The sequence below is a fragment of the Streptomyces sp. M92 genome (genome assembly GCF_028473745.1).
Classification (GTDB): Bacteria; Actinomycetota; Actinomycetes; order Streptomycetales; family Streptomycetaceae; genus Streptomyces.
In genome coordinates this window covers 3,121,905-3,234,484 of record NZ_CP101137.1, presented here as the reverse complement: position 1 = coordinate 3,234,484, position 112,580 = coordinate 3,121,905, and the positions used below count along the sequence as shown (strand labels likewise).

Below are 112,580 nucleotides of genomic sequence, written 5' to 3'. Positions count from 1 at the left end.
CGGTACCGCGGCGCTGATCGGGGACACGGTCACGCAGGGCAGCCTGGTCGTCCTGATCATGTACTCCGATCTGATGTACGCCGCCGTGCTGTACGGCACGCCCGCCTCGGCCCGCCGCATCCCGTGGATCACCGGACTGCTCACCGTGGCCGCGACGGTCGTGCCGTTCGCCGTGTGGCGGGTGCCCGAGGCCCTGCTGATCGGTGTCGTCGTCGGGGTGCTGTCGTTCGGGCCCGCCTCCACCGGGCTGATCGTGCGCAACCACCGCGAGGCCGCCAACGCCGCCCTGCTGCGCGCCGAGCAGACCGCGCTGCTCGCGGAGATGGACCGGGTGCAGGCGGTGACCGCCGAGCGTGCCCGGATGGCCCGCGAGCTGCACGACATGGTCGCCAACCACCTCTCCGCGATCGCCATCCACTCCACGGCCGCGCTCTCCCTCGACGATGCGGCGACCACCCGGCAGGCGCTCGGCGTGATCCGCGAGAACAGCGTCGAGGGGCTGGCCGAGATGCGGCGGCTGATCGGCATCCTGCGGGACGACGGCGCCGGCACCGAGCCGGCCGCCGCGCCCACCCTCGACAGCCTCGGCGCACTGATCGACGGCGCCCGCGCCAACGGTCTGGACGTCACCCTGGAGACGGCGCCCGGCGAGGGGCTGCCCGCGCCGGTCGAGCTGGCCGCGTACCGGATCGTGCAGGAGTCCCTCACCAACGCCCTCAAGCACGCGGCGCCGGGGACGGTGCGCGTGGGTCTCACCCGGCGCGACGGGGCCCTGCACGTCCGGGTGACCAGCCCGTACGGTGACCGGGACGCCCCGCGCGCCCCCGGCTCGGGCGCCGGGCTGGTCGGCATGCGGGAGCGGGCCACGCTGCTGCACGGCACCTTCGAGGCCGGGCCGGTCGCGGACCCCGGGTCGACGGGCGGCAAGATCTGGGCCGTACGCGCCGCACTGCCCCTGAACGAAGGAGACCCCGCATGATTCGCGTCCTCGTCGCCGAGGACCAGTCCGCCGTACGCGCCGGACTGGTGCTGATCCTCCGCAGCGCGCCGGACATCGAGGTGATCGGGGAGGCCGCCGACGGGGAGCGGGCGGTGGAGCTGGCCCGGGAGCTGCGGCCGGACCTGGTGCTGATGGACGTTCAGATGCCGCGGCTGGACGGGGTGTCGGCGACCCGGCGGGTGGTCGACGAGGGACTTGCCGACGTGCTGGTGCTGACCACCTTCGACCTGGACGAGTACGTGTTCGGGGCGCTGCGGGCGGGGGCGGCCGGGTTCCTGCTGAAGAACACCGAGGCGAAGGACCTCCTCGCGGCGGTGCGCACGGTGGCGGGCGGCGAGGGGATCGTCGCCCCGGCCGTCACCCGGCGGCTGATCGCCGAGTTCGCCGCGAGGCCGGTGCGGGAGCCGGCCGCGGAACCGGCGGCGCTGGCGGAGCTGACGCGGCGCGAGCGCGAGGTGCTGTCCTGCCTCGGTGAGGGGCTGTCCAACGCCGCGATCGCCGAGCGGCTGGAGATGGCCGAGGCGACGGTGAAGACGCACGTCAGCCGCCTGCTGGGGAAGCTGGGGCTGCGCAGCCGGGTGCAAGCGGCGGTGCTGGCGCAGGAGTTGGGGATCTAGTTTCCCCTCTCGACCGCGGTCTCAACCACACCGCGCCACATTGGTCCAGACCTATTGACCTATGGTCCAGACCTTTCTATTCTCGCGGCACTGCGGGCATGAGGCTCAGTCATGCCCACAACAACATCCCCACATAAGGAGGCGCACATGCGCTTCAGACACAAAGCCGCGGCACTCGCAGCGACCCTGGCGCTTCCCCTCGCCGGGCTGGTCGGGCTCGCGAGTCCGGCGCAGGCGGCCACGAGCGCGACGGCCACCTTCGCCAAGACCTCGGACTGGGGCACCGGCTTCGGCGGCAAGTGGACGGTGAAGAACACCGGCACCACCACCATCAACTCCTGGACCGTCGAATGGGACTTCCCCTCCGGCACCAAGGTCACCTCCGCCTGGGACGCCACCGTCACCAACTCCGGTGACCACTGGACCGCCAAGAACGTCGGCTGGAACGGCACCCTCGCCCCCGGGGCGACCGTCTCCTTCGGCTTCAACGGCAGCGGTCCCGGCTCCCCCGCCAACTGCAAGCTCAACGGCGGCAGCTGCGACGGGACCTCCGTACCCGGCGACGAGGCCCCCTCCGCGCCCGGCACCCCCACCGCCTCGGACATCACCGACACCTCGGTGAAGCTGTCCTGGTCGGCGGCGACCGACGACAAGGGCGTCAAGAACTACGACGTCCTGCGCGACGGCGCCAAGGTCGCCACCGTGACGGGCACCTCGTACACGGACACCGGCCTCAGCAAGGGCACCGACTACTCGTACAGCGTCCAGGCCCGCGACACCGCCGACCAGACGGGTCCGGTGAGCGGCGCGGTGAAGGTCACCACCACCGGTGACGGCGGCGGTCCCGACCCGCAGCCGGGCGAAGAGGTCAAGCTCGGCTACTTCACCAACTGGGGCGTCTACGGACGCAACTACCACATCAAGAACCTGGTCACCTCCGGCTCCGCCGAGAAGATCACGCACATCAACTACGCCTTCGGCAACGTCCAGGGCGGCAAGTGCACCATCGGTGACGCCTACGCCGACTACGACAAGGCCTACACGGCCGAGCAGTCCGTCGACGGCGTCGCCGACACCTGGGACCAGCCGCTGCGCGGCAACTTCAACCAGCTGCGCAAGCTGAAGGAGATGTACCCGCACATCAAGGTGCTGTGGTCCTTCGGCGGCTGGACCTGGTCCGGCGGCTTCCCCGACGCCGTGAAGAACCCGGCCGCCTTCGCGAAGTCCTGCCACGACCTGGTCGAGGACCCGCGCTGGGCCGACGTCTTCGACGGCATCGACCTGGACTGGGAGTACCCGAACGCCTGCGGTCTCAGCTGTGACGAGACCAGCGCCCCGAACGCCTTCAGCACCATGATGAAGGCCATGCGGGCCGAGTTCGGCAACGACCTGGTCACCGCGGCCACCACCGCCGACGCCACCGACGGCGGCAAGATCGAGGCCGCCGACTACGGCGCCGCCGCGCAGTACATCGACTGGTACAACGTGATGACGTACGACTTCTTCGGCGCCTGGGCGAAGAACGGCCCGACCGCTCCGCACTCGCCGCTGACCTCGTACGACGGCATCCCGCAGCAGGGCTTCAACTCCGCCGAGGCGATCGCGAAGTTCAAGTCGGTCGGCGTGCCGGCCGACAAGCTGCTCCTCGGCATCGGCTTCTACGGCCGCGGCTGGACCGGCGTCACCCAGTCCGCGCCCGGCGGCACGGCGACCGGCCCGGCGGCCGGCACCTACGAATCGGGCATCGAGGACTACAAGGTCCTCAAGAACAGCTGCCCGGCCACCGGCACCGTCGCGGGCACCGCGTACGCGCACTGCGGCACCGACTGGTGGTCCTACGACACCCCGGCCACCGTCAAGTCCAAGATGGACTGGGCCGAGCAGCAGGGCCTGGGCGGTGCCTTCTTCTGGGAGTTCAGCGGTGACACCGCCGACGGCGAGCTGGTGAGCGCCATCGACAGCGGTCTGAAGTAGTACCTGAAAGAGTCACCTAAGCGACGTTGACGCGCTGACCGGGCGGGGCTGCCTCCAGCCACGCGAGGAATCCGGTCAGCGCGTCTTCGCTCATCGCCAGTTCGAGCCGGGTGCCGCGATGGAGACAGGCGAGCACCACGGCGTCCGAGAGCAACGCCAGCTCCTCCTCCCCCTCCGGCCGCCGGCGGCCGGCCACTTCGATGGCCGAGCGCTCCAGTACCCGGCGCGGGCGGGGCGAGTACGAGAAGACGCGGTACCACTCCACCCGGTCGCCGTTGTAGCGGGCCACTCCGTAGGCCCAGCCCTTGCCGCCGGTGTCGCCCTCCTTGGGGGCGTCCCAGCGCAGGGAGCAGTCGAAGGTGCCGCCCGAGCGCTGGATCAGCCGGCGGCGCAGACCGAAGACGAAGAGCCCGATCACCACCAGGGCCACAACGATTCCGCACACAGTCAGAGCGAGGGCCATCGACACCGACCTCCTCGTCTCCTAGGTAACGGAACGGAAAAAACACCCGGATCTGCCTCAGCCGCGGCCGGGTCCGGATCGCTCCGGTCCCAGCCGCGGCTGAGTGACGTCATGGCACGACGTTATCGCACAGTGCTGTGGATCAGCGTCCCGCCGCCGCGCGCAGACGGACGTCCGCGCGGCGCTCGGCGTGGGCGTCACCCTCCGCCTTCGCGCGCTCGAGCTCCCGCTCCGCCCGCTGGACGTCGATCTCGTCCGACAGCTCGGCGATCTCGGCCAGCAGGGAGAGCTTGTTGTCGGCGAACGAGATGAAACCGCCGTGCACCGCGGCGACGACCGTCCCGCCGTCACTCGTACGGATGGTCACCGGGCCCGACTCCAGCACACCGAGCAGCGGCTGGTGACCGGGCATGACGCCGATGTCGCCGGACGTGGTGCGCGCGACGACCAGGGAGGCCTCGCCGGACCAGACCTCTCGGTCGGCCGCGACCAGCGCGACGTGCAGATCAGCAGCCAAGGTGGCTCCTCGGGTCACCACCCGGCCGGTCAGCCGGGTGTTGGTTACAAGTCTAAGGGGCGTGCCGGAGGGGGCGGGACGTGCCCGCCCCCTCCGGTGTGAGCCCTGGGGCCCACGATGAGCACGGGGCTCAGGAGACGCCGAGCTCCTTGGCGTTCTTCTTCAGGTCCTCGATGCCACCGCACATGAAGAAGGCCTGCTCCGGGAAGTGGTCGTACTCGCCGTCGCAGATCGCGTTGAAGGCCGCGATCGACTCGTCCAGCGGGACGTCCGACCCGTCGACGCCGGTGAACTGCTTGGCGACGTGGGTGTTCTGGGACAGGAAGCGCTCCACGCGACGGGCACGGTGGACGACGAGCTTGTCCTCCTCGCCGAGCTCGTCGATACCGAGGATCGCGATGATGTCCTGCAGGTCCTTGTACTTCTGCAGGATGTTCTTCACGCGCATCGCGGCCTGGTAGTGGTCCGCCGCGATGTACCGCGGGTCGAGGATGCGGGACGTCGAGTCCAGCGGGTCCACGGCCGGGTAGATGCCCTTCTCGGAGATCGGACGGGAGAGCACCGTCGTCGCGTCGAGGTGGGCGAAGGTGGTGGCCGGGGCCGGGTCGGTCAGGTCGTCCGCGGGGACGTAGATCGCCTGCATCGAGGTGATCGAGTGACCACGGGTCGAGGTGATGCGCTCCTGGAGGAGACCCATCTCGTCGGCCAGGTTCGGCTGGTAGCCCACCGCGGAGGGCATGCGGCCGAGCAGGGTCGACACCTCGGAACCCGCCTGGGTGAAGCGGAAGATGTTGTCGATGAAGAACAGCACGTCCTGCTTCTGGACGTCGCGGAAGTACTCGGCCATGGTCAGGCCGGCCAGCGCGACGCGCAGACGGGTGCCCGGCGGCTCGTCCATCTGACCGAAGACCAGCGCGGTCTTGTCGATGACGCCGGACTCGCTCATCTCGTCGATGAGGTCGTTGCCCTCACGGGTGCGCTCACCGACACCGGCGAACACGGAGACACCGTCGTGGTTGTTGGCGACGCGGTAGATCATCTCCTGGATGAGCACCGTCTTGCCGACGCCGGCACCGCCGAACAGACCGATCTTGCCGCCCTTGACGTACGGGGTCAGCAGGTCGATGACCTTGACGCCGGTCTCGAACATCTCGGTCTTCGACTCGAGCTCGTCGAAGTTGGGCGCCTTGCGGTGGATCGGCCAGCGCTCGCCGGTGTACTCCTCGTCGACGTTCAGCACCTCACCGAGGGTGTTGAACACCTTGCCGGTGGTGAAGTCGCCGACCGGCACGGAGATCGACGTGCCGGTGTCGGTCACCGGGGCCTGGCGGACCAGGCCGTCGGTGGGCTGCATGGAGATGGTGCGGACCAGGCCGTCACCGAGGTGCTGGGCGACCTCGAGGGTCAGCGTCTTGAGCTCACCCTCCTTGGCCGGGTCGGCGACCTCGACGTGGAGGGCGTTGTAGATCTCCGGCATCGCGTCGACGGGGAACTCCACGTCGACGACCGGGCCGATGACCCGGGCGACGCGGCCCGTGGCCGTCGCGGTCTCAACAGTGGTGGTCATTAGTTGTCACTCCCCGCGTTCGCGTCGGCCAGGGCACTGGCGCCACCGACGATCTCGCTGATTTCCTGGGTGATTTCGGCCTGGCGGGCCGCGTTGGCAAGACGGGAGAGCGTGTTGATCAGCTCGCCCGCGTTGTCGGTTGCCGACTTCATCGCGCGTCGCGTGGCGGCGTGCTTGGAGGCGGCCGACTGCAGCAGCGCGTTGTAGATGCGGCTCTCGACGTAGCGCGGCAGCAGGGCGTCGAGGACGTCCTCCGCCGACGGCTCGAAGTCGTACAGCGGGAGGATCTCGTCCTTCGCCGTGGACTCCTGCGCGACCTCTTCGAGGCGCAGGGGAAGCAGCCGGGAGTCGACCGCCGTCTGCGTCATCATCGAGACGAACTCGGTGTAGACGATGTGGAGCTCGTCCACGCCGCCCCCGCCCGTGTCCTTCTCGATGGCCTCGATGAGCGGCGCCGCGACCTTCTTGGCGTCCGCGTACGAGGGCTCGTCGGTGAAGCCCGCGAACGACTCCGCGACCTTGCGCTCACGGAAGTTGTAGTGGGCGAGACCGCGCCGGCCGACGATGTACGTGTCGACCTGCTTGCCCTCGCGCTCGAGGCGCTCGGTCAGCTGCTCCGCCGCCTTAATGGCGTTGGAGTTGAAGGCGCCGGCCAGACCGCGGTCGCTCGTGAGGAGCAGGACCGCGGCACGGGTCGGGTTCTCCGCCTCCGTGGTGAGCGGGTGCTTCGTGTTCGACCCGGTACCGACCGCCGTGACCGCGCGGGTGAGTTCCTGCGCGTACGGCGTGGAGGCCGCCACCTTGCGCTGCGCCTTGACGACGCGCGAGGCGGCGATCATCTCCATCGCCTTGGTGATCTTCTTGGTCGCGGTGACGGATCGGATGCGACGCTTGTAGACCCGGAGCTGGGCTCCCATGAGTCAGGTCCCTTCCTTACGTCACTTGGCGGCGGACGGGGCGTCCTCGCCGAGCAGCTTGCCGTCCGAGGTCTCGAACTGCTTCTTGAACGACGCGATCGCCTCGGCGACGGCCTGCAGGGTGTCGTCGGACATCTTGCCGCCCTCGCGGATGGAGGTCATGAGGCCCTGCTCCTGGCGGTGCAGGTACTCCAGCAGCTCCTTCTCGAAGCGGCGGATGTCGGCGACCGGCACCTCGTCCATCTTGCCGGTGGTACCGGCCCAGACGGAGACGACCTGGTCCTCGGTGGCCATCGGCTGGTACTGGTCCTGCTTCAGCAGCTCGACCATGCGCTGACCGCGCTCCAGCTGCGACTTCGACGCGGCGTCCAGGTCGGAACCGAAGGCGGCGAACGCCTCCAGCTCACGGAACTGGGCGAGGTCCACGCGGAGCCGGCCGGAGACCTGCTTCATGGCCTTGTGCTGGGCGGAGCCACCGACGCGGGAGACCGAGATACCGACGTTCAGGGCCGGACGCTGACCGGCGTTGAACAGGTCGGACTCCAGGAAGCACTGGCCGTCGGTGATGGAGATGACGTTGGTCGGGATGAACGCCGAGACGTCGTTGGCCTTGGTCTCGACGATCGGCAGACCCGTCATCGAACCGGCGCCCATCTCGTCGGAGAGCTTCGCGCAGCGCTCCAGCAGACGGGAGTGCAGGTAGAAGACGTCACCCGGGTAGGCCTCGCGGCCCGGCGGGCGGCGCAGCAGCAGCGACACGGCGCGGTAGGCGTCGGCCTGCTTCGACAGGTCGTCGAAGATGATCAGGACGTGCTTGCCCTCGTACATCCACTGCTGGCCGATGGCCGAGCCGGTGTACGGCGCCAGGTACTTGAAGCCGGCCGGGTCGGACGCCGGGGCGGCCACGATGGTCGTGTACTCCAGCGCGCCGTTCTCCTCCAGCGCGCGGCGGACCGACGCGATCGTGGAGCCCTTCTGGCCGACGGCGACGTAGATGCAGCGGACCTGCTTGTTCGGGTCGCCGGTGCGCCAGTTGTCGCGCTGGTTGATGATCGTGTCGACGGCCAGGGCGGTCTTGCCGGTCTGGCGGTCGCCGATGACCAGCTGGCGCTGGCCGCGGCCGATCGGGGTCATGGCGTCGACGGCCTTGTAGCCCGTCTCCATCGGCTCGTGCACCGACTTGCGCTGCATGACCGTGGGGGCCTGCAGTTCGAGGGCGCGGCGGCCCTCGGTCTCGATCTCGCCGAGGCCGTCGATCGGGTTGCCGAGGGGGTCGACCACGCGGCCGAGGTAGCCCTCGCCCACGGCGACCGACAGGACCTCGCCGGTGCGGGTGACCGGCTGGCCCTCCTCGATGCCGCTGAACTCTCCGAGGACGACGCAACCGATCTCGCGCTCCTCGAGGTTGAGGGCGAGGCCGAGGGTGCCGTCCTCGAACTTCAGCAGTTCGTTGGCCATGGCCGAGGGCAGGCCCTCGACCTTCGCGATGCCGTCGCCGGCAAGGGTGACCGTACCGACCTCCTCGCGCGAGGCCGCGTCCGGCTTGTACGACTGGACGAAGTTCTCCAGTGCGTCCCGGATCTCCTCCGGCCGGATCGTGAGCTCCGCCATCTGAGTTCCCTGCTCTCCTTGTTGGGCCCGAAGTTTCACTTGGGGGGTATTCCACGAGTCGGGACTCCCCCCAATGAGAGGTGAATCCTCTGCACGGCCCAACCAGGGCCGTCGTAAGTACGTACTGCTACTGCTCTACTGCTTGTTGTGCTGTTGTCGCGCGGGAGCGTCAGCTCGCCATCCGGCGGCCGGCGTCCTCCAGGCGGTCCGCGATGGAGCCGTTGATGACCTCGTCACCGACCTGCACCCGGATCCCGCCGAGGACCTCGGGGTCCACGTCGAGGTTGAGGTGCATCGGGCGGCCGTAGACCTTCGCGAGGGCCGCGCCGAGGCGCTGCTTCTGCGTGTCGCTCAGCGGCACCGCCGAGGTGACCACGGCGACCATCCGGTCCCGCCGGTCGGCGGCGAGCTTGGACAGGGACTCGAGTCCCGACTCCAGGCTACGTCCCCGCGGCGCGGTGACAAGGCGCGTCACCAGTCGCTCGGTGCTCCGCTCCGCCCGGCCGCCGAGCAGGCCGCGCAGCAGCTCGCCCTTGGCCGCGGTGGTGGCCGAGCGGTTGGTCAGCGCGGCGCGCAGCTCGGTGTTCGAGGCGACGATCCGGCCGAACCGGAACAGCTCGTCCTCGACGTTGTCGAGCCGGCCCCGCTTCTGGGCGGCGGTGAGGTCGGCGGTGTTCGCCAGCTCCTCCAGGGCGTCCACCAGGTCGCGCGACTGCGACCAGCGGGAGCGCACCATGCCGGCCACCAGGTCGGCGGTCGCGCCGCTGACCTGGGTGCCGAGGAGGCGCTGGGCGAGTTCGGCCTTGGCCTCGCCGGCCTGCGCCGGGTCGGTCAGGACCCGACGCAGCGACACCTCGCGGTGGAGCAGCGCGGTGACGGCGGCCAGCTCGTCGGCGAGCGAGCCGGCGTCCACGGACGTGGAGTCCGTCAGCGCGTCGAGACGCTCGCGTGCGGCAGCCAGGGCCTCGCGGCTCGCTCCGTTCATCGGGTCGCCTCTGCCTTCGTCGCCTTGTCGTCCAGCTCGTCCAGGAAGCGGTCGATCACGCGGCTCTGGCGGGCGTGGTCCTCGAGGGACTCGCCGACGAGCTTGCCGGCCAGCTCGGTGGCCAGCGTGCCGACGTCCTGCCGAAGCGCGGACGCGGCGGCCTTGCGGTCGGCCTGGATCTGGGCGTGACCGGCGGCGATGATCTCCTCACGCTGCCGCTGGCCTTCCGCGCGCATCTCGGCGATGAGCGTGGCGCCCTGCTCCTGCGCCTCCTGACGCAGGCGCGCGGCCTCGTGCCGGGCCTCGGCGAGCTGTGCCTTGTACTGCTCAAGGACGCTCTGGGCCTCGGTCTGCGCGGCCTCGGCCTTCTCGATACCGCCCTCGATGGCCTCGCGACGCTCTTCCAGAACCTTGTTGATGTTCGGGAGCAGCTTCTTGGCGAGGAAGCCGAAGACGATGACGAAAGCGATGAGGCCGATGACAACTTCCGGCCACGGCGGAATGAGGGGATTCTCCTTCTCACCCTCAGCCGCCAGGAAAACCAGGGCGGAGTTCACATCAGTGCCTTTCGTCGAAAGGGTCGGTCGTCAGTGCTCGTCTTAGTAGACGAACGGCATGACGAGACCGATGAGGGCGAGCGCCTCACAGAACGCGAAGCCCAGGATCTGGTTGGCGCGGATCAGACCGGCCGCCTCGGGCTGGCGGGCGAGGGCCTGGGTGCCGTTGCCGAAGATGATGCCGACGCCGACGCCGGGGCCAATGGCGGCCAGGCCGTAACCGACGGAGCTGAGCGAACCTTCGACGGCAGCAAGGGTCTGGGACATGCCAGTTCTTCCTTCTCTTTACGGACCGGTGGGGGTTGGCCACCGGACGGCTGGGGGTGTGATGCGGGACGGCTCAGTGGTGCTCGGCGAGCGCGCCCTGGATGTAGGTGCAGGTCAGCAGCACGAACACGTACGCCTGCACGGCCTGGATGAAGAGCTCGAAGGCCGTCATGATGATCGTCATCACGAACGAGACGCCCGCGTAGGCGATGCCGATGCCGTTCAGCAGGTACCAGCTGGCGATCGTGAAGAGGAGCAGCAGCGTGTGGCCCGCGAACATGTTCGCGAAGAGCCGGACGGCGTGGGTGAAGGGGCGGACCAGCAGGTTCGAGAAGAACTCGATGGTCATCGACAGCGGCAGCACCGCGCCGAGGGACTTGTCGTAGCCCGTCACGTTCTTGAAGAAGCCGACGAAGCCGTGGCGCTTGAAGGTGAGCGAGACCCACAGGACGTAGACGATCAGGGCCAGGACCATCGGGTAGGCGATGATCGAGGTGACCGGGAACTGGGCGACCGGGATGATCGACCAGAGGTTCATCATCCAGACGAAGAAGAAGAGCGTCACGACGAGCGGGACGTACTTCTCGCCTTCCTTCTTGCCGATGGTCTCGTAGACGACGCCGCGGCGGATGAAGTCGTAGCCGGCCTCGGCGACCATCTGGAGCTTGCCGGGGACGACCTTCGGCTTGTTGAAGGCGGCCCAGAAGAAGCCCACGATGATGACCGAGCCGAGCAGCGCGAGCAGCATCGGCTTGTTGAAGTACATGCCGTTGCCGTCTGCGTTGCCCCAGAGCGGCTCGAAGAGGAACGAGTGCAGGCCGGGAGCCGGGAAACCACAACCGTCGAAGATGTGGCAGTCGGTCTCGAAGGCGAGCACCTGCGTCGGGTCAGCACTCACCGCGGGCTCCTTCATCGTGGCGCATGGGTACGGCAACCTCGTTGTGTCGGCGCGGCGCGTGACCGCTGTTCGGCACGGGACTGGTGTTACGGATGTGGGGGCGGCTGTGGGGCATCTCGCCTCGCGAATGAGCAGGCGTCAGCTGGGATGCCCGCGCCCGCGATGCCGCAGTTGGCACCGGACGATAGCAGGACTTCACATGCCTCTTTATCCCGGCCCTACCCGTCACGACGAGCGGCCCGTCTTTTCGGACTTTTCGCTCGACGACTCGGGCTCGACGTAGAGAATCTTGGCCTTCATGTGCGCCCGCGTCTGCGCGGCGATCCACGTGAGCGTGACGACGACCAAAGTGATCGCGAAGGACCGGGGGTTGAACAGCGTCGTGTTCTTGAACGCGGCCAGGAAGACGAACAGCAGCAGGATCTGTGCCGCGTAGAGCATCAGGCCCATCGCCTGGAAAAGGTGCGGAAGCGATTTGGCGGTGCGCTGCAGGACGTAGAGCCCGATTCCCATGAAGAGCATCGCCACCACGGTCGCGACGACGGCGCCGACCGCTCCCTTGCCGCCGGCGACCACGGCGCTGACGACGGCGGCTACTGCGCCGACGGCAGCCGTGGGCACGGCAGCCTGAAGCAAGGTCCGGACGTCATTGGACGGCATGGCGGCAACTCCGCTTTTTCACAGGGGGCAGGGTGTCGTCATGGACGAGCGTAGTCCCGGGCCGGACGGTGTCCTGACGCTCAAGAGACCGTCGCACTACGGTCCTTAAGCCTTACCCGGGGGTTCTCGTGAACCGTATCACAAACTATTTGATGAGGTCTTTACCTGAGGGTGTGCTTGCTGTCACACATGAGAGTGACGGTGCGCGTGTGAGCGATTACTGCGCCCACTTGTCTGGTAATGGGGCAGTTCGTTCCCCCACGAGTTGGCAATGCTCTAGTCAGATTCTTACCTTGTGCCTCTTACATCGTGTTACCTCGTGCGCGAACGAGGGCCCACGGCGGTGGCCCCGTTGACGCCCGAGACACCGACGGCCACCGGCACGCGCTCGTCTTCCTCGTCCGCCGCGGGCTCCGTCCCGGCCCCGGCCCCGGCCTCGACGGCCACGGCCTTGCGGCGGCGGTAGCGGGGCGGCACGAAGCGCTCGGCCCAGCGCGGGGCACGCGGCGTGAAGCGCGGCAGCAGGAGCAGCACCAGCCCGACCGCGCTCAGCGCGGCCACGCCCAGCACGATCCACATCGACGCCGAGTTGACGGAGTAGGCGAGCGCGCCGAAGGCGATCAGCGCCGACCAGAAGTACATGATCAGCACCGCCCGGCTGTGCGAGTGCCCCACCTCCAGCAGCCGGTGGTGCAGGTGCCCCCGGTCGGCGGCGAACGGCGACTGGCCGCGCCAGGTACGGCGCACGATCGCGAGGATCAGGTCGGCGGCCGGGATGGCGATGATGGTCAGCGGCATCAGCAGCGGGATGTAGACGGGCACCATCTGGTGCACGGTGTTGCGCTCGGAACCGGAGAACAGCTTCATCACGTCCGGGTCGACCTGCCCGGTCACCGAGATCGCGCCGGCCGCGAGGACGAGTCCGATCAGCATCGAGCCGGAGTCGCCCATGAAGATCCGGGCGGGGTGCATGTTGTGCGGCAGGAAGCCGAGGCACATGCCCATGAGGATCACCGCGAACAGCGTGGCCGGTGCGGCGGCCTCGATGTTGTAGCCGTACCAGATGCGGTAGGCGTACAGGAAGAACGCGCACGCCGCGATGCACACCATCCCCGCCGCGAGTCCGTCCAGGCCGTCCACGAAGTTGACCGCGTTGATGGTGATGACGACCAGCGCCACCGTCAACAGCGTGCCCTGCCACTGGGTGAGCGCCACCGTGCCGACGCCCGGCAGCGGGATCCACAGGATCGTCAGGCCCTGGACCACCATCACGCCGGCGGCGATCATCTGCCCGCCCAGCTTGATCAGGGCGTCGATCTCGAACTTGTCGTCCAGGACGCCGATCAGCCAGATCAGGGCGGCGCCGGAGAGCAGGGCGCGCGGCTCGTTGGACTTCTCGAAGACCTCGCTGAGGTTGGTGAGGTGGTCGGCGACCAGCAGACCGGCGCACAGCCCGAAGAACATGGCGATACCGCCGAGGCGCGGAGTGGGTTCCCGGTGCACGTCACGTGCCCGGATCTCCGGCATCGCCCCCGCCACGATCGCGAACTTCCGTACCGGCCCGGTCAGCAGGTACGTCACCGCGGCCGTGATGCAGAGCGTCAGCAGGTATTCACGCACGGGCTTCCCCACAGGTCTCGCTGGCCATTCCCAGCCTCACACCCTAGCGATGCGCGCATATGGTTGAGGACTTCCGGGTAGCGACGATGGTTGCACGTGTGGCTGTGCACGTGCGTTCGCCTACCCCGCCTCAGTCCGGGTACGGCGGGAACTGCGCGACCAGGTCCCGTACGTCGTCCCGTGCCTTCGCGGGGTCCGCGCCGCCCCCGAGCACCTCGGCGAGCAGGGTCGCCACCGCCCGCATCTCCCGCTCCCCCATGCCCTGCGTGGTGACGGCCGCGGTCCCCAGGCGCAGCCCGCGGGCGTCCGCGTGCGGCAGGGCGCAGCAGTCCAGGACGATCCCGGCCGCCGCGAGCCGGCCCCGCGCGGTCCTGCCGTCGACGCCGAGCGGGGCCGGGTCGACGGTGAGCAGGTGGGTGTCGGTGCCCCCCGTCGTGACGGTCAGGCCCTCGGCGGCCAGGTGGGCGGCGAGGGTGCGGGCGTTGGCGATCACCTGATGGGCGTACGCGGCGAACGCCGGGGTGGCCGCCTCGCCGAAGGCGACGGCCTTGGCGGCGATGGTGTGCATCTGCGCGCCGCCCTGCGTGAACGGGAAGACCGCCCGGTCGACCCGCTCGGCGAGGTCGGCCCCGCACAGGACCATGCCGCCGCGCGGCCCGCGCAGCACCTTGTGCGTGGTGGCGCACACCACGTCGGCGTACGGCACCGGACTGGGCGCCGCTCCCCCCGCAACCAGCCCGATCGGGTGCGCGGCGTCCGCGACGAGGTAGGCGCCCACCTCGTCGGCGATGTCGCGGAAGGCCGCGTAGTCGGGGTTGCGGGGGTAGGCGATGGACCCGCACACGATCGCCTTGGGCCGGTGCGTACGGGCCAGGGTGCGCACCTGGTCGTAGTCGATCAGCCCGGTCTCCGCGTCCACGCCGTAGCCGACGAAGTCGAACCAGCGGCCGGAGAAGTTCGCCGGGGAGCCGTGCGTGAGGTGACCGCCGTGGGCCAGGCCGAGGGCGAGGACGGTGTCCCCGGGGCGCAGCAGGGCGGCGTAGGCGGCCAGCACGGCGGAGGAGCCCGAGTGGGACTGCACGTTGGCGTGCTCGGCGCCGAAGAGGGCCTGGGCGCGCTCCACGGCGAGCCGCTCGGCGACGTCGACGATCTCGCAGCCGCCGTGGTGCCGGGCGCCCGGGTAGCCCTCGGCGTACTTGTTGGCCAGCGGGGAGCCGAGGGCGGCCAGCACGGCGGGGGACGTGAAGTTCTCGGCGGCGATCAGCTGGAGGGTCGTCGACTGGCGGTGGCCCTCGGCGAGCAGGATCTCGGCCAGCTCGGGGTCCTGGCGCAGTAGGACGCCGAGCGTGCTGTCATCGGCCTCGATGATGTCGTGGGTGACCGACATGGTGCGCTCCGGGCGTGCGTCGACGGTGACGTACGACCAATGTAGGCCCGGCACGCGAAAGCCGCCCGGCATCCCCGCACGACGGTGCCCCTACGCCCCTGGTGCGTCTCGTCGCCCACCGACCGGAAGAACGTCAGCGGCGCCCCGTACGGAACCCGACCCCGACGCGCCCCTCGCACCGCTCGGCCCCGGCGGGCCACCCGGGCATCGCGACGCCACGGCGGCCGTGCCCGCCGGTCCGCGTCCCGCACCGGCCGGCCTCACGCCCGCGCGCGAACCCCCGTCAACGCCGTCACCACCGGATCCAGCGCCTGGTGTATCTCGTCACCCACCGACCGGAAGAACGTCAGCGGCGCCCCGTACGGGTCGTACACCTCGTCCGCCTCCGCCGTGGGGGCCAGCAGCCACCCGCGCAGCGCCGCCGCCGCGCGCACCAGGGCGCGTGCGCGGACGACCACGCCGTCCTCCAGGGACGGCAGCGTCGCGGGGTCGATGGCGTTCACCAGGCGGGTGAACTCCTTCAGGGTGAAGGTGCGCAGCCCGGCCGAGTGGCCCATGGAGATGACCTGCGCGCGGTGATCCCGGGTCGCGGTGAGGACCAGGTCGGCGCGGATCACGTGCTCGTCGAGCAGCTCGCGCCCGGTGAAGCCGGCCGCGTCCGCGCCGAAGTCGGCGAGGACCGTCTCCGCGTTCGCCTCCATGGGCGCGCCCTCGTGGCCCCAGGTGCCCGCGCTCTCCACGATGAGGCCGCCGCCCAGCACACCGAGCCGCTCCGTCACGAAATGCCGGGTCAGCCGCTCGGTGATGGGCGAGCGGCAGACGTTTCCGGTGCTGACGTGGAGGATGCGGAAGCTGTCGCGCGGCAGACCGACGAACGTCGTCGTGAGCTCCGCGGCGCGTTCCCCGTTGCCTATGCCACGCCCCGTCTCAGGGGCCGTCAATTCGCCACCTCGAGGTCGGGTACTACCTTGCGCAGCTCCTCGGCCGACAGCGCGCCCGCGCGCAGCAGCACGGGCACCTCGCGGGTGACGTCGACGATGGACGACGGGACGATGCCGGGGGTGGGGCCGCCGTCGAGGTAGACGGAGACGGAGTCGCCGAGCATCTGCTGGGCGGCGTCGCAGTCCTCGGGCGCAGGGTGGCCGGTGAGGTTGGCGGAGGAGACGGCCATGGGGCCGACCTCGGTGAGCAGCTCGATGGCGACCGGGTGCAGCGGCATGCGGACGGCGACCGTGCCCCGGGTCTCGCCCAGGTCCCACTGGAGGGACGGCTGGTGCTTGGCGACCAGCGTCAGCGCGCCCGGCCAGAAGGCGTCGACCAGCTCCCAGGCCATCTCGGAGAAGTCGGTGACCAGGCCGTGCAGGGTGTTCGGCGAGCCGATGAGGACGGGCGAGGGCATGTTGCGGCCCCGGCCCTTGGCCTCCAGCAGGTCGCCGACGGCCTCCGCGGTGAAGGCGTCGGCGCCGATGCCGTACACGGTGTCCGTCGGCAGCACCACGAGCTCGCCACGGCGGACGGCGGACGCGGCCTCGCGCAGACCGGTCACACGGTCGGTCGCGTCGTTGGTGTCGTATCGCCGTGCCATCTAGCGGGCCTCCTCGTACACGTACTGCGGGGTTGAAGTCGGTTCGGTGCTCACGGCAGCGCCTTGCGGGCCGTGGCGAAGCGGGGACGGTTGTTGAGGTCGGGGTGGTCGGCCGCGTCGGCCCAGCCCCGCTCCTCGGTGAAGATCCACGGCACCTGGCCGCCCTGGGTGTCGGCGTGCTCGACGACGACGACCCCGCCGGGGCGCAGCAGGCGGTGCGCGGTGCGTTCCAGGCCCCGGATCAGGTCGAGGCCGTCCTCGCCGGAGAACAGGGCCAGCTCGGGATCGTGGTCGCGGGCCTCGGGGGCGACGTACTCCCACTCGGTGAGTGGGATGTACGGCGGGTTGGAGACCACCAGGTCGACCTGGCCGTCGAGGTCCGGGAAGGCCGTCAGGGCGTCGCCCTGGCGCAGTTCCACCCTGGACCCCTCCATGTTCTTCCGGGTCCACTTCAGGGCGTCCTCGGACAGCTCCACTGCGTACACGCGTGAGCGCGGCACCTCCTGTGCGAGGGCGAGCGCGATGGCGCCCGAGCCGGTGCACAGGTCGACGATGCAGGGCTCGACGACGTCCATGGCGCGCACGGCGTCTATGGCCCAGCCGACGACGGACTCCGTCTCGGGGCGGGGCACGAAGACTCCGGGGCCCACCTGGAGCTCCAGGTAGCGGAAGTAGGCGCGGCCGGTGATGTGCTGGAGCGGCTCGCGCGCCTCGCGGCGGGCGACGACCTCCCAGTACCGGGCGTCGAAGTCCGCGTCCGGCACGGTGTGCAGCTCGCCCCGCTTGACGCCGTGCAGGTACGCGGCGAGCTCCTCCGCGTCGGTGCGCGGCGAGGGCACGCCGGCGTCGGCCAGCCGCTGGGTGGCCTGGGCCACCTCCATGAGCAGCAGGTTCACGCTGGTCCTCCGGGGCTGAGCTGTTGTCCGGTGCGAGTGGTGCGGCGGTACGGGTGCGGGGCGCGGGCGGCGCGTCGGGGTTTACGCGGCGGCCAGCTTGGCGGCCGAGTCCGCGTCGACGCAGGCCTGGATCACCGAGTCGAGGTCGCCGTCCAGGACCTGGTCCAGGTTGTACGCCTTGAAGCCGACGCGGTGGTCCGAGATGCGGTTCTCCGGGAAGTTGTACGTACGGATCTTCTCGGAGCGGTCGACGGTGCGGACCTGGCTGCGGCGGGCGTCCGCGGCCTCCTTCTCCGCCTCCTCCTGCGCCGCCGCGAGCAGCCTGGAGCGCAGGATACGCATCGCCTGCTCCTTGTTCTGCAGCTGGCTCTTCTCGTTCTGGCAGGAGGCGACGACTCCGGTCGGGATGTGCGTGATGCGCACGGCGGAGTCGGTGGTGTTGACGGACTGGCCGCCGGGGCCGGAGGACCGGTAGACGTCGATGCGCAGGTCGTTGGGGTTGATCTCGACGTCGATCTCCTCGGCCTCGGGGGTCACGAGGACACCGGCCGCGGAGGTGTGGATGCGGCCCTGCGACTCGGTGGCCGGCACGCGCTGCACGCGGTGCACGCCGCCCTCGTACTTCAGCCGCGCCCAGACACCCTGGCCGGGCTCGGTGGCGCCCTGGCCGCCCTTGGTCTTCACGGCGACCTGGACGTCCTTGTAGCCGCCCAGCTCGGACTCGGTGGAGTCGATGATCTCGGTCTTCCAGCCGACGCGCTCGGCGTAGCGCAGGTACATGCGCAGCAGGTCACCGGCGAACAGGGCGGACTCGTCGCCGCCCGCGCCCGCCTTGATCTCGAGGATGACGTCCTTGTCGTCGCTGGGGTCGCGCGGGACGAGGAGCAGGCGGAGCTTCTCGGTGAGCTCGTCACGCTGCTTGTCCAGCTCCTTGACCTCGGCGGCGAAGTCGGGGTCGTCGGCGGCCAGCTCGCGCGCGGTCTCGATGTCGTCGCCGGTCTGCTTCCAGGAGCGGAACGTGGCGACGATCGGGGTGAGCTCGGCGTACCGCTTGTTCAGCTTGCGCGCGTTCGCCTGGTCGGAGTGGACCGACGGGTCGGCGAGCTTCTTCTCCAGGTCGGCGTGCTCGGCGACGAGTTCCTCGACGGCCTCGAACATCTTGGGCTCCTGCTTACTGCTTGGAAGGGGAAGGCGGGCGACCAAAAACGCCGGTCCCGGCGCTCCCCCGGCTGGGGGCGCGGCCGTGGACCGGCGATCGGTGGCTCGCTACTTCTTGGAGCCGGCGGCAGCCTTGCCGAAGCGGGCCTCGAAGCGGGCCACGCGGCCACCGGTGTCGAGGATCTTCTGCTTGCCCGTGTAGAACGGGTGGCACTCGGAGCAGACCTCGGCGCGGATGGTGCCGCTGTCGATGGTGCTGCGGGTGGTGAACGACGCGCCACAGGTGCAGCTGACCTGCGTCTCGACGTACTCGGGGTGGATGTCGCGCTTCAAGGGTGTCTCCTAGGTTCGGGAGGGCGCCGGGTCGCTGCCGCGGGATGCGGGAGCGTGAACCGGGGCCGACGGTCCAGTCTGCCAGGACTGGGTCCATCCCCCAAAACCGGGGGCCGCCGTCATCTATTCCGCCGCGTTCACGACACCCTTGGCCTCGCCGGTGGCCGTGCCCTCCGTGGCCGCCTTCGGGATCGGCTTGTCGTTCTTGAGCGCCGTCCACACCTGATCGGCCTTGGCCTTCTCCAGCAGGACCCGGTTCGGGTCCGCGGGGTCGTAGACGACCGGCATCGTGACCATGTGCATGTTGTCGGGGGTGATGCCCTTCAGACCGGTCGCGAAGGACATCAGCGAGTTCACCGAGCCCAGGTCGGAGTCGGTGGTCACGGTCTTGGTGGCGGTGTCGGCGATGTCGTACAGCTTCTTGGGGTTGCCGAGCAGGCCGATGTCCTTGACCTGGTCGACCAGTGCCTTGACGAAGGCCTGCTGGAGCTGGATGCGGCCGAGGTCGGAGCCGTCGCCGACGCCGTGCCGGGTGCGGACCAGGCCGAGGGCCTGTTCGCCGTCGAGCGTGTGGGTGCCCGCGGGCAGGTCGAGGTGGCTGTCGGGGTCCTCGATGGCCTCGGTGGTGGTGACGTCGACGCCGCCGAGGTCGTCGATGAGCTGCTGGAACCCCTTGAAGTCGACCTCCAGGTAGTGGTCCATGCGCAGCCCGCTGACCGACTCGACGGTCTTCACGGCGCAGGCGGCGCCGCCCGTGGAGTAGGCGGAGTTGAACATCACGCCGTTCGCCGCGGGGTGCTCGTCGCCGTCGGTGTCGGTGCACTCGGGGCGGTCGATGAGGGTGTCTCGCGGGATGGAGACCACGCTGGCCTTCTTGTGGCCCTTGTGGACGTGCACGATCATCGCCGTGTCGGAGCGGGCGGTGCCGTCGTCGGTGCCGCCGCCGAGCTTCTCGTTCCCGCCGGCGCGGGTGTCCGAGCCGAGCACGAGGATGTTCTGCGACCCGTTGTCGGCCTTCCGCGGCCGGTCGGTGCCGAGCACCTGGTCGATGTCGACGCTCTGGAGGTTGCCGTTGAGCTTGAAGAGCACGACTCCGGCGCCGGTACCGCCGAGGACCACGATGCCCGCCGCGCTCCAGGCCGCGATGAGCAGGGCCTTGCGCCGCTTGCCCGGGGGCTTGCGGCGACGGCCCTTGCCCCGGCGGCCGGGTCCGGTGGTGCGGGACTGCCCGGGGCCGGGTATCGCGGGATCCGGCGTGCTCTCGGCTGACATGGGCTCCTCGGTGTTCGTGCGGTCGGTTACCCCCTGCGCTCAGGGTCGGGCCGGTCGGCTCCGGCGGGTTTGTGCCGGTACCTCACCATGGTCCCTCCGTGTCTGAGACGGCGGAACTCGGGACAGGGTTGCACAACGGTCTGTGGCGACCAGGTGGGCAATCGGTCACGGACCGTACTCACGGCCTGCCGGACCCCGGCGCTGACCTGCGGGTCCGTGGCCACCCGGGAGAGTGTTCACGGACCGTCGCGCGACGGCGGCCTGTGGCGAAGGTCGCAGCACGAAGGGGCCGCCTCCCGGTGAGGGAGGCGGCCCCTTCGGTGGCCTTCGAAGGCTTTCGACGGCCTTCGGTGGCCTTCAGTGGAGAGCCCGGCGGTGGCTCAGTCGCCGTTGCCCGGGGTCGGCGTCGTCTTCTGGATCTGCATCAGGAACTCGACGTTCGACTTGGTCTGCTTCATCTTGTCGAGGAGCAGCTCGATCGCCTGCTGCTGGTCGAGGGCGTGCAGCACCCGGCGCAGCTTCCAGGTGACGGCGAGCTCCTCGCTGCCGAGCAGGATCTCCTCCTTGCGGGTGCCGGACGCGTCGACGTCCACCGCCGGGAAGATGCGCTTGTCGGCGAGCTTCCGGTCGAGCTTGAGCTCGGCGTTGCCGGTGCCCTTGAACTCCTCGAAGATGACCTCGTCCATGCGGGACCCGGTGTCCACCAGGGCGGTGGCGAGGATGGTCAGCGAGCCGCCGTCCTCGATGTTGCGGGCCGCACCGAAGAAGCGCTTCGGCGGGTAGAGGGCGGTCGAGTCGACACCACCGGACAGGATGCGGCCGGAGGCGGGGGCGGCGAGGTTGTACGCGCGGCCCAGACGGGTGATCGAGTCGAGCAGGACGACGACGTCGTGACCCAGCTCCACCAGGCGCTTGGCACGCTCGATGGCGAGCTCGGCGACCGTGGTGTGGTCCTCGGCCGGGCGGTCGAAGGTCGAGGAGATGACCTCGCCCTTCACCGACCGCTGCATGTCGGTGACCTCTTCCGGACGCTCGTCGACGAGGACGACCATCAGGTGGCACTCGGGGTTGTTGTGCGTGATCGCGTTGGCGATCGCCTGCATGATCATGGTCTTGCCGGTCTTCGGCGGGGCCACGATCAGACCGCGCTGGCCCTTACCGATCGGCGCGACGAGGTCGATGATGCGGGTGGTGAGGACGCCCGGGTCCGTCTCCAGGCGGAGGCGGTCCTGCGGGTACAGCGGGGTGAGCTTGTTGAACTCCGGGCGGCCGCGGCCGTGTTCGGGCGCCATGCCGTTGACGGAGTCCAGGCGCACCAGCGCGTTGAACTTCTCGCGGCGCTCGCCCTCCTTGGGCTGGCGCACGGCACCGGTAATGTGGTCGCCCTTGCGCAGGCCGTTCTTGCGGACCTGGGCGAGGGAGACGTACACGTCGTTCGGGCCCGGCAGGTAGCCGGAGGTGCGGATGAACGCGTAGTTGTCGAGGATGTCCAGGATGCCCGCGACGGGGATCAGGACGTCGTCCTCGGCGATCTGCGGCTCCTGCACGTCGTCGCGTCCGCGGCGGCCCCGGCGGTCCCGGTACCGGCCCCGACGGCCGCGGCGGCCGCCGCCGTCGTCGTCGTAGCCGTCGTCCTGCTGGCGGTCCTGACGGCCGCCGCCCTGCTGGCGGCCCTGCTGGCCGCCCTGGTTCTGGTCGTCGCCCTTGCCCCGGCGGTCGCGGTCCCGGCCGCGGTCGCGGCGGTCGCGGCGGCGGCCCTCGCCGCCCTCGCCGTCGGAGCGGGAGTCGCCCTGGCCCTGCTGGTGGCCCTGGCCCTGCTGCTGGGCCGACGACTCGGCCTTCGGCTCGGCGCGGGTCTCCACGGCCACGGTCTCGGTGGCCGCGGACGGGCTGCCCGCGTCGGCGGTGGCCCGGCGGCGCCGGCGCTCGGCGGGGGCCTCGTCACCGGCCCCGCCGGCCGTCTCGCCCGAGGGCGAGACCTTCGGGGACGGCTGACCGGGGATCTCGATCTGCTGCTGGGCGGCGGCCTTGTCGGCGGCCGTCTTGTCCGCCTTCTTCCCGGCCTTCTCCGCCTTGCCGGACTTCTCGGCCTTCTCCGCCTTCTCGGCGGGGGCCTCGTCACCCGTACGGGTACGGGAGGTGGTGCGGCGCTTGGGCTTGGTCTCGCCGGCGGTGTCCGCGGCGGCGGGCGCGGCCTTGGCGGGGGCTCCCCCGGCGGCCTGCGCCTCCTTGATGACCTCGATCAGCTGACTCTTGCGCATACGCGCGGTGCCCCTGATGCCGAGGCCGGATGCGACCTGCTGCAGCTCGGCCAGCACCATGCCCTCGAGGCCGGTACCGCGGCGCCGCCGGGAGCCGGCACCGGTGGCAGGCGCGGAGGCGTCCGTGGCGGGCGCGGCAGCGGTCTCCTCGACACGTGCGCCCATCAGATCGGTGGTGTCGCTCACGAAGGGTCCTTCCCTGGAGCGGACGTCGGCCTGTCTGGCTCGGCGACCGGTTGTGCTGTCCGGCTTCGGTCCTTGCTGTGCGAACCGTGCCGGGGCGGTGGTCCGCCTGAACGGCGGAAGAGATATCTGGTGATGGCGCGCCCCCTGGCCGTGGCACCCGGTGTCTGTGTCACGCGGCGTGGTCGCACCTGTTCCGAAACCTGCCCGGCGGGCCGCTCAGTGTCCGCGTCGGCCGTACTGACCACGTACGACGTCCACTGCACAATGCGGCTTGGGGGGCTCCCGGAAGAATGTCTGTCCCGGACGGGGACACGAGGCACCTCGCCATGGTGGGGTCGGGTGCAGACTTGAGGTTAACACTACCGGATCCAACAAACATTCCCCCTCTCGAAATCCGGCAACCCACGCGTCTAGATGTCGCTGGAGGTCGCCAGGGGCAGGACGCTCGCGCCCTGCTGGTCCAGGTCGAGCCGGTTGGCCGCCCAGTCCGTGCCGGCCAGCGCCTCGACCTTGTCGGCCGTGTCGGCGTCGGCCAGTGCCATCACCGTGGGCCCCGCGCCGGAGATCACCGCGGGGATGCCGTCCGCACGCAGCCGCTCCACCAGCGCCGCGCTCTCTGGCATGGCCGGCGCGCGGTACTCCTGGTGCAGACGGTCCTCGGTGGCCGGCAGCAGCAGCTCGGGGCGCCTGGTGAGGGCCTCGACGAGCAGCGCGGCGCGGCCGGCGTTGGCGGCGGCGTCGACGTGCGGGACGGTGCGCGGGAGGAGACCGCGGGCGGTCTCCGTCAGTACCGGCTTTCCGGGCACGAAAACCACCGGAACGATGGAATCGGCGGGCTGCATCCTGATCGCCCTGGCGGCGCCGGACTCCATCCAGGACAGGGTGAAGCCGCCCAGCAGACAGGCCGCGACGTTGTCGGGGTGGCCCTCGATCTCGGTGGCGAGGTCGAGGAGCGCGGCGTCGTCGAGGCGGGCCTCGCCGCCTATGGTCACCGCGCGCGCGGCGACGATGCCCGCGCAGATGGCGGCGGAGGACGAGCCGAGACCGCGGCCGTGCGGGATGCGGTTGGCGCAGACGATCTCCAGGCCGCGCGGCTGTCCGCCCAGCAGGTCGAAGGCGGTGCGCAGGGAGCGGACGAGGAGGTGGTTCTCGTCGCGCGGCAGGGTCTCGCTGCCCTCACCCGCGATGTCGATGTGCAGCCCCGAGTCGGCCACCCGGACGACCACGTCGTCGTACAAGCCCAGCGCGAGGCCGAGGGCGTCGAAGCCCGGGCCGAGGTTGGCGCTGGTGGCGGGGACGCGCACCCTGACGGCGGCGGCGCGGAACGCTGGACCGGCCATCTCTCGATGACTCTCCTTGAGCTGCGTGACTGTCGAATGACATTCGATGACGTACGGACGACGCTGGGGCTCGCCGCCTCCTGCCGACCGGCCGGCCGCTTCCCGACCGCTTCCCGACCGCGGAGACAGCGCGGCGCCGCGGCATATGCGGCAGGCGGGTTCGGTACAGCCTATCGAAGGAAGGTTCTGTGGCGACATAGGGCGCACGGGAGGCGCACGATGCGTGTCGTAAGCCCCCTGTGCACCCCCCGTAAAGGACTTTCCCGGCCGAGCGTCGCTTACGCCCTCTTACGCCGGTGAGATGGGCGCGACCTCGGGCCCGGCGGTCGTACCGGGCCCGGGAGGGCGCTCAGATCAGGCCGAGCCGCTCGGCGGCCGTCGCCGCGTCGACCGGGACGGTGACGGGCTGCGGGGCGCCGGCGACGGCCCAGTCGGGGTCCTTGAGCCCGTTGCCGGTGACGGTGCACACGATCCGCTGCCCCGGGTCGACCTTGCCGAGCTCGGCGGCCTTCAGCAGACCGGCGACCGACGCGGCGGAGGCGGGCTCGACGAAGACGCCCTCCTGGGAGGCCAACAGTCGGTAGGCGCGCAGGATCTCACGGTCCGTCACCTCGTCGATGGCGCCGCCCGACTCGTCCCGCGCGGCGATCGCGAGGTCCCAGGAGGCGGGGTTGCCGATGCGGATGGCGGTGGCGATGGTCGACGGGTCCTTGACGACCTCGCCGCGCACGATCGGGGCGCTGCCGGAGGCCTGGAACCCCCACATGCGGGGCGTCTTCGTGCTGACCCCGTCGGCGGCGTACTCCCTGTACCCCTTCCAGTACGCGGTGATGTTGCCCGCGTTGCCGACCGGCAGGACGTGGATGTCGGGGGCGTCGCCGAGCATGTCGACGATCTCGAAGGCGGCGGTCTTCTGCCCCTCGATGCGCACCGGGTTGACCGAGTTGACCAGCGCCACCGGGTAGTTGTCGCTGAGCGCGCGGGCGAGGGTGAGGCAGTCGTCGAAGTTGCCGTCGACCTGGAGGATCTTCGCGCCGTGCACGAGGGCCTGGCCCATCTTGCCGAGCGCGATCTTGCCCTGGGGCACGAGCACGGCGGACACCATGCCGGCGCGCACGCCGTACGCGGCGGCGGACGCGGACGTGTTGCCGGTGGACGCGCAGATGACAGCCTGCGCGCCCTCCTCCTTCGCCTTGCTGATGGCCATCGTCATGCCGCGGTCCTTGAAGGACCCGGTCGGGTTGGCGCCCTCCACCTTGAGGTGGACCTCGCAGCCCGTGCGCTCGGAGAGCACCTGCGCGGGCACGAGCGGCGTGCCGCCCTCGCGGAGCGTCACGACGGGCGTGCTGTCGGAGACGGGCAGCCGGTCCCGGTACTCCTCGATGATTCCGCGCCACTGGTGGGTCATTGCTGGTTACTCTCCTTCAACCCGCATGATGCTGGCGACACCCCGCACGGTGTCGAGCTTGCGCAGCGCCTCGACGGTACCGCCGAGGGCGGCGTCGGACGCACGGTGGGTGACGACGACGAGGGAGGCCTCGCCGTCCTTGCCGGACTGCCGCACGGTGTCGATGGAGACACCGTGCTCCGCGAACACGGTCGCGACCTGGGCGAGCACGCCCGGTTTGTCGGCGACGTCGAGGCTGATGTGGTAGCGCGTGACGACGTCGCCCATCGGCGAGACGGGCAGTGCGGCGTAGGCGGACTCGCCGGGTCCGGTGGCGCCGCCGATCCGGTTGCGGCAGACGGCCACCAGGTCGCCGAGGACGGCGGACGCGGTGGGCGAACCGCCGGCGCCGGGCCCGTAGAACATGAGCTGACCGGCGGCCTCGGACTCGACGAAGACGGCGTTGTAGGCCTCGCGCACGTTCGCCAGCGGATGGCTGAGCGGGATCATCGCGGGGTGCACGCGCGCGGTGACCGATCCCCCGTCCGCCGCCCGCTCGCAGATGGCGAGCAGCTTGATGGTGCAGCCCATCTCCTTGGCGGAGGCGAAGTCGGCGGCGGTGACCTCGGTCATGCCCTCGCGGTAGACGTCGTCGAGGCGCACGCGCGTGTGGAAGGCGATCCCGGCGAGGATGGCGGCCTTGGCGGCGGCGTCGAAGCCCTCGACGTCGGCGGTCGGGTCGGCCTCGGCGTACCCGAGGGCGGTGGCCTCGTCGAGTGCCTCCTGATACCCGGCCCCCGTGGTGTCCATGGCGTCGAGGATGAAGTTGGTCGTGCCGTTGACGATGCCGAGCACCCGGTTGACCTTGTCGCCGGCCAGCGACTCGCGCAGCGGCCGGATCAGCGGGATGGCACCGGCGACGGCGGCCTCGTAGTAGAGGTCCTTGCCGTGCTCGTCGGCCGCGGCGTGCAGCGAGGCGCCGTCCTGGGCGATGAGCGCCTTGTTGGCGGACACCACGGACGCGCCGTGCTCGACGGCGGTGGTGATGAGCGTCCGCGCGGGCTCGATCCCCCCGATCACCTCCACCACGACGTCGATGTCCCCGCGCTTGACGAGCGCGGTGGCGTCGGTGGTGACGAGGGACGGGTCGATGCCCTCCCGCACCTTGTCGGGCCGCCGTACGGCCACGCCCGCGAGCTCCACCGGGGCCCCGATCCGGGCGGCGAGGTCGTCGGCGTGCGTCGTCATGATGCGCGCCACCTCTGAGCCGACCACTCCACAGCCCAGCAGCGCCACCTTCAGCGGACGCGTACGCATCATCCGACCTCGTTTCCTCTTACCGTCTACGGTTTGACCAGTCTCACGCACCGGACGGGATTTCCTGCCATTCGTCCGCATCATGAGACGTTTATTTCATTTTCGCGGGGCGGGCGACGCAAGATCTTTCTCCGCCCGCCCCGCTCCATCGTCCATGGTGCGCGCGAGCCCCGCCGCCGCTGTCCGGCCCCGGAACGCGGGCCCTCACCCGACGTCGAGACGCAGCAGATCCTCCTCGGTCTCCCGCCGCACGACGACCCGGGCCTCGCCCTCCCGCACCGCGACGACGGGCGGGCGCAGCGCGTGGTTGTAGTTGCTGGCCATGGAACGGCAGTACGCCCCGGTCGCGGGTACGGCGATGAGGTCCCCGGGCGCCAGGTCCCCCGGCAGGAAGGCGTCCTTGACCACGATGTCCCCGCTCTCGCAGTGCTTGCCCACCACCCGCGTGAGCATCGGCTCGGCGTCGGAGGTGCGGGAGACGAGGGCGACGGTGTACTCGGCGTCGTACAGCGCGGTGCGGATGTTGTCCGACATGCCGCCGTCGACGGAGACGTAGGTGCGCAGCCCTTCGAGCGGCTTGACGGTGCCGACCTCGTAGAGCGTGAAGGCGGTCGGCCCGACGATGGCCCGCCCGGGCTCGACGGAGATACGAGGCGTACGCAGCTTCGCGCCCTCGCACTCCCGGGTCACGATCTCGGTCAGCGCCTTGGCGATCTCGTGCGGCTCACGGGGATCGTCGTCACTGGTGTACGCGATCCCGAGCCCGCCCCCGAGATCGATCTCGGGCAGCTCGACCCCGTGCTCGTCCCGGATGTCCTTGAGCAGCCCGACGACCCGGTGCGCGGCGACCTCGAACCCGGACATGTCGAAGATCTGCGACCCGATGTGCGAGTGGATCCCGATGACCTCGAGCCCGTCAAGCCGAAGCGCCCGCCGCACGGCTTCGGCGGCCTGTCCGCCCGCCAGCGGAATCCCGAACTTCTGGTCCTCATGGGCGGTGGCGATGAACTCGTGCGTGTGCGCCTCGACCCCGACGGTGATCCGGATCTGCACCCGCTGCCGCTTGCCCAGCGACTGGGCGATGTGCGCGACCCGCACGATCTCCTGGAACGAGTCGAGCACGATCCGCCCGACCCCGGCGCGCACGGCCCGCTCGATCTCCTCGGGCGACTTGTTGTTGCCGTGGAAGGCGATGCGGTCGGCGGGCATCCCGGCGGAGAGCGCCGTGGCCAGCTCCCCTCCCGAACACACGTCGAGGTTGAGCCCCTCCTCCTGCAGCCACCGCACGACGGCGCGGGACAGGAACGCCTTGCCGGCGTAGAACACGTCGGCGTCCGTGCCGAAGGCCGTGCGCCAGGCCCGCGCCCGGGCCCGGAAGTCGGCCTCGTCGAGGACGTAGGCGGGGGTGCCGTACTCCTCGGCGAGCTGCGTGACACTCATTCCGCCGACGGTGACGACACCGTCCTGGTCCCGGTCCACGGTCTGCGCCCATACCTTGGGGTCGAGGGCGTTGAGGTCGGCGGGCGGGGCGGAGTAGTGGCCCTCGGGCAGGACATCGGCGTGGCGGGGCCCGGCGGGGTGTGCGGAACGGCTCATGACGTCTTCTGTGCTCTCTTCAGAGGTGGTCGGGTGCGTCGATACCGAGCAGGGTCAGGCCGCCGGCCAGCACCGTCCCGGCGGCTTCGGCGAGGGCGAGCCGGGCACGGTGGGCGGCCGAGGGTTTCTCCCCGCCACGCGGCAGCACGGTGGTCAGGAAGGGAAGCGCGGCGTCGGCGACGGCGACGAGGTGCCGGGCGAGCCGGTCGGGCGCGCGGTGCTCCGCCGCGGCGGCGAGCACGCGGGGATGATCACCGAGGACGGCGAGGAGATCCTGCCGCTGTACGGGACCGGGCAGGCCCTCGAATCCGAGATCGGCGGCGTTGCGGGTGAGGGCGCGAGTCCGGGCGTGGGCGTACCGCACCCGGAAGAGGGGGTTGCCCTCACGCTGGGCGAGGTGCTCCTCACCGACCCGGGGCCGGTCGTGGGCGGCGGGGTGGAGCAGGGCCCAGCGGGCGGCGTCGCGGCCGAGGGGCAGGGGGTCGGCGGGCGCGGGAACGGGACGGACATTGGCGGGCAGGCTCGCGGGCGCCGGTCCGACGCCGTCGGTGCGTACCCCGAGGACGGCCGTCCACTCGGGGTCGAAGCCCTCCGCCGTGACGCGCACCAGGGCGCCCTGGGAACGCAGGACACGCGCGGCGACCTCGGCGACGACGACGGCACGGAGGTCGTAGGGGCAGTGCAGCCGCACGATCCGCCCGTCGGGCCCGTCGGGCCCGTCGGCATACCCGTACCGTGTCCCGGCGCTGCGAATCTCCTCGACGAGCGCGGCGGGGGCGGCACCACCGAGGCTGATGTTGAGGAACCCGGGCCCGGTGAGGACGACATCGGCGACGCCGTCGACTCCCACGAGGTACGGCCGCAGCACCTCGGCGACCCGGTACGGCGGCTGCCCGGCCGGCCGGGCGAGCCGGAGGGCGATGTTGGTGGCGTAGTCCCCGCATCCCCCGGGCCCCGGCGGCCCGACCACGGCCCGCTCCGGAACGGTCACGTCCAGCTCCCCCGCGTCGACGGCGCGACGCACCGCGTGCAGCACGGTGCGGGAGAGCTCTGCGGGGGTCACGGGTCAAGCGTATGGGAGGAGGGGGGTGGGTAGGCGAACAGGTTTGGCGCCGGTCCCGACATGTGGACGACTCCGATGTTGATCTTGAACCGTTACCCGGCACTCACCCGGCGGTCTCGGCCTGCGCCGACGACTCACTCTCCACCGCCGCACCGAGCACGGCCCGCAACGCCGCCGCGCCGCCCCCGTCGGCCTTGCGCTCGACCAACTGCCGCACGAGCGCGACGAGCTCGGCCGGCTCGAACGGCTTGGACAGGAAGGCGTCGGCCCCCGCATCGAAGGCGGCGTCGATCTCGTACTGCGTACAGGCACTGACGACGGCGATCGGAAGGTCCCGCGTACGCGGATCGGCACGCAGCCGGGCAGCGGTCCGCACCCCGTCCAGCCGAGGCATGACCACGTCCAGCGTCACGACGTCGGGCCGCACCTGATGGACGACTTCCAGACATTCGGCACCATCGCCCGCGGTCACGACCTCGAAGCCCTCCAGCTCGAGGTTGACCCTGATCAGCTGCCGAATGACCTTGTTGTCGTCCACAACAAGAACCCGGCCAGACGCCCTAGGCACAACTCGAGAGTAGGTCCGGACCGGCCACCGCGTCCGGGTTTTCCCCACTTCCGCCCCGTGCGGGGGACGACGCCGTCGGGGCTGACGCCGGTACCGCGGGTCGCGGCCCTCGGCTGGGGCGGGCGCCGGGTGCGGGCGAGGGGGCGGCACGACCCGCGAAAACCCGTTCATGACCACCCCGGGGGAGCTGGTAGTGTTCTACCCGTCGCCGCGAGCAACACCGAACGCGACCGACACGCCCCCGTAGCTCAGGGGATAGAGCAACGGCCTCCGGAGCCGTGTGCGCAGGTTCGAATCCTGCCGGGGGCACACTGTGTAAGTGTGACCTGGACCCCGTCATCAGCGGAGACGCTGAGGGCGGGGTTTTTTGTGTGTCAGCCCCTCAGGCTCATGTCGGGGCCTGCGCTCCCCAGTCCCACAGGGCCTGGAGGACGGGCCCGAGGCGGTGGCCGTTCGGGGTGAGGGTGTAGCGCACGCGTGGGGGCCAGCCGGGGCTGCGGTCGCGTGCGACGACCCCGGACTCGCAGAGCTGCGCCAACCGGTCGGACAGCACCTTGTCCGACAACGTGGGCAGGGCCGCGCGCAGTTCGCTGTAGGAGTGGTCGCCGCGCAGGAGTTCGCGGACCACCAGTGTTGTCCAGCGGCCTTGCAGGGCCGCCAGTGTGATCTCCACCGGGCACTCGGGAGTGGGTGCGGTGACGTCCGCGCGCGGGTCGTCGGGGAGTCCTGCCGGGTGGCCAACCGTTCGGTGAGTCACGAGACCGCCTCCTAGCGTGTGGGGCAGCTTGATTCTCCCGGCCCGGAAGGACGTCTGTCGATCATGCGAAACCTGGCCGATCGGCCCGAAGAGGTGCCCGCGGTGTTCGCGGAGCGGTTCAACAGCGGGGACGCTCTCGCGTTGGCGGAGGTGTACGAGGACGCCGCGGTGCTGGTCCCGGTGCCGGGGACGCCGGCGAGCGGCGCAGACCTGCGTGCCGCGAACGGCCGTCTGCAGGAGCTCGGGGTCCCCATCTCGGTCCGGCCACGGCACGTGTACCGGAGCGGAGACGTGGCGCTGCTGATAGTCGACTGGGTCATCCACGGGATCGGCCGGGAGGGTCGGGCGGTGCGCGTCGAGGGCACCGCCACCGATATCGCCCGTCGGGGTCCGGACGGCCGGTGGCGTTACGTCATCGACAATCCCTTCGGCACGCGCGCACAGCCTGGCTCGCCTGCCGGCGGCCCCTGACGGTCACAGCCCGTTGACGGCCAGTCCTGCGAGTACGCCGTATCCCACGGGCAGAACGTAGGCGACGCGGGAGACGGCCGTGTGCTTCCTGACGCGCTCGATCAGTGCCGCCGTCGCGATGCCGAACACGGCGGCGAACAGGACGAGATCGGACCAGTCGACCGCCGGCCAGTGCCCGGAGACAACGGCGGTGACCGCCATCGAGCCGCCGAACAGCGCGCCGGCCGCCAGGGCTTCGTTCTCCACAACCGCCGGGCGCCCGGCCGCCTCGGTGCGGAACGCCTGCCGCACCAGACGGGCGGCCACCGCCATCGCGACCAGCGTGGCCGCGACAAAGGAGAGTTGGAAGAACAGTGTCATGACGGGTGCGCCTCCTTCCGGGTGGGGGGCGCGACGGCCTGCACGGCCTCGTCGCCCGGCATGGCCCGGTGATGCCAGCTGTTCCCGTCCGCCTTGCGTAAACGTATCGACCTGTCAGCTGATCCTTCAATTTCAAGGCAGGTGAGCATGATCACCTGTGTGATGGGGAGAGAGAGGCAACCTCTCCTTCGATACCTCACTCGCTTTGCCGGTTTTGCCGGCGTGCCTCCCCGCCGCTCTGGGAGGGGAGGCACGCCGGCCGTACGCCGGTCGACTCACGTCAGGGCCAGTACCGCCCGCACGACCTGACGCAGCATCGCCTCCGGGTCCGGGGCGGGGCCCGGGGAGCGCCAGGCGACGAAGCCGTCGGGGCGGATGAGGACCGCGCCGCCGCGGGTGACGCCGTGGGACCTGGCCCAGTCGGTGTCCTCGTCGTCCGCGGGGGTCAGGTCGGCGTCCGGGCCGGCGCCCACGCGGTACGACTTGAGTGGGACCCGCAGCTCGGGCGCCAGGCGGGTGGCCGCCTCGTGCCAGCCGGTGGCCTGGGAGGCGTCGCTGAGCAGGACGAGGGAGTCCTCGTAGAGGTCGAGGGTGGAGATGGGGGCGGCTTCGTTGTCGTCGGGGCGGTGGAGCCAGAGGTGGGGGGCGCGGCTGCCGGGGGCGCCGGTGAGGTCCAGGCCCTCGGGGACCACGGGGGTCGCCGGGTCGGCGCCGACCACCGCGCCCTGGGGGTAGCGGTATCCGAGGGCGACGTTGAGGATGCCGCGCTGTGGGCCGCCGCCGGGACCACCCGGGCCGCCAGGGCCGCCAGGACTACCCGGGCCACCGGGACCGCCAGGACCGCCAGGACCGCTGAGGCCACCGGGACCACCGGGACCGCCGGGACCGCCGGGACCGCCCACAGGCCCCTGGCCCGGCCCTGCCGCCGGGCCACCGGCAGGCCCCTGCCCCGGGCCGCCTCCCATTCCCGGCGGCGGCGCGAAGCCCGGGTGGCTGTGTTCCACCGAGCGGCCGGCGGCTCGGGCGCTGGTGGCCTCCGCCACCGGACGGCGCTCGGTGTCGTAGGTGTCCAGGAGGCCGTCTCCCGCCCAGCCCTCCAGGACCGCGGCCAGTTTCCAGGCCAGGTTGTGGGCGTCCTGGATGCCGGTGTTGGAGCCGAAGGCACCGGTGGGGGACATCTCGTGGGCCGAGTCGCCGGCCAGGAAGACGCGGCCGGAGCGGTAGCTGCGGGCGACGCGCTGGGCGGCGTGCCAGGGAGCCTTGCCGGTGATCTCGATGTCGAGGTCCGGGTCGCCGATCGCGCGGCGGATGTGGGCCGCGCAGCGCTCCTCGGTGAAGTCCTCGACCGTTTCGCCCTGTTCGGGGTGCCAGGGGGCGTGGAAGACCCAGTTCTCGCGGTTGTCCACCGGCAGGAGCGCGCCGTCGGCGTCTTCGCTGGTGAGGTAGCAGACGATGAAGTGGCGGTCGCCCACGACGTCGGCGAGGCGGCGGGAGCGGAAGGTGAGGCTGACGTTGTGGAAGAGGTCGCCCGGACCGCTCTGGCCGATGCCGAGCTGCTCGCGGACGGGGCTGCGGGGGCCGTCGGCGGCGACCAGGTAGTCGGCGCGGATGGTGGTGTGCTCGCCGGTCTCCCGGCTCTTCACGATGGCCGTGACGCCCTCGGCGTCTGCCTCGAAGGAGAGCAGTTCGGTGCCGAAGCGCAGGTCGCCGCCGAGGTTGGTGGCGTGGGTGAGGAGCTCGGGCTCCAGGTCGTTCTGGGAGCACAGGCACCACGAGCTCGGGCTGAAGCGGGCCAGCCCACCGCCCGCGTCCATTTCCTTGAACAACCACTCACCCGCGTCGCCGACCAGGGTGGGTGTCTGCAGGATGCCGTGGTTCCCGGCGAGGGTGGCGGCGGCCTTCCTGATGTCCGGTTCGGTGCCGGCCACGCGGAAGATCTCCATGGTGCGGACGTTGTTCCCGCGCCCGCGAGGGTGGATGGACGTGCCTGCGTGGCGTTCCACCAGGGTGTGCCGGATGCCCAGCCGCCCCAGGAAGACCGAGGTCGACAGGCCCACCAGGGACCCGCCGACGATGAGGACCGGGACGCGGTGGACCCCGCCCCCGGGGGCGGCCCCACCGGGCCGCTCGGCTCTTTCGTTCATTGATCGTCCTCCGTTGTGACGGATGTCGTCCTCCGTGAAGCGCGCGTTCTGGCTCCGTGCGTCGGACGGTCGTCGCTGGACCCGTCGGCGGCAGGTGCGCGCGCCGCGGGTCTACATGCATGCCCCCTGCGGCCCGGAGGGGCCCGCGACGGCGCAGGCTTCACCCGCTTAACCGTCCTGGTTCGCGGTCCCCGCGTGCACGGCTCACGATCGTGGTTACCGCGACCGCCGCACCACGCCGGAGCAAGCGCGCACACCGCGACGATCGCGCCCCAGTCCACGAGGAAGTTCCCTGGAGAAGAGGTGGGCCGGATGACGGTCTCTCCCGTCGTAGCGACGGATACCGCGTCGGCGGATGCCCAGACCACAGGAGTCACGGCAGCATCGGGCACCGTGTCCGCGGACACGGGCGGCGTGACGGTATCCGCGTTCGACGGATCCCGCGTGCGGGTCGTCCTGATGCTGGACATCCACGACGGAAAGCAGCAGGAGTTCCTGGACGCCTACGACGGCATCCGCGACCGGGTCGCCGCCGTTCCGGGACACGTCAGCGACCAGCTGTGCCAGTCGGTGGACAACCCCGCCCAGTGGCTCCTCACGAGTGAGTGGGAGAGCGCGGAGCCCTTCTTGGCCTGGGTCAACAGCGAGGAGCACCTGGACACGGTGGAGCCCTTGCAGGACTACGTCAGGGACACCCACTCCCTGCGTTACAGCGTCCTGCGGGAAACCGCCGCCGAACAGTCCCCGTCCGCCGCGGACGGTGCGGCGCTGCGGACCGCTCCCCGGGTCGGCGGCAACGTCGTGCGGCACGCCCTGACCTTCACCGTGAAGCAGGGCGGCGAGGAGGAGGTCGCCCGGCTGCTCGCCGGCTACACCGCGCCCGAGGCCCGCGTCGACGAGTCCGGCCGGCTGCTGCGCACCTCGGTCTTCCTGCACGGCACCCGGGTCGTGCGGGCCGTGGAGGTGCGGGGCGACCTGCAGACCGCGCTGCGTCACGTCGCCCGGCAGCCCGCGGTACGGGCCGTAGAGGAGTCCCTCAACCCGTATCTGGAGCAGGAGCGGGACCTGCGCGATCCCCGGGCCGCCCGGCGGTTCTTCACCCGGGCCGCCATGCCGGCCGTCCACCACGTGGCGTACCGCGAGGACTCCGGCGCGCGTGCGCGGCGGATCGCGCTGCTCTACCCGGCGCGGGCCGGCGCCGGTCCGGAACTGGCCCGGCTCCTCGCCCGCCAGGACGCGGTCGCCGCCCACGCCCCGGACAGTCCGGTCCTCGCCGCCACCGTCTTCCACCGCGACGACCTCGTCGTTCGGCTCGTCGACCTGGACGGCGAGCCGGAGGACGCGCCGGCGTTCGTCCTGGGGCTGCACGGGTCCGCCGGTGCCCCCAGCGGCTCCGGGGACGCCGTGGCCGCCATGGCCGAGCGGCTGCTCGACACCGCCGCCGCCGGCATCGACGGCCCCCTGACGGAGGCCCGGTCGCTGTCGCTGCTGCTCGCGCGGGCCCGCATGACGCCCCTGACCGACCGGCGCTCGCCCGCCCACTGAACCGGGCGCCGCCGGGACGCTCCCCGCCCGTCCACCCTCCGGGTCGACGGCACCGGCCCCCGCGCCGGACCGCCGCGGCCCGGCCCGCGACCGACCCCCGCGGACCGGACCTCCGCGACCGCCCACAAGACCCGACCCGCGACCCACCCCGACAGCCGACCCGGGCCCGACGACGCGCCCACCACTGCCACGGCCGGTACGGGCCACGGCCCGCGCACGGGTCGCCCCGACCTCCCACCGCCTCCCCTCACCCGGAGTGAACGACATGACAGACCAGCAGGTACGCATCGTCTCCCTCGGCGACATCGCGCCGAACCGCCGCCGCGGCGGAGACCTCCGCGCCCTCCTCACGCCCACCACCGCCGGGTCCACCAGCGGCTTCATGGGCGTGGCCATCGTGCAGCCGGGCGAGCGCATCGCCGAGCACTACCACCCGTACTCCGAGGAGTTCGTGTACGTCACGGACGGCGCGCTGGAGGTGGACCTGGACGGTGTGCCGCACGCCCTCGGCACCGGGCAGGGTCTGCTGATCCCGCAGGACATGCGCCACCGCTTCCGCAACACGGGGGACACCGAGGCCCGGCTCGTCTTCCACCTGGGGCCGCTGGCCCCGCGGCCGGAGATCGGGCACGTGGACACCGAGGACGCGGCGGGCAACCCGCTGCCGCTCCCGGAACACGCCGCCCACACGGGCCGCGCCGGGCACGAGCGCCCCGCCGCCGCGGCCGAGGCGGTGTCATGAGCCGGCGTCGGGTCGCCGTCACGGGCATAGGCGTCGTCGCCCCGGGCGGGATCGGCGTGCCCCAGTTCTGGGGGCTGCTGTCCGACGGCCGTACGGCGACGCGCCGCATCTCCCTGTTCGACCCGGCCGGGCTGCGTTCGCAGATCGCCGCCGAGTGCGACTTCGAGCCGCTGGAGCACGGGCTGGACCTGGCCACGGTCCAGCGCGGCGACCGGTACGTGCAGTTCGCGCTGGTCGCCGCCGCCGAGGCGGTGGGCGACGCGGGCCTCGACATGGCGCGGGAGGACCCCTGGCGGACCGGTGCCACGCTGGGCACGGCGGTCGGCGGCACGACCCGGCTGGAACACGACTACGTGCTGGTCAGCGAGAGCGGCTCGCGCTGGGACGTGGACGGCCGGCGGGCCGAGCCGCACCTGGAACGGGCCTTCACCCCGGCCACCCTCTCCTCCGCGGTCGCCGAGGAGTTCGGCGTGCGCGGGCCGGTGCAGACCGTGTCCACCGGGTGCACCTCCGGCCTGGACGCGGTGGGGTACGCCTACCACGCCGTCGCCGAGGGCCGCGTCGACGTGTGCCTGGCGGGTGCGGCGGACTCGCCGATATCGCCGATCACGATGGCCTGCTTCGACGCCATCAAGGCGACCTCGCCCAGCAACGACGATCCCGCGCACGCCTCCCGGCCCTTCGACGCCGACCGCAACGGCTTCGTGATGGGCGAGGGCGCCGCGGTGCTCGTACTGGAGGACCTGGAGCACGCACGGGCCCGCGGTGCGCACGTGTACTGCGAGATCTCCGGCTACGCCACCTTCGGCAACGCCTACCACATGACCGGGCTCACCAAGGAGGGCCTGGAGATGGCACGGGCCATCGACACGGCGCTGGACATGGCCGGGCTGGACGGCTCCGCCATCGACTACGTCAACGCGCACGGCTCCGGTACCCAGCAGAACGACCGGCACGAGACCGCGGCCGTCAAACGCTCGCTGGGCGAGCACGCCTACGCGACGCCGATGAGCTCGATCAAGTCCATGGTGGGCCACTCGCTCGGCGCGATCGGCTCCATAGAGCTGGCCGCGTGCGTGCTCGCGATGCACCACCAGGTGGTGCCGCCCACGGCCAACTACACGACCCCCGACCCCGAGTGCGACCTGGACTACGTGCCGCGCGAGGCACGCGAGCGGACGCTGCGGCACGTGCTGTCGGTGGGCAGCGGCTTCGGCGGCTTCCAGTCCGCGGTCGTGCTGAGCGGCTGCGAAGGAGGGCTGCGATGAGCGGACCACAGCGGACCGGGCAACGCCGTACGCAGGACGGAAACAGGCGTGCCGTCGTCACCGGCCTCGGCGTGGTGTCGCCGCACGGCATCGGTGCCGAGGCGCACTGGAAGGCCGTCGCCGACGGCGCCAGCGTCCTCGGGCCCGTCACCCGCGAGGGGTGCGAGCACCTGCCGTTGAAGGTGGCGGGCGAGGTGCGCGGCTTCGACGCGGCGGAGACGGTCGAGGGGCGGTACCTCGTCCAGACCGACCGGTTCACGCACTTCGCGCTGACCGCCACCGACCTGGCGCTGGAGGACGCCCGGTTCGGGCGGGCCGACGTCGAGTCGCCGTTCTCGGTCGGGGTGGTCACCGCGGCCGGTTCGGGCGGTGGCGAGTTCGGGCAGCGGGAGCTGCAGAACCTGTGGGGGCAGGGCTCGCGGTACGTCGGCCCGTACCAGTCGATCGCCTGGTTCTACGCGGCCAGCACCGGCCAGATCTCCATCCGCAACGACTTCAAGGGCCCGTGCGGGGTCGTCGCCGCCGACGAGGCGGGCGGCCTGGACGCCCTGGCCCACGCGGCACTGGCCGTGCGGGGCGGCACCGACACGGTGGTGTGCGGCGCGACGGAGGCTCCGCTCGCCCCGTACTCGATCGTCTGCCAGCTGGGCTATCCCGAGCTGAGCGCGGCCGCCGAGCCCGACCGTGCCTACCGCCCGTTCACCGAGGCGGCCTGCGGGTTCGCGCCGGCCGAGGGCGGTGCCGTGCTCCTGGTCGAGGAGGAGCGGGCGGCGCTGGAGCGCGGGGCGGACGTCCGGGCGACGATCGCCGGGCACGCGGCGACCTTCACCGGGCCGTCCCGGTGGGCCGAGTCCCGGGAGGGGCTGGCGCGCGCGATCCAGGGCGCGCTGGCCGAGGCCGGGTGCCGGCCCGAGGAGGTGGACGTGGTGTTCGCCGACGCCCTCGGGGTGCCGGAGGCGGACCGGGCCGAGGCTCTGGCGCTCGCCGACGCGCTCGGCCCGCACGCGCGACGAGTGCCGGTCACCGCGCCCAAGACCGGTACCGGACGTGCGTACTGCGCGGCCCCGGTGCTGGACGTGGCGACGGCGGTGCTCGCGATGGAGCACGCACTGATCCCGCCGACCCCGCACGTGTCCGGCGTCTGCCACGACCTGGACCTGGTCACCGGCCGGGCCCGGCCCGCCGAACCGCGTACGGCACTCGTCCTGGGCCGCGGGCTCATGGGCTCGAACGCGGCGCTCGTCCTGCGGCGGGGCGGCACCCCGCCCGCATGAGGACCGACCGACCAACGCCTGTCCGAGTGAGCGCCGGCCCGGTGCCGGGCGCCACCCCGAGTGAAGGAGGACCCGCATGACCGACCAACTGGCCTACCAGGTGACCGTCGAGGAGCTGTCGGCGCTGATGAAGCGCACCGCCGGCGTGCACGTCGATCCGGTGACCCTCCGGCAGCAGGCCGACGACGGCTTCGACACCTTCGGCCTGGACTCCCTCGGCCTGCTGGGCATCGTGGCCGAGCTGGAGAAGCGGTACGGGCTGGGCCTGCCGGAGCAGGCCGAGCGCTGCAAGACGCCCGCGGATTTCCTCGCGCTGGTCAACGGCGCCCTGAAGACGGGAGTGTGAGATGGCAGGCCACACCGACAACGAGATCTCCATCGCCGCGCCGATGGAGCTGGTCTGGGACATGACCAACGACATCGACAACTGGCCGCGGCTGTTCAGCGAGTACGCCTCCGTGGACGTGCTGGAGCGCGACGGCGACCGGGTGACGTTCCGGCTCACCATGCACCCGGACAAGGACGGCAAGGTGTGGAGCTGGGTCTCCGAGCGGGTCGCGGACCCGACGACCCGCACCGTGCGCGCCCATCGGGTCGAGACCGGTCCCTTCCAGTACATGAACATCGTCTGGGAGTACGCGGAGACCGCGGACGGCACGCGGATGCGCTGGATCCAGGACTTCGCCATGAAGCCCGACGCGCCGGTGGACGACGCCTGGATGACGGACAACATCAACCGCAACTCGCGGACGCAGATGGCGCTGATCCGGGACCGGATCGAGCAGGCCGCGGGCGAGCGGCGCACCGCCGCGGTACTCGCCGACTGACACCGACGTGGTGACACCCGCGCGGTGACACCGAGGAAGGGCGTCCCTCCATGCACCACACCCTGATCGTCGCCCGGATGGCACCCGGGGCGGCACCGGACATCGCGAAGGTGTTCGCCGAGTCCGACAGCGGCGAGCTGCCCCACCTGGTGGGCGTCAACCGGCGCAGTCTCTTCGAGTTCGGTGACGGCGTGTACCTGCACCTCATCGAGAGCGACGAGGACCCGGCCCCGGCGATCGGCCGGCTGACCGGGCATCCGGAGTTCCGCAGGGTCAGCGAGCGGCTGGAGCCGTACGTCTCGGCGTACGACCCGGCCACCTGGCGCGGCCCGAAGGACGCGATGGCCCGCTGTTTCTACCGCTGGGAGAGCGGCGCCGTCGGCTGACGGACCGGCGGTGGAGGCACCGCGCCGGGGCCGGCCGGCTCACGCCGGGCGGCCCCGGCGCACGTGTGCGTGCCCGGCCGGGCACCTGCGGCCGCCCGTTCTCCTGTCCGCCGCTCGCGGACCGTCCAGGCCGCCCGCAGGTTGTATCCAGGAAACGAACAGGGGTGTGAGAAGCCCCACTTCGGAGCCGGTGATGTTTCGGCACGTCCTTCCGCTTTGATCATCGTGGCGACAAAAGCACAGCGGAGTCCGCGGAGTCCACTGTGCGCGCCCCGCCGACCAGCAGAGAGGACACACGCCGTGGGCCGTTCCACCGCCCGCCAGACCCGCCGAAGAACCACGCCGGGCGGTGACCGGCGCGCCTCCCGCGCCCGCAGGAGGAGCCGCCGCCGGTCCGCCCGCCTGGTCCTGGGCGGCCTGACCTCCGGTGCCGTACTGCTCGCGGCGGGCGCCGCCGTCGCGCACTGGGAGCACACCCGGCCCACGGCGACCGACGACCAGGCGGCCGACGTCGCCGACGCCCTGGACGCAGCCGGGCCCACGGACGCCTCAGGCACTCCGTCCGGGACGCCTTCCGGGACGCCGTCGGGGGCGCCGTCGGGGGCGTCTTCCGGGACGACCCCGGGTCCCTCCGCGTCGCCGTCCGTCGAGGCGTCCCCTTCGCCGTCGCCGTCCCCCTCCGTCATCGCCGTACCCGCGACCGGTCCCGGCACCTTCGTCACCGCCGAGGCCGACGGGTCGACCGTGGGCGACGGCAGCCGCGTGCGCCGTTACAAGGTGCTGGTGGAGGAGGGCATCGACATCCGGGCGGGCGCCGCCGCCGCCGAGATATCCGACGTGCTCGCCGACCGCCGCGGCTGGACCAGGGACGGGATCAACTCCTTCCGGCTGGTCAGCTCCGGCTCCTACGACTTCGTGGTGAAGATCGCCACACCGGGCACCGTGGACGAGATCTGCGGCGCCTACGGCCTCAACACCCGGGGCGAGGTGAACTGCGCGGTCGGCACGGACGTCGTGGTGAACCTCAAGCGCTGGGTGCTCGGCTCGCCCCAGTTCGACGGACCGATCGGCGACTACCGGGCGCTGATCATCAACCACGAGGTCGGTCACCGCATCGGCCACGGCCACGAGACCTGCCCGGGCCCCGGTCTGCCCGCACCGGCGATGATGCAGCAGATCAAGGGCCTCAAGGGCTGCGTCGCCAACGCCTGGCCCTACGACCGGGACGGCGACTACCTCGGCGGGCCCTCGGTCGCCTGAGCGGCGGGGCGGCGGACGGTTCGGGGGACAGCGGGCGGGGCGAAGGGTGATGATCGGCCCATGACCACCACACCGCGTTTCGACCCCCGCGCCCTGCTGGCCGAGAGCCGGCTCGGCGTACTCGCGACGATCAAGGCGGACGGCCGCCCGCAGCTCTCCCCCGTCATGCCCGCCTACGACCCGGAGGCGGGCGTCATCCGCGTCTCGACCCGCGACGGCCTGGCCAAGACGGCGAACCTGCGCCGGGACCCGCGGGCCGCCCTGGAGGTGACCGCCCCGGACGGCAGGTCCTGGGCCACCGCCGAGGGTGTCGCGACCCTCACCGGACCGGGCACCGACCCGCACGGCCCGGAGGTCGAGGCGCTGGTGGAGTACTACCGCGCCGCCGCCGGAGAGCACCCGGACTGGGACGAGTACCGGACGACGATGGTGTCCGACCGGCGAGTGCTGCTCACCATCGCGGTCGAGCGCGTGTACGGGGCCGACATCGGGTGAGCGGAATCTCCCCGGGCCCTCCCCGGGGTCCCGTCGCGGTCTCGCGCGGTCCCGTCGCGGTCTCCCCGCCGTCCCGTCGCGGTCTCGGCGCGATTTCCTCGCGGCGGCGGTGAAGGATCCGCGCGCCGTTTCCGTACCTCCTGGTGTACGCGCACACGTGCGAGTTCCTCGCGTCGCCCCTGGAGGCATCATGCGGCTGTCCCGCAACAGGATCGGAGTCGTCGGCCTGTTCGGTGTGATGACCCTGACCCTCACCGCGCTGGCCTTCCCGGCCGTGCTCGGTCTGGACAAGGCCGACGGGAACCAGAACCGGGTCATCGCCAGTACGAAGTTCGGGCCGGTCACCGAGGCCGACCGGGACTTCGTGGTGAAGGTCCGGGCCGCCGGGCTGTGGGAGTACCCGCTGGGCGAGATGGTGATGGAGCGCGGCACGACGAAGGAGATGAAGACGGCCGGTGAGCACCTGGTCGTCGGGCACGCCGGACTGGACGCCATGTGCCGGGAGATCTCCCCGGAGCTGGGCATCACGCTGCCCAACCGGGCCTCCCCGCAGCAGGAGGGGTTCGTGGCGACGGTGGACGCCAAGAGCGGCAAGGAGTTCGACTCGTCGGCCGTGAACATCATGCGGGTGACGCACGGCCAGATCTTCCCGGCCATCGCCAAGATCCGGGCCACCACGAAGAACACGCTCGTGCGGCAGCTGGCCGACCTGGCCAACGACACCGTGCTCGACCACATCACGGTGCTGGAGAAGACGGGACTCGTCGAGTACGACAAGGTCACCTTCCAGCAGACCGGCCCGGCGAAGCTGCCGAGGGAGAAGGTCACCCCGCCCCCGCCGCAGCCGGGTGAGCGGGTCCTGGTGCTCAAGCCGCGCCCCGATCTGGACGTGAACACCACCTCCCCGACGCCCACGCCGTCACCGGCGGCCGGGTGACCCGGACGGGCGGCGGACGGCGCGGGCGGCGGTGACGTCCGCCGTCCGGTCCAGCGGGTGCGGCTCGCGGTCGTCCGGAGCCGGGACCAGTGGCTCGCCGCCCGCCTCGCTGAAGGCGATGAGCGCATCGACAAGGGCCGAGCCCCGCCCCGATCAGCCGGTCGGCCGTGCGTCCTCGGCGGGCGCCTCACGCTCCGGCATGTGTCCTTTTCCCGCGCCGGATCCCCTTCGCCCGGCGCCCGGGGAACGGCCGGCACCGCCGGTACATCTTTCGCCTGTGCAAGGGTGGGGACGGATTCCCGGGACGGAGGACGGCGATGACACGACGGACACCCGCGGTGGCACCGGGAACGGCCCGGAGTCTCCGCGCGTTCACGGGGTCGGCGGTGGACGGTCAGCGGGCGCCGCTGCGCGAGGTGAAGAAGGAAGGAAGAGCGGGATCATGACCGCTTCCGGGCCGAACGACGGCGCGACGCCGAACGAGCCGCACGAGCCGGGCGGTGTGCCTCCCGTGTCCGAGGACGTCTGGCGGAAGTTCCTCGAGGACGACGAGCGCGCCATCCGCGCCTCCGCCCTCCGGGAACCCGCGGCGCGCGAACGGACGCCCGGATGGCGGCCCGTGCCGCCACCCGCCGCGGTCGGCGAGCTGTGGCGCCCGGAGGACCCGTGGCCCCATCCGAGCTGGCGCCAGCTGGACGGCCGCGCCCGCATCCGGCGGATCGGCCGGGTGGTCGGCACGGCCGCCGCGGTGGCCCTCGCCCTGACCGCGTGGTCCCAGCTGTCCTCCGGCCCCGGCACGCCCGGCGGCGAACCGGCCGACACGATCGGGCGGCGCCTGGAGGAGAGCCCCGTGCTGCCGAGCGCCGCCACCCCCGCGCCGACGGCGTCCGCCGCCACCAACCCGGCGGTCTTCGAGCCCGACCCGTCCGCCGTTCCCCGGGCGTCCCTCTCTCCCTGGACATACGACTGAACTCCCTGGACATACGACTGAACGGTCGTTTAGCATGTTGTACATGCGTTCAATCCCGGAGGACCGGACCACCCGGGCCCTCATCCGCGACGAGGCCCTCGGCCTGTTCGCCGCCCACGGGCCGGACTCGGTGACCGTGCGGCAGATCGCCACGGCGGCCGGAGTGTCGCCCGGGCTGGTGGTGCACCACTTCGGCTCGAAGGACGGGCTGCGCCAGGAGGTCGACCAGCACGTCGTGGCCGCCTTCGAGGCCATGCTGGGCGAACTGACCGGCGACGGGAGCGACGGGCAGCCGCTCGACGCCGGCGCCGGCGCCGCGTCCCTGAGCGCGGCGTTCACCCGCCACTTCCCGGCAGGCTCCCCGCTGCCCGGCTACCTCCGCCGCCTGCTGCTGGCCGACTCGGAGGCCGGACGACAGCTGTTCGGCCGCCTGTACGAACTGAGCCGCGCCGCCCTGGACGACCTGGCGGCCGCCGGGCTGGCCGTACCCGGCCGGGACCCCGCGGCCCGTGCCGCCCTGCTGCTCGCCAACGACCTGGCCGTCTTCCTGCTGCGCGACCGCATCGGCGAGGTGCTGGGCACCGACCCCCTGTCGTCCGACGGCATGGCCCGCTGGGCGCCCGAGGTCCTCGGCATCTACACGGGCGGGCTGAACGCGCCACCTCCCCCCAAGGCACCCCGAGAAGCCTAGGAAGGCAACGGTGACCGCACATGCCGACCGACCCGCCACCCGCACCGCGCACACCGTCCACGCCGCACGCACCGTCAGTACGACGGCCGCCGTCCACCCCCGCCGCGCCCGACCCCGCCTCCTCCCCCGTCCTGCACGCCCGTGACCTGCACAAGGCGTACGGCAGCCACCGGGTCCTGCGCGGCGCCGACCTCACCGTCACCCCCGGCCAGCTCGTCGCGGTCGTCGGCGAGAACGGCGCCGGGAAGTCCACCCTCCTGAAGGCGCTCGCCGGCACCCTGCCCCTGGACCGCGGCGAGGTCCGGCTGACCGGGTCGCTCGGGTACTGCCCCCAGGACCCGGTCCTGAACGGCAGCCTGACGGTCGAACAGCACCTGCGCTACTTCGCCGCCGCCCACCGCCTCCCCGGCCTGGACCGCGCCCGGGACCTCGTCCGCGCCCTGGGCTACGAGCGCTACGAACGGACCCCCGCGGGCGAGCTGTCCGGCGGTACCCGGCAGAAGCTCAACCTCACCCTGGCCCTGCTGCACGACCCCGGCGTACTGCTGCTCGACGAGCCCTACCAGGGTTTCGACTGGGAGACGTACCTGCGCTTCTGGGACCTCGTGGAGGATCTGCGCGCCCGCGGCAGGGCCGTCGTGGTCATCACCCACCTCGTCTTCGAGCAGGACCGGTTCGACCTGCTGGCCGACCTCGCCGAGGGCCGCCTCACCGCGCGTGCGGCGGCCGGAAGGGAGCACCGCCGTGTCGACGCCTGACCCGGCCACCCGTCCGGGACCGCTGTACGGGCAGTTCCCGACCGCCCTGCGCTTCTCGGTGCGAGACCAGACCCGCAACCGGCTGGCCGGTCTGCTGCTGCTGGTCTTCGTGCCCGTCTGGTACCTGGTCATGAACGCGATGGCCGGGGGCGAGCCGCTGGACTTCAAGCTGTACGCCACCGGTGAGATGCTGCACGTCGACGGCGGGCACCTCACCCTGATCTCGGCGGGGCTGAACTCGGTGACGATGATCGCCGGTTTCGTCGTCTTCGACGCCGTGCGCAAGTCGCTCGCCTTCGACCGGCGCCTCGTCTTCGCCGGGTACCGGCAGTCCACCCTCATCGGAGCCAAGACCCTGGCGGTCGCGGCGGTCGCCACGGGCATCGCCCTCTACACCGCGCTGGCGGTGCTGGTCTTCTGGCGCCCGGCGGTGGGCGCGTGGTTCGCCGTGCTCGCCGGGTTCACCGTCATCGCGCTCACCTACGGGGCTCTGGGCCTGCTCCTCGGCGTGCTGGTCAAGCGCGACCTGGAGGGCTTCTTCCTGATCATCATGGGCGGGCTGATGGACACGTTCCTGCAGAACCCGCTGGGCAACCCGCTCGCCAACGAGCCGATCCTTCAGTGGTTCCCGTCCTTCGGCCCCATGCAGTTCGCGGCCGGCGGCGCCTTCGCGGACGGCGCGCTGTGGGGGCACCTCGGGCTGGGGCTGGCCTGGGCCGCCGGGTTCAGCGCGGTGGGGCTGGTCATCTTCCGGCTGCGGACCCGCAACCGCGTCCGCTGAGCCGTCAGGCGCTGCGCTTGCGGGACGACACCGTCTTCCTGGCGGTGCCCTTGCCGGTCGTGCTCTTGCCGGTCGTGCTCTTGCCGGTCGTGCTCTTGGCGGTCGTGCTCTTGGCGGTCGTGCCGGTCGTCTTGTCCGTCGGCTTCTTCCCGGAGGCCCGGCCCGCCGTCTTCTTCGCGGGCTGGGCGGCCTTCGCCGTCGGCTTCCGGGCGGTCGAGGACTCCGGCTTCCCGGCCGCCGTCTTCTTCGCGGCCGTCGACGTCGACTTCTTGCCGCCGGTCTCCTTCGGTGTCCGACGGGCCGGCCGCTCGCGCTGCGGCAGCGTCCTGACCTCGGCGCCCTCGGTCCGCCCCGCGCCTTCCCCGTCCCGGGACTCCCGGGCGGCCCGCACGCTGCTCTCCAGCGCGGCCATCAGGTCCAGCACCTTGCCGGGCGCCGCCTCCGCCGGGACCTGCGGGGGCGCCTCGCCGGCCGCCTTGGCCGCGATGACCTCCTCCAGCGCCTCGCGGTACTCGTCGTGCAGGTCGTCCAGGTCGATCTCGCCGAGCGTGTCCATCAGCGCGTCGGCGAGGTCCAGCTCCTGGTCGCGGACGGTGACGCCGGTGTCGGGGGCGAAGCCCTCGGGGGCGCGCACCTCGTCCGGCCACAGCAGCCCGTGCATCACGATGGCGTCGCCGGCGACCCGGAGCATGCCGAGGCGTTCCCGGCCGCGCAGCGCGAACTTGGCGATGGCGACCCGGTCGCTGCGCCCCAGCGCCTCGCGCAGCAGGGTGTAGGGCTTGGCGGCGGTCGCGCCGCTCGCCGCGAGGTAGTACGCGGAACCCATCTGGAGCGGGTCGATGCGCTCCTGCGGGACGAACGCCACGATCTCGATCGTCCGCGCGGTCGGGACCGGCAGGTGGGACAGGTCCTCGTCGGTGATCGGGATCATCGAGCCGTCGGCGTCCTCGTAGGCCTTGCCGATCTCGGCCTGGCTCACCTCGCGGTCCTCCAGCTCGCAGACCTTGCGGTAGCGGATGCGACCGCCGTCCTCCGTGTGGATCTGGCGGAAGGAGACCGAGTGGCTCTCGGTCGCGTTGATCAGTTTGACCGGGATGCTGACCAGGCCGAAGGAGATGGCGCCGTTCCAGATGGATCGCACGTGCCGCACCTTTCCTGCCGGTTTCGTGAGATTGTCATGGTATGGCGCCTATCACCGAGGTGGAGGGGCGGCGGGTCGCACTCAGCAACCTGGACAAGGTGCTGTATCCCGAGACCGGCCTCACCAAGGGCGAGCTGCTGCACTACTACGCGACGACCGCCGGGGTGCTGCTGCCGCACCTGCGGGACCGTCCGGTCTCCTTCCTGCGGTACCCGGACGGTCCGGACGGCCAGGCCTTCTTCACCAAGAACGTGCCGCCGGGTACGCCCGACTGGGTCACCACGGCCGAGGTCCCCCGTTCGGAGGGGCCGGCCCGGATGGTGCTGGTGCAGGACCTGGCGAGCCTGATGTGGGCGGCGAACCTGGTGACCGAGTTCCACACCCACCAGTGGACCGCGAGCGACCCCGACGAGGCCGACCGGCTGGTCTTCGACCTCGACCCCGGACCGCCCGCGACCGTCGTGCACTGCTGCGAGGTCGCGCTGTGGCTGCGGGAGCGGCTGGCGGCGGACGGCATCGAGACGTACGCCAAGACGTCCGGGGCGAAGGGGCTGCATCTGCTGGCGGGGGTGCGGGGGGCGTCCTCGGAGCGGGTGTCGGAGTACGCGAAGGCGCTGGCCGTGGAGGCGGAGCGGGCCCTGCCGCGGCTCGTGGTGCACCGGATGACGCGCAGCCTGCGGCCGGGGAAGGTGTTCGTCGACTGGAGCCAGAACGCCGCCCGAAAGACGACGGCCACCCCGTACACGGTGCGGGCCCGCGCGGTGCCGGCCGTCTCCACCCCGGTGACGTGGGAGGAGGTGGCCGGGTGCCGGGACGCGGAGCAGTTCGTCTTCCGGACCGGGGACGTGGGGCCACGGGTGCGGGACCACGGTGACCTGCTGGCGCCGCTCCTCGACCGGCGACGGGCGACCGCACTGCCCTGACCCGAGGCCCCTGTCCCGGGTGCCCCGCGCGCCGGCCGGGTCCTCAGACGGACGTCCAGGTGCCCCGGTCCCGGGCCATGGCGTGCAGGGCCTCCACGTCCGCCGGTTTGAGCGTTCCGCCCAGGCGGGCCAGGCCCGGCAGCTCCCCGTCGGTGAGGACGCGGACCGAGCGCGGCGGCTCCCGGACGGTCACGTGCGCCGGGTCCACGAGGACCAGGACGGCGTGGACCTCGGCCGTCAGGGCGTGACCGGCGCGGTCGGCGGCGGCGCGGACCCGGCGCAGCAGGGGCCGGGGCTCGCGGCGGCCCAGCCCGACCAGGGGGCCGGTGACGTGGACGCGTTGCCGGCGGGCGGGCAGGGTGTGGACGGCGAAGAGGCCGCCGGGGCCGATCAGCAGGTGGTGGATGCGGTCGCCGCCGGGCAGCGGGACGGAGTGCAGGGTGCGCCAGCCGGCGCCGTCGAGGCGGTCCAGGGCCGCTCCCGCCGCCTGCTCGGCCGCCAGCGCCCGGCGCCGCGGGTCGGGGCGCAGCCGGTGCGGCGGGCCGGGCTCGCGCTCCAGGGCGACCAGGAGCTGCTCGCCGGGCCGGTTGGGGGCGAGGTCGTCGTCCGGGTGGAGGGTGAGGCGGGCCAGCTCGGCGGAGGTCGGGACCGGCGGCGGGCCGACCGTGACCGGGCCGGTGAGGAAGGGGCCCAGCGCCGTGAGGACCTCGCTCTCCCGGTCCTCGCGGAGCAGGTTGACGCGGGCCGCCTCGCGGTCGTACCAGGCGACGTTCCCGCCGTCCGGGAGGCAGACGTACAGCCGTTCCTGACCGTGCCGCCAGGCCGGTATGACGCGCAGTCCGTTCATGCACCATCACCCCACGACCATGGGAGCAGGCGGGGTGCTGCCCGGGCAAGAACCGGGCTACCTTTGACAGCGGTCGGGAAGATCGGGGCCGGACAGTCCCCGGGCCGGTCTGCTCGGGCGGGTTTGGGGAGGCGCCGTTGCGTACGCGTGGGCAAGGACCCGACGTACCGGCTCCGGGCCGGCCGTGGACGGAGATCGTGCCGGGGCTGTGGATGGGCGGGCACGAGTGCCGGCGGCAGGCCGGGCGGGTGGAGCCCGTCGTCGTGCGGGACGAGTTCGATCTGGTGCAGACCCTGCTGCGGCTGCCCGGACACGGGCCGGACGCGGGTGTCGAGCACCATGTGTGGCCGATCCCCGACGGCCCCCTCGACGGCACCCAGCTGGCGGGGGTGATCCGGCTGGCCCGGGCCGCGGGCGAGGCGCTGGACGCCGGCCGCACGGTCCTCGTCCGCTGCTTCCACGGGTACAACCGCTCCGGTCTCGTCGTCGCGCACACGCTGATGCGCCGGGGTGCCGACGCCGACGAGGCGGTCCGGCTGATCCGGGCCCGGCGCTCGCCGTGGGCGCTGCACAACGAGCTGTTCGTCGAGTACCTGCGGGCCGGCCTGGACACGGTGCGGCTGCTGGAGGAGCTGGCCGAGTAGCCCGCCGCGCGGGGCCGCGCGCAGAATGGACTCCCGTACGAACGATCTGCGAACGATCACCGAACGCCAGGAGTGCAGTGGTCCCGAGCAGCCGTGGGCGTCGTCCCGCCCGCGTCCCAGCCGCCCTCGCGCTGCTCGCGGCGGTGGCGGCGACCGGGGCGCTGGCCGCGTGCGGTGACTCGGGCGGGCTGCGCGGCGCGGGCGCGACACCGGCGGCGCAGAGCCCGGCCCGGCTCTGGCCCGACCTGACGCCGGCGTCGAGTCCCGCCTACGACATCGGCGAGGTCGACCACGAGGCCGTCAAGGGCGTCGCGGTCCCCGGCGGCGACGTCCGCCGGGCGGACCCGGTGGCCGTCGTGCGGGCCGAGATCGCCGCCCGACCCGGCGAGTACGAGGGCACCGGGGCGCCGTACCGCGAGACGGCCGACCGGATGGCGGACTGCGGCGAGGGCGCCGGGAGCGGCCGGTGTCCGGTGCTGCGGCCGTACTACCGCGACCTGACCGGCGACGGGCGCCCCGAGATGGCCCTGGGCTTCCGGCTGCTGCCCGAGAAGCTGACCGCCGTGCGGGTCTACACCGTCGACGGGGACCGGCTGGTGCGGATCATGTCCTACGAGGACGCCGTGAGCGCGGTGGCGCTGGCCGGACGGAAGGTGATCGTCCGCTCCCCCTCGGAGGTCGCGGGCTACGAGTACCGGCTCCAGTGGACGTGGGACCCCGACGAGCGGGCCATGCTGCTGACCAGCGACGAGATGCTGCCCACGGACGAGGGCGGCAAGCGTACGGAGCGGCCCCCGGCGTCCGCGTCCCCGTCGGCGAGCGCCCGGTGAGGCTCGCGCTTCCCCGGTGGACCGGCCCGCTCGCGGTGAAGGCGGCCGTCTTCATCACCGTGATGTGCTGCGCGCTCGCCGCGCTGCTCGGCGTCCTGGTGCACGTCTCGGTGACCAACCAGACCGTCGGGCAGGCCCGGGACACGGCCCTGGCCCGGCTGCGGGAGGCCACCGACGCGTACGAGGCCGGCGACCCGCTGCGGCGGAGCGCCGGCGTCGACCCGCCGGGGCTGCCCGGGTCGCTGCGGGAGCTGGCGGTGTCGGGGCGGCGCGGCACGATGGTCGCCGAGTACGACGGGCGCCCCACGATGTGGGCGGCGGGTCCGGTCGCCGGCGGCCGGGCGCTGGCGGTGCGGGTCGACCACACCCAGGGCGAGCGCACCATCGACGGTCTGGACGGCGCGATCGTGTGGTCGTCGGCGCTGGCGATCGGGGCGACGCTGCTGGTCGGCGCGTTCGCCGTGACGCGGGTGACCAGGCGGCTGCACACGACGGCGCGGGTGGCCCGGCGGATCAGCGCGGGCGACCTCGACGCACGGGTCGGCGACCCTCGCGCGTCGGACCCGACCCGCCCGCAGGACGAGGTGGCCTCGGTCGCCGCCGCGCTGGACTCCATGGCGGCGTCGTTGCAGGGCAAGCTGCTCGCCGAGCAGCGGTTCACCGCTGACGTGGCGCACGAGCTGCGCACGCCGCTCACCGGCCTGCACGCGGCGGCCGAGCTGCTGCCGCCGGGCCGCCCGACCGAGCTGGTGCGGGACCGGGTGGCCGCCCTGCGCACGCTCACCGAGGACCTGCTGGAGATCTCCCGGCTGGAGAGCGGGCGGGAGCGGCTGGAGACGGAGCCGGAGGCGCTGGGCGACCTGGCCGCCCGGGTCGTGCGGGGCTCCGGCACCGGCACGCGCGTGGAGGTCGTACGGGACGCGCGGGTGGAGACCGACCGGCGGCGGCTGGAGCGGGTGCTGGGCAACCTGGTCGCGAACGCGCACCGGCACGGGCGGGCGCCGGTGGTGCTGACGGTGGACGGTCCGGTGATCACCGTACGGGACCACGGGGACGGCTATCCGGAGTACCTCCTCGTCCACGGGCCGCAGCGGTTCCGCACGGAGAGCGGGAGCAAGGGGCACGGTCTCGGGCTGACCATCGCCCTCGGGCAGGCGGAGGTGCTGGGGGCCCGGCTGGAGTTCGCGAACCCGGCGGACGGCGGGGCGCTGGCGACCCTGACCCTGCCCCGCAAGCCCTGACGCGACCCGTACGGACGGGACCGCGCCCCGATGGCGCAGTGCGACGGGCGGACCGTACCCGCCGCTCCTAATGTGGCGATCAGTCACGCCCCGTCCGCTGCCCGGGAGGTACTCCCATGTCCCCGCTGAACGCACTGTCCCCGCGCTCACCCCGCTTCCGCGGCCTGGCCACAGCGGTCGCCGCCGGCGCGCTCGCCACCGCCGTCGCCGTCACGCCCGCCGTCGCGAACGACGAGTGGGGCGGCGGCAACTCCGGCTCCGGCAGCTCCTCCGCCGGCCCCACCGGCGGGAACGGCGGTGGGGCCGGCGGCGACGGCCGACACGAACAGGGCCGGTACCGGGGCGTGGTCACCGCCGACCGGCTCGCCCTGCGCACCTCGCCGACCCGCGGCGGGGAGGTCATCCGGTACGCCCACCGGGGCGAGACCGTGCACATCTACTGCAAGACCCCCGGCGACAAGGTGAAGGGCAACCCCCTCTGGTACCTCCTCACGGACGGCACCTGGGCCTGGGGCGCGGCCCGCTACATCGACAACATCGGTCCCGCGCCGCGCTGGTGCTGATGCGAACGACCCCCACACCCCACCATTTGGGTAAGTTCCGGACATGACCAAGGCCGGAACCGGAACCGGAACCGGAATCACCGTGGCCCAGGCGGACGCGCCCGCCCCCGTCGCCCGGCTCCCCCGGCGCCGGGGCATCGAACTCGCGCTGATCCTGATGGCCGTGCTGCTGTCGGTGTTCGGCTACTGCAACGTCGGTCTCGCCCAGCACGGCACCCTCCCGCCCGGCGCCGCCGGTTACGGCGCCGGGCTGGGCGTGCTCGCGCTCCTCGCCCATCTGGCGGTACGGCTGCGCGCTCCGTACGCCGACCCCCTGCTGCTGCCGATCGGCGTGCTGCTCAACGGCCTCGGCCTGGTGCTGATCTACCGGCTCGACCTGGAGACGCCGGGCGACCGGGCGGCCCCCACCCAGTTGGTGTGGTCGACGCTGGGCGTCGCGCTGTTCATCGTGGTCGTCCTGCTGCTGCGCGACCACCGCGTCCTGCAGCGCTACGCGTACGTCTGCGTCGCCGCCGCACTCGTCCTGCTCATCGTGCCGATCTTCTTCCCGGCGGTGAACGGTGCCCGGATCTGGATCCGGATCGAGGGCTTCTCCATCCAGCCCGGCGAGTTCGCGAAGGTGCTCCTCGCCGTCTTCTTCGCCGCCTACCTGGCCGCCAACCGCAGCGCCCTGGCGTACGCGGGCCGCAGGGTGTGGCGGCTGCAACTGCCGACCGGCCGCGTGCTCGGCCCGATCGTCGCGGTGTGGCTGGTCAGCGTCGGCGTCCTGGTCCTGGAGCGCGACCTCGGCACCTCGCTGCTCTTCTTCGGCCTGTTCGTGGTCCTCCTCTACGTCGCCACCGGCCGCACCGGCTGGATCGCCGTCGGCCTGCTGCTGGCCTCGCTGGGCGCGGTCGCCGTGGGCTGGCTGGAGCCGCACGTGCACAGCAGGGTGGAGGACTGGCTGCACCCCTTCGCGTCCATCGAGGCGGGCGACGGGCCCAATCAGCTGGCGCAGTCCCTCTTCGCCTTCGCGGCGGGCGGGGTGACCGGCACCGGCCTCGGGCTCGGGCACTCCGTCCTCATCGGCTTCGCCGTCAAGTCGGACTTCATCCTGGCGACCGCCGGGGAGGAGCTGGGCTTCCTCGGCCTGACCGCGATCTTCCTGCTGTACGCGCTGCTCGTGGAGCGCGGCTACCGGGCGGGGCTGGCCGCGCGGGACCCCTTCGGCCGGCTGCTCGCGGTCGGCCTCTCCTCGATCGTGGCGCTCCAGGTGTTCGTCATCGCGGGCGGGGTGACCGGGCTGATCCCGCTGACCGGCATGGCGATGCCGTTCCTCGCGCAGGGCGGCTCGTCGGTCGTCACCAACTGGGCGATCGTGGCGCTGCTGATCCGGGTGAGCCACGCGGCGCGGCGCCAGGCGGGCCCGTGACCCGGCACATCCGGCACGCCGCCGTCTTCTGCGCCCTGCTGCTGGTCGCCCTGCTGGTGAACGCGGCCCGGGTGCAGATCGTCCAGGCCCCGGAGTACGACGGCAACCCGGCCAACCGCCGCCCCGACATCGCCCGCTACCAGCAGCCGCGCGGCGACATCCTGGTGGGCGGCGAGCGGGTCACCGGCTCCCGGGACACCGGCGAGCACCTGCGCTTCGAACGGACGTACGCCGACGGGCCGCTGTACGCGCCGATCACCGGGTTCGCCTCCCAGGCGTACGGGACGACCCTGCTGGAGCACGCCGAGGACGGCCTCCTCTCCGGCGCCGACCCGCTGCTCGCCCCGCTCCCCTACTGGAACGACGTGACGGGGGCGCACAACCCGGGCGGCGACGTCGTGACCACGATCCACGAGGCGGCACAGCGGGCGGCCTTCGAGGGGCTCGGCGGGCGCAAGGGCGCGGTGGCGGCGGTCGAACCGTCCACGGGCCGGGTCCTGGCCCTGGTCTCCGCCCCCTCCTACGACCCCCAGCTGCTGTCCGGCAACAGCGCGGACGCCACCCGGACCTGGGCCCGGCTGAACGGCGACCCGGACCAGCCGATGCTCAACCGGGCGGTTCGCCGCACCTACCCCCCGGGGTCGACGTTCAAGGTGGTCACCGCCGCGGCGGCCCTGGACGCCGGCGTCGTCCGGGACCTCGACACACCCACCCGCTCGCCCGACCCGTACCCCCTCCCCGGCACCCGGACCAAGCTGACCAACGAGGCCGACGGCTGCCGGAACGCCACGCTGCGGGAGGCGTTCGAGTGGTCCTGCAACACGGTCTTCGCCAAGCTCGGCGTGGACGTCGGGGTGCGCGACATGGCGGCCACGGCGGAGGCGTTCGGCTTCAACGACGACCGGCTGCGCATCCCGTTCGCGGTCTCGCGGTCCACCTTCGACACCTCGGTGGACCGGGCGCAGCTCGGGCTCTCCTCGATCGGGCAGTACAACACGCGGGCGACCCCGCTGCAGATGGCGATGGTGGCGGCGGCGGTCGCCAACGGGGGTCAGGTGCGTTCGCCGTACCTGGTGGAGCGGACCCTGCGGGCGGGCGGCAGCCTCGTCGCGACGGCCGGTTCCCGGCCCTCCCGGGAGGCGATGCGGCCGTCCACCGCGGCGCGGCTCAAGGAGCTGATGCGCGGCGTGGTGGAGAACGGCACCGGCGCGAACGCGGCCGTCCCCGGCGCCGTCGTCGGCGGCAAGACGGGCACCGCCCAGCACGGCGTCGGCAACTCGGGCACGCCGTACGCCTGGTTCGTCTCCTGGGCGCAGGGCGAGGGGGACCTGGAGCCGAGGGTGGCGGTCGCGGTGGTGGTGGAGGGCTCGGCGGCGGACCGGGAGGACATCAGCGGGGGCGGGCTGGCGGCGCCGATCGCGCGGGAGGTGATGAAGGCGGTGCTCGACGGATGAGACGGGGGTACCGCCGGCCGGCACACCGACCTGACGTTCGGTACATGACTGAAGCCGTCGCGTACGAACTCGCCCAGGTCAACATCGCCCGCCTCAAGGCCCCCCTCGACACGCCCCAGTTGAAGGACTTCGTGGACTCGCTCGACCCGGTGAACGCCGACGCGGACGCGGCGGACGGGTTCGTGTGGCGATTGCAGAGCGAGGAGGGGGACGCGACCGGCATCGCGGTCTTCGACGACTCCTGGCTGATCATCAACATGTCGGTGTGGCGGGACGCGAACGCACTGACGGCGTTCATGTGCCAGGGCCGGCACCGGGAGATGCTCGCTCGGCGCAGGGAGTGGTTCGAACGGGTCGCGGAGGCGATGGCGACCCTGTGGTGGGTCCCGACGGGACACCGGCCGACGGTCGCGGAGGCGGAGGAGCGGCTGCTCCACCTGCGGGCGCACGGGCCGACGCCGTACGCGTTCACGTTGCGGACGTCGTTCCCGGCGGGGGCGTCGGTGCCGGTCGCGGGTGAGGTGCCGGCCGGGTTGGGGTGCTCGGTCTAGCGGCGGCGGTGGACCGCGGTGAGGTCGATGTCGATGGGGAAGGGGACGGTGAGTTTGAGGCGGTTGTGGAAGATGCCTGTGGGCACGTAGGACTTGGTCATCGACTCCAGTTCATAGACGTAGACGACGGGAAGCCCGTTGCTCTCCTCGACCCGCCAGTAGTGCGTGATGCCCGCAGCGGCGTACTTGCGGGGCTTGGTCTCACGATCCCTGTCAACCGAGTCCTCGGAGACCACCTCGGCCGCCAGAAGGACGTCGCGGTGCAGAAGCCGGGTCTCCTTCGGTCCCAAGTCCGCACCCGCGCGGGCCACCAGTACGTCGGGTTCCGGACGGTTCCGGTCGTTGAGTGTCACAGTGAACCCGCGGTAGATCTCGAATTCATCCGGTGCCTGGTCAATGAGGGCACGGTCCAACAAGCGGATCGTACGCATGTGAAATGCGGTCTGCGGACTCACGAAGACAAGGCTCCCGTCGATCAGCTCCGTGTGCGGAGGCAGGTTGGGAAGCTCGTCGAGGTCGTCCGCCGTCCAGCCGCCCTCCGGCGGACGGGGCCACTGGTAGTCGTCGTCCAGCCCGTAGTCGCGTGCGGCGCTCATGATCGCTCCCATGTGCCGGAGTCTGACTGACGTGGCCAGCGTACCCAGGGCGATTGCCCGCGGAGCGCTCCACCGAGTGATCCCGCGCCGGACGATTGACGACCGCGCCACCTTTACCCCCGGTCGACAAGTCCCGCCCAAGGGATTGACGCGCTTGCTGACGCGCAGTCTCATAAGTCGGAGTGAGTCAGAGTGACCGCGGGTAACACGACGAGGTGGACACCATGAGGACCCTGACGGAAGCCGACGCGCTCGACGGCCTGCGCGACGCGCTGGGCCTGCTCAAGGACCGGGAACAGGTGGCCGAGCGGCTGCTCGAATCCTCCGCCAGGCACTCCTTCGACCCGGACAAGGAACTGGACTGGGACGCGCCCTTCGAGGAGGGCAAGTGGTTCTGGCCGCCGGAGCTGGTGTCGTTGTACGACACTCCGCTGTGGAAGCGGATGGGTGAGGAGCAGCGCGTCCTGCTCTCCCAGCACGAGGCCGCCGCGCTCGCCTCGCTCGGCATCTGGTTCGAGCTGATCCTCATGCAGCTGCTGGTCCGGCACATCTACGACAAGGCGGCGACGAGCGCCCACGTCCGTTACGCGCTCACCGAGATCGAGGACGAGTGCCGGCACTCGAAGATGTTCGCCCGGCTGATATCCCGGGGCGACACGCCGTGGTACCCGGTGAGCCCCGTCCACCAGCACCTGGGCCGCCTCTTCAAGACGATCTCCACCACACCGGGCTCCTTCACCGCGACCCTGCTGGGCGAGGAGGTCCTGGACTGGATGCAGCGACTGACCTTCCCCGACGAGCGGATCCAGCCGCTGGTCCGGGGCGTCACCCGCATCCACGTCGTGGAGGAGGCCCGGCACGTGCGCTACGCCCGTGAGGAGCTGCGCCGTCAGATGGTGACCGCGCCGAAGTGGTCGCGGGAGTTCACCCGGCTCACCTCCGGCGAGTTCGCCCGCGTCTTCTCCGTCGCCTTCGTCAACCCCGAGGTGTACACCAACGTCGGCCTGGACCGGCGCGAGGCCATGGCGCAGGTCAAGGCCAGCGGCCACCGCCGGGACATCATGCAGACCGGCGCGAAGCGCCTGACCGACTTCCTGGACGACATCGGGGTGCTGCGCGGGGTCGGGCGGCGGATGTGGCGGTCGTCGGGGCTGCTGGCGTAGTACCGCCGGTCCGGCACTCCGGCGTGGAGGGCCGCGGGGACGTGCGGGTTACGCTGCGGGTCATGAGTCCGCAGGCCCCCACCCCCGCCTACCGCCGCCTCAGCGTCGAGGAGCGCCGCGTCCAGCTGCTGGAGGCCGCGCTCGCCCTCTTCGCGCACCGGCCGCCGGAGGAGGTCTCCCTGGACGACGTGGCCGAGCAGGCCGGGGTCTCGCGGCCGCTGGTGTACCGGTACTTCCCGGGCGGCAAGCAGCAGCTGTACGAGGCCGCGCTCCGGTCGGCCGCCGACGAGCTGCGGCTGTGCTTCGACGAACCCCGCGAGGGTCCGCTGCTGACACGGCTCTCCCGCGCCCTGGACCGCTACCTCACCTTCGTCGACGAGCACGACACCGGTTTCAGCGCCCTGCTGCGCGGCGGCAGCGTCGCCGAGACCTCCCGGACCTCCTCCATCGTGGACGGCGTACGCCGGGCCGCCGCCGAGCACATCATGAGCCACCTGGACGTCGCCGAACCGGGCCCGCGGCTCCACATGACCGTCCGGATGTGGATCACGGCGGTGGAGGCGGCGTCGCTGATGTGGCTGGACGAGGGCAAGCAGCCGCCCCTCGACGAGATGCGGGAGTGGCTGGTGGAGCAGTTCCTCGCCGTCCTGACGGTCACCGCCCGCCGGGACCCGCAGACGGCGGCGCTGGTCGAGGCGCTCGCGGCGGACCTCTGACAGCGGCCGGCGGATCACCGACACTGGTGCCGTGAAGAGCGAAGACACCCCCTTCGAGGGCGGCCCGATGGACGGGCGGGTGCTGCCCGTGCTCGTCGGCATGACCGGGCACCCGCCGAAGACCTACCGCATCCCCGTACCCGGCCCGGACGGCGGCCCGCCCACCGTGCTCGTGTACCGGAGGGAGCCCCGGGACGCGCGGGGCGGGCTGCGGCTCGCCCGCTGGAAGTACGTCCACGCCCCCGAGGGCGACAAGGCCTCCGGCCGGAAGTGGCCCTGGTCGAAGCCCGACCGCCCGGCGACCGCCGATCCAGACGCCACGCCGGGTGGCAAGCCGGACGACGCCGACGGGTGACCCCGTTGCGCCGAACCGCGCACACTCGGCGCGCGGAGTCCGCCGGCCCGCCACATGCTCACCGTGCGGAGCGGACCCACCGCCCCGCGCGGGAGGTGATGGCATGTCAGGAAGGCTGCTGCGCTTGGTGTGTACGGCCGCGGTGGCGGCCGGAATCGGGTTCGCGCCCGGGACCGCGTCGGCCGAACCCGCGCCCGGCACGCCCGGCGACCGTTCCGTGGCAGGGCTGCTGACGGACCTTCAGCGGCTCTACCGGGAGGCGGAGAAGGCCACCGAGACCTACAACGGCACCGAGGAGCGCCTGAAGAAGCAGCGCGCCGAGGTGCGGCGGCTGGACGCCGAACTGGCGCGGACCCGTCTGTCCCTGCACGACAGCCGTGGCGCGGCCGGACGGCTGGCCCGGCAGCAGTACCAGAACAGCAGCGATCTCTCCCCGTACCTGCGCCTGCTGCTGGCCCGCGACCCGCAGCACGCGCTCGGCCAGGGCCGTGTGATCGGCCGGCTGGCCCGGGAACGGGTCGAGACCGTGGGCCGCCTGACCGGCGCGGAGCAGAAGGCCGAGGAGCTGGCCCGCCGCTCCCGGCAGGCTTTGGACCGGCAGGCCGCCCTCGCCGAGAGCCAGGAGGAGCAGCGCGACGACGTGCGCGAGCGGCTGCGCGCCGTGGAGGAACTGCTCGCCTCGCTCACCCCGGAGGAACTGGCCGCGCTGGCGGAGCTGGAGGAGAGCGGGATCGCCGAGGAGCAGGAGCGGTTCCTGGCGTCCGGCGCGCTCGGCGACGACGCCAAGCCGTCCGCCGGGGGCGAGCGGGCGGTGCGCTTCGCGGTGGAGCAGCTCGGCAAGCCGTACGAGTGGGGCGCGGAGGGCCCGGCGACCTACGACTGCTCGGGACTGACCTCCGTGGCCTGGCGGCGGGCCGGGACGCCGATCCCCCGGACCAGCCAGGAGCAGTGGGCGCGGCTGGAGCGCGTGCCGTTGGACGAGCTGCGCCCCGGTGACCTGGTCGTGTACTTCCCCGAGGCCACCCACGTGGCGATGTACCTCGGCGACGGCATGGTCGTCCAGGCACCGCGCCCCGGCGCCGAGGTCAAGGTGTCACCGATCGCCGCCAACCCGGTGCTGGGAGCCGTACGGCCCGACCCGGGCGGGGAGCCGCTCGGGCGGTACACGCCGCCGAGGCTCCCCGCGGGGGCGACGGACGGATCGGACCGGGGGTACGCGGAGGCTCAGGCGCCCGCGGCGCCCGAGACCTCCATCAGGTAGCCCTCGGTCTTCGCCGGGTCGTAGAAGAAGTTCTCGAAGTCGGCCGGGTCGTTGAAGCCGTTGGCGAAGCGGTCGGCGACGGGCTGGAGCTGGCCGGCGGCGCCGATCAGGTTCAGCACGTGCTCCGGCGGCGGGGCGAGCATGGTGTTCGTCCACTTGGTGACGTGCTGGGCCGTCTCCCAGTAGCGGTCGAAGGTCTGCCGCATCCAGGCCTCGTCGAACTCCTTGTCGCCGTGCTCCAGGATCGACGCGAGGTAGGAGGCGGCGCACTTGGAGGCGGAGTTGGAGCCCTGGCCGGTGATCGGGTCGTTGGCGACGACCACGTCGGCGACGCCGAGGACCGCGCCGCCGCCGGGGAGGCGGCCGACCGGGTTGCGGACGGTGGGGGCGTAGCGGCCGGCGAGGGTGCCGCCGGCGTCGGTCAGCTCGACCTTGGTGGCCCGCGCGTACTCCCACGGGAGGAACTTCTCCATGAGTTCCAGGGTCAGGGAGAGGTGCTCCGAGGGGTCCTTGACGTCCTTGAAGGCGTCCAGCGGGCCGCCGGGTATGCCCTCCCAGAACAGGATGTCGGCGCGGCCCGAGGTGGTGAAGGTCGGCATGATGAACATCTCGCCGACGCCGGGCACCAGGTTGCAGCGCACGGCCTCCGTCTCCGGGTGCTCGGGGCGCGGGCCCATCCCGTGGACGTAGGCGACGGCGAGGGCGCGCTGCGGCTCGCTGTACGGGGACCTCTCCGCGTCGCGGCCGAACATCTGGACCAGCTCGCCCTTGCCCGCCGAGACCAGGACGAGGTCGTAGGCGCGGGAGAAGTAGTCCAGGTCGCCGACGGCCGCGCCGTGGATGACGAGCTGGCCGCCGCGCTGGGCGAAGGTCTCCATCCAGCCGGCCATCTTCACCCGCTGGTCGACCGACTGCGCGAAGCCGTCGAGGCGGCCCAGCCAGTCGATCGCCCGCTGCGAGGGGCCCGGGTCGAAGGAGCCGGGGGCCGCCACCGAGACGCCGAGCCCTTCGATCTTCGGGGCCTGGGACTCCCAGAAGTTCAGCTGGAGATCGCGCTCGTGCTGGAGTGCCGTGTGGAACATGCACTGCGTCGACATGACCCGGCCGGTACGGATCTCGTCCGCGGTCCGGTTGGACATCAGGGTGACCTCGTAGCCGTGCGACTGCAGGCCGAGGGCGAGCTGGAGACCGGACTGGCCGGCTCCGACGACGAGTATCTTCCGCATGCGGTTTCCGTCTCCTGGTCGAGGGCGTCTGGACGAGGGTTCGTCTACTCGGGTGTTTCGTCGAGCGCGTGGCCCACGAGGGACAAGAGGGTCTCGATGGCCGAGATCCGACGGCGCGCATCCATGATCATTACAGGGATGTGCGCGGGGATCGTCAACGCCTCCCGCACGTCCTCCGCCTCGAACAGCTCGCTGCCGTCGAAGTGGTTCACCGCGACGACGTACGGCAGTCCGCAGCTCTCGAAGTAGTCCAGGGCCGGGAAGCAGTCCTTCAGGCGGCGGGTGTCGGCCAGGACGACGGCGCCGATCGCGCCGCGCACCAGGTCGTCCCACATGAACCAGAACCGCTGCTGGCCCGGCGTGCCGAACAGGTAGAGCACCAGGTCGTCGTCGAGCGTGATGCGGCCGAAGTCCATGGCCACGGTGGTGGTCAGCTTGCCCGGCGTGGCGGTGAGGTCGTCGGTCTCCTCGCTCGCCTCGGTCATCAGCGCCTCGGTCTGCAGAGGCGTGATCTCCGAGACGGCGGTGACCAGGGTGGTCTTGCCGACGCCGAAGCCGCCGGCCACCACGATCTTCGTGGCTATGGGCGCGCGCGTGCGGTCCGTCTGCCAGGGCTGCATGGTCTCGTCGGGGTCGACGAGCGGGGAGACGCCGGAGGCGGCGGCGTCAGAGACGACGGAGTCCACTGAGCACCCTTTCGAGCAGAGCGCGGTCCGGACGGCCCGTTCCGTGGCCGGTTCCGGTGCCGTACACACGGATCTTTCCCTGGTCCGCCAGGTCGCTGATGAGGACGCGGACCACGCCGAGCGGCATCTTCAGCAGCGCGGCGATCTCGGCCACCGTACGCATGCGGCGGCACAGTTCGACGATGGCCCGCATCTCCGGCATCACGCGGGAGGTGAGCGACCCGTTCGTCAGTTCCTTGCGCTCCTCGGCGGCCTCCAGCGCGGCGGTTCCGGCCGTGGCGCCGACGAACGTCTCCACGAGCAGGACGTGGCCGAAGCGGGTGCGGCCGCCGGTGAGCGAGTAGGGGCGTACGCGGGCGGGCTTGCGGTCGGCGCCGCGCACGGGGAGGTTCCCCCGGCCGTTCTTCTTGGGGGTGCTGCTCATCGGAGACTCCCCGTCGACTCGGACTCCAGGGACTGCCGCAGCTCGCTGCGGAGTTCGGGGGTCAGCACGTGGCCGGCGCGGCCGACGAAGAGCGCCATGTGGTACGCGACGACGCTCATGTCGCAGTCCGCTGAGCCGTGCACGCCGAGCAGCGAGCCGTCGCTGATCGACATCACGAAGAGGCTGCCCTCGTCCATGGCGACCATCGTGTGCTTCACGTTGCCGTAGTCCATCAGCCGGGCGGCGCCGACGGTGAGGCTGCCGACGCCGGAGACGACCGTGGCGAGGTCGGCGGCGGAGCCGCGCGGTCCGGTGCGGCGCACGGTCTGTGCCTCGCGGGCCGCGTCGTTCCGCTCCTGGTCGGAGGAGAGGAGCAGCAGGCCGTCGGAGGAGACCACGGCGACCGATTGGATGCCGGGGACCTCCTCGACGAGGTTGGTCAGCAGCCAGTGGAGATTGCGGGCTTCACTGCTCAGTCCGAAGGTACTGGGCGCGGTCAACTGCTTGCCTCCTCGACAGTGCCCCCCGTGGCTTCTTCGGTTGTCCCCGCCGCGGCGGACGGCGCCTCGTGCTGCTCCGTCCGGTCGGCGATCTCCGCCTCGACGTCGCGCCGGCCGGCCTCCGCACCGCTGCGGAACCCTCCCAGGCGACGGCGGAGTGCCTCGGCGTCCACGGAACCCGAGGTGCGCGGCTTCGGTGCCGCGGCGGGGGTGCTGAGTTTCGGGGTCCGCTTGGGCAGACCCTTGGCGGTGACGGGCTCGGCGGGGTCGCCGTCGGCGTCCTCGCCGGTCGTCCTCGGCGTGGCCTCGTCCGGCGTGCGGTCGTGGGCCTCGGGGCCGATGGCGTACGGGTCGGGCGTGGGCTCCGGCTCAGGGGCGCGCTCGGGCTCCGGTTCCGGCTCGGGCTCGGGCTGCGGCTCCGGTGTCCGGGCCTGGTGCCGGTCGTGGTCCTGGGGGCCCGTCTGGGCCGGGATCAGCAGGGCCATCGTGGAGTCGTCGGGGAGGTCGTGGCCCGGGGCGGGCGCGGTCTCCGGCTCCGGGGCCGGCTCCGGGGCCGGCTCCGGTCCGGCGGCGGCCGGGGGCGTCTCCGGGGCCGGTGCCGGCGCCGTGTCCTGCGGCTCCCCGGCGTCCTCGGACTCGTCCGCCTCGTCCGCCGCGTCGGCGTCCGCGTCGGCCTCCGCCCGCCGTACGGCCTGCTCCGCCGAGGCGACCAGCGGGTCCGCGTCCGTGTGCGCGCCCTTCTCCGCGCGGCCGTGCAGGACGTTGGAGTTGGCCTCCGCGTCGGCGCCCGGCAGCGAGAAGGACCCGGTGTCGGTCATCGGCACGCTCGGTGCCAGCGCCGCCGGCGGGGCCGCCGCGAGCAGCGGGCCCGGGAGCACCACGACGGCCGCCACACCGCCCTGCTTCTGCTCCCGCAGCCGCACCCGCGCCCCGTGCCGGTGGGCGAGCCGGGCCACCACGTACAGGCCGAGGCCGAGACCCTCGTCGCCCTCCTGGTCGTAGGGCGCGTCCGGGTCGAAGTCGGTGAGGCGGGCGTTGAGGCGCTGGAGGCGTTCGGTGGCCATGCCGATGCCCTCGTCCTGGACGGAGAGCATCACCTCGCCGTTCTCCAGCAGCCAGCCGGAGACCTCCACGGGCAGGTCCGGCGGCGAGAAGGAGGTGGCGTTCTCCATCAGCTCGGCCAGCAGGTGGGAGAGGTCGTCGGCGGCGAAGCCGGCCACGTGCGCGTGCGGCGGCAGCGCGGCGATGCGGACCCGCTCGTACCGCTCGATCTCGCTGACCGCGGCCCGGACCACGTCGACCAGCGGCACCGGCGAGGCGCTGTGCTGGACGTGCTCGGTGCCGGCGAGGACGAGCAGGTTCTCGCTGTGCCGGCGCATGACGGTGGCGAAGTGGTCGAGCTTGAACAGGGTGGCCAGGCGGTCCGGGTCCTGCTCGCGCTCCTCCAGGCTCTCGATGACGGCGAGCTGCCGCTCGACCAGGCCGAGGGTGCGCAGCGCCAGGTTCACGAAGGTGGAGCCGATGCTCTTGCGGACCACGTCCAGCTGGGCGGCGGAGCGGTCGAGTTCGGCGCGCAGTTCCTCGCGGGCGTCGGCCATCTTCTGCCGCTGGCCCACGAGGTGCTTGCGGTCGGACTCCAGGGTGTTGACGCGCTCGGCGAGGCTGACGGCGTGCGCGTGCAGGGCGTTGACGGAGCGGACGACCTGGGCGAACTCGTCGTTGCGGCCGGTGAAGGCGACGGCCTCCTCGGCCGTCGGGTCCTCGGCGCCCGCCAGCCGGGCCGAGCCGCGGCGCAGCACCGACAGCGGGCGGGTGAGGGTGCGGGCCATGGCGGTGGCGATGCCCACGGCGAGAAGGAGCAGGGCGGCGAGGGCGGCGATCCGGATCTCCAGCGCGGTGACGTCGTCGTCGCGCAGCTTCTCCAGGTCGGTGACGCGCTTCTCGTAGAGGGCGGACTCGGCGCCGCGCATGGCGTCGACGCGGGCGGAGAGCGCTGCGTCGAGCCGCTTGGCGCTGGTCTCCAGGTCGTCGTCGGAGAGCGTCGGCTCGTCGGTGAGGGCGGCGAGGTACTTGTCGGCGGAGTTGACCTCGGGGCCGGTGACCGTGGCGTCGAAGCGGTCCCGCGCCTCCTTGGGCGCGCCCTCGCGGAAGTCGGCGAGGGCGGCGTCGGAGCGCACCCGGGCCTGCTGGGCGGCGGCGGCGAGCGCGTCGCGCTGCTCGGCGTCGGCGTCCGAGGAGGTGGTCGTCTCCGTCGGCAGGCCCGTGATCGGGTCGATGACGGTCTCGGTGGTGCTCGGCACGTTCAGGGCGGCGAGCAGCAGGCCGCGGGTGGCGGAGGCCTGCTGGACGGCGGTGTCCAGCTCGGCGAGGGCGTACGCCCCGGCCCCGGCGCGGGGCGGCATCCGTTCGGCCAGTTCCTCGGCCAGGGCGTGGAGTTCGGTGATCGCCTCCGAGTACGCCTCGTGCGCTTCGAGGGCGGTGCTCTTGCCGGTGAGGGCGGCCCGGCGCAGGGCGGCGATGGCGTCCAGGTCCTCGCGCAGGGAGGCGGGCGTGTCGGAGTCGGCGCGCAGCTCCTCGACCTGCCGGTCGACGCGGGCGCTGCGCTGCTCGGAGGGCGCCTTGGACTCGGGGCGGCCCGCGGCGATGTAGGGGATCACCTCGTCGCGTTCGTCGGCGAGGGAGTGGGCGAGGGTCAGCGCGCCCTGGGTCCGCTCGGCGAGTGTCACCAGTTCCTGGGAGTCGTGCAGCTGCCCGGAGGCGGCCACGACCGACGGGGCTCCGGCTCCGGCGACGGCGGCGGCCACGACCGCCACGGCGACGATGAGCCGGTTGCGTACGTGGGTGGGACGGCCCTTGCCGACGGGGGCCGCCGGCTGGGCCGGGGCGGAGGTGCCGGGGGTGCGCTCCGCGCTCCCCGCGGGGGCCGTCTGCTTGTCTGTGCGACGAGGCCGCGTCTTCTGCACCGGTGCTCGCATTCCTGACTCGTGTACCCGTGGGCGCGGGTGGCGCTCCGTCAACTGACCGGCCGGCGCGTGCACCCTCCACCACGCTCCGGGCCGCTCCCCGGCCGCCGGCCGCGCGTCGGACGGGGGGCACCGCGTGAGCAGGGCAGACCCGCCACCGGTCCCCGACCCTCCCAGTGCCGGTGGGTGGTGGGCGCGCATCGTCCGGCCCGCCACCCGAAGGAGTGAACCCCGGACGGGAGTTGGTGGGCAAGTTCCCCCGGCTCGTGCGACTCGCCCGCGCGGCGAGCCGGTTGGACGTCTGGGACGGGCGGTGGCACTATGTGCCGCCACGCGTTGCCGGAGTGCCCAATTCCGCCGCAAAAGCGGCGCCTGACCTGTGTCACCGCGCCGATTCCGGGAGAACTCGGGGAAGGTGCCAGCGTTTTGCGGACACCGTGAAGAGGTCGTGCAGACTGGCCGGATGCGTACGGAACTCGTCTCGGAACCCGGACTCGCCGACCATCCCAACGAGGACTTCGCGAGCGTCGGACTACCGGCCTCGGGACAGGGTGGTTCGCTCGTCGTGCTGGACGGCGTGACACCGCCGCGGGGCGATACCGGGTGTCTGCATTCCGTGCCCTGGTTCACCGCGCGCCTCGGTAGCGCACTGACCGAACTGACCGTTTCGATGCCGGATGTTCCCCTCGACGACGCCCTGGCCCGCGCCATCGCGCGTACCTCGGCGGCACACGCGGGAACCTGTGAGCTTTCTCACCCCCGCACGCCGCAGGCAACCGTGGTCGTCGCCCGCTGGTCTCCCGCCTCGGTCGAGTACCTGGTCCTGTCCGACTCCGCTCTGCTGGTGGAGGCGCCCGACGGCACGGTCACGGCCGTCCTGGACGACCGGCTGGCCCGGCTGCCCCGCTCGGCCCTCGCCACGGACGCGCTGGTGGACGCCCATTACCGCAACAAGGAGGGCGGCTTCTTCACGGCCGCGGCCGACCCGTCGGTGGCGGCGCGGGCGGTGACGGGGGTACTGCCGCGGGGCGGGGTGCGGACGCTGGCGGCGCTGACGGACGGGGCCGGCCGGTGGGTGGAGAGGTTCCGGGAGGGCGACTGGGCGGACTGCCTGGCGCTGGTGCGCAAGCAGGGCGCGCGGGCGCTGGTGGACCGGGTGCGGGAGCTGGAGCACGCCGACGCGGCGGGGGCCCGTTCGTTCCTGGGCCGCAGCAAGACGCACGACGACGCGACAGTGGTGTACGCGGAGCTGTGACCGTGCCGGAGGCCGGCTCCGGCCCCGGCCCCGCCGCTACTTCTCCGTCCCCCGGTTCAGTTCGTGCAGCAGCCGGGCCAGTTCGGTCACCTCGCGCGGGTCCCAGCCGGCGAGCCGGCGGGCGTACCGGGCACGGCGCGCCTCGCGTACCCGGCCGACGCGGGCCTGGCCCTCCGGGGTGAGGGTGACCAGCCAGGCACGGCCGTCCGCGGGGTCGGGTTCGCGGGCGACGAGGCCGAGTTCCTCCAGGGCGCGCAGCTGACGGGACATCGTCGCCTTGCCGACACCGATGTAGGCGGCGAGTTCCGTGGCCCGCTGCCCCCCGCACTCGCCGAGCCGCACGAGGAGGCCGTACGCGGACGACTCCAGGTCGGGGTGGACCTCGCGGGCCATCTCGCCCTGGTTGGCGCGGGCCCGCCGCAGCAGGACGGTCAACTCCCGCTCCAGTGCCAGGAACTCCGGTTGGTTCACACCACTGCCGGACACCGCGGATTCGACTCCGCGACCGTCGCCGTTCCCGTCCTCGTGCACGTCAGCCCCTACCTCGATTTTCCCGGTCCTGAAAGTTTCCGCCACAAGGCGCCATCGCCGCAGCTCGGCAAGTATTTCGCAGGCTTAGACCAACGGCGGCTCCCGACCCCTCTTCCACCCGGCGTTCTACGTGCGTAGCGTTCCCTCCGGGACAAGCGAATGGCATGCGCACGCCAGTTTGGCGCGTACGTCCCGCACGGTCTCTCCCCACCCGCGCATCCCCCACCGAGCACCACCGAGCCATCGGAGGCACGTCATGCTCGTGCACAGATCCGGATCGGCCCGCGGGCGGCGCTTCGCCGTCACCGGGACTCTGCTCGCCGCGTTCTCCCTGCTGTTCACCGTCCCCGCCCACTCCGCGTCGGCCGCCGACACGCCGCCGCGCGGCTCCGCCCACATGGGCATGGGCGTCGTGGAGCACGACGGACAGCACGGCACGCCCGTCCCCGGCCGCGCCGTCCAGACGGAGGGCGTGGACGTCTCCAGCCATCAGGGCAACGTCGCCTGGTCGACCCTGTGGAACAGCGGGGTCAAGTGGGCCTACGTCAAGGCCACCGAGGGGACGTACTACGAGAACCCCTACTTCGCCCAGCAGTACAACGGCTCGTACAACGTCGGCATGATCCGCGGGGCGTACCACTTCGCCACGCCGGACACCACGAGCGGCGCCGCCCAGGCCAACTTCTTCGTGGACAACGGCGGCGGCTGGTCCCGGGACGGCAAGACGCTGCCGGGCGCGCTGGACATCGAGTGGAACCCGTACGGCGCCGCCTGCTACGGCAAGACGCAGAGCCAGATGGTCTCCTGGATCCGCGACTTCCTGAACACCTACAAGGCCCGCACCGGCCGCGACGCCGTGATCTACACGGCCACCAGCTGGTGGACCCAGTGCACCGGCAACTACGGCGGCTTCGCCGCGAACAACCCGCTGTGGATCGCCCGGTACGCCTCGACGGTGGGGACGCTGCCGGCGGGCTGGCCGTACTACACGATGTGGCAGTACACCTCGTCCGGGCCGACGGTCGGGGACCACAACAAGTTCAACGGAGCCCTGGACCGGGTCCGGGCGCTCGCGAACGGCTGACGCCCCCGGCGCGTACGGCGAGGGCCCGGACTCCGCGCGGAGGCGCAGTCCGGGCCCTTTCCCTTCACTCATCCGGCCGCGTGGCCGTCACGCCGCGACCGGAACCTCCCGCTCGGCACCGTTCGTCGCCGGTGCGAGCGCCAGTTCCAGGACCTGCCGGACGTCGGTGACGGCGTGGACGTCGAGCTTGTCCAGCACCTCCGCCGGGACGTCGTCCAGGTCGGGTTCGTTGCGCTTGGGGATGATCACCGTGGTGACGCCCGCCCGGTGCGCCGCGAGCAGCTTCTGCTTGACCCCGCCGATCGGCAGCACCCGGCCGGTCAGCGAGACCTCGCCGGTCATCGCCACGTCCGTGCGGACCAGCCGCCCGGAGAGCAGCGAGGCCAGCGCCGTAGTCATCGTGATGCCCGCGCTCGGCCCGTCCTTGGGGACCGCGCCCGCCGGGAAGTGGATGTGCACGCCCCGGTCCTTCAGGTCGGCCACCGGCAGCTCCAGCTCGGCGCCCCGGCTGCGCAGGAAGCTCAGCGCGATCTGCGCCGACTCCTTCATCACGTCGCCCAGCTGACCGGTCAGGGTCAGGCCCGCCGCGCCCGTCTCCGGGTCGGCCAGCGACGCCTCGACGTACAGGACGTCGCCGCCCGCGCCGGTGACCGCGAGACCGGTGGCCACGCCCGGCACCGAGGTGCGGCGCTCGGCCGGGTCCTGGGCGGACTCCGGCACATGGTGCGGCCGTCCGATCAGGGCGCGCAGGTCGGCCTCGGTGACCGTGAAGGGCAGCTCCCGCTCGCCCAGTTCGTGCTGGGCGGCGACCTTGCGCAGCAGCCGGGCGATGGACCGCTCCAGGGTGCGCACGCCCGCCTCGCGGGTGTACTCGCCGGCCAGCTTGCGCAGCGCGCCCTCGTCGACCTTCACCTCGTCCCCGTCGAGCCCGGCCCGCTCCAGCTGGCGCGGGAGCAGGTGGTCGCGGGCGATGACGATCTTCTCGTCCTCGGTGTAGCCGTCGAGGCGGACCAGCTCCATGCGGTCGAGCAGGGCCTCCGGGATGGCCTCCAGGACGTTGGCGGTGGCGAGGAAGACCACGTCGGACAGGTCCAGCTCGACCTCCAGGTAGTGGTCCCGGAAGGTGTGGTTCTGCGCCGGGTCGAGCACTTCGAGCAGGGCGGCGGCCGGGTCGCCCCGGAAGTCGGAGCCGACCTTGTCGATCTCGTCGAGGAGGACGACCGGGTTCATCGACCCGGCCTCCTTGATCGCCCGCACGATCCGGCCGGGCAGCGCGCCGACGTACGTGCGCCGGTGGCCGCGGATCTCGGCCTCGTCGCGCACGCCGCCGAGGGCGACGCGGACGAACTCCCGGCCCATCGCGTGGGCGACGGACTCGCCGAGGGACGTCTTGCCGACGCCCGGCGGGCCGACCAGGGCCAGTACGGCACCGCCTCGCCGTCCGCCGACGACGCCGAGGCCCCGGTCGCCGCGCCGCTTGCGCACCGCCAGGTACTCGGTGATCCGCTCCTTCACGTCCTGGAGACCCGCGTGCTCGGCGTCGAGCACGGCCTGGGCGCCCTGGATGTCGTACGCGTCTTCCGTGCGCTCGTTCCACGGCATCTCCAGGACCGTGTCGAGCCAGGTGCGGATCCAGGAGCCCTCGGGCGACTGGTCGGAGGAGCGCTCCAGCTTGTCGACCTCCTTGAGCGCGGCCTCGCGGACCTTCTCGGGCAGGTCGGCGGCCTCGACGCGGGCGCGGTAGTCGTCGGACTCCTCGCCCTCCTGCTCGCCGTTGATCTCGCGCAGTTCCTTGCGCACGGCTTCGAGCTGGCGGCGCAGCAGGAACTCCCGCTGCTGCTTGTCGACGCCCTCCTGGACGTCCTTGGCGATGGTCTCGGCGACGTCCTGCTCGGCGAGGTGGTCGCGCAGCTGCCGGGTGGCGAGCCGCAGGCGCTCGACCGGGTCGGCGGTCTCCAGCAGCTCGACCTTCTGCTCGGTGGTGAGGAAGGGCGAGTAGCCGGAGTTGTCGGCGAGCGCGGAGACGTCCTCGATGGCCTGCACGCGGTCCACGACCTGCCAGGCGCCGCGCTTGCGCAGCCAGGCGGTGGCCAGCGCCTTGTACTCCTTCACCAGCTCGGCGACCTGGCCGGGCAGGGGCTCGGGAACGGTCTCGTCGACGCGGCTGCCCTCGACCCACAGGGCGGCGCCGGGGCCGGTGGTGCCGGCGCCGATGCTCACCCGGTGCCGGCCGCGGATCAGGGCGCCCGGGTCGCCGTCGGCGAGGCGGCCGACCTGCTCGACGGTGCCCAGGACGCCGGTCTTGGCGTAGGTGCCGTCGACGCGTGGGACGAGCAGGACCCGAGGCTTGCCCGGCTCGGACCTCGCGGCGGCCTGGGCGGCCTCCACCGCGGCCCGCACCTCGGCGTCGCTCAGGTCCAGGGGGACGACCATCCCGGGGAGCACCACTTCGTCGTCGAGCGGCAGCACGGGCAGGGTGAGCGGTGTGGAGGCGTTGGACTCAGCAGCCATGATCTCCCCTTCGGCAGTCAAGTTGAGTTACATCGACTCAATGAAAGGGAGTCCCGGAATGTTCCCCAAGGGCTGTTCGCTCTGAGCGATCAACCTCCACGGCGCCCCGCCTCCGGGAGAGCACCGTCGGACCGCCCGGCATTCCTTTGCCAGGATGGGCCGATGCCCATCACTTCTTCCCCCGACGTCCCCGAAGTGCTGGACCGCCGCGAGGGCCCGCACGGTGAGGTCGTCCTGCGCCGGCACGGGACGCTGCTGCAGATCATCGCGAACGGCTGCTTCCTGATGGACACCTCCGACGGGCGCTCGGAGCGGCGCCTGGTCGACGCGGCCGCCGAGGCGCTCACCGCCTCCGGCGGGCGGCCCGCGCCGCACCTGCTCATCGGCGGTCTCGGCGTCGGCTTCTCGCTCGCACACGCGGCCGCCGACCCGCGCTGGGGCCGGATCGCGGTCGTCGAGCGCGAGCGGGCCGTCATCGACTGGCACCGGGGCGGGCCCCTGGCGGAGCTGTCCGCCGAGGCGATGGCCGACCCCCGCACGGAGGTCGTCGAATCGGATCTGGTCCGTTACGTCAATGAGACTTCCGACACGTATGACGCGCTCTGCCTCGACATCGACAACGGCCCCGGCTGGACCGTCACCGAGGACAACGACGGGCTCTACGCGCCGGCCGGACTGGCGGGCTGCGCAAGGGTGTTGAGGCCCGGCGGGGTGCTCGCCGTGTGGTCCGCGCAGCCCTCTCCGGAATTCGAAGAAACCTTGCGTAATGCCGGGTTCCAGCAGGTGCGTACCGAAGAGATCCCCGTTGCCCGGGGCGTTCCGGACGTCGTCCACCTCGCCGCCGGGCCTGGATAGCAAAGCCGCGTCCGATCCCCGTACGCTGCTGCCCTGACGCGGTCTTTCAAGCGTCAATCGCAGTCATGCGCAGACGAGGGATCACCCCACTGATTCCGGTAAGCACACCTCAGGGGCGGGCGATGGAGCAGACACAGACCTCCCACAACGGCACGGCGACGGCGACCCAGGGCGCTCAGCGCCGGGTGCTGGTGGTCGAGGACGACCAGACGATCGTCGACGCCATCGCGACCCGCCTGCGCGCCGAGGGGTTCCTGGTGCAAACGGCGGGCGACGGGCCGGCCGCGGTCGACACCGCCGAGGCCTGGCAGCCCGACCTGCTGATCCTCGACATCATGCTGCCCGGCTTCGACGGCCTGGAGGTCTGCCGTCGTGTGCAGGCCCAGCGGCCGGTGCCGGTGCTGATGCTCACCGCGCGGGACGACGAGACGGACATGCTGGTCGGCCTCGGCGTGGGCGCCGACGACTACATGACCAAACCGTTCTCCATGCGCGAGCTGGCCGCGCGCGTGCACGTGCTGCTGCGCCGGGTGGAGCGGGCCGTGGTGGCCGCCTCCACGCCGCGCAGCGGCATCCTGCGCCTCGGCGAACTGGAGATCGACCACGCGCAGCGGCGGGTGCGGGTGCGCAGCGAGGACGTCCACCTCACGCCGACCGAGTTCGACCTGCTGGTCTGCCTGGCGAACACGCCCCGCGCGGTGCTCTCCCGCGAGCAGCTGCTGGCCGAGGTCTGGGACTGGGCGGACGCGTCCGGCACCCGGACCGTCGACAGCCACATCAAGGCACTGCGCCGCAAGATCGGCGCCGAGCGCATCCGCACGGTGCACGGCGTGGGGTACGCGCTGGAGACGCCGACGCCATGAGCCGAGGGCGGGATGCCGCACGGCGGAGCCCCGGCCCCCGGAGGACCGGGGAACCCTGGGGCGGCGTACGCCCGTTCTCGATCAAGACCAAGCTGGGCGCGCTGGTCGTCACGTCGGTGCTGATCACCACCGGTCTGTCGGTGATCGCGGTGCACACCAAGACGGAGCTGCGCTTCATCACGGTCTTCTCGATGATCGCCACACTGCTGATCACGCAGTTCGTGGCGCACTCGCTGACCGCGCCGCTGGACGAGATGAACGCGGTGGCCCGGTCCATCTCGCACGGCGACTACACCCGCCGGGTGCGCGAGAACCGCCGCGACGAGCTGGGCGACCTGGCCGTCACCATCAACCGCATGGCCGACGACCTGGAGGCCCAGGACCTCCAGCGCAAGGAGCTGGTCGCGAACGTCTCGCACGAGCTGCGCACCCCTATCGCGGGCCTGCGCGCGGTGCTGGAGAACATCGTCGACGGGGTCACCGAGGCCGATCCGGAGACGATGCGCACGGCGCTCGGTCAGACGGAGCGGCTCGGCCGGCTGGTGGAGACGCTGCTGGACCTCTCCCGCCTGGACAACGGCGTCGTACCGCTGCGCAAGCGGCGCTTCGAGGTGTGGCCGTACCTCTCGGGCGTACTGAAGGAGGCCAACATGGTCGCCTCCGCGCGCGCGGGCATCGCCTCCGGGTCCGGCAGTCACACCCGCACCGACGTGCACCTGGCGCTCGACGTGTTCCCGTCCGACCTCACCGTGCACGCCGATCCCGAGCGCATCCACCAGGTCGTCGCCAACCTCATCGACAACGCCGTGAAGCACAGTCCGCCGCACGGCCGGGTGACGGTCAGGGCGCGGCGCGGCGAGTTCCCCGAGTCGCTGGAGCTCGAGGTCCTCGACGAGGGACCGGGCATTCCGCGCTCGGAGTGGCGCCGGGTGTTCGAGCGGTTCAACCGGGGCTCGGTGTCCCGGCCGCACGGTCCGGGCAGTGACGGCGGCACCGGGCTGGGCCTGGCGATCGCGCGCTGGGCGGTGGATCTGCACGGCGGCCGGATCGGCGTGGCCGAATCCGAGCGGGGCTGCCGGATTCTCATCACTCTTCCGGGCCTGCCGACGGCTCCGAGTTGACGTAGGGTTCGAAGCGGAGCGCCAAGATCCACTGGTGTCCGCGCTGACGGACACGTGTGATCAGGCACAGGCCCGCGTTTTCCCGGCGCCGGGTCGCGGCCGCCCCTTCCCTCACGCAACGGAACCTCGCTTGTTTCCCGCCATTTCCAGCGCCGAAACGCAGTCTGCGATGTGACTTACGCGACGATGAACGGGCCCGGTCTGACCTTCCGGGTCGGGGAGGCGTAGCCTTGATTCCCGCTGTCCACCATCTTGTGAAGCGGAAGAGGGCGGTTCTCGCCGTGTCGCCACAGTCCCCCAGTAACTCGAGCATCTCGACCGACACCGACCAAGCGGGCAACGCGGGCAAGAACCCCGCGGCCGCCTTCGGTGCCAACGAATGGCTCGTCGACGAGATCTATCAGCAGTACCTCCAGGACCCGAACTCCGTGGACCGAGCCTGGTGGGACTTCTTCGCCGACTACAAGCCCGGAGCGGCCGCTGCCCAGTCCGCCTCCGGCACCGCGGCCACGGACTCCGGCAGCGCCCCCCAGGCCTCCTCCGCGCCGCAGGCGCAGGCGCCCGCCCCGGCCCAGCCGAAGGCGGCGCCCCAGCAGGCCGCGCCCGCGAAGCCGGCCGCGCAGCCCGCCGCTGCTGCGCCCCGCGGCTCCGGCCGCCCCGGCCGCGCAGCCCGCCGCCCCGGCCAAGCCCGCCGCCGCCAAGCCGCAGGCCAAGGCCGCCGCGCCCGCCAAGGACGCCGGCTCGGCGCCCGAGGGTCCGGAGACGGTGACCCTGCGCGGCCCCGCCGCCGCGGTCGCGAAGAACATGAACGCCTCGCTGGAGCTGCCCACGGCCACGTCCGTGCGCGCGGTCCCGGTGAAGCTGCTGTTCGACAACCGCATCGTCATCAACAACCACCTCAAGCGCGCCCGGGGCGGGAAGATCTCCTTCACGCACCTGATCGGCTACGCGATGGTGCAGGCCATCAAGGCCATGCCGGCGATGAACCACTCGTTCGGCGAGAAGGACGGCAAGCCGACTCTCATCAAGCCGGCGCACGTCAACCTCGGCCTCGCCATCGACCTGGTCAAGCCCAACGGCGACCGCCAGCTGGTCGTCGCGGCGATCAAGAAGGCCGAGACCATGAACTTCTTCGAGTTCTGGCAGGCCTACGAGGACATCGTCCGCCGCGCCCGCGACGGCAAGCTGACGATGGACGACTTCTCCGGCGTCACGGTCTCGCTGACCAACCCCGGCGGCCTCGGCACCGTCCACTCCGTGCCGCGCCTGATGCCCGGCCAGTCGGTGATCATGGGCGTCGGCTCCATGGACTACCCGGCGGAGTTCCAGGGCACCTCCCAGGACACCCTGAACAAGCTCGGCATCTCGAAGGTCATGACGCTCACGTCGACCTACGACCACCGGGTCATCCAGGGCGCCGCCTCCGGCGAGTTCCTGCGCCAGGTCGCCAACCTGCTCCTGGGCGAGAACGGCTTCTACGACGAGATCTTCAAGGCGCTGCGCATCCCCTACGAGCCGGTCCGCTGGCTCAAGGACATCGACGCCTCGCACGACGACGACGTCACCAAGGCCGCCCGCGTCTTCGAGCTGATCCACTCCTACCGGGTCCGGGGCCACGTCATGGCCGACACCGACCCGCTGGAGTACCAGCAGCGCAAGCACCCCGACCTGGACATCACCGAGCACGGGCTCACCCTGTGGGACCTGGAGCGCGAGTTCGCGGTCGGCGGCTTCGCCGGCAAGTCCCTGATGAAGCTGCGCGACATCCTCGGCGTGCTGCGCGACTCGTACTGCCGCACCACCGGCGTCGAGTTCATGCACATCCAGGACCCGAAGCAGCGCAAGTGGATCCAGGACCGCATCGAGCGCTCGCACACCAAGCCGGAGCGCGAGGAGCAGCTGCGCATCCTGCGCCGCCTGAACGCCGCCGAGGCGTTCGAGACGTTCCTCCAGACCAAGTACGTCGGCCAGAAGCGGTTCTCCCTGGAGGGCGGCGAGTCCGTCATCCCGCTGCTGGACGCGGTCATCGACTCGGCGGCCGAGTCCCGCCTGGACGAGGTCGTCATCGGCATGGCCCACCGCGGCCGGCTGAACGTGCTGGCCAACGTGGTCGGCAAGTCGTACGCGCAGATCTTCCGCGAGTTCGAGGGCAACCTCGACCCGAAGTCGATGCACGGCTCCGGCGACGTGAAGTACCACCTGGGCGCCGAGGGCACCTTCACGGGCCTCGACGGCGAGCAGATCAAGGTCTCGCTGGTCGCCAACCCCTCGCACCTGGAGGCGGTCGACCCGGTCCTGGAGGGCGTCTCGCGCGCCAAGCAGGACATCATCAACAAGGGCGGCACGGACTTCACCGTCCTGCCGGTGGCGATCCACGGCGACGCGGCCTTCGCGGGCCAGGGCGTGGTGGCCGAGACCCTGAACATGTCGCAGCTGCGCGGCTACCGCACCGGCGGCACGGTCCACGTCGTCATCAACAACCAGGTCGGCTTCACCGCCGCCCCGGAGTCCTCGCGCTCCTCGATGTACGCCACCGACGTGGCCCGCATGATCGAGGCCCCGATCTTCCACGTGAACGGCGACGACCCGGAGGCCGTGGTCCGCGTCGCGCGGCTCGCCTTCGAGTTCCGCCAGGCGTTCAACAAGGACGTGGTGATCGACCTCATCTGCTACCGCCGCCGCGGTCACAACGAGTCGGACAACCCGGCCTTCACCCAGCCGCTGATGTACGACCTGATCGACAAGAAGCGCTCGGTGCGCAAGCTCTACACCGAGTCCCTCATCGGTCGCGGCGACATCACCCTTGAGGAGGCCGAGCAGGCGCTCCAGGACTACCAGGGCCAGCTGGAGAAGGTCTTCACCGAGGTCCGCGAGGCCGTCTCCCAGCCGTCCGCCGCGGAGCCCTCGGACCCGCAGGCCGAGTTCCCGGTCGCCGTGAACACCGCGATCAGCGCCGAGACGGTCAAGCGGATCGCCGAGTCCCAGGTCAACATCCCCGACCACGTCACCATCCACCCGCGCCTGCTGCCGCAGCTGCAGCGCCGCGCGGCGATGGTCGAGGACGGCACGATCGACTGGGGCATGGGCGAGACCCTCGCCGTCGGCTCCCTCCTCCTGGAGGGCGTCCCGGTCCGGCTGTCCGGCCAGGACTCGCAGCGCGGCACCTTCGGCCAGCGCCACGCGGTGGTCATCGACCGCGAGACGGGCGACGAGTTCACGCCGCTGCTGTACCTGTCCGAGGACCAGGCCCGGTACAACGTCTACAACTCGCTGCTCTCCGAGTACGCCGTGATGGGCTTCGAGTACGGCTACTCGCTGGCCCGCCCGGACGCGCTGGTGATGTGGGAGGCGCAGTTCGGCGACTTCGTCAACGGCGCGCAGACGGTCGTGGACGAGTTCATCTCGTCGGCCGAGCAGAAGTGGAACCAGACCTCCGGCGTCACCCTCCTGCTGCCGCACGGCTACGAGGGCCAGGGCCCGGACCACTCCTCGGCCCGTATCGAGCGCTTCCTCCAGCTCTGCGCGCAGAACAACATGACGGTCGCGATGCCGACCCTGCCGTCGAACTACTTCCACCTCCTGCGGTGGCAGGTGCACAACCCGCACCACAAGCCGCTGGTGGTCTTCACCCCGAAGTCGATGCTGCGCCTGAAGGCCGCGTCCTCGAAGGCGGAGGAGTTCACGACGGGCCAGTTCCGCCCGGTCATCGGCGACGACTCGGTCGACCCGGCCGCCGTCAAGAAGGTCGTCTTCACCGCCGGCAAGGTCTACTACGACCTCGACGCCGAGCGGAAGAAGCGCGGCCTCACGGACACGGCCATCATCCGCATCGAGCGCCTGTACCCGCTGCCGGGTGCCGAGCTCCAGGCGGAGATCGCCAAGTACCCGAACGCCGAGAAGTACCTGTGGGCCCAGGAGGAGCCGGCGAACCAGGGCGCCTGGCCGTTCATCGCGCTCAACCTGATCGACCACCTGGACCTGGCGGTCGGCGCCGACGTCCCGCACGGCGAGCGCCTGCGCCGCATCTCGCGGCCGCACGGCTCGTCCCCGGCCGTCGGCTCCGCCAAGCGGCACCAGGCGGAGCAGGAGCAGCTGGTGCGTGAGGTGTTCGAGGCCTGAGGCCTCGCACCCGACTGACCGTTCAGGCCTGATCGAGGGGGCCGGTCCCGGGAACGGGGCCGGCCCCCTCGGGGCTCTGCGGGGCAGATCGGCCGCGGGTCAGATCGGCTGCGGTTCGAAATCCCAGTAGGGGTGCCGCCGTTCCTGAATCTCCCGGATCTGCGGATGCCCCTCGCCGAACAGCGCGGTGAGCCGGGTGCCCACGTCCCGGCGCAGCGCCTCGGCCTCCTCGTCTTCTCCCGTTTCGGCGAGGTCCAGGGCCAGCCCTGCGCGGAGGCTGACGGTGAGGATGTGGTTCTCGCCGAGGGCTCGGGCGGAGCGGGCGCAGGTGTCCCGGCCCAGGACGGCCGCGGCCTCCTTCTCACCGGCGCCGACCAGCGCAGCCACCTCGTTCTTGGCTGAGCCGACGGACCACGGGTGGTCCCGGCCCACCGCCTTCTCCATCTGCGCCGTGCACTGCCGGGACAGCTCGAGCGCACCACGCGTGTCGCCCGTCTCGCGCATGATCACCGCCACGTTGTCCCGGGCTCCTACGGTGTACGGGTGGTCCTCGCCGAGCTGCGCCGCGTAGTGCGCGGCGGTTACCTCGGCCAGGGCCCGCGCCTCCTGTGTCTCCCCCAGCTGGCGCAGCAGCATCGCGTAGTCGCAGGAGACCAGGAGTGTCTCGGGGTGCAGGGCACCGCGGCGGCGCAGCAGCTTGCGCCGCACGCCGCGCATCATGGCGTGGGCGAAGTGCAGGTCGCCGACCCGGCGGGCGCACAGGGCAAGGTTGTGTTCGGCCTGCACGGTCTGGCTGTGGTTGCGGTCGAGCACCTGGCTGTGCAGCCGGGAGTTGTGGCCCTGGATCTCCAGCGCCTCGCGGTAGTTGCCGAGCAGGCGCAGCATCCAGGCGGTGCGCAGGGCCGAGTTGAGGGTGAGGGCGTCCTTGCCGCCGAGGAGTGCCACCCGGGCCTCGAAGATCCGGCGGTGCAGAGCGAGCGACTCGGCGTAGTGGCCCTGGAGACCAAGGGCCATCGCCAGGTTACTGCGGACGGTGAGGGTGCGCGGGACCTGTTCGCCGCCCAGCTCGACGGCCGCGGTCTCGGCCGCCTCCTCGAACAGCGTGCGGGCCTCCGTGTACCGGCCGAGAGCCATGAGGGTGCCGCCGAGGCCGTCCTTGGCGCGGATCATCTCGATGGGACGGACGCCGCTCGCGGCCCGCAGCCTCCGGACCGTCTCGCGTCCGGTCGTCTCTGCCTCGGCGTACCGGCCGAGCCTGCGCTGCATGTTGGCGAGTTGGTGGACGGCGACCAGGACAGCCCTGTCGGTGTCCGCGGAGGTCTGCTGCCACTGATTCACGGCGCGCTGACTCAGCCGCCTGCCCTCGTCGTACTCGCCGCGCATTCGGAGGTACTCGATGCAGTTGAGGACGAGGTCCCGCACGTCCTCGTCGTCCGAGTCGAGGGCACCAGAGGGCCCCAGGTGCGGGATGAGCGCGGCATAGCGGGCCCAGTTGCCCGGCGTGGAGGAGTCGCGGGGGTCGGCGGAGACCAGGAGACGGCGGGCGGCGGCGAAGTGGCGGGCGGCGTCATCGGGCGACTGGACGTGGCGCACGAAGCGGTGGAAGAGCCGGTGCATGCGCAGCGTGCCGACGGTCTGAGTGTCCAGTCGCGGTCCCTGTTCGTACTCGATGCGCATCGAGGTGATCTCGGAGAGCTTGCGCAGGGCGGAGTTCCAGCTGCTGGGCTCGGCGACCAGGTCCACCAGCTCGGGTGGCAGGTCGGTGTGCCGGGCGGTCTGCAGCAGCCGTACCGGGACCACCTCGGGCGAGAAGCAGACCAGCAGGTTGAGCAGGTGCCAGGCGGGCTCGAAGCCCTCGCGCAGGGTGTTGAGAAGCTTGGCCCAGGCCACCTGGAAGCTCTCCGGGTACTCCCGGGACGCCATCACGCCGAAGCGGTCGGGACGGCCTTCGCGGATGTCCTGCACGTACTCGTCGACGGACATGGTGGGATTGGTGTCGAGCCACGCGGCTGTCTGGTCGAGCAGCAGCGGGACGTCCTCGACGGCGTCGGCGAGCCGGTCGGCCTGCCCGGCGTCGAGCCGCTCGGCGCGCCGGCCCACGAACGCGACGCTCTCCCGGCGGGCGAAGCCCGCGACCGGCAGGGTCTCCCCCTGCGCCGCCCATTCGCCGCGGTGGGTGGTGACCAGGACGTGTCCGCGTCCCTCGTCGGGGATGAGGTCGATCACCTTGTCCGGGTCGCGCGCGCCGTCCAGCACCAGTAGCCAGGGGCGGGCGGTGCGGCCGAGCTCGCGGCGGACGGCCTTGATGGTGGCCGCCAGGTCTCCGCCGTCCCGGACGTCCATCTCGGGCGCCAGGTCGGCGAACTGCTGGCGGGCGGTGACGCGCTGCGCGGCGGTGATCCACCAGACGATGTCGTACTCGCCGGCGAACCGGTGGGCGTACTCCAGCGCCAGCTGTGTCTTGCCCACGCCTCCGGGCCCCCGCAGGGCCAGGGTGGCTCCCTCGGACCCGACCCCGACGAGAGCCTCGTACATCTGCTCCAGGAGTTCAGTGCGGCCGATGAACCGGCGGTTGCGGCGCGGGACGCGCCAGACCTCCGGGGGATCGTCCGGGAAACGTGGGCCGCGCCGCAGGTCGATCCCAGTGCTGGGGGCCGGGACCGCCGCGCACTCCAGGACGCGGATGCGGGCCAGCTCAGGGCGCAGGCCACGCAGATCGACCGGCGCGAGCGGGGCGACTTCCGCGGGCAGCGGCTGCGCCGTGACGCTCACTGCGGCTATGCGTTCGCGGAAGCCGGGCAGCACCTCGCGCAGCACCGACGCCCATGCCTCGAACCGCTCGGCTCCCAGCCGCTCGTACCAGTCGTCGATGACGAGCAGGATGCGTCCCGGCGCGCCGAGCAGATCGGTCAGGGCGTGCGCGGCGGGCGGCCGGCGCAGCGGGTTCCACCGCACCAAGGTGGTGGTGCGGCCGGCGGCGCGGACCTGGTGGTCGATCCACTTGGCCCAGGACTCGCTCTGCCCGGCGAAGACCACCGTGACGTGTACCGGCTCCGTCACCATCTCGCTGTCCCCTCGGCCGACCTGGTCACGACTGAGCACAGGTTAGTCAATTGTGCGTCAAAGAAGCCTGATTCGCGCCGAGTTGAGTGTGACGTTCAGCTCACATGGCAACACGTACGGTGCCTTCGAGTCGGCGCGCGACATGCCGGATCAGCCGCTCCAGATCGGCGCAGTACACGCTCGGGTGATCGAATCGCGGGCCAGGCGCGTACCGGTGCACGTAGTTGCCGCCCCCGCACACCCGGCCGACCGGGCAGGCCCGGCACTCCTCTCCCAGGGCCCGCTCGCCCGACTGGCGGGCCGCGATCCCCGGGTGGCGCAGGGCCGTGTCGAAGGAGTGCCGGAAGACGTCGAGCCCGGTCTCGGCGGCGCCCCGGTAGGCGGTTCTGAGCGAATCAACCTGCTCAATCGCGCCGTCCGTCTCGACGACGACGGCGGCCACCGGCGACAGCCCCACGGCCTCGGCCCGACTGGGTGCCCCCAGCAGCAGGGCGACGATCTCCTGGAAGAGGCGCACTCGGGTGCGCAGCCGGCCCGCGTCCCACCAGGCATCGAAGACCGTGGCCAGCCAGTCCCCGTACGGCGTGGCCACGGGCCGGTGCCTGCCGGGCGGCCCGCCGACGAGGCCTGGCGGCGGATTGCCCCAGTTGGCGTGCGGCAGGAGGAGGTCCAGGCGGGGCGGGGCCAGCTCCAGAAGCGAGTGGTAGACGTCCAGCGGATCGGCGGCGAGATCGACGGTGCACAGGATTCCGGCGTACGCCTGCGGGTGCGCGGCGAGCCGGCGGGCGGCCGCGAGGGCGGCGGGCCAGGCGGGCCGGCCCGCGTGATCGACGCGGCGCGCGTTGTGGGCGGCACGTCCGCCGTCGAGGCTGAGGCCGACCCGGATGCCGTCCTCGGTGAGCTGCCGCAGGCCGCGTTCGGTGAGGCGGGTGCCGTTGGTCTGCACGGTGGCGGTGATCCGGCAGCCCTCGGGGACGGCCCGGCGCACGGCGCGGACGTACTCCCGCACGGGGGCGGGGCCGGCGAGGAGAGGTTCGCCGCCGTGCAGTTCGACGCGGATGTGGTCGAGGCCGTGGGCGGCGACGTGCTCGGCGACACGGGCCGCAGTGTGCTCCATGACGCGAGCGCCGACCCGGGCCGGGCGGTCCCGCCAGCCGTCGTCCCGGCCGCGGTAGAGGTAGCAGTAGGTGCAGTCGAGGTTGCAGCGGCCGTGGACCTTGAGGACGAACTGCCGCAGCGGCGTGGGCACGTGCTCCCGGCCGTCGGGCCGCGGCGCGGGCCGGCACGCGGTCGGCCGACGGTGGGCCGTCACGGGGCGTCCTCGTAGTAGGCGACGACGGTGTTCTCCCCGTCGCGGGCGCGAAGTTCGGTGAGGATCGCGGCCAACACCGGATGGTCGGAGCGGGCGGGCCGGTGGAGTTCGGGCAGGGGTGTCTCCGCCTCGTCGGTGGGGTGGGTCACGCGTCGGCCGTTCCGGAAGTGAGGCGCGCGAGGCCCGAGCGGAGCTCCCTGGCGAGCTCGGGGTCCGAGGTAAGGCGCAGAGCCTCCCGGTAGTCGGCGAGGGCGCTGCGGAAGCGGCCGAGCCGTTCCCGGAGGCTGGCCCGCCCCTGCAGGGACAGGGCCAGGACGTCCCGCGCGGCCGCGCCCCCCTCCCGGGCGTGCTCGACACCGCGGGTGAAGTACTCCACGGCCTTCTCGGCGTGGTCGGAGGTACCCAGCCGTTCGTACAGCGTCTCGGCGACGGTGCCGCGATGGATCAGGAACAGCGCCTGGAGCGGTGGCTCTTCGGAACCGCGGACCGCCTCGCCCAGCAGCCAGTCAGCCTCGTACAGGTCGGAAAGCACGTGCGCGACTTCGAAGCGCGCGAAGTGGGCCCCGGCGAGCCGATACCGGCGGTGGGGAAGGTCGGGATCGTCGGGAAGGGTCCCTTCGACGGCCCGCCGGAGCAGGTCCACGGCCCGGTGGACGTCCTGCGGAGCGCCGTGGCGGCCGGCCCGCTCACTCAGGGCCACCCCGCAGTCGGTGAGTACGGCGGGCAGCCGTGGGTCGTCCTCTCGCAGCAGCCGTACCACCGCCTCCCACGTGTCGACGGCCAGGTCGAGCGAGACGGGGGCGCCGGTGCGTTCGTAGCTCTCCCAATGCACGTTACCGGCGCGGGTACGGCACTCGACACGCAGGTCCTCGTCGTCACCTGCGGCTTCCTCGGCCCGTTCCAGCGCGTGGACGATCAGGGAGTGGTCGCGGTCGTCGTCCGTCCCAGCGAGGTCCACGGCGGACGCCACGTCCAGCCAGGCCCGGCAGCGCCCGGTGTTCGGAAGGTCGTTGTCCTCCCGCAGCACGGCCATGAAGTCCTCGATGGCCGAAGCAGCCGCGTCACGGCCGCGGTCCGTCTCGCCGGCGGAGGAGGCGACGGCGCCCTGCCCGGCGAGGTGCTCGGCCAGTTCCAGCCAGACCCGTCCCCGTTCGACGCGGACGCGGTCGGAGCCGCGCACTTCGATCGCCGTGGTGGCGGCGTCGACGGCGCGGTACAGATGGGCGACGTACCACTCCTCCGGGTCCGCGGCGGCCGCATAGGGGCCGTCGGGCCCGGTCCGGCTCGCGCCCGCCAGCCCGATGAGGCGGCGCAGGTGCAGCAGGGCGCTCCCGGCGAAGTGTCGCAGGCCGGCACTCTCGCTCTCCATGGCCAGGACGGCGGCGAAGTCACGGTCGGCCAGGTACAGCAGGACCGCCCGGGCGAACTCGACGGCGTCGTACTCGCTCTGCGACGCGGCGCCAGCCGCCCAGTCCCGCAGGTCGTCAGTGACCCCGGGGAAGCCGATGCCCTCTTCCTGCAACGCGGAAGCCTGGTCCCCGCAGATCACGCCTCGGATGAACCGTCCGTGCCCGGTGATGCCCCGCAGGTCCGCGACCGCCTCCCAGGCCTCCCGCAGGTCGCCGCCGTCCGCACCCACACGCCACCGGTCCATCAGGCACTCCGCCAGCAACTCGGCGGCCGCCACACGCCGCTCGCCCGCGCGGGCCACCGTGAGCACCTGACGCAGACCACCGACGGCGGCGTCGAGATCACAGGTCTGCCCCTCCGCCCGGAAGCGGGCGTGGGCCTCCCGGGCCCGTTCCAGCAGCACACCCGCGTCGGCCTCGGGGCCGACGGCCGTCCTCGGCATCCGGGCGCCGAGCTCGCGCAACACCTCCGCCGACACCTCGGCGAAGGCGCGCAGGCCGGGTGGTTCCGCGGTGCCGGGACCGGTCACCGAACCGGTGACAGGGACCCCGAGGGGGTCGGTCGCGGGGACCAGCTGCTCTCCTGGAGTGACCGCACCGCGCAGGAACGCCCCCGCCAGGGCGGGGAAGTTGCGCACGCTGCGGCCGAAGCGGCGCTCCACGTACGCGGAGCAGTGCTTGAACAGCAGCTCGACGTCCTCGACGGTCAGCCGGGACCGCAGTTCCGTGGCGACGCCCGGCAGGAAGCGGTACCGCACCGTCTGCGGATCGTCCGTGTCCGGCTCACGGCGCACCAGCCCGCCCAGGAGCACCTCCGAAAGGACCTCGGGTCCGCTCCCGGCGAGCATCGCGTGCTGGACCAGCTGCATCACCGGCAACTCGAGGGGCACCGCCGACAGGTACACCGCGAGGCGGCGCGCCTCCGGCGAGGCGGGGCGCAGGAAGGTCCGGACCCGCTCGGCACCGCCGATCTCCTCGGCCGCGCGCACGGGCGCCGAGGAGGCGGGGTGGTCGGCGCGCACCCAGCCCGCGGCGGCGGCCAGCGACTGCCCGGTGGCACCGGACACCAGCCGAGCCCAGCCCTCCACCGAGGGGCGGCGCAGCGCCAGCACGGGCACGGGCAGCGCACCGTCGTCGACCGGGCCCCGGTCGGGGCGGAACTCCAGCGCGCCGGCCGGGCCCTCACGGCGGTGCAGCGTCCCGCGCCGGGCCGGCAGATGGGTACGGGCCCACATGCGCTGGGGCAGGGGCTGGGCCACGGCGACCGGGGCCGTGGCCGCCCAGCGGTGCAGCAGCCGCTGCATGCGGCCGCTGCGCCACATGGGTCCGGCGCAGTCGCTGAGCACCAGGGTCACGCGTCGGCCGGTCGGATCGCTGAGCTGCTCGGGCGCGCGCAGCAGGCCGCCCGTCCTCGGATAGGAGGAACAGCCGGGCCGGCCGCCGAGGCCTTCGTGAAGGTACTGCACCTGCAGCTCACGGAAGGCGCCAGCCCGGGCGCAGACCTGGCGCAACTCGTCCAGGGCCTGCTGCCAGACCACGGTGGAGGTCGACACGTCCATCAGGAGCAGCAACCGGGCCTCGCGGCGCCGGTCGGTGCGCAGCACGGGCAGCACGAGGCCGGACTCCGCGGCCCGTTCGGCGGTGGCCCGTTCGTCCAGGGTGCGCGGGACCGGACGTACGGGGGCGCGGTAGCGCTGCAGCGGGCGCAGGCCCCGCTGCAGGGCGAGGGGTTCGGGCAGGGCGGGGGCGGCCGGGACCCGCACGGGCGCCGGCCTGTCGCCGGTACCGCCCCCGCCGCTCACTGGGCCGTCGGAGCCGGGGGCGAACAGCCAGCCGCCCTCGCCGGGAGGGGTCTCGCCCCGGTCCGCGGACTGCGCGCTTCCCGGAGGCGTCGGGGACACGGCGGGCGGCTCACCGGGCGGTGCCTCCGGGCCGCCTCCGGTGCGGGGTGCCTCTTCGGCCGCCGGTGAGGCGGGGGCGGGCAGCCAGCGGGCCAGCCACAGGGCGTCCGCGAGTTCCTCGACGCCCGGCCCGATCCCCGCGTACCGCATCCGCGCGACCAACCCGGCAAGCGCGGGCGCGGCACCGTCGGCCGCGGTCGGGGCTTCCTGGGCGGCCATCGGTTACCGCGGCCCGCGGTCCAGGGGCTGCATCAGGAGGTCCGAGATCTCCTCGCGCCGGTGTGCGGCGTCGCGGGCGGCGTACTGGGCGAGGAAGATCGCGTTGAGCAGCTGGTCGGTGGGCCGTAGCGCACCGTCCGTCTCGGCGCGGGCGAACCGGTCCACGATGTCGTGGTTGTCGTCGTAGGCCCCCTGGCCGAAATGTGCCTGCACCAGAGCGGCGAGGCGTTCGTCGCGCGGGGCCCTGAGGTCCAGCGGGATGCAGCGGCGCAGCAGCGGGGCGGGGAACTCGCGCTCACGGTTACTGGTCATCACGACGAAGGGGAAGGCCCGGCACTGCACCCGGCCCTCCGCGACCGCGACCCGCCTGCCGTCGTCGGTGAGGACCTCGACGACCGGGGTGCGGTCGGCGATCCGCTCGAGCTCGGGGATGGCGAAGGCACCCTCCTCCAGCACGTTGAGCAGGTCGTTGGGCAGGTCGATGTCGCTCTTGTCCAGCTCGTCGATGAGCAGCACGCGGGGCCGGTCGGCGGCGAGCAGCGCGGTGCCGAGCGGGCCGAGTTTGATGTACCTGCCGATGTCAGGGGCCCCCTGGCCGTCGGGCAGCTGGGCGTCCTGGAGACGGCCGATGGCGTCGTACGTGTAGAGCCCGTCGCGCAGTTCGCTGCGGGACACGACCGGCCATTCCAGGACTCGGCCGAGGCCGAGTTCGTAGGCGATGGAGTGGGCCAGCGTCGACTTGCCCACGCCCGGTTCGCCGGTGACGAGCAGGGGGCGGCGCAGATAGAGGGAGGCATTGACCAGTTCGAGGGTGCCGGGGTCCTGGATGGGCAGCGGGACGGTGCGTGCGCCGAGCCTGCGCCGGGTGGAGGAGCCGAGATCCGGTACGTCGTAGTCCACGGCCGGGGTGTCGAAGGCCCGCCACGGGGGCGGGGCGGGCAGCTGCCCGATCCGTTCGGGGTCCGGCTGCCCGGTGCCCCGGTAGATGAACCACTCGCTCATGCGGTGCTCCTCGTCGACGGTCGGCGGTTGTCCACGGCCTGGCCGACGAGGGCGTTGTGCACCCACAACGGGCCCCTGGAAATGTACCCGTGTGCCTCCCCTGAACCGTCGTGTTCCGGCCAATGACGGCCGCCCACGCGGCGCCCGCCGGGCGCGTACCGGGGTGCACGGGCGGCGCTCACAGGGGCGCGTCCAGCGTTCCGCCCTCTTCGGAGGGCAGGGGGCGGCGCGGGTCGTCGTACAGAAGGGCCATCGGCTCGGCCCAGGCGCGGTCGTTCCGCAGCTCGCTGATCTCCTGGCGGACGTGGCGTATCCGGTCCGGCAGTTCGGCGAGGGAGCCGAGCGTGGTGAGGAGTTCCTCCGCCCTGGCGTAGAGGGTGTCACACGACTCGGGGCAGACCGGGGAGGAGTGGCCGTCGACGTGCCACAGGGCGATGCCGTGCCCGCTCTCCAGGGCGAGCCTCATGGCGGTGCGTCCGGGGTCGCGGCCGACCGGGCGGCACATGACCGGTATGCGGTCGAAGGCGGCGTGGCGGTAACCGTGGGCACCGGGGAAGCCGCCCTGCCCCGGGGTGCGCCAGCCGTTGAAGCGCCGCTGGGAGGACATGGCCTCCCAGCGTTCGGTCCAGAGTTTGTCCGGATCTCCCCGGCGCTCGAGGGCGCGCAGCACTACGCGGCGGCGCGCCCCCAGGTGCCCGGCGTCGTTGAGTTCGGCTATGTCGTCGAACCGCCAGCGGTGCACGGCGGTGTCGAAGTGCTCGACCGGGAGGGCGACTTCGAGAGGCACCGGCCGAGCCTCCTGGTCTTTGGCCCGCAGCAGCCGGCCCAGCGGCCCTCGCAGCGCCTGGACGAGGCCGGCGGGGTCGTGTCCGTGGACCGAGCCGTCCACCTCGTGGAGTTCGGGTTCACCTTGGCCGTCGTCGTACCAGATCTGCCAGAAGAACCGGGTGGGCCTCGTGCCGATCACCGGGTCGAGCAGGACGGCGACGGTCGCCCCCTCGCCCGGCCCGGGGTAGGGGATCACGACGCGTTCCGGCGCGGTCTCGGGGGGCGGGCGCAGCCCTTCGGGGAGACCCACGTCGTGGACCAGGTCGTGCAGGGGCCGTCGCGGTTCACGGCGCAGTCGCCGCTCGATCCACCGGCCGAGGGCGGTCGCGTCGCCGCCGCGGGAGGCCGTGTACAGCTCGATGCACCTCAGGTAGCGCAGGAAAGTCAGGGCCTCCAGCGGGCGGGCGCCCTCGTAGAGCAGGCCCGTGCCGTCCCGCCAGGTGAGCAGTTCGGGGGTGGCTCCCGGCCAGGTGTTGCGGCTGCGCGCCTTCTTGGCGAGCAGTTCGACGGTGGGCGCGTCCGGCGGCGGCGGCAGTTCGGCGAGCAGGCGCAGCGCGTCCCGGCGGTCGGCGGGGGTCCACTGCTCGCCGGTGCCGGCCGGGGGCCCGCCCTGGAGATCTATCCAGTTGTCCCCGGCCGGGGACTGCGGCTCGTCCCCGTGCCAGCGGTCGTGCTCGGCCAGCAGCGTGCGGTACGCCGGTCCGAAGCGCCGCAAGGCGGAGATGGCGACGGCCTTGCCGCCGTCCTGCTGCTTGCGGCGCGACTTGACCAACCCGATCACGGCTCCCGTCTCGGGGTCGACGAGGGGGCCGCCGGAGACTCCGCCGGGGAAGTCGATGTCGGGCTTGATGATCAGTCCGTGCCGGTCCTCGTGCCCGTTGATCTCGGCGTCGACGATCCGGAAGTGCGTCTCGGGCGGTCCCGGGTGGTACCCGCACACCTTGAGTGCGCCGGAGTGGAGCACGGCCCGGTCGGCGAGCCACACGCACTCGTGCCGGTACTCCTCGGGCTCCCCCGCCAGCCGCACCAGGGCCAGGTCCTCCTCCAGGGGAACGGTCTGGCGGCGCGGGTCGGTCAGCAGCCACTGTTCCAGACGGGCCTCGGCGTCGACCCCCTCGCCGCGCACCCTGAAGACGGCGCCGGGGTCCGCCGCGAGGTGCGGGCGCAGCACGTGGGCGGCGGTGAGGACTCGTCCCGGCGCGACGAAGAAGCCGCTGCCCCACATCGGCGCACCGTCGCCCCGGGCGGGCAGCAGGTGAACGGTGGCGGCGCGGGCGAGTTCGTAGAGGCGGTCCTTCCCCTCACCCATGCCTGTCACTCGTGCGGGGCCGGCACCCGCGCGCCCGCCGGGCCGCCGGGCCGGTCGAACTGCCAGGTGAGCGTCACCTCGAGCGACGCCTTGGTCTCGCCCCGGGCGAGCACCGCCAAGGCCAGTCCCTCCTTGGCCGTCAGCTCCACGCCGAAGGTGATGGCGGCCTCGCTGGGCCCGGCCGCGCGGGCCGCGCTCAGCACCGAGGACCCGACCCCAGTTATCAGCTCCTGGAGCCGCTCGACCTTGGCGACGGCGGTCTCGGTGAAACCGACGTCCTCCTGGTCGTCGTACCCGTCCGCCTCGCTGATCCGGGCGGTGATCACCGTCCCGTCCGGCAGCTGCACGTCCTGGATGTGGCTCATTCCGCTCCCCCGTCGAGCCCGCCCCGCCCCAACCGGGCACAGGCACCGGTCACTTGATCCCCATGAGGCTAATACCCACCGCGGCGGCCCGCGACCCCCACCCGCGATCGGGGAGGAGTGACCGAGCCGTACGGACTACCCTGGACGAGTAACGCCGTGGGCCCGTCCCACCCGCATCAGGAGCATGAGTTGTACTTCACTGACCGTGGCATCGAGGAGCTGGAGAAGCGGCGCGGCGAGGAGGAGGTCACCTTCGAGTGGCTCGCCGAGCAGCTGCGGACCTTCGTCGACCTGAACCCGGACTTCGAGGTGCCGGTGGAGCGGCTGGCCACATGGCTGGCGCGGCTGGACGACGAGGACGAGGACGAGTAGGCACGAACAGCCCGTACGGGGCGACGGCGCCCCGGGGTGCCGTCAGGAGCGCTTGGAGAGGCCGTACGCCGTCCCGAGCGCCCCGTGCGCGAGCAGCAGTGCCCCTGCGGTGGTCCAGCCGCCGCTGCGGCGCCGCAGGCCCCAGAAGGTGAGCGGCAGACCGGCCGCCATCTGTGCCAGGGCGAGGGCGCGGGCCCCGGGGCCGCCCACCCAGGGCATCCAGGCGGCGAGGCGGCTCTCGTCGGCGGTCGGGCGGCGTCCGGGGGCCTCGGTCCACCGGGAGCCGGGCAGGGCGCCGGCGACCGGTCCGAGGCGGTCCGCGCCTTCGCCGGGGCCGAGTCCGGCGGGGAGGGTGATCCCCGCGCGGGTGAGCACCGCCAGCAGTCCCCGCAGCCTGGCGAGCGCGTCGGCCTCGCGGTCCGGGCGGGTCAGCCCGTCCAGCGCCTGGAGGTCCAGCACGGGGTCCAACCCGAGCCGGGCGGCGAACGTGCGCATGGCCTCGTCCTCGCCGGCCGGGGTGCCGTCCGCGAGCCACACGTAGCCGACGGGGCGGCGGAAGCCCGACGCCAGGGTGTAGCCGGCCCGGTCGGCGTCCCACCACAGGGCCAGTACGGGCCAGTCGGCGCCGACGGCGAGCGCCGCGGCCCAGCCGGTGACCACGCGGTCGACCGGCTCGTCGCCGTGCCGCCAGGGCCCGCCCTCCGGGACGAGCACGCTCCACCGCTCGCCGGCCGGGACCAGGGGCATGCGTTCGCCCAGCAGCGGGGCGACGGCGGCAACGGAGTCCGGATCGGCGCGGCACAGGAGCAGGGCGCCGGAGCCGACGGCGGAGCCGGGCGCGAACTCTTCTGTCGACATGCTCACAAACTAGATCAAATCCCCACCGACGGCCGGTCACGCATCACTGGAACGAGTGTCTTGACTTTCCGTTTCCGCGATATATCGTGAATAGCGAGGACGCGATATGCCGCGTTCGGTCGAGGAGGTCTGCACCATGTCCGAGTGGTCCGTCGCGGAGCCCAGGAAGCTCACCTTCGACGAGTCCGTCAGCGAGCTCCAGGTACGCATCGTCCATGGAACAGTGAACGTCGTGGGCACGGACGAGGGTTCCGCCCGCCTGGAGGTCTCGGAGATCGAGGGACCGCCCCTGATCGTGACCCAGCAGGACGGCGTGCTCACCGTGGCCTACGAGGACCTGCCCTGGAAGGGCTTCCTCAAATGGCTCGACCGCAAGGGCTGGCGCCGCAACGCGGTGGTCTCCCTCGCCGTTCCGACCAGCACCCGCGTGGAGGTCGGAGTCGTCGGTGCGGCGGCCGTCGTCTCGGGACTGGAGGGCCACGCCGAGGTGAAGGGCGTCTTCGGGGACACCACGCTGGTGAGCCTCACGGGCCCGGTCCGCGCGGACACCGTCTCGGGGAACGTGGAGGCGCAGGCGCTCTCCGGCGACCTGCGCTTCAACTCGGTCTCCGGGGACCTCACGGTGGTGGAGGCGGGTTCCTCCGTGCGGGCCGACTCGGTGAGCGGTTCGATGGTCGTCGACCTGGACACGACGGGCGGGCCGACCGACATCAGCCTGAACAGCGTCTCGGGCGAGATCGCCATCCGGCTGCCGCAGCCGGCCGACGCGAAGGTGGAGGCCAACACGGCGAGCGGCTCCGTCTCCAACGCCTTCGAGGACTTGCGGGTGACCGGCCAGTGGGGCGCCAAGCGGATCACCGGCCGGCTCGGCGCGGGCAACGGCCGGCTGAAGGCCACCACGGTCTCCGGCTCGATCGCCCTGCTGCGCCGCCCGGCGACGGAGGAGGCACCGTGGGAGGAGGATGCGCCGGGCCCGGCTTCCGGCCCGGTGGGCGACGCGCAGGACGACTCGGGGGACAATTCCGCTTCCGGCCGGGACCACGGCGCCACCGGCGCCCCGGCCGACAGCACGACCGACAAGAAGGTGCTCTGACATGCCCCCCGTCTTCGCGCACGGCCGCCTCCGCCTCTACCTCCTCAAGCTCCTGGACGAGGCACCGCGCCACGGCTACGAGGTGATCCGCCTCCTCGAGGAGCGCTTCCAGGGCCTGTACGCGCCGTCGGCGGGCACGGTGTACCCGCGCCTGGCCAAGCTGGAGGCCGAGGGCCTGGTCACCCACACCACCGAGGGCGGACGCAAGGTGTACGCCATCACGGACGCCGGCCGTGCCGAGCTGTCCGACCGCAGCGGTGAACTGGCCGACCTGGAGCTGGAGATCCGGGAGTCGGTCGCCGAGCTCGCCGCCGAGATCCGCGCCGACGTCCGCGGTGCCGCGGGCGACCTGCGCCGGGAGATGCGCGCCGCGGCAGGCGCGGCACGCCGGGGCACCGGCTCCGGAGCCCAGGACGAGGGGGACTCCTTCACCGCCGGCACCGCGGGCGCCGACGACAAGGAGGCCTGGCGCGCGGCCAAGGAGGAGATGCGGCGCGTCAAGCAGGAGTGGAAGGACCAGGCCCGCCGCGCCAAGGACGAGAGCCGCCGCGCCCGCGAGGAGGCCCAGCGGGCCCGGCGCCAGGCCAAGGAGGCCCAGGAGCGGGCCCGGACACAGGCACAGGAGGAAGTGCAGCGCATCGCCCAGCGGGTCCAGGAACAGGTGCAGGACCACTTCGTACGGGGCGACTGGCCGACGGGACTGCGCGAGGGGCTCAGCGAACTGGCCAAGGAGGTCGGAGACTTCGGCAAGGACTTCGGGAAGGAGTTCGGCCGGGACTGGGGCTTCGGCCGCTCCGACGACGCCGCGTCCGGGGACCGGGCCGAGTACTCCGCCACGCCCGAGGACTTCCCGGCCGGTTACGCGCCCGCCTGGGCCCACGAGGACGCCGCGGAGCCCACCGGCGATCCCGCCCGTGACCTGGATCGGCTGCTCGACCGCTTCCGGGACGACATCCGGGACGCGGCCCGGGACCACGGGGTCACGGCCGACCAGCTCCGCGAGTCACGCCGGCACCTGTCGGCAGCCGCGGCTCACATCGGAGCGATACTGCGGGCCCCCAAGCCCTGAGCCCGGGGACCGCGGAGCCGCTTCCGTCAGGCGCAGGCCTCCCCCGAGTCGCCGCCCAGCACCCTGGTCAGCGACTCGTACGTCACTCCGTGGTCGGCGAGCACCTCGGCCGGCACACCGGGACGGACGGTCAGGGCGAGGAGGATGTGCTCGTCCCCGATCCACCGGTCGCGCCGGTCGACGGCGACCCGGAGGGCCTGCTCCAGCGCTTCCTTGGCGCCCTTGCCGAAGCTCCGGTGTCCGGACCACCAGCGCCGGTCCTTCCGGTCGCCGGACATCGCGCCGACGCCGTGGGTCTCCTCCACCCGGGCGACGATCTCGGAGACGTCGATCCCGAGCCCGGCGAGCGCGTCGGCCTCGGCCTGCGACAGTCCGGCACGGCGCCGCGCCTCCGCCAGCGCCTGCCGCACCGCGTCACCGCGCCCTCCGGCTCCGAGCACCCCCAGTGCCCGCAGCGCGAAGGAGCCGCGGCTGCCCTCCCGGTCGAGCAGCGCCAGCAGCAAGTGCTCGGGGCCGACGGTCTGCGCCCGCGCCTCCTCGGCGTACCGGACCGCTTCCTGCACCACGTCCCGGGCGTCCTTCGTGAACCGATTGAACATCAATGCCTCCCGTACTTCTTGTGCACGGCCTGCCTGCTGACCCCGAGTTCGGTGGCGATCTCCTGCCACGACCACCCCTGGTTGCGTGCACCGCGCACCTGCACCGCCTCGAGCTGCTCCAGCAGCCTGCGCAGTGCGGCGACGGCCCGCAGCCCGACCCGAGGATCGCGATCACCCGCGCGTGCGGCGAGATCGGTTGCTTCGCTCATGCAGTCAACATAGGTTGACACCTGACCCCTGTCAATGCCGGTTGACAGGGGTCAGGTGCGGGAGGCACCTGGAGAAGGCGTCAGGAGCCGCTGAGCACGATCTTGCCGAACTGCTCCCCGGAGGCCATCCGCTCGAAGCCCTCGCGGGCCCGGTCCAGCGGGAGCACTTCGTCGATGACGGGACGGACACCGGTGGCGGCGCAGAAGGAGAGCAGGTCCTCCAGCTCGTCCTTGGTGCCCATCGTGGAACCGACGACCTTGAGCTCCAGGAAGAAGATGCGGGTCAGCTCGGCGTGGGAGGGCCGGTCGCCGCTGGTGGCGCCGGAGATGACGAGGGTGCCGCCCGGCTTGAGCGACTTCACCGAGTGGGACCAGGTGGCCGCGCCCACGGTCTCGATGACGGCGTCGACCCGCTGCGGCAGCCGCGCACCCGTCTCCACGGCCTCCACGGCGCCCAGTTCCAGGGCGCGCTTGCGCTTGGCCTCGTCCCGGCTGGTGGCGAAGACCCTCAGCCCCGCCGCCTTGCCGAGCACGATCGCGGCCGTGGCGACCCCGCCGCCGGCGCCCTGCACCAGCACGGAGTCCCCGGGGCGCACCCCGGCGTTGGTGAACAGCATCCGGTACGCCGTCAGCCAGGCGGTCGGCAGACAGGCGGCCTCCGCGAAGGAGAGCTCCTTCGGCTTGGGCAGGACGTTCCAGGTCGGCACGGCGACCTGCTCGGCGAACGTGCCCTGGTAGCGCTCGGTGAGGATCGAGCGGGGCTCCTTCGGGCCGACTCCATGACCGGTCTGGCCGATCACGGAGTGCAGGACGACCTCGTTGCCGTCCTCGTCGACCCCGGCGGCGTCGCAGCCGAGGATCATCGGCAGCCGGTCCTCGGGGAGGCCGACGCCGCGCAGGGACCACAGGTCGTGATGGTTGAGGGAGGCGGCCCTGACATCGACGACACTCCAGCCGGGGCGGGCCTCGGGAGCCGGGCGCTCTCCCAACTCCAGGCCGGTCAGCGGCTGGTCGCGGTCGATTCGGGCGGCGTAGACAGCGAACATGACCTTGACGATAGGTAACACACCCGCCGACCGGAACCACGACACCGTGTGACACACGCCCTCTTGCCCCTGTGCCGCTCCGGCCCCCGTCCCGCACCGACGCGACCCCGGCCGAAAAGCGAACGGCCCCGTCCGCCGGGGACGAGGCCGCTCACCACGAGCAAGGCGTCACACGGTCACCGCCGCGCAACCCCCTCCGCCCGCGCCGCCGCCGCCACCGCCGCCGTGACCGCCGGCGCCACCCGCTCGTCGAACGGGGACGGGATGACGTAGTCCGCGGCGAGATCGTCGCCCACCACGGAGGCCAGCGCCTCGGCCGCCGCCAGCTTCATGCCCTCGGTGATCCGCGACGCCCGCACCTGCAGCGCGCCCGCGAAGATGCCCGGGAAGGCCAGCACGTTGTTGATCTGGTTCGGGAAGTCGGACCGCCCCGTCGCCACGACCGCCGCGTACTTGTGCGCGACCTCCGGGTGCACCTCGGGGTTCGGGTTGGCCATCGCGAAGACGAAGGCGCCCTTCGCCATGGAGGCGACCGCCGGCTCCGGCACCGTACCGCCGGAGACGCCGATGAAGACGTCGGCACCCGCGAGGGCCGACTCCAGCGAACCGGACAGCCCGGCCTTGTTGGTGAAGGAGGCCAGTTCCTGCTTGACCGGCGTCAGGTCGTCCCGGTCGGCACAGACGACGCCCTTGCGGTCCGCGACCGCCACGTCCCCGATGCCGGCCTCGACCAGCATCTTGGCGATGGCGACACCGGCCGCGCCCGCGCCCGAGATCACCGCCCGCAGCTCACCCAGCGTCCGCCCGCTCAGCCGCGCCGCGTTCCGCAGCGCCGCCAGCGTCACGACCGCCGTGCCGTGCTGGTCGTCGTGGAAGATCGGGATGTCGAGCCGCTCCTGGAGCTTGCGCTCGATCTCGAAGCACCGCGGCGCCGAGATGTCCTCCAGGTTCACGCCGCCGAAGGAGGGTGCGAGCCGCACCACCGTCTCGACGATGTCGTCCGCGTCCGTGCAGTCCAGTGCGATCGGAACCGCGTCCACGCCGCCGAACTGCTTGAAGAGGATCGCCTTCCCCTCCATCACCGGAAGGGAGGCCTCGGGGCCGATGTCCCCGAGCCCCAGAACCGCAGTACCGTCCGTCACGACCGCCACGACCGACGACTTCCACGTGTAGTCGTGCACCAGGTCGGGCTGCTCGGCGATCGCGCTGCACACTTTCGCGACGCCGGGCGTGTACGCCAGGGACAGGTCGTCCTTGTCGCGGACCGGCACGGTGGCCTGCACGGCCATCTTGCCGCCGCGGTGCAGCGCGAACGCCGGGTCGAAGGAGTCGAGGGGCTCCCCCGTCTCCTGCTCCGTACCGGCGTCGCTGTCGCTGCGAGGATTGACGATCTCCGCTGCCACTTGTCTTACCCCTTAAGAGTTCATGGTTTGAGGGTTTGTCCACTCCTGGTGAGGAATGGGCGGGCACCGCGCAGGTGGATGGCCGTTGGGGCCACAGGGAGGCCTGCGCGACGGGCGCGCCGCACACGCGCCCTGAGCCCCTGATGAGGGGTGTAAAGAACCTTCTTACCCGACGGACACCCCCTGCGACGAGTCGGATAAGCGCAAGCTCACATGCCGGACCTCGGTCGCCGCATGTCGGTGACATGCCTCATAGACGAGTATCAGGACAACTTCGCCGGAGCCCTTGACAGACGTCGGCGACAAACTCTCGACGGACGCGCACGCCGCCGGTCTCTCTCCGCATTTCCAGGAATGCCGAAGATCTTTCGGCCGGAAGGGGAGATTCCCGTAAAGGTTCGGTCGTGTTGTACCGGCCTGGTGCGGTTCGGGGGGTCACCCGTTATCCGATTTTGACATGACGTCCCCCCTGAATGGCCGAGTCCGAATGGCAAGATGCCGTAATCACACGAGGTCGCGACACTCGAAGGCGTGTGCTCTCGTCGACCCACGGCGCCGGCCGGCCCCCCGGCCGGCGCCCTGCCACACCGGAACTCCACCGTCCCCATCGGCATCTCCTTTCATCCGCCGGAGGAACCACCATGACCGCACGCTCCACCCGTCGTACGACCGCCGCGCACTCCCGGACAGCAGCGGTCGGTGCGATCGCGGTCGCAGGCGCCCTGCTGCTCACCGGATGCGGCGACCAGACCGAGAACAGCGGCTCCGGCAGCGGCGACCAGTCCGCCGTGGCGGCCCCGCTGGCCGACAAGCTGCCGCAGGACATTCGCGACGCAGGCGTCATCAAGGTCGGTTCCGACATCGCCTACGCCCCGGTCGAGTTCAAGGACAAGTCCGGCAAGACGGTCGGCATCGACCCCGACCTCGCGGACGCCATGGGCAAGCAGCTCGGCGTCAGGTTCGAGTTCGCGAACGGCACCTTCGACACCCTGATCACCGGTCTGCGTTCCGGGCGCTACGACATCGCGATGTCGGCGATGACCGACACCAAGGAGCGCCAGGAGGGCATCGACTCCGAGACCGGCAAGAAGGTCGGCCAGGGCGTCGACTTCGTGGACTACTTCACCGCCGGTGTGTCGATCTACACCAAGAAGGGCGACGACCAGGGCATCAAGACCTGGTCCGACCTGTGCGGCAAGAAGCTGGTCCTCCAGCGCGGCACGGTCTCCGAGGACCTCGCCAAGGCCGAGAACGAGAAGTGCCCGGCCGGCAAGAAGATCACCATCGAGCCCTACGACAACGACCAGCAGGCCCAGACCCGCCTGCGCGCGGGCGGCGCCGACGCCGGTTCCTCCGACTTCCCGGTCGCGGCGTACGCGGTGAAGACCTCCGGCGGCGGCAAGGACTTCCAGATCGTCGGCGAGCAGGTCGAGGCCGCCCCGTACGGCATCGCGGTCGCCAAGGACGACACCCAGCTGCGGGACGCCCTGAAGGCGGCGCTGGACGCGATCATCGCCAACGGCGAGTACCAGAAGGTTCTCGACAAGTGGGGCGTGGCGGAAGGCGCCGTCACCGAGGCCACCGTCAACGGCGGCAAGTGACACCCGGCGGGCGCTGAAAGGCAACATCCGTGACTGTTGACATCGACAAGACGGCGGGCGGCCCGGCCGACACCCCGCCGGCCGGGCCGGAGGCCATCAAGGCCATCCCGGTCCGCCACTACGGGCGGTACGTCTCCGCGACCGTCGCGCTCGCGCTGCTGGCCGCGGTCGTGTACGCGTTCTCCCAGGGCAAGATCAACTGGGGCGCGATCCCGGACTACTTCTTCGACGACCGGATCGTCTCCGGCGTGGGCAAGACGCTGCTGATCACCGTCCTGGCCATGGCGATCGGCATCTTCGGCGGCATCCTGCTCGCCGTCATGCGGCTGTCGAAGAACCCGGTGACCTCGTCCATCGCGTGGTTCTACATCTGGTTCTTCCGCGGCACGCCCGTCCTCGTGCAGCTGGTGGTCTGGTTCAACCTGGGCCTGGTCTTCGAGTACATCAACCTCGGTCCGGTCTACCGGGACGAGTGGTCGGACTTCATGACGCCGTTCCTGACGGTGCTGCTCGGCCTCGGCCTCAACGAGGCCGCGTACATGGCGGAGATCTGCCGGGCCGGTCTGCTCGCGGTCGACGAGGGCCAGACCGAGGCGGCGCACGCGCTGGGCATGAGCCACACCAAGACGCTGCGCCGGATCGTGATCCCGCAGGCGATGCGCGTGATCGTGCCGCCCACGGGCAACGAGGTCGTCAACATGCTGAAGACGACGTCACTGGTCTCGGTCGTCCAGTACCCCGAGCTGTTCCGCGCGGCCCAGGACATCGGCCAGACCTCCGGCGCACCGGCCGAGATGCTGTTCCTGGCGGCGGCCTGGTACCTGCTGCTGACGTCGGTCTTCAGCGTGGGCCAGTACTACCTGGAGCGGTACTACGCGCGGGGTTCGAGCAGGTCCCTGCCGGCCACCCCGTTCCAGAAGGTCAAGGCGAACGTGCTGTCCCTGTCGAACCGCTCCAGCACGACGGGAGGCACCGCATGACCGCCATGGTGAAGGCCGAGGGCGTCCACAAGTCCTTCGGCGCCGTCGAGGTCCTCAAGGGCATCGACCTGGAGGTGAAGCAGGGCGAGGTGTTCTGCCTCATCGGCCCCTCCGGCTCCGGCAAGTCCACCTTCCTCAGGTGTATCAACCACCTCGAGAAGATCAACGCCGGGCGTCTGTACGTCGACGGCGAGCTGGTCGGCTACCGCCAGAAGGGCGACAAGCTCTACGAGCTGAAGGACAGCGAGGTCGCCCTGAAGCGCCGGGACATCGGCATGGTCTTCCAGCGCTTCAACCTGTTCCCGCACATGACGGCCGTCGAGAACGTCATGGAGGCTCCGGTCCAGGTCAGGGGCGTGAGCAAGGCCCAGGCCAGGGAGCGTGCCACCGCCCTCCTGGAGCGGGTGGGCCTCGGCGACAAGGCCGGCAACTACCCCTCACAGCTCTCCGGCGGCCAGCAGCAGCGCGTCGCCATCGCGCGGGCCCTGGCGATGGACCCGAAGCTGATGCTGTTCGACGAGCCGACCTCCGCCCTCGACCCGGAGCTGGTCGGTGACGTCCTGGACGTCATGCGCGACCTCGCCGAGTCCGGCATGACGATGGTCGTCGTCACCCACGAGATGGGCTTCGCCCGGGAGGTCGGCGACAGTCTGGTCTTCATGGACGGCGGCGTGGTCGTGGAGTCGGGCAACCCGCGCGACGTCCTGACGGACCCGCAGCAGGAGCGGACCAAGGCATTCCTGTCCAAGGTGCTCTGAGCGCCCGCCAACACGCCGGAGGGGCGGTACGGAGTCCGTACCGCCCCTCCGGCGTGTCCCCGGGCTACTTGACCGCCAGCAGCAGCGTGTCCGACGGCGAGCACCACACCGGCCGCGCCTCGCCGAAGCCCTTCTCGCGCAGCACACGCGCGTGCCACTGGGCCGAGGGCATGTCGCCGTCGGCGTGCTCGCCGTAGATCTCGAAGCGGCGGGCGGTGGGACCGGCGAGCACCGGGTCCTTGGCGGCGAGCTGCCACCACTCGGACCAGTCGAGGGCACCCCCCGCCTTGGCGGCGTCCATCTTCGCGTGCCGCTGCGCGCGCTCGGCCGCGTTGATCCGGGGCGTCGTCTCGTCGATCATGTGGTCCGCGTTCATGAAGACACCGCCGTCGCGGACGACCTCCGCGACCCGACCGTAGAGGGCCGCGAGGGGTTCGGCGTGGAGCCAGTGCAGGGCCGTGGCGGTCAGTACGGCGTCGTACGAGTCGTACGGCAGCCCCGCCGTCCAGTCGGGGTCCTTGAGGTCGGCGGTGACCAGACAGACCCGTTCGTCGCCGGCGAAGGTTCCCTCGGCGATGGCGAGGAGCGCCGGGTCGAGGTCCACGCCGGTGCTGGTGGCCGGCGGGAAGCGGGCCAGCAGCCGGGCCGTGATGGTGCCGGTGCCGCAGGCGAGGTCCAGCACCCGGGGCGCGGGCCCCACCAGTGCCTCGACCATGTCCAGCATGATCCGGAAGCGTTCCTCCCGGTCGGGCATGTACCACTCCTGCTGCCGGTCCCAGCTCTCCTGCCAGGCCTGCCAGTCGGCTGCGGGTGCGGGTGTGGTGGCCGTGGTGATGTCCGCGTCCGTCATCGAGCCCCTCCGTCGCGTGCGTCACGTAATACCCTGTAAGCGCGATCAGCCATTACCTGACCGCAGGCACGACCATAGAGCCCCTTCGTAAGGACTACAAGTGGAACTGGCCTATTACTCGGACTACGCCGTGCGTCTCGTCAACACCGAGGAACCGGCCCGGGGGCAGGACTCCCTCACCTCGGTCGAGGCCGTACGCGAGCTCTTCGGCGCCAACCAGTCGGCGGCCCGGCGCGCCACTGACGCGGACGTGACCCGCTTCCGCTCGGTCCGCGGGCGGCTGCGCGCGGTCTTCGAGGCGGCCGACGGCGGCGACGAGACCCTCGCCGTGGACCTGCTCAACTCCCTCCTGCTGGAGTTCCCGGTGAGCCCGCAGATCTCCGGCCACGACCACCGCGACGACGACGGCAGCCCGCTGTGGCACATGCACCTGGCGGACCACCCGTCCAACGCGACCGCCGGTTTCGCCGCCATCGCGGCGATGGGCCTGGCCTTCCACCTCACCGAGTACGGCGTGGACCGCCTGGGCCTGTGCGAGGCGGCCCCCTGCCGCAACGCCTACCTGGACACCTCGACGAACCGCTCCCGGCGCTACTGCTCGGACCGCTGCGCCACCCGCGCCAACGTGGCGGCCTACCGCGCCCGCAAGCGCCTGGAGGCGGACCGGTCGGTCAGCACCGGCCGCAGCGCGGAGAGCGCCCAGCGGCCCACGGCGAACGGCGAGCGCTGACCGGGCTTCAGGGGCCGGTACCGCGCCCGCGCCCGGCCGAGCACCAGTTCCTCCGGAACGACCCCGTAGTCGGTGCTGTCACCGCCCGCGAAGGCGTTGTCGCCGAGCACCCACCAGCCGGTCCCGCGCCGCTCGACGGCCCGCTTGACCACCAGCAGGTCCTGCTGGAAGGGATGCCGCAGCACCACGACGTCACCCGGCCGGACCCGCGCACCCCAGTGCACGAGGAGCACGTCGCCGTGGTGCAGCGTGGGCACCATCGACGGCCCGGTCACCTCGGCCGGGCCGAAAGGCAACGCCCCTCTCGGGCGTTCGGTCTCCTGCGACGACTGCTCCGGCATGACCCGGCACCTCCCCGGTGTTTCCTCCACCAGTCTCAGTCTCACCCCGGACTTTTGTCCTAAGCCCACGGGGGCACTCGCGAAATCGCGCCTCCCAGGGAGTAATGTCCCCCCTGAGAAGACGATCACGAGGAAGGAACGCTTCATGCTTTCCCGCCTGTTTGCCCCCAAGGTCACGGTCAGCGCCCACTGCGACCTGCCCTGCGGCGTGTACGACCCGGCCCAGGCCCGCATCGAGGCGGAGTCGGTGAAGGCCGTGCAGGAGAAGATGGCCGGCAACGACGACCCGCACTTCCAGACGCGTGCCACGGTCATCAAGGAGCAGCGCGCCGAGCTGGCGAAGCACCACGTCTCCGTGCTGTGGAGCGACTACTTCAAGCCGCCGCACTTCGAGAAGTACCCGGAGCTGCACCAGCTGGTCAACGACACCCTGAAGGCCCTGTCGGCCGCCAAGGGCTCGAAGGACCCGGCGACCGGCCAGAAGGCGCTGGACTACATCGCCCAGATCGACAAGATCTTCTGGGAGACCAAGAAGGCCTGACGCACGGTCTTCCCCTCCGCACCCGGCCCGCGGGGCGCCGACCACGGCGTCCGTGGCGGTCCGGGTGCGGTCGTTTCCGGCCTCGCCGCAGCGGGCGGTGACGCCGGTCAGCGCCTCCTGCGGTACGTCCGCACCACGACGCCGTTGCCGAAGCTCCGCACCGACTGCGGGACGAACTCGGTGACGGCGAAGCCGGTCCCGAACATCGGCATGCCGGTGCCCAGCACCACGGGGTAGGTCTTGATGACCAGCTCGTCGACCTCGTCGAACAGCTCGCCGGCGACGGCCGACCCGCCGCACAGGTAGATGTCGAAACCGGTGTCCTCCGCCTTGAGTTCGCGGACCTTGCCGACCAGGTCCGCCGAGACGATCTCGACGTTGGGGTCGGGCGACTCCGAGAGAGTGCGGGAGGCGACGTACTCGCGCAGGTGCGCGTAGGGGCTGGTGACACCCTCCTTGAGGGCGAGCTCGTAGCTGGCCCTGCCCTGGACGATCGTGTCGAACCGCTTGTTCGGCAGGTCGTCGATGCCGAGCGGCCGCCGGCCGTGGGTCGGCAGGGTTTCGGGGTATTCCGCCTTCAGGAACGCGAGGAACTCCTCGTCGACGAACGGGACCATGAAGGCGGCGTCGCCGTCCGGGCCGCCGATGAAGCCGTCGATCGAGCAGGCGATGAAGTACGTGAGCTTGCGCAAGACGTTGCCCTCCCCCTTGAGACCACTCCATTCATAGTACTCCAGGTGGGGTGGTCCGAGAGATTTGCCGCGGCTCACGCCACATCGGCCACATCCGGGGGCCGCCCGGGAGGTCCAGGGCCCGGCCGGTGAACTCGAACCCGAGGCGTTCGTACAGGTGCCTGCTGCGGTCGCTGCTCGCCGCCAGGTAGGCGGGCAGTCCCTCACGGTCGCACCGGCCGAGGACCGTCCCGACCAGCGCGGTGCCCAGGCCCTCGCCCTGCCGGCCGGGGGCCACGCCGATCATCCACAGGTACTCGTGGGCCCGGCCCGAGGGATGGACGCCTTCCGTCAGCCGGGCTATCAGCTCCACCCGCTCGTTGTCCGGATCGACTGCCTCGCGCACCAGGGCCGGGACGTCCTCGGCATCGCCGCCCGGCTCCTCGCCGGCGCCTTCACCCGCGGGCACGGACAGCCAGAGCGCACAGGCCGCGCCGTCCTCGGTGATGTCGATGCGCCCGTCGGCGAGCACGGCGTCGGTGAAGGCGGCCATGAGCCGGTGGTGAGTCCGGCGACGGTATTCCTCACCGGGGAAGACCCAGCCGCTGACCGGGTCGTCCTGGAACGCCTCGTCCAGCAGCCGGACGACCAGTTCCCGGTCGCCCTCCCCCGCCGTCCGGATCGCCACACCCATGTCCCGCCCGCCCCTTCGCCTCAACCTCGCTCGCGCGTACGGCGGTTGAGCTTAGAGCCTGTCCGACGAACGCCGAGGAGGCGGGCCCCGCACACCGTGGGGAAGTGCGGGACCCGCCGGGCCGGAGCCCTCGGCGGCGCGACCGTACGTCGGTCAGGTCCGTACGGCCCTGCACGGGCTCCGGGGTCGTGCCCGGCCGTGCGGCGCTCGATCGCCGCCGGACGGCCGGGGAGGGTCAGGTACTGCGCCGGGTCACGAACTCGGCCAGTGCGAGCAGGCCGCCCGCCGCCTCGGGATCGGGCACCGCGCGGGCCAGTTCCTGCATGGCCCGGGCCATGTGGTCGGCGGCCTGGGCCTGCGCCCAGTCACGGCCGCCCGCCCGCTCCACGGCCAGGGCGCTGCGCTCCAGGTCCTCCTTGTCCTCGTCGTACGGTGCCGAGTACAGCTCGGCGAGTGCGGCGGCGGCCGGGGTACCGGCGGTGAGCGCGGCGACCACCGGAAGCGACTTCTTCCGGGCGGCCAGGTCCGCGCCGGCCGGCTTGCCGGTGCGGCGCGGGTCGCCCCATATGCCGATGACGTCGTCGATCAGCTGGAACGCCAGCCCGGCCTCCCGGCCGAAGGCGTCCAGGGCCTCCACCTCCTCGTCGGCCGCCCCGGCGTAGAGCGCGCCGAGGGCACAGGCGCAGCCCAGCAGCGCGCCCGTCTTGGCCTCGGCCATGGCGAGCGTCTCCTCGAGCGTGACCTCGTCCGGGGCGCGCCGCTCCATGGCCGTGTCCGCGTGCTGGCCCTCGCAGAGTTCCATGACGCAGTCGGCGAGCCGGGCGGCGGCGGCCGCCGCCGCCGGGTGCGGGTCCGCGGCGAGCAGCCGCAGGGCCAGCGCCTGGAGGGCGTCCCCGGCGAGGATCGCGTCGGCGTCGCCGAACACGGTCCAGGCGGTCGGGCGGTGGCGCCGGGTGCTGTCGCGGTCCATCACGTCGTCGTGCAGCAGCGTGAAGTTGTGGACCAGCTCCACCGCCGCCGCGGCCGGCACCGCCGCCGTCCGGGCCGCGGGGCCGCCGAGGGCGGCGGCCGAGGCGAGGACCAGCGCGGGGCGGATCGCCTTGCCCGCGTTGCCGGACGCCGGTGTGCCGTCCGCGTGCTGCCAGCCGAAGTGGTAGAGCGCGACCCGCCGCATACCGGCGGGCAGGGTCGCGAGGGCGGACCGCAATCCGGGGTCGACCGACGCCCGGGACTCCCGCAGGAGCACCGCCGCCTCGTGCCCGTCGGCCGGGCCTTCCGGCTCTTCCCCCCGCTGTGTGCCGATGCGCTCGCCCCTGTCCAGCGTTCCGGTGGACCGGCACGCCCCACCGGTGCCGCGCGGAGCCTCCGTCATCGACCCGCCTCCCCCCGTGCGCCCGCGACCGTACCCCGGGGGTGTACCCGCCCGGGCGGGCGGGAACACGGCGTTCGGGAGACTGGCGTCACTGCCAGCGGCCGATCTCGACGTTCTCCAGCACGCCGAGCGCGTCCGGTACGAGGACGGCGGCCGAGTAGTAGGCCGTGACCAGGTACTTGATGATGGCCTGCTCGTTGATCCCCATGAACCGCACCGACAGACTCGGCTCGATCTCGTCGGGGATGCCGGTGGCGCGCAGCCCGATCACCCCCTGGTCCTGCTCGCCCGTACGCATCGCGATGATCGAGGACGTGCGGGCCTCGGTGACCGGGATCTTGTTGCACGGGTAGATCGGCACACCGCGCCAGGTCGGGATGCGGTTGCCGGCCACGTCGATCGTCTCGGGGACGAGTCCGCGCCGGTTGAACTCGCGGCCGATCGCGGCGATGGCCCGCGGGTGGGCGAGGAGCAGCTTGGTGCCGCGCCGGCGGCTCAGCAGCTCGTCGAGGTCGTCCGGGCCGGGCACGCCGTCGTGCGGCTGGATCCGCTGGTCGTACTCGCAGTTGTGCAGCAGGCCGAACTCGCGGTTGTTGATGAGCTCGTGCTCCTGGCGCTCCTTCAACGCCTCGACGGTCAGGCGGATCTGCTGCTCCGTCTGGTTCATCGGCTGGTTGTAGAGGTCGGCCACGCGCGAGTGGATGCGCAGCACGGTCTGGGCGACGCTCAGTTCGTACTCGCGGGGCCGCGCCTCGTAGTCGACGAAGGTGTGCGGGATGTCCGGCTCGCCGCTGTGGCCGGCGGAGAGGTCGATCGCCTTCTCGCCGTGCCTGTTGGTGGGCTGCTCGGGGAGCGAGCGGCGCTCCTCGAGGTGTGAGCGCAGGGAGTCCGAGCGCTCCGCGACCTGCCCCACCTCCTGGCGCGGAAGCACCAGCACCGTGCAAGCGGTGACCGTGCGGGCGGTGTACTCCCAGATGGCGTCCCCGTCCAGCAGCGCCTCGTCGCCGAAGTAGGCGCCGTCGGCGAGGACGCCGAGCACCGCGTCGTCGCCGTAGGGGCCGGTGCCGACCTTCTCCACCTTGCCGTGGGCCAGCAGGTACACCTCGTCGGCCTGGGCGCCGAACGAGGCGATCACCTCGCCGGGGCCGAACTCCCGCTGCTCGCAGCGCCGCGCGAGCTCCGAGAGCACCTCCTCGTCCTCGTACGAGCGCAGAGCCGGCAGTTCGCCCAGCTCCGCCGGGATGACCTCGACGCGGTCGCCGGTCTTCACGAACGTGACCCGGCCGTCGCCGATGGCAAAGGTCATGCGCCGGTTCACCCGGTACGTACCGCCCTGGATGTCGACCCAGGGAAGTGTGCGCAGCAGCCAGCGGGAGCTGATCTCCTGCATCTGAGGAACGGACTTGGTCGTGGTGGCCAGGTTCCGCGCGGCCGCCGTGCCGAGGCTCTGCTGCGGCCTGGTCTGCTCGGTGCGGACCTCTTCGCCTACCGACATAAGGAATTGCCCTCCCGGTCATGCCGGACGGCTGCGCCCGGCATCGATGTGCGGGGACCAGCCTTCCTCACGGAGCGTGCCGGTGCTATTACCCGAAAGAGCGGGAATGGATCACCGTCGGCCGGGGCAGACATGGGGGCTTGTTCGACGTATCGGCGTCTTGTCCGGCGCAGGTCAGAGCCGATGGCCGGTATGACATTGGCCGAAACGACTCGCACGGGGACCGAACAAGTCGTAGGGAGCACTCCATTTCGGTAGAAGCACCGTACGAGGCGGTCGCGCCGGGCGGTCGTCGCGCAGCGTGAAGGAGCCGGCCGTGGCCTCACCCATGTCCGCGAGCAGTTTCCTCAAGGCACTGAAGGCGGAGGGCCTCACCGTCGTGCAGGTCGGCGACTGGCGGGATCACAACCGCAACCACAAGGGGCCCTGGGGCCCCGTGCACGGTGTGATGATCCACCACACGGTCACCAAGGGAAGCGCGCGGACCGTCGAGATCTGCCGCAAGGGTTACGAAGATCTGCCGGGTCCGCTGTGCCACGGGGTCATCACCAAGGACGGCAAGGTCCACCTGGTCGGGTACGGACGGGCCAACCACGCCGGGCTGGGCGACGACGACGTGCTGCGCGCTGTGATCGCGGAGAAGGCGCTGCCCCGGGACAACGAGTCGAACACCGACGGCAACCGTCACTTCTACGGCTTCGAGTGCGAGAACCTGGGCGACGGCGACGATCCCTGGCCCGCCGCGCAGCTCGAGGCGATCGAGCGGGCCGCCGCCGCGGTCTGCCGCCATCACGGCTGGAATGAACGATCCGTCATCGGCCACCTCGAATGGCAGCCGGGGAAGGTGGACCCGCGGGGGTTCTCGATGGGGTCGATGCGGAGGCGGATCCGCGACCGGCTGAAGTGAGGCGTGCGCCCGGACCGCGCGGCGGGACAATGGCGGGGTGACCGGCACCTGCACCTCCGCACTCTCCGCTCTGCGACCGCGCCTGCCCTCCCCCTTGCAGGAGGTCGCCGACGAGCGGTTCGAGCGGCGCGGGCTCCGGCTGCTGCTGAAGCGCGACGACCTGATCCATCCGGAACTGGTCGGCAACAAGTGGCGCAAACTCGCTCCGAACCTCGCCGGCGCGGCCGGGAGCACCGTCGTCACGTTCGGCGGCGCGTACTCCAACCACCTGCGCGCCACGGCCGCCGCCGGCCGGCTGCTCGGGCTGCCCACGGTGGGCGTGGTGCGCGGTCAGGAACTGGCCGGCCGGCCGCTCAACCCCTCGCTGGCCCGGTGCGCGGCCGACGGCATGCGACTGCACTTCACCGACCGCTCCACGTACCGCCGCAAGACTGAGCCCGACGTCCTGGCGGCGCTCCTGCGCGCGGTGGACGCCGAGGACGCGGTCGTCGTGCCCGAGGGCGGCAGCAACCCGGCGGCCGTACGCGGCTGCCGGGCGCTCGGCGGGGAACTGGGCGAGCACGCCGACGTGGTCGCGCTCGCCTGCGGCACCGGCGGCACGCTGGCCGGGCTGGCCGCGGGACTGCCCGCGGGACGGCGGGTGCTGGGCATCCCCGTGCTCAGGGGCGGCTTCCTGACCGAGGACATACGGCGGCTCCAGGACCGGGCGTTCGGCGGGCCGCGCGGCGACTGGAGCCTCGACGACCGCTTCCACTTCGGCGGCTACGCCCGCACCACCGCCGGGCTCGAAGCCTTCGCCGAGGACTTCGAACGCCGCCACGGCCTGCCCGTGGAGCGCGTCTACGTCGCCAAGATGCTGCACGCCCTGGTCACCCTGGCCGAGGAGGGCGCGTTCCCGCGCGGGACGACCGTGGCCGCGGTCGTCACCGGCCGTCCCTTCCCCTGACCCCGGCCGGCCTACGTCGTCTCCCGGTACGCCGCCGCCTCCTCCAGGTCCAGCCGGCGCAGCAGGGTCCGCAGCATCTCGTCGTCGATGTACCGGCCGTCCCGCAGCCGCACGAAGACCTCCCGCTCTGCGCCGATCATCTCCCGCGACAGCCGCCGGTAGGTGTCGTCGACGCTCTCCCCGGTGACGGGGTTGACCTGGCCTAGCCGTTCCCAGACGGCGTTGCGGCGACGCTCCAGGACCGTGCGCAGACGGTCGGCGAGGGGGGTCGGCAGCGCGTTGCGCTCGTCGGCGAGGAGGTCGTCCAGGCGCTGCTCGGCGGCGCGGGAGGCCTGCGCCTGGGCGTTGGCCTCGGCCAGCGTCTCGGCCTGGACGTCATGGGCGGGGAACTTCAGCAGGCGGATCAGCGGCGGCAGGGTGACGCCCTGGACGACCAGCGTGCCGATGACCGTGGTGAAGGTGAGGAACAGGATGAGGTTCCGCTCGGGGAAGGGCCCGCCGCCGTGCACGGTGAGCGGGATGGAGAAGGCGATGGCCAGCGAGACCACCCCCCGCATCCCCGCCCAGCCGATCACGAACGGTCCCTTCCAGGAGAGGTCCCCCTCGCGCGCGCGGACGCGTGCCGACAGGCGCGGCAGGTAGGTCGCCGGATACACCCACACGAAGCGGGCCACGGCGACCACCAGGAAGACGGCTACCGCGTACCAGGCGGCGTCGGTGCCCTCGTAGTCCCCGAGGCCCTTGAGGACCACGGGGAGCTGGAGGCCGATCAGCGCGAACACGGACGACTCCAGCACGAAGGCGACCATCTTCCAGACCGCGTCCTCCTGGAGGCGGGTGGCGAAATCGACCTCCCACGCGCGGTGGCCGAGGAACAGCGCGACGACCACCACCGCCAGCACCCCGGACGCGTGCACCTGCTCGGCGACCGCGTAGGCGGCGAAGGGGATCAGCAGCGAGAGCGTGTTCTGGAGGAGGGCCTCCTTCACGTGCGTGCGCAGCCAGTGGAGCGGCACCATCAGCACCAGCCCGACACCGACGCCGCCGACCGCCGCGATCAGGAACTCCGTGATCCCGCCGGCCCAGGTGGCTCCTTCGCCGACCGCCGCGGCGAGCGCCACCCGGAAGGCGGTGATCGCGGTGGCGTCGTTCACCAGGGACTCGCCCTGGAGGATCGTGGTGATCCGGTTCGGCAGCCCCACCCGGCGCGCCACCGCCGTCGCCGCGACGGCGTCGGGCGGAGCCACCACCGCGCCGAGCACCAGGGCCGCGGTCAGGGGCAGGCCCGGCACGATCAGGTACGCGGCGGCGCCCACGACGAAGGTCGCGAAGAGCACGTAGCCGACGGACAGCAGCGCCACGGGCCGCAGCTGCGCCCGCAGGTCGAGGTAGGAGCTGTCGGTGGCCGCCGTGTGGAGCAGCGGGGGCAGCAGCAGCGGGAGGACGATGTGCGGGTCGAGGGTGTAGTCGGGCACGCCGGGCACGTAGCTCACGGCCAGTCCCACGGCCACCAGCAGCAGCGGCGCCGGCACCGGTAGCCTCCGGCCCGCCGCGGCGATCGCGGCGCTGCCCGCCACCAGCAACAGCAGCGGCATCACGTCCATCGTCCTCGCCCGCCCTCGTCGTCCACGCGGTGCTCCGCCCGCCCGTCGTAACCTGGCAATCATGAAACAGTGCACGCACGCCGACGCGCTGCCGCACCCGGAACCGGAGCCACGCAGCGAGACCTGCCCGGAGTGTCTGGCCGAGGGGACGGACCCGGTGCAGCTGAGGCTGTGCCTCGTGTGCGGCCACGTCGGCTGCTGCGACTCCTCGCCGAGGCGGCACGCGACCGCGCACCACGAGGAGACCGGCCACCCGGTGATGCGCACCTTCGAGCCCGGGGAGAGCTGGCGTTGGTGTTTCGTGGATCACGTACTCGTGTGACCTCGGCCGGGGACGGTTCGACCGTCTGAGGCCTGGGTACGTCAACCCGGCGCGCGCTCTTCCGATTTGAGCCCGCCGAACCCCTAGCCACTGTGCGTGTTCATGTGTTTACTATGAGTGACAGCAAGGGGTTGGGGTCTCGGGGACAGGAAAGTTCGGAGCGCGATAACGTCACCGCTGAACCACGTATCGCGTTACCCCGAGGTGAACCTCGGCCCTGTAACGCTTGTACCACCTTGGAGGTGAGGGTGTCCCAGATCGCAGGCGAGCCCGCGACCCAGGACTTCGTCGAAGTCCGGCTGCCGGCCGCGGGTGCCTACCTGTCGGTGCTGCGTACGGCCACGGCCGGTCTCGCGGCCCGTTTGGACTTCACCCTCGACGAGATCGAGGACCTGCGCATCGCAGTCGACGAGGCCTGCGCGATCCTGCTCCAGCAGGCCGTGCCCGGCTCGGTGCTCAGTTGCGTCTTCCGTCTCGTCGACGACTCGCTCGAGGTCACCGTCTCGGCACCGACCACGGACGGACACGCCCCCTCGCGGGACACCTTCGCCTGGACCGTGCTGTCCGCCCTCGCGGGCAAGGTCTCCTCAGCCGTGGACGAGGACAACACCGTTTCGATCAGCCTCTACAAACAGCGCGGCGCGGGACCCGGGCCGGCGTGAGGAACGGGGACGGGCCGGTGCGGGACGAAGAGCGCGGCACACGGGAGCGGCCGGCCGAGGGCACACGTGCCGGGAGCGAGGCCCGGGGCATGGCGGACGGCATCGACGGCATCCCCGAGCAGGCCCGGCCGCATCCTCAGGACGAGGCCTCGCCCGAGGCCGTCGTCCCGGGCGACGGGCAGCGGAGCGGGGACACTCCCGTGCGGCCCGTCCGAGCGGAGGCGAAGGCTCGGGAAAGGGCAACGGGCGGGACGATGAGCGAGCACGAGCGACACGCCGAGGAAGACGCGCCGGGTGCACGGGGCACGCAGGGCACGCGCCACGACCCGCAGGACCGCAGCGGGGCGCGCCTGATGTTCACCGAGTTGCGCACCCTGGAGAAGGACAGCCCCGAGTACGCGGAGCTGCGCAACCGTCTCGTCCGCATGCACCTCCCCCTCGTCGAGCACCTCGCGCGCCGCTTCCGCAACCGCGGGGAGCCCCTGGACGACCTCACCCAGGTCGCCACCATCGGACTGATCAAGTCGGTCGACCGCTTCGACCCGGACCGCGGGGTCGAGTTCTCCACGTACGCGACCCCCACGGTCGTCGGCGAGATCAAGCGGCACTTCCGGGACAAGGGCTGGGCGGTGCGCGTGCCGCGCCGGCTCCAGGAACTGCGGCTGGCCCTGACGACGGCCACCGCGGAGCTCTCGCAGCTGCACGGCCGCTCCCCCACCGTGCACGAGCTCGCCGAGAAGCTGTCGATCTCGGAGGAGGAGGTCCTGGAGGGCCTGGAGTCGGCCAACGCGTACTCCACCCTGTCCCTGGACGTCCCGGACACCGACGACGAGTCCCCGGCGGTCGCGGACACCCTCGGGGCCGAGGACGAGGCGCTGGAGGGCGTCGAGTACCGCGAGTCGCTCAAGCCGCTGCTGGAGGACCTGCCGCCGCGGGAGAAGCGGATCCTGCTGCTGCGCTTCTTCGGCAACATGACCCAGTCGCAGATCGCCCAGGAGGTGGGCATCTCCCAGATGCACGTGTCGCGGCTGCTGGCGCGCACGCTGGCGCAGCTGCGGGAGAAGCTGCTGGTCGAGGAGTAGCCGCGCCGACGGAGATCGCCGGGTGGCGGCTACTTCCGCGCGCTGCCGGGGCCCCGGATGCCGAGCGCCTGCGTGGTCGCGGGGTTCACCAGGAGCACCAGCGCCGTGACCGCGACGACGGCGAGCGCGATGCCCGCCGGGATGGCGACGCTGTCGGCGGTCAGCATGTTGTAGGCCACAGGCAGCGCCATGATCTGTGTGACGATGGCGGGCCCCCGGCTCCAGCCCCGTCGCGCGAGCAGGCCGCGGGCGGCGAGCAGCGGCAGCAGGGCGAGGACGATCAGGGTGACGCCGCCGGTGACGGCGGAGGTCCGGTCGTCGGGGTGGCCCGTGAGACCACCCACCAGCATCCAGGCTCCGCCGGCGACGAGCGCCAGCCCCTCCAGAGCGGCCAGGGCTGCCGCGGCGGTCAGCCGCCCGGGGCGGACTCCCGCCTCTTCGGCGGCTTCGGGGGTGGGGTTCTGCTCGCTGCTCACCCCTGAAGGGTAGCCCTCGCCGGCACCGCCGCCCGTGGGGGCGTCCGGCCCGTGCGCGCACCGCGGCCCGCGGCGATCTTCCCCTCGGGCTGGGCCGGGTACCGCCCAGTAGGTACCCTGCACAGCATGCGTGCACTTCTCGTGGTCAATCCGGCGGCAACCACCACGAGCGCGCGCACGCGCGACGTCCTGATCCACGCGCTCGCCAGCGAGATGAAGCTGGAGGCCGTCACCACGGAGTACCGCGGGCACGCGCGCGACCTCGGCCGGCAGGCGGCGCAGAGCGACGACATCGAGCTGGTGGTGGCCCTCGGCGGCGACGGCACGGTGAACGAGGTCGTCAACGGCCTGCTGCACGCCGGCCCCGATCCGGAGCACCTGCCGGGCCTCGCGGTGGTCCCCGGCGGCTCCACGAACGTCTTCGCCCGCGCGCTCGGCCTGCCCAACCACGCCGTGGAGGCCACCGGCGCCCTGCTCGACGCGCTGCGCGACGGCAGCGAGCGGACCGTCGGCCTGGGCCTGGCCTCCGGCACGCCCGGCACGGAGGACGAGGCGGTGCCGGCCCGCTGGTTCACCTTCAACGCCGGCCTGGGCTTCGACGCCGGCGTGGTCGGCCGGGTCGAGCAGCACCGTGAACGCGGCAAGAAGTCGACGCACGCCCTCTACGTCCGCCAGGTGATGCGCGCGCTCATCGGCGAGCCGCACCGCCGCAGCGGGACGATCACCCTGGAGCGGGCGGGCGAGGACCCGGTCACCGATCTGGTGCTGTCCATAGTCTCGAACACGTGCCCCTGGACGTTTCTCGGCAATCGCCCGATCTACGCGTCGCCGAAGGCCTCGTTCGACACCGCGCTCGACGTCTTCGGCCTCAGCCGTCTGTCGACGGCCGCGGTCGCCCGGTATGGGACCCAGTTGCTCACTTCGTCCCCCGAGCGCGGACCCCGTGGTCGGCACGCCGTCTCGCTGCACGACCTGACCGACTTCACCTT

At 72.0% G+C, this 112,580-nt stretch carries 107 protein-coding genes, 1 tRNA gene and 1 pseudogene (2 of these 109 cut by a window edge); 51 read left to right on the top strand and 58 right to left on the bottom strand.

What is annotated here, in order from left to right; genetic code table 11:
- The 3 genes from M6G08_RS14875 to M6G08_RS14865 all read left to right on the top strand — a co-directional run.
- Window positions 1–979, top strand: partial view of a sensor histidine kinase gene (locus M6G08_RS14875; RefSeq protein WP_272587642.1) — the 3' portion only. Its footprint begins 218 nt before the window's first position; the window shows 979 of its 1,197 coding nt (coding positions 219–1,197); its start codon lies beyond the left edge, outside the window; the stop codon is at window positions 977–979.
- Window positions 976–1,617: a response regulator gene (locus M6G08_RS14870; RefSeq protein ID WP_272587641.1), complete on the top strand. Its 642-nt coding sequence runs from the start codon at window positions 976–978 to the stop codon at window positions 1,615–1,617. Before M6G08_RS14875 ends, M6G08_RS14870 begins: the two co-directional genes overlap by 4 nt.
- A 147-nt stretch (window positions 1,618–1,764) precedes the next feature.
- Window positions 1,765–3,591: a glycoside hydrolase family 18 chitinase gene (locus M6G08_RS14865; RefSeq protein WP_272587640.1), complete on the top strand. Its 1,827-nt coding sequence runs from the start codon at window positions 1,765–1,767 to the stop codon at window positions 3,589–3,591.
- Window positions 3,592–3,607: 16 nt separating this feature from the next.
- On the opposite strand, the gene M6G08_RS14860 is transcribed toward M6G08_RS14865, so the two are convergent.
- The 25 genes from M6G08_RS14860 to M6G08_RS14740 form a co-directional block, all read right to left on the bottom strand.
- Complete coding sequence (locus M6G08_RS14860) at window positions 3,608–4,054, bottom strand: DUF2550 domain-containing protein (RefSeq protein ID WP_272587639.1); 447 nt, start codon at window positions 4,052–4,054, stop codon at window positions 3,608–3,610.
- A gap of 142 nt (window positions 4,055–4,196) precedes the next feature.
- Window positions 4,197–4,571: a F0F1 ATP synthase subunit epsilon gene (locus M6G08_RS14855; protein ID WP_073724161.1), complete on the bottom strand. Its 375-nt coding sequence runs from the start codon at window positions 4,569–4,571 to the stop codon at window positions 4,197–4,199.
- A 130-nt stretch (window positions 4,572–4,701) separates the two neighbouring features.
- Window positions 4,702–6,138, bottom strand: coding sequence for a F0F1 ATP synthase subunit beta (gene atpD / locus M6G08_RS14850; protein ID WP_272587637.1), 1,437 nt, complete (start codon window positions 6,136–6,138; stop codon window positions 4,702–4,704).
- Window positions 6,138–7,055 (bottom strand): F0F1 ATP synthase subunit gamma, encoded by a 918-nt coding sequence (locus M6G08_RS14845; protein WP_272587636.1) that lies wholly within the window; start codon window positions 7,053–7,055, stop codon window positions 6,138–6,140. The genes atpD and M6G08_RS14845 overlap by 1 nt, the downstream gene beginning before the upstream one ends.
- Window positions 7,056–7,076: 21 nt before the next feature.
- Window positions 7,077–8,666: a F0F1 ATP synthase subunit alpha gene (gene atpA / locus M6G08_RS14840; protein ID WP_272587635.1), complete on the bottom strand. Its 1,590-nt coding sequence runs from the start codon at window positions 8,664–8,666 to the stop codon at window positions 7,077–7,079.
- Window positions 8,667–8,835: 169 nt separating this feature from the next.
- Window positions 8,836–9,651 carry a F0F1 ATP synthase subunit delta gene (locus M6G08_RS14835; RefSeq protein ID WP_272587634.1) on the bottom strand — a complete coding sequence of 272 codons (816 nt, stop codon included), beginning with the start codon at window positions 9,649–9,651 and terminating at the stop codon, window positions 8,836–8,838.
- Entirely contained in the window at window positions 9,648–10,208 is a 561-nt protein-coding gene (locus M6G08_RS14830; RefSeq protein WP_079187284.1) for a F0F1 ATP synthase subunit B, read from the bottom strand. The genes M6G08_RS14835 and M6G08_RS14830 overlap by 4 nt, the downstream gene beginning before the upstream one ends.
- A 42-nt stretch (window positions 10,209–10,250) precedes the next feature.
- Window positions 10,251–10,475, bottom strand: a complete 225-nt coding sequence (gene atpE / locus M6G08_RS14825; RefSeq protein ID WP_030545783.1) for an ATP synthase F0 subunit C — start codon at window positions 10,473–10,475, stop codon at window positions 10,251–10,253.
- A gap of 73 nt (window positions 10,476–10,548) precedes the next feature.
- Window positions 10,549–11,388: a F0F1 ATP synthase subunit A gene (gene atpB / locus M6G08_RS14820; RefSeq protein WP_073724171.1), complete on the bottom strand. Its 840-nt coding sequence runs from the start codon at window positions 11,386–11,388 to the stop codon at window positions 10,549–10,551.
- 210 nt (window positions 11,389–11,598) lie between these two features.
- Window positions 11,599–12,033: a Cg1360 family ATP-synthase-associated protein gene (locus M6G08_RS14815; protein WP_100048721.1), complete on the bottom strand. Its 435-nt coding sequence runs from the start codon at window positions 12,031–12,033 to the stop codon at window positions 11,599–11,601.
- Between the two features lie 312 nt (window positions 12,034–12,345).
- Complete coding sequence (locus M6G08_RS14810; protein ID WP_272587633.1) at window positions 12,346–13,653, bottom strand: MraY family glycosyltransferase; 1,308 nt, start codon at window positions 13,651–13,653, stop codon at window positions 12,346–12,348.
- Window positions 13,654–13,783: 130 nt separating this feature from the next.
- The gene (glyA, locus tag M6G08_RS14805) at window positions 13,784–15,040 is read right to left on the bottom strand and encodes a serine hydroxymethyltransferase (RefSeq protein WP_272587632.1); all 1,257 of its coding nucleotides are present in this window, start codon (window positions 15,038–15,040) and stop codon (window positions 13,784–13,786) included.
- A 260-nt stretch (window positions 15,041–15,300) separates the two neighbouring features.
- Window positions 15,301–15,981: an arsenate reductase/protein-tyrosine-phosphatase family protein gene (locus M6G08_RS14800; RefSeq protein WP_272587631.1), complete on the bottom strand. Its 681-nt coding sequence runs from the start codon at window positions 15,979–15,981 to the stop codon at window positions 15,301–15,303.
- Window positions 15,978–16,625: an L-threonylcarbamoyladenylate synthase gene (locus tag M6G08_RS14795; protein ID WP_030187245.1), complete on the bottom strand. Its 648-nt coding sequence runs from the start codon at window positions 16,623–16,625 to the stop codon at window positions 15,978–15,980. The genes M6G08_RS14800 and M6G08_RS14795 overlap by 4 nt, the downstream gene beginning before the upstream one ends.
- Window positions 16,626–16,675: 50 nt before the next feature.
- Window positions 16,676–17,521 (bottom strand): peptide chain release factor N(5)-glutamine methyltransferase, encoded by an 846-nt coding sequence (prmC, locus tag M6G08_RS14790; protein WP_073724179.1) that lies wholly within the window; start codon window positions 17,519–17,521, stop codon window positions 16,676–16,678.
- Window positions 17,522–17,602: 81 nt separating this feature from the next.
- Window positions 17,603–18,679, bottom strand: a complete 1,077-nt coding sequence (gene prfA / locus M6G08_RS14785; RefSeq protein WP_272587629.1) for a peptide chain release factor 1 — start codon at window positions 18,677–18,679, stop codon at window positions 17,603–17,605.
- A gap of 108 nt (window positions 18,680–18,787) precedes the next feature.
- Window positions 18,788–19,012: a 50S ribosomal protein L31 gene (gene rpmE, locus M6G08_RS14780; RefSeq protein ID WP_018571447.1), complete on the bottom strand. Its 225-nt coding sequence runs from the start codon at window positions 19,010–19,012 to the stop codon at window positions 18,788–18,790.
- A 123-nt stretch (window positions 19,013–19,135) separates the two neighbouring features.
- A complete protein-coding gene (locus M6G08_RS14775) occupies window positions 19,136–20,284 on the bottom strand; it encodes an LCP family protein (protein WP_272587628.1) in 1,149 nt (382 codons plus the stop codon).
- Window positions 20,285–20,664: 380 nt separating this feature from the next.
- Window positions 20,665–22,731, bottom strand: coding sequence for a transcription termination factor Rho (gene rho / locus M6G08_RS14770; RefSeq protein ID WP_272587626.1), 2,067 nt, complete (start codon window positions 22,729–22,731; stop codon window positions 20,665–20,667).
- Window positions 22,732–23,141: 410 nt separating this feature from the next.
- Complete coding sequence (thrB, locus tag M6G08_RS14765; protein WP_272587625.1) at window positions 23,142–24,071, bottom strand: homoserine kinase; 930 nt, start codon at window positions 24,069–24,071, stop codon at window positions 23,142–23,144.
- 349 nt (window positions 24,072–24,420) lie between these two features.
- Entirely contained in the window at window positions 24,421–25,479 is a 1,059-nt protein-coding gene (thrC, locus tag M6G08_RS14760) for a threonine synthase (RefSeq protein ID WP_272587624.1), read from the bottom strand.
- Between the two features lie 6 nt (window positions 25,480–25,485).
- A complete protein-coding gene (locus M6G08_RS14755) occupies window positions 25,486–26,778 on the bottom strand; it encodes a homoserine dehydrogenase (RefSeq protein WP_272587623.1) in 1,293 nt (430 codons plus the stop codon).
- Window positions 26,779–26,979: 201 nt separating this feature from the next.
- Window positions 26,980–28,371 carry a diaminopimelate decarboxylase gene (lysA, locus tag M6G08_RS14750; protein WP_272587622.1) on the bottom strand — a complete coding sequence of 464 codons (1,392 nt, stop codon included), beginning with the start codon at window positions 28,369–28,371 and terminating at the stop codon, window positions 26,980–26,982.
- Between the two features lie 19 nt (window positions 28,372–28,390).
- The gene (gene nrtL / locus M6G08_RS14745) at window positions 28,391–29,434 is read right to left on the bottom strand and encodes an ArgS-related anticodon-binding protein NrtL (protein ID WP_272587621.1); all 1,044 of its coding nucleotides are present in this window, start codon (window positions 29,432–29,434) and stop codon (window positions 28,391–28,393) included.
- A 103-nt stretch (window positions 29,435–29,537) separates the two neighbouring features.
- Window positions 29,538–30,002: a response regulator gene (locus tag M6G08_RS14740; RefSeq protein ID WP_272587620.1), complete on the bottom strand. Its 465-nt coding sequence runs from the start codon at window positions 30,000–30,002 to the stop codon at window positions 29,538–29,540.
- 237 nt (window positions 30,003–30,239) lie between these two features.
- On the opposite strand from M6G08_RS14740, the gene M6G08_RS14735 reads away from it, so the two are divergent.
- Window positions 30,240–30,311: transfer RNA gene (locus tag M6G08_RS14735), tRNA-Arg, on the top strand.
- 79 nt (window positions 30,312–30,390) lie between these two features.
- Here M6G08_RS14735 and M6G08_RS14730 read toward each other — a convergent pair.
- Window positions 30,391–30,759: a winged helix-turn-helix transcriptional regulator gene (locus M6G08_RS14730; RefSeq protein ID WP_272587619.1), complete on the bottom strand. Its 369-nt coding sequence runs from the start codon at window positions 30,757–30,759 to the stop codon at window positions 30,391–30,393.
- 63 nt (window positions 30,760–30,822) lie between these two features.
- Between M6G08_RS14730 and M6G08_RS14725 the strand changes: the two genes are divergently transcribed.
- Window positions 30,823–31,230 carry a YybH family protein gene (locus M6G08_RS14725; RefSeq protein ID WP_272587618.1) on the top strand — a complete coding sequence of 136 codons (408 nt, stop codon included), beginning with the start codon at window positions 30,823–30,825 and terminating at the stop codon, window positions 31,228–31,230.
- Window positions 31,231–31,233: 3 nt separating this feature from the next.
- Here M6G08_RS14725 and M6G08_RS14720 read toward each other — a convergent pair whose 3' ends face one another.
- Both M6G08_RS14720 and M6G08_RS14715 read right to left on the bottom strand, forming a co-directional pair.
- Complete coding sequence (locus tag M6G08_RS14720) at window positions 31,234–31,590, bottom strand: hypothetical protein (RefSeq protein ID WP_272587617.1); 357 nt, start codon at window positions 31,588–31,590, stop codon at window positions 31,234–31,236.
- Window positions 31,591–31,865: 275 nt separating this feature from the next.
- On the bottom strand, window positions 31,866–33,734 hold the full coding sequence (locus tag M6G08_RS14715) for an FAD-dependent oxidoreductase (RefSeq protein WP_272587616.1): 1,869 nt from the start codon (window positions 33,732–33,734) through the stop codon (window positions 31,866–31,868).
- A gap of 312 nt (window positions 33,735–34,046) precedes the next feature.
- On the opposite strand from M6G08_RS14715, the gene M6G08_RS14710 reads away from it, so the two are divergent.
- The 14 genes from M6G08_RS14710 (at window position 34,047) to M6G08_RS14645 (ending at window position 45,668) form a co-directional block, all read left to right on the top strand.
- Window positions 34,047–35,279 (top strand): SchA/CurD-like domain-containing protein, encoded by a 1,233-nt coding sequence (locus M6G08_RS14710; protein WP_272587615.1) that lies wholly within the window; start codon window positions 34,047–34,049, stop codon window positions 35,277–35,279.
- A gap of 265 nt (window positions 35,280–35,544) precedes the next feature.
- Window positions 35,545–36,021 (top strand): cupin domain-containing protein, encoded by a 477-nt coding sequence (locus M6G08_RS14705; protein WP_272587614.1) that lies wholly within the window; start codon window positions 35,545–35,547, stop codon window positions 36,019–36,021.
- Complete coding sequence (locus tag M6G08_RS14700; RefSeq protein ID WP_272587613.1) at window positions 36,018–37,289, top strand: beta-ketoacyl-[acyl-carrier-protein] synthase family protein; 1,272 nt, start codon at window positions 36,018–36,020, stop codon at window positions 37,287–37,289. Before M6G08_RS14705 ends, M6G08_RS14700 begins: the two co-directional genes overlap by 4 nt.
- Window positions 37,286–38,563, top strand: a complete 1,278-nt coding sequence (locus tag M6G08_RS14695; protein ID WP_272587612.1) for a ketosynthase chain-length factor — start codon at window positions 37,286–37,288, stop codon at window positions 38,561–38,563. Before M6G08_RS14700 ends, M6G08_RS14695 begins: the two co-directional genes overlap by 4 nt.
- Before the next feature lie 76 nt (window positions 38,564–38,639).
- The gene (locus M6G08_RS14690) at window positions 38,640–38,909 is read left to right on the top strand and encodes an acyl carrier protein (protein ID WP_272587611.1); all 270 of its coding nucleotides are present in this window, start codon (window positions 38,640–38,642) and stop codon (window positions 38,907–38,909) included.
- A gap of 1 nt (window position 38,910) precedes the next feature.
- Window positions 38,911–39,390 carry an SRPBCC family protein gene (locus M6G08_RS14685; RefSeq protein WP_100046658.1) on the top strand — a complete coding sequence of 160 codons (480 nt, stop codon included), beginning with the start codon at window positions 38,911–38,913 and terminating at the stop codon, window positions 39,388–39,390.
- A 50-nt stretch (window positions 39,391–39,440) separates the two neighbouring features.
- Entirely contained in the window at window positions 39,441–39,776 is a 336-nt protein-coding gene (locus M6G08_RS14680; protein WP_272587610.1) for a TcmI family type II polyketide cyclase, read from the top strand.
- Window positions 39,777–40,076: 300 nt separating this feature from the next.
- Window positions 40,077–41,036 carry a DUF3152 domain-containing protein gene (locus M6G08_RS14675; RefSeq protein WP_272587609.1) on the top strand — a complete coding sequence of 320 codons (960 nt, stop codon included), beginning with the start codon at window positions 40,077–40,079 and terminating at the stop codon, window positions 41,034–41,036.
- A gap of 60 nt (window positions 41,037–41,096) precedes the next feature.
- Window positions 41,097–41,531: a PPOX class F420-dependent oxidoreductase gene (locus M6G08_RS14670; RefSeq protein ID WP_272587608.1), complete on the top strand. Its 435-nt coding sequence runs from the start codon at window positions 41,097–41,099 to the stop codon at window positions 41,529–41,531.
- A gap of 190 nt (window positions 41,532–41,721) precedes the next feature.
- Window positions 41,722–42,468 carry a DUF4142 domain-containing protein gene (locus tag M6G08_RS14665; protein ID WP_272587607.1) on the top strand — a complete coding sequence of 249 codons (747 nt, stop codon included), beginning with the start codon at window positions 41,722–41,724 and terminating at the stop codon, window positions 42,466–42,468.
- Window positions 42,469–42,910: 442 nt separating this feature from the next.
- Window positions 42,911–43,438, top strand: a complete 528-nt coding sequence (locus M6G08_RS14660) for a hypothetical protein (RefSeq protein WP_272587606.1) — start codon at window positions 42,911–42,913, stop codon at window positions 43,436–43,438.
- Window positions 43,439–43,481: 43 nt separating this feature from the next.
- A complete protein-coding gene (locus M6G08_RS14655) occupies window positions 43,482–44,129 on the top strand; it encodes a TetR/AcrR family transcriptional regulator (RefSeq protein WP_272587605.1) in 648 nt (215 codons plus the stop codon).
- 20 nt (window positions 44,130–44,149) lie between these two features.
- Window positions 44,150–44,887 (top strand): ABC transporter ATP-binding protein, encoded by a 738-nt coding sequence (locus M6G08_RS14650; protein WP_272587604.1) that lies wholly within the window; start codon window positions 44,150–44,152, stop codon window positions 44,885–44,887.
- Complete coding sequence (locus M6G08_RS14645) at window positions 44,874–45,668, top strand: hypothetical protein (RefSeq protein WP_272587603.1); 795 nt, start codon at window positions 44,874–44,876, stop codon at window positions 45,666–45,668. The genes M6G08_RS14650 and M6G08_RS14645 overlap by 14 nt, the downstream gene beginning before the upstream one ends.
- Window positions 45,669–45,672: 4 nt before the next feature.
- Here the strand turns inward: M6G08_RS14645 and ku are convergent, their stop codons facing one another.
- Complete coding sequence (ku, locus tag M6G08_RS14640; protein WP_272587602.1) at window positions 45,673–46,809, bottom strand: non-homologous end joining protein Ku; 1,137 nt, start codon at window positions 46,807–46,809, stop codon at window positions 45,673–45,675.
- A 41-nt stretch (window positions 46,810–46,850) separates the two neighbouring features.
- Between ku and ligD the strand changes: the two genes are divergently transcribed.
- Complete coding sequence (gene ligD / locus M6G08_RS14635) at window positions 46,851–47,732, top strand: non-homologous end-joining DNA ligase (RefSeq protein ID WP_272587601.1); 882 nt, start codon at window positions 46,851–46,853, stop codon at window positions 47,730–47,732.
- A 43-nt stretch (window positions 47,733–47,775) separates the two neighbouring features.
- Here the strand turns inward: ligD and M6G08_RS14630 are convergent, their stop codons facing one another.
- Complete coding sequence (locus M6G08_RS14630; protein ID WP_272587600.1) at window positions 47,776–48,579, bottom strand: NERD domain-containing protein; 804 nt, start codon at window positions 48,577–48,579, stop codon at window positions 47,776–47,778.
- Between the two features lie 137 nt (window positions 48,580–48,716).
- Between M6G08_RS14630 and M6G08_RS14625 the strand changes: the two genes are divergently transcribed.
- From M6G08_RS14625 to M6G08_RS14595, 7 genes are all read left to right on the top strand, one after another.
- On the top strand, window positions 48,717–49,223 hold the full coding sequence (locus M6G08_RS14625) for a protein-tyrosine phosphatase family protein (RefSeq protein ID WP_272587598.1): 507 nt from the start codon (window positions 48,717–48,719) through the stop codon (window positions 49,221–49,223).
- A gap of 77 nt (window positions 49,224–49,300) precedes the next feature.
- Window positions 49,301–50,053 carry a hypothetical protein gene (locus M6G08_RS14620; RefSeq protein ID WP_272587597.1) on the top strand — a complete coding sequence of 251 codons (753 nt, stop codon included), beginning with the start codon at window positions 49,301–49,303 and terminating at the stop codon, window positions 50,051–50,053.
- Window positions 50,050–51,294 (top strand): ATP-binding protein, encoded by a 1,245-nt coding sequence (locus M6G08_RS14615; RefSeq protein ID WP_272587596.1) that lies wholly within the window; start codon window positions 50,050–50,052, stop codon window positions 51,292–51,294. Before M6G08_RS14620 ends, M6G08_RS14615 begins: the two co-directional genes overlap by 4 nt.
- 116 nt (window positions 51,295–51,410) lie before the next feature.
- Window positions 51,411–51,857, top strand: coding sequence for an SH3 domain-containing protein (locus M6G08_RS14610; RefSeq protein ID WP_272587595.1), 447 nt, complete (start codon window positions 51,411–51,413; stop codon window positions 51,855–51,857).
- A 43-nt stretch (window positions 51,858–51,900) separates the two neighbouring features.
- Window positions 51,901–53,268: an FtsW/RodA/SpoVE family cell cycle protein gene (locus tag M6G08_RS14605; protein WP_272587594.1), complete on the top strand. Its 1,368-nt coding sequence runs from the start codon at window positions 51,901–51,903 to the stop codon at window positions 53,266–53,268.
- Entirely contained in the window at window positions 53,265–54,722 is a 1,458-nt protein-coding gene (locus M6G08_RS14600; protein ID WP_272587593.1) for a penicillin-binding transpeptidase domain-containing protein, read from the top strand. The genes M6G08_RS14605 and M6G08_RS14600 overlap by 4 nt, the downstream gene beginning before the upstream one ends.
- Window positions 54,723–54,766: 44 nt before the next feature.
- The gene (locus M6G08_RS14595) at window positions 54,767–55,273 is read left to right on the top strand and encodes a DUF3291 domain-containing protein (protein WP_272587592.1); all 507 of its coding nucleotides are present in this window, start codon (window positions 54,767–54,769) and stop codon (window positions 55,271–55,273) included.
- Here M6G08_RS14595 and M6G08_RS14590 read toward each other — a convergent pair.
- Window positions 55,270–55,869, bottom strand: a complete 600-nt coding sequence (locus M6G08_RS14590; protein ID WP_272587591.1) for a Uma2 family endonuclease — start codon at window positions 55,867–55,869, stop codon at window positions 55,270–55,272. The two genes, M6G08_RS14595 and M6G08_RS14590, sit on opposite strands and share 4 nt — an antisense overlap.
- Before the next feature lie 224 nt (window positions 55,870–56,093).
- Here M6G08_RS14590 and M6G08_RS14585 point away from each other — a divergent pair, with 224 nt between their 5' ends.
- The 4 genes from M6G08_RS14585 (at window position 56,094) to M6G08_RS14570 (ending at window position 59,364) form a co-directional block, all read left to right on the top strand.
- Window positions 56,094–57,032: an AurF N-oxygenase family protein gene (locus M6G08_RS14585; protein WP_272587590.1), complete on the top strand. Its 939-nt coding sequence runs from the start codon at window positions 56,094–56,096 to the stop codon at window positions 57,030–57,032.
- A 62-nt stretch (window positions 57,033–57,094) separates the two neighbouring features.
- On the top strand, window positions 57,095–57,748 hold the full coding sequence (locus tag M6G08_RS14580) for a TetR/AcrR family transcriptional regulator (RefSeq protein WP_272587589.1): 654 nt from the start codon (window positions 57,095–57,097) through the stop codon (window positions 57,746–57,748).
- 31 nt (window positions 57,749–57,779) lie between these two features.
- Window positions 57,780–58,103, top strand: a complete 324-nt coding sequence (locus M6G08_RS14575; RefSeq protein ID WP_272587588.1) for a DUF8847 domain-containing protein — start codon at window positions 57,780–57,782, stop codon at window positions 58,101–58,103.
- 103 nt (window positions 58,104–58,206) lie between these two features.
- Window positions 58,207–59,364: a C40 family peptidase gene (locus tag M6G08_RS14570; protein ID WP_272587587.1), complete on the top strand. Its 1,158-nt coding sequence runs from the start codon at window positions 58,207–58,209 to the stop codon at window positions 59,362–59,364.
- Here M6G08_RS14570 and M6G08_RS14565 read toward each other — a convergent pair.
- From M6G08_RS14565 to M6G08_RS14545, 5 genes are read right to left on the bottom strand one after another with little or no spacing between them, the layout of a single operon-like run.
- Entirely contained in the window at window positions 59,328–60,590 is a 1,263-nt protein-coding gene (locus M6G08_RS14565; RefSeq protein WP_272587586.1) for a styrene monooxygenase/indole monooxygenase family protein, read from the bottom strand. The two genes, M6G08_RS14570 and M6G08_RS14565, sit on opposite strands and share 37 nt — an antisense overlap.
- A gap of 44 nt (window positions 60,591–60,634) precedes the next feature.
- Window positions 60,635–61,276, bottom strand: coding sequence for a GTP-binding protein (locus M6G08_RS14560; RefSeq protein WP_073724237.1), 642 nt, complete (start codon window positions 61,274–61,276; stop codon window positions 60,635–60,637).
- Window positions 61,257–61,700: a DUF742 domain-containing protein gene (locus tag M6G08_RS14555; protein ID WP_073724239.1), complete on the bottom strand. Its 444-nt coding sequence runs from the start codon at window positions 61,698–61,700 to the stop codon at window positions 61,257–61,259. Before M6G08_RS14555 ends, M6G08_RS14560 begins: the two co-directional genes overlap by 20 nt.
- The gene (locus M6G08_RS14550) at window positions 61,697–62,200 is read right to left on the bottom strand and encodes a roadblock/LC7 domain-containing protein (RefSeq protein ID WP_272587585.1); all 504 of its coding nucleotides are present in this window, start codon (window positions 62,198–62,200) and stop codon (window positions 61,697–61,699) included. The genes M6G08_RS14555 and M6G08_RS14550 overlap by 4 nt, the downstream gene beginning before the upstream one ends.
- Window positions 62,197–65,175, bottom strand: a complete 2,979-nt coding sequence (locus tag M6G08_RS14545; protein ID WP_272587584.1) for a sensor histidine kinase — start codon at window positions 65,173–65,175, stop codon at window positions 62,197–62,199. Before M6G08_RS14545 ends, M6G08_RS14550 begins: the two co-directional genes overlap by 4 nt.
- Before the next feature lie 451 nt (window positions 65,176–65,626).
- Between M6G08_RS14545 and M6G08_RS14540 the strand changes: the two genes are divergently transcribed.
- Window positions 65,627–66,418, top strand: a complete 792-nt coding sequence (locus M6G08_RS14540) for a protein phosphatase 2C domain-containing protein (protein ID WP_272587583.1) — start codon at window positions 65,627–65,629, stop codon at window positions 66,416–66,418.
- Between the two features lie 36 nt (window positions 66,419–66,454).
- Here M6G08_RS14540 and M6G08_RS14535 read toward each other — a convergent pair whose 3' ends face one another.
- Entirely contained in the window at window positions 66,455–66,949 is a 495-nt protein-coding gene (locus tag M6G08_RS14535) for a MarR family winged helix-turn-helix transcriptional regulator (protein WP_272587582.1), read from the bottom strand.
- 256 nt (window positions 66,950–67,205) lie between these two features.
- Between M6G08_RS14535 and M6G08_RS14530 the strand changes: the two genes are divergently transcribed.
- Window positions 67,206–68,033, top strand: a complete 828-nt coding sequence (locus tag M6G08_RS14530; protein WP_272587581.1) for a lysozyme — start codon at window positions 67,206–67,208, stop codon at window positions 68,031–68,033.
- A gap of 87 nt (window positions 68,034–68,120) precedes the next feature.
- Here M6G08_RS14530 and lon read toward each other — a convergent pair whose 3' ends face one another.
- On the bottom strand, window positions 68,121–70,544 hold the full coding sequence (lon, locus tag M6G08_RS14525; protein WP_272587580.1) for an endopeptidase La: 2,424 nt from the start codon (window positions 70,542–70,544) through the stop codon (window positions 68,121–68,123).
- 162 nt (window positions 70,545–70,706) lie between these two features.
- Between lon and M6G08_RS14520 the strand changes: the two genes are divergently transcribed.
- The 4 genes and pseudogenes from M6G08_RS14520 (at window position 70,707) to M6G08_RS14505 (ending at window position 77,502) form a co-directional block, all read left to right on the top strand.
- Complete coding sequence (locus tag M6G08_RS14520; RefSeq protein WP_272587579.1) at window positions 70,707–71,399, top strand: spermine/spermidine synthase domain-containing protein; 693 nt, start codon at window positions 70,707–70,709, stop codon at window positions 71,397–71,399.
- A gap of 122 nt (window positions 71,400–71,521) precedes the next feature.
- Window positions 71,522–72,262, top strand: coding sequence for a response regulator transcription factor (locus M6G08_RS14515; RefSeq protein ID WP_043380000.1), 741 nt, complete (start codon window positions 71,522–71,524; stop codon window positions 72,260–72,262).
- Window positions 72,259–73,383, top strand: a complete 1,125-nt coding sequence (locus tag M6G08_RS14510) for a sensor histidine kinase (RefSeq protein WP_073724254.1) — start codon at window positions 72,259–72,261, stop codon at window positions 73,381–73,383. The genes M6G08_RS14515 and M6G08_RS14510 overlap by 4 nt, the downstream gene beginning before the upstream one ends.
- Before the next feature lie 281 nt (window positions 73,384–73,664).
- Window positions 73,665–77,502 (top strand): annotated as a pseudogene (locus tag M6G08_RS14505) (multifunctional oxoglutarate decarboxylase/oxoglutarate dehydrogenase thiamine pyrophosphate-binding subunit/dihydrolipoyllysine-residue succinyltransferase subunit).
- A gap of 99 nt (window positions 77,503–77,601) precedes the next feature.
- On the opposite strand, the gene fxsT reads toward M6G08_RS14505, so the two are convergent.
- The 7 genes from fxsT to M6G08_RS14470 form a co-directional block, all read right to left on the bottom strand.
- Window positions 77,602–80,604 (bottom strand): FxSxx-COOH system tetratricopeptide repeat protein, encoded by a 3,003-nt coding sequence (fxsT, locus tag M6G08_RS14500; protein ID WP_272587578.1) that lies wholly within the window; start codon window positions 80,602–80,604, stop codon window positions 77,602–77,604.
- Between the two features lie 61 nt (window positions 80,605–80,665).
- The gene (locus M6G08_RS14495) at window positions 80,666–81,877 is read right to left on the bottom strand and encodes an FxsB family cyclophane-forming radical SAM/SPASM peptide maturase (protein ID WP_524540348.1); all 1,212 of its coding nucleotides are present in this window, start codon (window positions 81,875–81,877) and stop codon (window positions 80,666–80,668) included.
- Entirely contained in the window at window positions 81,874–82,026 is a 153-nt protein-coding gene (locus M6G08_RS14490; RefSeq protein WP_272587577.1) for a hypothetical protein, read from the bottom strand. Before M6G08_RS14490 ends, M6G08_RS14495 begins: the two co-directional genes overlap by 4 nt.
- Complete coding sequence (locus M6G08_RS14485; protein WP_272587576.1) at window positions 82,023–85,406, bottom strand: tetratricopeptide repeat protein; 3,384 nt, start codon at window positions 85,404–85,406, stop codon at window positions 82,023–82,025. The genes M6G08_RS14490 and M6G08_RS14485 overlap by 4 nt, the downstream gene beginning before the upstream one ends.
- 3 nt (window positions 85,407–85,409) lie before the next feature.
- Window positions 85,410–86,408 carry an AAA family ATPase gene (locus M6G08_RS14480; RefSeq protein WP_272587575.1) on the bottom strand — a complete coding sequence of 333 codons (999 nt, stop codon included), beginning with the start codon at window positions 86,406–86,408 and terminating at the stop codon, window positions 85,410–85,412.
- 178 nt (window positions 86,409–86,586) lie between these two features.
- Window positions 86,587–88,545, bottom strand: coding sequence for a VMAP-C domain-containing protein (locus M6G08_RS14475; RefSeq protein ID WP_272587574.1), 1,959 nt, complete (start codon window positions 88,543–88,545; stop codon window positions 86,587–86,589).
- 5 nt (window positions 88,546–88,550) lie between these two features.
- Window positions 88,551–88,910 (bottom strand): CU044_2847 family protein, encoded by a 360-nt coding sequence (locus M6G08_RS14470; RefSeq protein ID WP_272587573.1) that lies wholly within the window; start codon window positions 88,908–88,910, stop codon window positions 88,551–88,553.
- A gap of 189 nt (window positions 88,911–89,099) precedes the next feature.
- Here M6G08_RS14470 and M6G08_RS14465 point away from each other — a divergent pair, with 189 nt between their 5' ends.
- The gene (locus M6G08_RS14465) at window positions 89,100–89,282 is read left to right on the top strand and encodes a DUF6104 family protein (protein WP_003961784.1); all 183 of its coding nucleotides are present in this window, start codon (window positions 89,100–89,102) and stop codon (window positions 89,280–89,282) included.
- Between the two features lie 42 nt (window positions 89,283–89,324).
- Here the strand turns inward: M6G08_RS14465 and M6G08_RS14460 are convergent, their stop codons facing one another.
- Window positions 89,325–90,140, bottom strand: coding sequence for a hypothetical protein (locus tag M6G08_RS14460; protein WP_272587572.1), 816 nt, complete (start codon window positions 90,138–90,140; stop codon window positions 89,325–89,327).
- A gap of 136 nt (window positions 90,141–90,276) precedes the next feature.
- Between M6G08_RS14460 and M6G08_RS14455 the strand changes: the two genes are divergently transcribed.
- Together M6G08_RS14455 and M6G08_RS14450 are read left to right on the top strand one after the other, a co-directional pair.
- Window positions 90,277–91,233, top strand: coding sequence for a DUF4097 family beta strand repeat-containing protein (locus M6G08_RS14455; protein ID WP_272587571.1), 957 nt, complete (start codon window positions 90,277–90,279; stop codon window positions 91,231–91,233).
- A 1-nt stretch (window position 91,234) separates the two neighbouring features.
- Window positions 91,235–92,302, top strand: a complete 1,068-nt coding sequence (locus tag M6G08_RS14450) for a PadR family transcriptional regulator (protein WP_272587570.1) — start codon at window positions 91,235–91,237, stop codon at window positions 92,300–92,302.
- Between the two features lie 26 nt (window positions 92,303–92,328).
- Here the strand turns inward: M6G08_RS14450 and M6G08_RS14445 are convergent, their stop codons facing one another.
- The 4 genes from M6G08_RS14445 to M6G08_RS14430 all read right to left on the bottom strand — a co-directional run bounded on the left by M6G08_RS14445 (window position 92,329) and on the right by M6G08_RS14430 (window position 95,559).
- The gene (locus M6G08_RS14445) at window positions 92,329–92,901 is read right to left on the bottom strand and encodes a Clp protease N-terminal domain-containing protein (protein WP_272587569.1); all 573 of its coding nucleotides are present in this window, start codon (window positions 92,899–92,901) and stop codon (window positions 92,329–92,331) included.
- Window positions 92,901–93,110, bottom strand: coding sequence for an RNA polymerase sigma factor sigma-70 region 4 domain-containing protein (locus tag M6G08_RS14440; protein WP_043383227.1), 210 nt, complete (start codon window positions 93,108–93,110; stop codon window positions 92,901–92,903). The genes M6G08_RS14445 and M6G08_RS14440 overlap by 1 nt, the downstream gene beginning before the upstream one ends.
- Window positions 93,111–93,190: 80 nt before the next feature.
- On the bottom strand, window positions 93,191–94,156 hold the full coding sequence (locus tag M6G08_RS14435; RefSeq protein ID WP_272587568.1) for a zinc-binding dehydrogenase: 966 nt from the start codon (window positions 94,154–94,156) through the stop codon (window positions 93,191–93,193).
- Between the two features lie 176 nt (window positions 94,157–94,332).
- A complete protein-coding gene (locus tag M6G08_RS14430; protein WP_272587567.1) occupies window positions 94,333–95,559 on the bottom strand; it encodes an NAD(P)-dependent malic enzyme in 1,227 nt (408 codons plus the stop codon).
- Between the two features lie 641 nt (window positions 95,560–96,200).
- Here M6G08_RS14430 and M6G08_RS14425 point away from each other — a divergent pair.
- From M6G08_RS14425 to M6G08_RS14415, 3 genes are read left to right on the top strand one after another with little or no spacing between them, the layout of a single operon-like run.
- Window positions 96,201–97,160: an ABC transporter substrate-binding protein gene (locus tag M6G08_RS14425; protein WP_272587566.1), complete on the top strand. Its 960-nt coding sequence runs from the start codon at window positions 96,201–96,203 to the stop codon at window positions 97,158–97,160.
- A gap of 29 nt (window positions 97,161–97,189) precedes the next feature.
- A complete protein-coding gene (locus M6G08_RS14420; protein ID WP_272587565.1) occupies window positions 97,190–98,140 on the top strand; it encodes an amino acid ABC transporter permease in 951 nt (316 codons plus the stop codon).
- Window positions 98,137–98,898, top strand: a complete 762-nt coding sequence (locus M6G08_RS14415; RefSeq protein WP_272587564.1) for an amino acid ABC transporter ATP-binding protein — start codon at window positions 98,137–98,139, stop codon at window positions 98,896–98,898. Before M6G08_RS14420 ends, M6G08_RS14415 begins: the two co-directional genes overlap by 4 nt.
- 64 nt (window positions 98,899–98,962) lie before the next feature.
- Here the strand turns inward: M6G08_RS14415 and M6G08_RS14410 are convergent, their stop codons facing one another.
- Window positions 98,963–99,748 (bottom strand): class I SAM-dependent methyltransferase, encoded by a 786-nt coding sequence (locus M6G08_RS14410; RefSeq protein ID WP_272587563.1) that lies wholly within the window; start codon window positions 99,746–99,748, stop codon window positions 98,963–98,965.
- A gap of 100 nt (window positions 99,749–99,848) precedes the next feature.
- Here M6G08_RS14410 and M6G08_RS14405 point away from each other — a divergent pair, with 100 nt between their 5' ends.
- On the top strand, window positions 99,849–100,478 hold the full coding sequence (locus M6G08_RS14405; RefSeq protein ID WP_272587562.1) for a CGNR zinc finger domain-containing protein: 630 nt from the start codon (window positions 99,849–99,851) through the stop codon (window positions 100,476–100,478).
- Here M6G08_RS14405 and sodX read toward each other — a convergent pair.
- Window positions 100,382–100,819, bottom strand: a complete 438-nt coding sequence (sodX, locus tag M6G08_RS14400) for a nickel-type superoxide dismutase maturation protease (protein WP_272587561.1) — start codon at window positions 100,817–100,819, stop codon at window positions 100,382–100,384. The two genes, M6G08_RS14405 and sodX, sit on opposite strands and share 97 nt — an antisense overlap.
- Window positions 100,820–100,964: 145 nt before the next feature.
- On the opposite strand from sodX, the gene sodN reads away from it, so the two are divergent.
- On the top strand, window positions 100,965–101,360 hold the full coding sequence (gene sodN / locus M6G08_RS14395) for a superoxide dismutase, Ni (RefSeq protein ID WP_003973716.1): 396 nt from the start codon (window positions 100,965–100,967) through the stop codon (window positions 101,358–101,360).
- A gap of 107 nt (window positions 101,361–101,467) precedes the next feature.
- On the opposite strand, the gene M6G08_RS14390 is transcribed toward sodN, so the two are convergent.
- The 4 genes from M6G08_RS14390 to M6G08_RS14375 all read right to left on the bottom strand — a co-directional run bounded on the left by M6G08_RS14390 (window position 101,468) and on the right by M6G08_RS14375 (window position 105,592).
- Window positions 101,468–102,052 (bottom strand): dihydrofolate reductase family protein, encoded by a 585-nt coding sequence (locus M6G08_RS14390; RefSeq protein ID WP_272587558.1) that lies wholly within the window; start codon window positions 102,050–102,052, stop codon window positions 101,468–101,470.
- Window positions 102,053–102,083: 31 nt separating this feature from the next.
- Window positions 102,084–102,725 (bottom strand): GNAT family N-acetyltransferase, encoded by a 642-nt coding sequence (locus M6G08_RS14385; RefSeq protein ID WP_272587557.1) that lies wholly within the window; start codon window positions 102,723–102,725, stop codon window positions 102,084–102,086.
- Window positions 102,726–102,960: 235 nt separating this feature from the next.
- Complete coding sequence (locus M6G08_RS14380) at window positions 102,961–104,097, bottom strand: family 2 encapsulin nanocompartment cargo protein polyprenyl transferase (RefSeq protein WP_272587556.1); 1,137 nt, start codon at window positions 104,095–104,097, stop codon at window positions 102,961–102,963.
- An 88-nt stretch (window positions 104,098–104,185) separates the two neighbouring features.
- A complete protein-coding gene (locus tag M6G08_RS14375) occupies window positions 104,186–105,592 on the bottom strand; it encodes a family 2B encapsulin nanocompartment shell protein (RefSeq protein ID WP_272587555.1) in 1,407 nt (468 codons plus the stop codon).
- Window positions 105,593–105,920: 328 nt separating this feature from the next.
- On the opposite strand from M6G08_RS14375, the gene M6G08_RS14370 reads away from it, so the two are divergent.
- On the top strand, window positions 105,921–106,499 hold the full coding sequence (locus M6G08_RS14370; protein WP_272591343.1) for an N-acetylmuramoyl-L-alanine amidase: 579 nt from the start codon (window positions 105,921–105,923) through the stop codon (window positions 106,497–106,499).
- Between the two features lie 37 nt (window positions 106,500–106,536).
- Complete coding sequence (locus tag M6G08_RS14365; protein ID WP_272587554.1) at window positions 106,537–107,445, top strand: 1-aminocyclopropane-1-carboxylate deaminase/D-cysteine desulfhydrase; 909 nt, start codon at window positions 106,537–106,539, stop codon at window positions 107,443–107,445.
- 11 nt (window positions 107,446–107,456) lie between these two features.
- On the opposite strand, the gene M6G08_RS14360 is transcribed toward M6G08_RS14365, so the two are convergent.
- Entirely contained in the window at window positions 107,457–109,049 is a 1,593-nt protein-coding gene (locus M6G08_RS14360) for a Na+/H+ antiporter (protein ID WP_272587553.1), read from the bottom strand.
- Between the two features lie 61 nt (window positions 109,050–109,110).
- On the opposite strand from M6G08_RS14360, the gene M6G08_RS14355 reads away from it, so the two are divergent.
- The 3 genes from M6G08_RS14355 (at window position 109,111) to M6G08_RS14345 (ending at window position 111,115) form a co-directional block, all read left to right on the top strand.
- A complete protein-coding gene (locus tag M6G08_RS14355; RefSeq protein WP_272587551.1) occupies window positions 109,111–109,371 on the top strand; it encodes a UBP-type zinc finger domain-containing protein in 261 nt (86 codons plus the stop codon).
- Between the two features lie 248 nt (window positions 109,372–109,619).
- A complete protein-coding gene (locus M6G08_RS14350) occupies window positions 109,620–110,033 on the top strand; it encodes an ATP-binding protein (RefSeq protein ID WP_019326945.1) in 414 nt (137 codons plus the stop codon).
- Complete coding sequence (locus M6G08_RS14345) at window positions 110,030–111,115, top strand: RNA polymerase sigma factor SigF (RefSeq protein WP_272587550.1); 1,086 nt, start codon at window positions 110,030–110,032, stop codon at window positions 111,113–111,115. The genes M6G08_RS14350 and M6G08_RS14345 overlap by 4 nt, the downstream gene beginning before the upstream one ends.
- 29 nt (window positions 111,116–111,144) lie before the next feature.
- Here the strand turns inward: M6G08_RS14345 and M6G08_RS14340 are convergent, their stop codons facing one another.
- The gene (locus M6G08_RS14340) at window positions 111,145–111,591 is read right to left on the bottom strand and encodes a hypothetical protein (RefSeq protein WP_272587549.1); all 447 of its coding nucleotides are present in this window, start codon (window positions 111,589–111,591) and stop codon (window positions 111,145–111,147) included.
- A gap of 126 nt (window positions 111,592–111,717) precedes the next feature.
- Between M6G08_RS14340 and M6G08_RS14335 the strand changes: the two genes are divergently transcribed.
- On the top strand, window positions 111,718–112,580 hold the 5' portion of the coding sequence (locus M6G08_RS14335; protein WP_272587548.1) for a diacylglycerol/lipid kinase family protein. 106 nt of this gene lie beyond the right edge of the window; the window shows 863 of its 969 coding nt (coding positions 1–863); its start codon is at window positions 111,718–111,720; the stop codon falls past the right edge of the window.

Coding starts and splice junctions, on each gene's coding strand:
- M6G08_RS14665 (WP_272587607.1), top strand. CDS start 41,722: ATGCGGCTGTCCCGCAACAGGATCGGAGTCGTCGGCCTGTTCGGTGTG.
- M6G08_RS14705 (WP_272587614.1), top strand. CDS start 35,545: ATGACAGACCAGCAGGTACGCATCGTCTCCCTCGGCGACATCGCGCCG.
- M6G08_RS14520 (WP_272587579.1), top strand. CDS start 70,707: ATGCCCATCACTTCTTCCCCCGACGTCCCCGAAGTGCTGGACCGCCGC.
- M6G08_RS14580 (WP_272587589.1), top strand. CDS start 57,095: ATGAGTCCGCAGGCCCCCACCCCCGCCTACCGCCGCCTCAGCGTCGAG.
- lon (WP_272587580.1), bottom strand. CDS start 70,544: ATGGCTGCTGAGTCCAACGCCTCCACACCGCTCACCCTGCCCGTGCTG.
- M6G08_RS14565 (WP_272587586.1), bottom strand. CDS start 60,590: ATGCGGAAGATACTCGTCGTCGGAGCCGGCCAGTCCGGTCTCCAGCTC.
- prfA (WP_272587629.1), bottom strand. CDS start 18,679: ATGTTCGAGGCCGTCGAGGAACTCGTCGCCGAGCACGCCGACCTGGAG.
- M6G08_RS14585 (WP_272587590.1), top strand. CDS start 56,094: ATGAGGACCCTGACGGAAGCCGACGCGCTCGACGGCCTGCGCGACGCG.
- atpA (WP_272587635.1), bottom strand. CDS start 8,666: ATGGCGGAGCTCACGATCCGGCCGGAGGAGATCCGGGACGCACTGGAG.
- ligD (WP_272587601.1), top strand. CDS start 46,851: ATGGCGCCTATCACCGAGGTGGAGGGGCGGCGGGTCGCACTCAGCAAC.
- M6G08_RS14455 (WP_272587571.1), top strand. CDS start 90,277: ATGTCCGAGTGGTCCGTCGCGGAGCCCAGGAAGCTCACCTTCGACGAG.
- M6G08_RS14680 (WP_272587610.1), top strand. CDS start 39,441: ATGCACCACACCCTGATCGTCGCCCGGATGGCACCCGGGGCGGCACCG.
- M6G08_RS14720 (WP_272587617.1), bottom strand. CDS start 31,590: ATGACACTGTTCTTCCAACTCTCCTTTGTCGCGGCCACGCTGGTCGCG.
- atpE (WP_030545783.1), bottom strand. CDS start 10,475: ATGTCCCAGACCCTTGCTGCCGTCGAAGGTTCGCTCAGCTCCGTCGGT.
- M6G08_RS14480 (WP_272587575.1), bottom strand. CDS start 86,408: ATGAGCGAGTGGTTCATCTACCGGGGCACCGGGCAGCCGGACCCCGAA.
- M6G08_RS14700 (WP_272587613.1), top strand. CDS start 36,018: ATGAGCCGGCGTCGGGTCGCCGTCACGGGCATAGGCGTCGTCGCCCCG.
- M6G08_RS14815 (WP_100048721.1), bottom strand. CDS start 12,033: ATGCCGTCCAATGACGTCCGGACCTTGCTTCAGGCTGCCGTGCCCACG.
- M6G08_RS14440 (WP_043383227.1), bottom strand. CDS start 93,110: ATGAGCGAAGCAACCGATCTCGCCGCACGCGCGGGTGATCGCGATCCT.
- M6G08_RS14425 (WP_272587566.1), top strand. CDS start 96,201: ATGACCGCACGCTCCACCCGTCGTACGACCGCCGCGCACTCCCGGACA.
- M6G08_RS14470 (WP_272587573.1), bottom strand. CDS start 88,910: ATGAGCCACATCCAGGACGTGCAGCTGCCGGACGGGACGGTGATCACC.
- M6G08_RS14695 (WP_272587612.1), top strand. CDS start 37,286: ATGAGCGGACCACAGCGGACCGGGCAACGCCGTACGCAGGACGGAAAC.
- M6G08_RS14650 (WP_272587604.1), top strand. CDS start 44,150: ATGCCGACCGACCCGCCACCCGCACCGCGCACACCGTCCACGCCGCAC.
- M6G08_RS14610 (WP_272587595.1), top strand. CDS start 51,411: ATGTCCCCGCTGAACGCACTGTCCCCGCGCTCACCCCGCTTCCGCGGC.
- M6G08_RS14355 (WP_272587551.1), top strand. CDS start 109,111: ATGAAACAGTGCACGCACGCCGACGCGCTGCCGCACCCGGAACCGGAG.
- M6G08_RS14715 (WP_272587616.1), bottom strand. CDS start 33,734: ATGAACGAAAGAGCCGAGCGGCCCGGTGGGGCCGCCCCCGGGGGCGGG.
- M6G08_RS14860 (WP_272587639.1), bottom strand. CDS start 4,054: ATGGCCCTCGCTCTGACTGTGTGCGGAATCGTTGTGGCCCTGGTGGTG.
- thrB (WP_272587625.1), bottom strand. CDS start 24,071: ATGGCCGGTCCAGCGTTCCGCGCCGCCGCCGTCAGGGTGCGCGTCCCC.
- M6G08_RS14415 (WP_272587564.1), top strand. CDS start 98,137: ATGACCGCCATGGTGAAGGCCGAGGGCGTCCACAAGTCCTTCGGCGCC.
- M6G08_RS14655 (WP_272587605.1), top strand. CDS start 43,482: ATGCGTTCAATCCCGGAGGACCGGACCACCCGGGCCCTCATCCGCGAC.
- lysA (WP_272587622.1), bottom strand. CDS start 28,371: ATGAGCCGTTCCGCACACCCCGCCGGGCCCCGCCACGCCGATGTCCTG.
- M6G08_RS14445 (WP_272587569.1), bottom strand. CDS start 92,901: ATGTTCAATCGGTTCACGAAGGACGCCCGGGACGTGGTGCAGGAAGCG.
- M6G08_RS14540 (WP_272587583.1), top strand. CDS start 65,627: ATGCGTACGGAACTCGTCTCGGAACCCGGACTCGCCGACCATCCCAAC.
- M6G08_RS14605 (WP_272587594.1), top strand. CDS start 51,901: ATGACCAAGGCCGGAACCGGAACCGGAACCGGAATCACCGTGGCCCAG.
- M6G08_RS14835 (WP_272587634.1), bottom strand. CDS start 9,651: ATGAACGGAGCGAGCCGCGAGGCCCTGGCTGCCGCACGCGAGCGTCTC.
- M6G08_RS14370 (WP_272591343.1), top strand. CDS start 105,921: ATGTCCGCGAGCAGTTTCCTCAAGGCACTGAAGGCGGAGGGCCTCACC.
- M6G08_RS14690 (WP_272587611.1), top strand. CDS start 38,640: ATGACCGACCAACTGGCCTACCAGGTGACCGTCGAGGAGCTGTCGGCG.
- M6G08_RS14515 (WP_043380000.1), top strand. CDS start 71,522: ATGGAGCAGACACAGACCTCCCACAACGGCACGGCGACGGCGACCCAG.
- M6G08_RS14510 (WP_073724254.1), top strand. CDS start 72,259: ATGAGCCGAGGGCGGGATGCCGCACGGCGGAGCCCCGGCCCCCGGAGG.
- M6G08_RS14685 (WP_100046658.1), top strand. CDS start 38,911: ATGGCAGGCCACACCGACAACGAGATCTCCATCGCCGCGCCGATGGAG.
- M6G08_RS14670 (WP_272587608.1), top strand. CDS start 41,097: ATGACCACCACACCGCGTTTCGACCCCCGCGCCCTGCTGGCCGAGAGC.
- M6G08_RS14570 (WP_272587587.1), top strand. CDS start 58,207: ATGTCAGGAAGGCTGCTGCGCTTGGTGTGTACGGCCGCGGTGGCGGCC.
- M6G08_RS14375 (WP_272587555.1), bottom strand. CDS start 105,592: ATGTCGGTAGGCGAAGAGGTCCGCACCGAGCAGACCAGGCCGCAGCAG.
- M6G08_RS14755 (WP_272587623.1), bottom strand. CDS start 26,778: ATGATGCGTACGCGTCCGCTGAAGGTGGCGCTGCTGGGCTGTGGAGTG.
- M6G08_RS14380 (WP_272587556.1), bottom strand. CDS start 104,097: ATGACGGAGGCTCCGCGCGGCACCGGTGGGGCGTGCCGGTCCACCGGA.
- M6G08_RS14530 (WP_272587581.1), top strand. CDS start 67,206: ATGCTCGTGCACAGATCCGGATCGGCCCGCGGGCGGCGCTTCGCCGTC.
- M6G08_RS14795 (WP_030187245.1), bottom strand. CDS start 16,625: ATGGCACGGCGATACGACACCAACGACGCGACCGACCGTGTGACCGGT.
- M6G08_RS14845 (WP_272587636.1), bottom strand. CDS start 7,055: ATGGGAGCCCAGCTCCGGGTCTACAAGCGTCGCATCCGATCCGTCACC.
- sodX (WP_272587561.1), bottom strand. CDS start 100,819: ATGCCGGAGCAGTCGTCGCAGGAGACCGAACGCCCGAGAGGGGCGTTG.
- sodN (WP_003973716.1), top strand. CDS start 100,965: ATGCTTTCCCGCCTGTTTGCCCCCAAGGTCACGGTCAGCGCCCACTGC.
- M6G08_RS14630 (WP_272587600.1), bottom strand. CDS start 48,579: ATGAACGGACTGCGCGTCATACCGGCCTGGCGGCACGGTCAGGAACGG.
- M6G08_RS14460 (WP_272587572.1), bottom strand. CDS start 90,140: ATGTCGACAGAAGAGTTCGCGCCCGGCTCCGCCGTCGGCTCCGGCGCC.
- M6G08_RS14435 (WP_272587568.1), bottom strand. CDS start 94,156: ATGTTCGCTGTCTACGCCGCCCGAATCGACCGCGACCAGCCGCTGACC.
- M6G08_RS14475 (WP_272587574.1), bottom strand. CDS start 88,545: ATGGGTGAGGGGAAGGACCGCCTCTACGAACTCGCCCGCGCCGCCACC.
- thrC (WP_272587624.1), bottom strand. CDS start 25,479: ATGACCCACCAGTGGCGCGGAATCATCGAGGAGTACCGGGACCGGCTG.
- M6G08_RS14450 (WP_272587570.1), top strand. CDS start 91,235: ATGCCCCCCGTCTTCGCGCACGGCCGCCTCCGCCTCTACCTCCTCAAG.
- M6G08_RS14710 (WP_272587615.1), top strand. CDS start 34,047: ATGACGGTCTCTCCCGTCGTAGCGACGGATACCGCGTCGGCGGATGCC.
- M6G08_RS14485 (WP_272587576.1), bottom strand. CDS start 85,406: ATGGCCGCCCAGGAAGCCCCGACCGCGGCCGACGGTGCCGCGCCCGCG.
- M6G08_RS14595 (WP_272587592.1), top strand. CDS start 54,767: ATGACTGAAGCCGTCGCGTACGAACTCGCCCAGGTCAACATCGCCCGC.
- M6G08_RS14555 (WP_073724239.1), bottom strand. CDS start 61,700: ATGAGCAGCACCCCCAAGAAGAACGGCCGGGGGAACCTCCCCGTGCGC.
- atpB (WP_073724171.1), bottom strand. CDS start 11,388: ATGAAGGAGCCCGCGGTGAGTGCTGACCCGACGCAGGTGCTCGCCTTC.
- atpD (WP_272587637.1), bottom strand. CDS start 6,138: ATGACCACCACTGTTGAGACCGCGACGGCCACGGGCCGCGTCGCCCGG.
- M6G08_RS14870 (WP_272587641.1), top strand. CDS start 976: ATGATTCGCGTCCTCGTCGCCGAGGACCAGTCCGCCGTACGCGCCGGA.
- M6G08_RS14360 (WP_272587553.1), bottom strand. CDS start 109,049: ATGGACGTGATGCCGCTGCTGTTGCTGGTGGCGGGCAGCGCCGCGATC.
- M6G08_RS14590 (WP_272587591.1), bottom strand. CDS start 55,869: ATGAGCGCCGCACGCGACTACGGGCTGGACGACGACTACCAGTGGCCC.
- M6G08_RS14725 (WP_272587618.1), top strand. CDS start 30,823: ATGCGAAACCTGGCCGATCGGCCCGAAGAGGTGCCCGCGGTGTTCGCG.
- M6G08_RS14775 (WP_272587628.1), bottom strand. CDS start 20,284: ATGTCAGCCGAGAGCACGCCGGATCCCGCGATACCCGGCCCCGGGCAG.
- glyA (WP_272587632.1), bottom strand. CDS start 15,040: ATGTCGGTCACCCACGACATCATCGAGGCCGATGACAGCACGCTCGGC.
- M6G08_RS14410 (WP_272587563.1), bottom strand. CDS start 99,748: ATGACGGACGCGGACATCACCACGGCCACCACACCCGCACCCGCAGCC.
- M6G08_RS14385 (WP_272587557.1), bottom strand. CDS start 102,725: ATGGGTGTGGCGATCCGGACGGCGGGGGAGGGCGACCGGGAACTGGTC.
- M6G08_RS14865 (WP_272587640.1), top strand. CDS start 1,765: ATGCGCTTCAGACACAAAGCCGCGGCACTCGCAGCGACCCTGGCGCTT.
- M6G08_RS14660 (WP_272587606.1), top strand. CDS start 42,911: ATGACCGCTTCCGGGCCGAACGACGGCGCGACGCCGAACGAGCCGCAC.
- M6G08_RS14545 (WP_272587584.1), bottom strand. CDS start 65,175: ATGCGAGCACCGGTGCAGAAGACGCGGCCTCGTCGCACAGACAAGCAG.